Here is a 113699-nt window from a genome sequence, read left to right as displayed (position 1 = left end):
TAAAAAAGAGAAAAAATCAGCGAATGACCGCGCGGTGTACTCATTGCCGGCAGATTTAAAAAGCATATGGTTCTCAAAAATAAGTTTGATCGCGCTGTATTCACTCCTGTCGCAAATCGTCTTTTTAGTCATCGTGTTTTTGCTTGGCCTTGTGTTTCCGGCAATTGCTGCGGTTCAGCTGAAAGGTATTGAAGCAAGCTCCCTTTTGTGGCTGACGACGCTTTGGGAAATCCCATTGTGCTTATGGATTGCCAGACAGTTCGGATTTACGGCAGTCATTCTCATCAATATGATCGCCGCCTTTGTTTTAGGCATTGTGCCGGCGTCCGGTTCATTGTGGTGTCTGAGTCCGTGGAGCTGGTCAGTCCGGCTGATGTCACCGATTCTCGGGATCCACCCGAACGGAATTCCGCTTCCCGCAAACAGCGGCTTATTAAACGGAAACGTGATCATTCCGGCTATTATTCTTTCTATTCTTTCTTTTATCGCAATAAGTTTTGTTTCCGCAGTGTCATTTTCAAAAGGAGGAAACCGGTCATGACCGTGCTTTTACGATATATGTGGGCCGATGTATTAAAAATGAAGCGCACGCCGCTCATATGGATGCATGCTGCGGCGCCGGTTTTATGCGCGGGATTTTTCCTGTTATATATGTATGGAAGGGTTCAGGAGTCTTATATGCTGTACAGCGTCTTTTTCAGCGCGATTGCCGTTTTATACCCTCTAATCATCAGTATTGTCTGCGGCATGTCTGCCTCTGTCGAGGAACAGGCGGGCCATTTTCAGATGATGCTGGCGGTTCCGCATTCTAAAATCGTCAGTTTTGCGGGCAAGCTGCTTCTGCTGCTCCTATTGAATGTGTTATCGGCAGTTCTCGCCATCTGTCTTTATTTGGCGGGGTTGAAATTTGTTCTTCACATCAATGATCTCCCGTATCTTCTCTTTTTAAAAGGAGGGGCGTGGCTGATTGCCGGCAGTATTCCGCTTTATATGATGTCATTTTTTGTCGGCATAAAGTACGGCATGGGACCGTCCGGGCTTTTAGGGGGTGCGGGATTATTAATGGCAGCGCTCATGAATACGGGACTTGGCGATATCATCTGGCGTTTTTTTCCGTGGGCATGGAGCGTGAGGCTTTCAGGCCTTGCAGGACTGCTGCATTTTGACAAAGTCAAAAAAGAGTTCCTCCCTTATGTAAGATACGATATGAGATTCGGAGAAATAATGTTATATTTTTCTATAGTGATATTATGTCTGGCCGGCCTCTATTGGTGCAGAAGATGGGAAGGGCGGCGTTCATATGAATAAAGGCAAGGAGCGATTCGGCCGGTGGCAAACATTTTAGCAATTGATGATGAAAAAGATATTCTCGTTCTGATCAGAAACATTTTACAGCGTGATCAGCATACAGTAACGATTCTGGAAAAAGCGGAAGATCAGTCATTGGATTTTTTTCAAGGCTATGATTTGATTCTTCTTGATGTCATGATGCCCGGAACGGACGGGATTGAACTCTGCCGGCGGATTCGGCCGCTGGTGGACAGCCCGATCCTGTTTTTAACGGCAAAGTCTGACGAAGAATCCATTGTGAAAGGCCTCATGACAGGCGCTGATGATTACATCACAAAGCCGTTCGGCGTACAGGAATTGATGGCAAGGGTAAACGCGCATGTCAGAAGGGAACGGCGGGAAAAGCATCAGACGAAACGGCTGATATCAGGCTTCATGTTTGATTTTGACAATAAAGAAGTATGGATGGATGACCGGAAACTGCCTCTTACGAAAAACGAATATAAAATCGTTGAATTTCTGGCACAGCATAAAAACAGAACATTCTCACGGGAGCAGATTTACGAGGAAGTGTACGGCTTGGACGGCGATGCGCTCTATTCAACCATTACGGAGTTTATCAGAACCATCCGGAAAAAATGTAAAGAACACGGGGCTGATCCGATCAAAACGGTGTGGGGTGTCGGATACAAATGGGAATAGCAAAAGGAAAATCCAGCATCCGCAAAGAGCTTGTCAAATTTACCATCACTTTGTGTCTGAGCACGATGGGGGTGGCGGCATTATGCGTCGCCTTAAATGCCATTGCCATGAATGCCGGAGCGATCCTGCCCGCAAACTACAGCGAGCATGAGGCGGAACAGATCAAACCCCGCCTGAAATCAGCGGAAAAGATAACAGAAGACATGATCCCCGCAGGTATGACATACGCCGTTTTTGATAAAAAAACAAAGCGGATGACAAAAGGAACGATGACGGAACAAGATGCGGCCAACGCCAGAAAAAAGATTCAGCATCAGCCGTATTTTAATTATGCTCAAAAAGGATTCATGGTGATAAATCGGAAAGATGAATACGGCGTTCTCCAATATTCACTCAGGTCGGAATTTCAGTCGCCGCTGTTAAGGCGCTATCTGCCGAATTATGAATGGACGGGTCTTACGATTCTGATCACTTTGCTTCTTTTGACCGTTTTTATCGTGACGACGCGTTTCGCCAATCAGCTGAGACGGCATTTCAGCACACTCAGCTCCATTACGGCAAGCATTCAAAAACAGAATTTAAATATCAATCCCAAAAGGTCGCGTATAAAAGAATTTGACGATGTCATTGACTCTCTGCTGAAAATGAAAGACGCGCTTCAGGCATCTCTGGCGGCGCAGTGGGAGGCGGAGCGGATAAAGAAAGAACAGATCGGCGCGCTTGCGCATGATATTAAAATTCCGGCAACGATCATTAAAGGAAATGCCGAGCTGCTTCAGTTAACAGAACCTGATGAGGAGCAGGCGGAATATGCGCAGTATATCCTGGATGCCGGAAACAAAATCGAGCATTATGTCGGACAGCTGATCCAGCTTTCCAAAGCGGAGGAGGCAGTTGCCGTTCATGTCGAATATACCGACCTCAAAGAGTGGATTCAAAACATATATCGTGACGCGGCGGCGCTTGCGGGGCCGAAGCAGATTGATCTCGTCCTCAGCGAGCGGGGAATTGACCGAATAGAAGCGCCGATTGATCATGAGCTGCTCCACAGGGCGGTCATGAATATCGCGGCAAATGCCGTCGACTATACGCCGGAAGGAGGGGAAATCCGTGTGGACGTCCTGTGCACCGATTCCGCCTTCCATCTTGCTGTATCCGACAGCGGAAGCGGGTTCTCGCCGGAAGCGCTGAAAAGAGCGACACAGCTTTTTTACACGGAGGATAAAAGCAGACATTCGGCGGGACATCACGGCATGGGGCTTACATTCGCCCATCACGTCGTACATCTTCATCACGGCGAATTAATACTTGAAAATCAGGAGTCTGGAGGAGCCCGGGCGGAGATTCGAATTCCGCTGGAAGGCGTCAGACAAAAACAAGCCCTGCACGCCTGAGGGCTTGTTTTTCTGTATAAGAAAAGCAAAAATAAAAACGGCTGTCCGTTTGAGAGATCAGCCGCTTATGCGGAAAAGAGTTTATCAGGAAGGATCAATCCATGTTGAAGACCACTTGGAAATTTCCTCTAAAATAGGGGCTAATGCGCAGCCTTTTTCCGTTAAAGAATACTCAATGCGGACAGGCGTTTCGGGGATAACATCCCGTTTGATGACACCTTCTGTTTCAAGTTCTTTCAGACGTTCTGACAAGACTCTTCCGCTTAAATTCGGAAGCGCCGCTTCAATTTCGCTAAATCGCTGCTGTCCGTTCAATAACTGAAAGACGATTAGAGCCACCCAGCGTTTACTTAGGATGTCGACCGCTTTTTCGAATCTGGGGCACATTTCTGATTGGTTCATGCTTTTTCACCTCGTCTTCTGCTATTATACCGCAAAATCGGAGGGAACGTACGTCTGGCGCTTGTTAAGTTGAGGAGAGGATCAAAAAGAGGATGAGGAATCCGGGGAGCGTTTTTTCGCTTCAGCCGCAATAAAATCAAAGTATTTGCTGACGCTTTCAATATCTTCTTTTGTGAAGTGCTGCCACTTTTTGCTGTCAAACAGCGGCAGATGCTCCGCGCCTCTGTCAACGGCGGTCTGATAGATGGCGCAGATGGATTGATAGCTTTCGGAGGTTTCACGGATTTCCTCCTGAAATGCCTTGATGTGTCCGGCCCGCGCCATTAACTCCTCGTACGGGATTTTTAATGTGTCCGCCAATTTTCTGATGGTCGCGGGTTTAGGAATGCCGCGGTGCCCGTTTTCAATTCTGGAAATGGTCGCCGAGCTGACGCCGGAATAGACGGCAAGCTGATTGACGGTAAGCTTCCGGGCGCGGCGCAGCTCTCTTAATTGCTTTCCGAATGTGTTCAATAAGATCGCCTCACATGTGCAAAGTCATGAGTCTTCATTTGTTCTTTTTTTGGCTTCCGCCGATAAGAACGCAAAGTATTTATCAAGCAGAACCAAGTCTTCTTTCGACAGGTGCCGCCAGTTCTCCCGCTCCAAAAGGGATAAATCATGCAGCTCATACGTTTCGGCTTTTTCCAGCAAGGTGCAGCCCGTGTCGTACGGGGCTCTCGTTTCCTGGACGGTCTCTATGTATCCCGCCGTCTGCATCAGTTCCTCATACGGGATTTTTAACGCATCTGCGAGCTTTTTAATGGTTGCAGGTTTCGGCACCCCGCGTTTGCCGTTTTCAATCCGCGAGATTCCCGCGGCGCTGACGCCTGAATACGTTGCCAGCTGATTCACTGTCAGATGCCTTTTTTCCCGTAATGTCCGCAATTGTTTCCCGAAGCTTTCCACAGTCTCTCCCCCTCCCGCGGTCTATTTATATTCTAGTATGTTTATTGACTAAAGGGAATAGCCAGGCTGGAAAAGTATTGACAAAAGTTAACAAAAGCCGTATCTTTATGTATAAGAAAGAAAGTATTTGACAGAACGGAAGGTGAAGAAAGTGGTCGAAAAGATACAGATCAGAAGAGATTATGTGCTGCAGTATATGGTCAATAATGACTACTCGTTAAACCAGCTCGCCCTGGAGATCGGAATATCTCCCGCCACACTGAGCCGTGTACTGAATGGAGAGCGGAGGCCGGGCCAGCTGGTCATCGGAAAAATGCTCTATTACTTTGACATGAAATTTGAAGATCTTTTTTACTACGACTTTGTTGACAAAAGTCAATGATGATGGAAGATTCAAACGCATTTCCGTTTTTCTGACATGATGTACACCGATACGGCGTGACATGCCTTTGTTTTTCATGTAAAATAGAAGCAATGTAGGCCAGTCAGTCTGGAGGTGTATGGGATGCACACATTATTGATTACCTTATTGGTTATCGTCAGTATTGCACTTATTATTGTCGTATTGCTTCAAACCAGCAAAAGCGCCGGTTTATCGGGTGCAATTTCAGGCGGGGCGGAGCAGCTTTTCGGAAAACAGAAAGCAAGGGGCCTTGATCTGATTCTTCACCGCACAACCGTTGTGCTGGCAGTCTTGTTTTTCGTGTTGACGATTTCGCTAGCGTATATCGTATAAGGCAATGTTTGTATAAGGTCTGATTTAATATCAGGCCTTTTTCTTGTTGAGAGACGGCGTTTGTTTCTCGCAAAACTGTGGAAAACTAAATTGAATGTGCAAAAAAGGGGTTATGAGCATGAAAATTGTGACACCAAAACCATTTACATTTAAAGGCGGAGACAAAGCGGTGCTTCTGCTGCACGGATTTACGGGAAATACGGCAGACGTCAGAATGCTCGGCCGCTACTTGAATGAGCGCGGCTACACTTGTCACGCGCCTCAATATAAAGGGCACGGCGTTCCGCCGGAAGAGCTGGTACATACGGGACCTGAAGATTGGTGGAAAGACGTCATGGACGGTTATGAGTATTTACGGTCTGAAGGATATGAAAACATTGCGGCGTGCGGACTGTCGCTTGGCGGGGTTTTTTCATTGAAATTGGGTTACACTGTACCCATAAAGGGAATTGTTCCTATGTGTGCGCCGATGCACATTAAAAGTGAAGAGGTTATGTACGAAGGAGTTCTCTCCTACGCGCGCAATTATAAAAAATTCGAAGGAAAACAGCCGGAGCAGATTGAAAAGGAAATGAAGGAGTTTGAAAAAACGCCGATGAATACGCTCAAATCGCTCCAGGCGCTGATTGCCGATGTGCGCAAAAACGTCGACATGATCTATTCCCCGACATTTGTGGTTCAGGCACGGCATGACCATATGATTAATACAGAAAGTGCGAACATCATTTTCAACGAGGTGGAAACGGACGACAAACAGCTGAAATGGTATGAAGAATCAGGCCATGTCATTACACTCGATAAAGAACGGGACCTCGTTCATCAGGATGTGTACGAATTTTTAGAGAAACTCGATTGGTAACAAACAGGAGGTCGAATAATGGAAAAAGAAGCGTTTATGGACCGTCTTCTCGCGTTTATGAAGGAAGAGGCGTACAAGCCCCTTACCATTCAGGAACTCGAGGAGATGCTGAACATCAAGGAAGCCGATGGATTTAAAGAGCTGGTAAAAGCGCTGGTGGCGCTCGAGGAGACGGGACAGATCGTCCGTACCAGAAGCAACCGCTACGGGCTTCCGGAAAAAATGAATTTAGTAAAAGGAAAAATTTCCGCGCATGCGAAGGGCTTCGCGTTTCTGCTGCCGGAGGATACCTCTTTAAGCGACGTGTTTATTCCGCCGAACGAGCTGAATACGGCCATGAACGGCGATATCGTCATGGTGCGGCTCAATTCCCAGTCAAGCGGATCGAGACAGGAAGGCACGGTCATCCGCATCCTGGAAAGAAGCATCGACCGCGTCGTGGGCACATACACAGAAACGAAAAGCTTCGGCTTTGTCATCCCGGATGATAAGAAAATCACGAGTGATATTTTTATTCCGAAACATGCCAATAACGGCGCTGCGGAAGGCCATAAAGTCGTCGTCAAACTGACAAGCTATCCTGAAGGCAGAATGAACGCCGAAGGGGAAATCGTTGAAATACTCGGCCATAAAAATGATCCGGGCATCGATATTTTATCCATCATCCATAAGCACGGCCTGCCGGGAGATTTTCCGGCTGAAGCGATGGAGCAGGCAACAAGCACGCCCGATACCATCGATGAAAAAGACATCAAAGACCGCCGTGATCTCCGCGATCAGGTCATTGTCACTATTGACGGCGCCGATGCGAAGGATCTGGATGACGCCGTCACCGTGACAAAGCTTGATAACGGCAGCTACAAGCTCGGCGTTCATATTGCCGACGTCAGCCATTACGTCACGGAGAATTCCCCGATTGACAAAGAAGCGCTGGAAAGAGGGACAAGCGTGTACTTGGTTGACCGGGTCATTCCGATGATCCCGCACAGACTGTCTAACGGAATCTGTTCGTTAAATCCGAAGGTCGACCGGCTGACGCTTTCCTGCGAAATGACAATCAACCAGCAGGGACAGGTGACGGAGCACGAGATCTTCCAAAGCGTCATCAAAACGACGGAAAGAATGACCTATTCAGATGTCAACCGGATCCTCACAGAAGACGACGCCGAGCTGAAAGAAAGATATGAGCCGCTCGTCCCGATGTTTAAAGACATGGAACGTCTGGCGGAAATTCTCCGGGCGAAACGGATGGACCGCGGCGCCGTGGATTTTGATTTCAAAGAGGCGAAGGTGCTCGTCGATGAGGAAGGCGCCGTAAAAGACGTCGTCATCAGAGAGCGCTCAGTAGCGGAAAAGCTGATTGAAGAATTCATGCTTGTGGCAAACGAAACGGTGGCCGAACACTTCCATTGGATGAACGTGCCGTTTATTTACCGGATTCACGAAGAGCCGAATGCCGAAAAACTGCAAAAGTTTCTGGAGTTCGTGACGACATTCGGTTATATCGTCAAAGGGAAAGCCGGAGACATTCATCCGCGCGCGCTGCAAAGCATTCTTGATGAAGTGCGGGACCGTCCGGAAGAAACGGTGATTTCAACCGTCATGCTCCGTTCCATGAAGCAGGCGAAATACGACCCGCAAAGCCTGGGCCATTTCGGGCTGGCGACTGAATTTTATACGCACTTCACATCGCCGATCCGCCGATATCCTGACTTAATCGTTCACAGGCTGATCAGAACGTATTTGATCAACGGACAATCGGACGAAGCAACTCAGGAAAAGTGGGCCGAACGCCTTCCGGAAATCGCTGATCATACGTCAACGATGGAACGGCGCGCCGTTGATGCAGAGCGGGAAACGGACGATCTGAAAAAAGCGGAATATATGCTTGATAAAATCGGCGAGGAATTTGACGGCATGATCAGTTCCGTCACGAATTTCGGAATGTTCGTCGAGCTGCCGAATACGATTGAAGGGCTTGTGCACGTCAGCTTTATGACGGATGATTATTACCGTTTTGACGAGCAGCATTTCGCCATGATCGGTGAACGCACGGGCAACGTTTACCGCATCGGAGACGAAATCACGGTCAAAGTCGTCGACGTCAATAAAGATGAGAGAAACATCGACTTTGAAATTGTCGGCATGAAAGGCACCCGCCGTCCGAGAGAAACAACAGGCGACCGCAGAAAACGAGGCAGACCGGCGCGGAAACGCGTGTTAAACAGCAATACCCCGGCTTCACCGCCGAAATCGGAGGAAAAAGGGGAATGGTTTACAAAACCGAAGAAGAAAAAGAAAAAACGCGGCTTCCAAAACGCGCCGAAACAAAAACGCAAAAAGAAGAAGTAAATGCGAAAAGCAAATAGGGCATAATGCTCTGTTTGCTTTCTTTCGCAAGCCGCATTTTCATTGTCGCGGAACGCTCCATTTGCTAAAATAAAGCGTATCGCACACATGAACGGTTTTTGCGGAGAGAGGAGGATAAGGCATGCCAAAAGGATCAGGCAAAGTATTATCGCAAAACAAAAAAGCAAACCATGATTACTTTATAGAAGAAACCTATGAAACAGGCATCGTGCTGCAGGGAACGGAGATTAAGTCCATCCGCGCCGGCCGCGTAAACATGAAGGATTCCTTTGCGAAAATCGAGCGCGGCGAAGTGTTCCTCCACAACATGCACATCAGCCCGTACGAGCAGGGAAACCGCTATAACCACGACCCGCTCCGGACGAGAAAGCTTTTGATGCACCGGAAAGAAATCAATAAGCTGATCGGCCTGACGAAAGAGAAAGGCTATTCCCTCGTGCCGCTGAAGCTGTACTTGAAAAACGGCTTCGCCAAAGTATTAATCGGCCTCGGAAAAGGGAAGAAAACATACGATAAACGTGAAGATTTAAAACGAAAAGACGCCAAAAGAGAAATCGAAAGAGCGTTCAGAGACAGACAAAAAGGCTTCTGATGCCTGAGCCTTGATGTGATGATATGCCCTGTGCTATACTGTTCACACATCAGATTCACAGGCTGTTTATTGAAGATATTCCCAATTGAATTTGCCTGTGATCATGGTATAATAACAGTACAGCCAGTTGAGCAAGAGCTTGATAGATCTCCCGTATACCCTTAACAAGGGGACGTTACGGATTCGACAGGGATGGATCGAGCTTGAGCTGCGAGCCGAGAGGCGATCTCGTTAACACGCACCTAAATATAACTGGCAAAACTAAAAGTTTTAACCAAAACTTAGCACTAGCTGCCTAATAAACGCAGCGAGCTCTTCCTGACATTGCCTATGTGTCCGTGAAGAGCACATCCAAGTAGGCTACGCTTGCGTTCCCGTCTGAGAACGTAAGAAGAGACTGACAGACTAGCTCTCGGAAGGCCCGCCCGCAGGCATGAAGACGAGTGAAACACGAAATATGCAGGCTACGCTCGTAGACGCTTAAGTAATCGATGTTTCTGGACGTGGGTTCGACTCCCACCGTCTCCATACATAACAGAGGAACCGCAGTGCCGTCACATGACGCACTGCGGTTTTTTCATGCCGAAAAAAAGGAGTGAATGTAAATGGAAATCGTCATCATAGACGGAAAAGATGTTACAAGCACAGAAGCTTTACACCGAATCTTAAAAGATCAATTAGATTTCCCGGACTTTTATGGTGAAAATCTGAACGCCTTATGGGATTGTCTGACAGGCTGGATCGAACTTCCGCTGACTTTGGTGTGGAAGAATTTTGAGATCAGTCAGAAGGAATTGGGTTCGGATGCTGATGATGTCTTGGAGCTGTTTCAAGAGGCTCAGGCAGAATTAGATGGTGAATTTTTCATTCAAATTGATCAGCCGTCAGCCGGGACAACGGACAGGCACTAAAAAGTGCGTACTTCCCCTCATCCATTTTTCTATCCGATAATAGGGACGGAAGGTTTCAGGCTTTCGATTTCTGTCCATATATAAGAAGAGACTTGCGATAGGGAGGAATGGATGATGGACTTGCAGTTGAAAGGGAAGACGGCGCTTGTGACGGGATCTACGTCAGGCATCGGGAAAGCGATTGCGGCTTCGCTGATTGCAGAAGGTGCGGCCGTGATCATTAACGGCCGCCGTGAAGAAAAGGTAAACGAAACGATCCGGGAACTAGAGAAACAGACGCCGGATGCCCGTCTCTATCCGGCCGCGTTTGATTTAGGCACGGCGGAAGGATGCGGCGCGATTTTTCAGCAGTATCCGGATGTGGATATTCTCGTAAACAATTTAGGAATCTTTGAACCTGCGGAATACTTTGATATTCCTGACGAAGAGTGGCTCCGGTTTTTCGAGGTGAACATCATGAGCGGCGTGCGGCTGACACGCCGGTATGCAAAGCGGATGATTGAGCGGAAGGAAGGACGGGTGATCTTTATCGCGAGTGAAGCGGCCGTCATGCCTTCTCAGGAAATGGCTCATTACAGCGCTACGAAAACAACGCAGCTGTCGCTGTCACGCAGCCTGGCCGAGCTCACGGAAGGGACGAATGTGACGGTGAATACGGTCATGCCCGGCTCCACGAAAACAGAGGGCGTCGAAACAATGCTTGAGTCGCTTTATCCCGGTGAAAACCTGACCGCGGCGGAGGCGGAGAGACGATTTATGAAGGAGAATCGTCCGACGTCGATCATTCAGCGTTTGATCTGTCCGGAAGAGATCGCCCACTTTGTCGCCTTTTTAAGCAGCCCGCTGTCGTCTGCCATTAACGGATCTGCATTGCGGATCGACGGCGGCTTGGTGCGGAGTATTATATAAGATGAACATAAAAAACCCCCCGCAAAGTGGCGGGGGTTTTTTTAATGCGGATCACGCTGAAACCGGCCGATGATCCTGCTGATTAAATCTTTTGTTGCACAGTCAAAGTGCTCTTCTTTTTGGTTTGTCAAAAGCCCGACAGGCGGTGAAATTGTTAAGTTATGGATCGGAATGACCTTCGTGCCCTCGATCGGCTCTGAATGCGCCGTCGCCGTAAAGATTGAGACGCCGATATTTTCCCTGACATAGTATTGATGAGCCATGCTGCTGGTCAGCTCCATTTTTCGATAGCGGCTGCCGATGGCCCGCTGCAGGTGCTGTTCAATTTGAATCCGGATCGGGCAATTGGCGGGCGTAAAAATCAGGCATTCATTTTCTAAATCTTCGAGATTAACGCTTGCTTTGGCGGCAAGGGGATGTCTGTCTGACACGATGACATTGAGCGAGTCATGGAAAAACGGATCGAAATAATTTTCCAGAATCAGCTCCGGCTCGCCGCATACCGCAAAATCAATGGCGCCCTCCAGCAGTTTGCGGCTGCATGTATTGGCATCATCCACGCTGACATTGACCGACATGTCCGGATAATCATTTAAGAAACCCCGCAGCACGGCAGGGAAGATCAGGCTTGCCGTCGGTTCGGATATGCCGATCTGAATAAGGCCGGCCTGGCCCTGTCTGATATCGGCCAGAGTATGGTCAAGCACCTCGTATTGCGCGAGAAGCTGCCCGGCCCGCTCATGAAACAGCCGCCCCGCCCTTGTCAGCTTCAGCTTCTTTCCACGTTCAAACAGCTGCGCGCCTACATCCTGTTCCAGCTGTTTAATCCGCATTGAAATCGTCGGCTGTGAGTAGTTCAGAATTTCTGCGGCCTTATAAAAGCTGCCTGACTGTACGATGGTATGAAACGTTTTAATGGTTCGTAGTTCCAACGAAATCCCCTCCCGGCTGTTCATTAATTTTCTTGAACCTTTCCTTTACTTTTTTTGATTAGTCAAACAAATCAGTTTGCTTTATAGTATAAACAATCAAAGCTTAGTAAACAAATTGGAATTATATATTTTTTGCGGGGAGAGTGACCGGAATGAGTGAAGACATATTTCGATTGGCTGAGAAAAAGGATGCGCCGGAGTTTTTAGAGCTGCTGTACAGCGCGTTTCAGCCGATCCGCAATTTGGAGATTGACTGGCCGTCGGCGCGGGCCGACATCGATATGGTAACGGAAAATATTGAAAATCATTCAGCCGTCGTGCTCGAACGGGATGGACGGCTTCTTTCAACCATTACGATCCGTTTTCCGTGGGAGAGTGACACGCCTCCGTCAAAATATCCGTTTGTCTGGTGGTTTGCGACGCTTCCTGAGCTGAAGGGGCAGGGCATCGGCAGCAAACTTTTGACTTATGTGGAGGAACATGTGCTGCGGGATACGCTGAAGGCCCCGGCCATCACGCTCGGCACTTCGGCGCGCAAGCATCCCTGGCTTGTAGATATGTACAGACGGAGGGGATATGAAGTGTATTTTGAGCAGGAGAAAGACGGAGACATCGGAGTCATGATGAGAAAGGTGCTCATACCGGAGCGGTTTGACGCGTCGCTGTTAGGCACACCGAGCTGGGCGCAATGATCAAAAAACGGATCAGAGCCGGCTGTCTGCTTCTGCTGCTCGGCGTGCTGGCCGGGTGCGGGCAAGGAGAAAGCACAAAAGCGGAGAGCGGCGTGCAGACCGTCATCGTCGGCACGGGGACTGATTTTCCGAACATTGCTTTTATGGATGAAAAAGGCGAGCTGACCGGCTATGACATTGAAGTGATGAAAGCCATTGATGAACAGCTGCCGCAATACAAATTTGTCTTTAAGACGATGGATTTTTCGAATCTGCTTACAAGTCTCGGAAACCGGAAAATTGACGTGATCGCGCACAATATGGCGAAAAACAAGGAACGGGAGAAACGCTTTTTGTATCACAAAATCCCGTATAACTACTCGCCGATGTACATCACGGTGAAGGCGGATAATGACGCGGTACGCACGCTCCGGGATTTAAAAGGGAAAACCGTCATCGTCGGCGCGACGTCAAACGCGGCGGATTATATGACGGCATACAACAAAACCCACGGCAGCCCGATACATTTGAAATACGCCGGGCAGGGCGGCAATGATACAGCGAACCAAATTGAGACAGGACGCGCTGACGCCACCGTATCCACGCCGTTTGCCGTCGATTTCCAAAATAAGACGCACGCGTTCAAACAAAAGACGGTCGGTGATGTGCTGCTCGATACCGAGGTGTATTTTATGTTCAATAAAAACAGCCAAACCCTGGCGGACGATACGGACCGGGCGATTCAAAAGCTTGAGAAGGACGGCACATTGAAAAGGCTGAGTGAAAAATGGCTCGGCGCGGATTATTCAAAATCAAGTTTCACGAAATAATTGAAGCAGAAAACGGGGCGATCACATGAAAATAAGACTGGCGGTCATGTCATTAACAATTGCGGCAACGGCGGCGTTATCAGCCTGCGGCGCGGGAGGGGAGGCGGCATCAGGCAATCAGAAAAACGTGAAGAACATTACGGTCGGCACGGGGACTCAATTTCCGAATATTTGCTTTATTGATGATAAAGGCAAATTGACGGGCTACGACGTTGAGCTGGTGAAAGAGCTTGACAGGCGCCTGCCGGACTATCGATTTACCTTTAAAACGATGGATTTCTCCAACCTGCTTGTCAGCCTCGGCCAGCATAAAGTCGATATCGTGGCTCATCAAATGGAGAAAAGCGCCGAACGGGAGAAAAAATTTCTGTTCAATCAAGTCGCGTATAACAACTTCCCGCTGAAAATCACGGTGCTCCAAGATAATGGGGACATTCACGGCATTAATGACTTGAAAGGAAAGCGGGTCATTACAAGTCCGACGTCAAACGGCGCGCTTGTCCTGAAAAAATGGAATGAAAAACACGGCAGTCCGTTTGAAATCGCCTATGCCGGCCAAGGTTCAAACGATGCGGCCAATCAGCTGAAATCCGGCCGCGCCGATGCCACGATTTCAACGCCGTTTGCTGTCGATTTTCAAAACAAAACGAGCGCGATCAAAGAAAAAACGGTCGGCGGGGTGCTGTCAAATGCCAAAGTGTTCTTTATGTTTAACAAAAATGAACAAACGCTGAGCGATGACATTGATAAAGCGCTCAAGGAAATCATTGATGACGGCACGCTTAAAAAGCTGAGTGAAAAGTGGCTCGGCGCGGATTATTCAAAGGAGCAATATTAAGTGAAAAAGAGAGGGACCGGCAATGGAAAAAGCGTTTGATATCAGTATGATCTCGTCCTTTGTGCCGACATTGATCGGGTATTTGCCCGTCACGCTGTATATATTGGCGGTGTCTTTGCTGTTCGGCTTTCTATTGGGGCTGCTTTTGGCGCTGCCCCGCATCTATCGCATTCCCGTTTTGAATCAGTTTGCGAAGCTGTATATCTCTTTTTTCAGAGGAACGCCCATCATGGTGCAGCTGTTCATTGTATTTTACGGCATTCCGGCGCTCACGGCGCTCGCCGGAATTGATACCTCTAAAATGGACCCTTTGTATGCGGCCATCGCCACGTATGCGCTGAGCAGCGCGGCAAGAGCGGCCGAAATCATCAGGGGAGGTGTGAACAGCGTCGGCCGCGGGCAGGCGGAGGCGGCGTTCAGCATCGGGCTGAACAGAGGGCAGACATTCCGGCGCATCATTCTGCCGCAGGCGCTCGTGCAGGCCTTTCCCAACATCGGGAATATGGTGATCGGTTTCTTAAAAGATACATCACTCGCTTTTTCGATCGGGGTGATGGATATGTCGGGCAGAGGACAGACCTTGATTACATCGAGCAATCATTCTCTTGAAGTGTATATCTCGCTGTCTGTTCTGTATTACGCGGCCGCCCTTTTATTTGAATGTGTCTTCAGATGGGCCGAAAAACGAATCAAGAAAGATGAGACGCGCCTTGTGACGGTTTTTGACATGAGTGCGCACGGCTGAAAAGGAGGGAGAACAGTGGAGCTGGACATTCCGTTTATCGGCACTGCGATAAAACAAATGTTGAAAACCGTTCCGCTTACATTGGCGATGACGATCATTCCGATTATTGCCGGATTTTTCATAGCTCTCGGCAATATCACGGTGCGTATATTCCGTATCAAATGGCTGCTGGCCTGCTCAGCGTTTTACGTGTCTTTTTTCCGCAGCACCCCGGCGATTCTCCATATTATGCTGATTTATTTAGGGGTTCCGCTGATTGCCGATCAATTCAGCCGCGCGTTTCATCTCGGCTGGTCGGCCAATCAGATTCCGGTCTCCGTGTTTGTCATCATGGCACTGTCATTAACGGCAGGCGCTTATATGACGGAAATTCTCCGATCCGGGATCATGGCCGTCGATACGGGGCAGGCTGAGGCGGCATATTCAATCGGTCTGACGCGGAGCCAGATGATTCGGCGCGTAATTCTGCCGCAGGCGTTCATGATATCGCTGCCGAACTTCACCAATATAGGCATCGGCTTTTTGCATACCACTTCCATCGCGGCAATTGTTGCAGTGCCTGAAATTACAGGAACGGCGACAATTGCGGCATCCGATAACTATGCGTTTCTGGAAGCATTTATCGGGGCGGCTGTGATTTATTGGGGATTAACGCTGATTCTCGAAGCTGTAAACAGTCTGGCGGAAAAAAGAGCGGCCAGATATCAAGGAGGCGCATTATGATCGAAATCCGAAACATTCAGAAATATTTTGGCAGTCATCACGTGCTAAAGGGGATCAATTTAAGTGTCCGGAAAGGAGAAGTCGTGACCATCATCGGCCCGAGCGGTTCCGGGAAAACCACTTTTCTGCGCTGCCTTAATTTGCTTGAGCGGCCGGATGAGGGCGCCATTTCACTGCACGGTGAAGTCATTAACTGCAAAAAGCCTGCCAAAAAAGACATTTTCAGATTGAGGAAACAGACAGCGATGGTTTTTCAGCAATATCATTTGTTTTCGCATAAAACGGCGATTCAAAATGTCATGGAAGGCCTGACGGTCGCAAGGAAAATGAAAAAAACAGACGCGTACGCCATTGCCGAGCGGGAACTGGCCAAGGTGGGGCTTCAGGATAAACTACACGCCTATCCGAATCAACTGTCGGGAGGACAAAAGCAGCGGGTCGGAATTGCCAGGGCGCTTGCCATTCATCCTGATGTGATGCTGTTTGATGAACCGACCGCCGCCCTCGATCCGGAGCTTGTCGGCGAGGTGCTTGAGGTGATGCTTAACATTGTGCGGACCGGCGCTACCATGATCATTGTCACACATGAGATGGAATTCGCCAGAAGAGTGTCCGACCGAATTGTGTTTATGGATGAAGGAGCAATCGTGGAACAAGGAACGCCTGAGGAAGTTTTTCACAAGACGAAAAAAGAAAGAACGAAGAAGTTCCTCCGCCGCGTGCTGCCTGATTACGGTTATGACATAAAAGAGCGCATAAAGGAGCCTGTCGTATGATTCGTTTAAGCATTTTAGATCAAAGTGTCACCGCGGAAAACCAAACCGCAGAAGAAGCCTTGCGGCAAACGGTGAAATTGGCTCAGGAGGCCGAACAATACGGATATGACCGTTTCTGGGCGGCGGAGCATCATAACAATGAAGAGATAGCGGGATCAGCGCCGGAAATTGTTCTGGGGTATCTTGCCGCAAGCACGAAAAAAATCCGTCTCGCATCCGGCGGGGTGATGCTGCAGCATTACAGTCCTTATAAAGTGGCGGAGCAGTTCCGGGTTCTGTCCGCCCTTGCTCCCGGCCGTGTGGCGCTCGGTGTCGGCAAAGCGCCCGGCGGATTTCAGCTGTCAACCGATGCGCTGCAGCGGGAGCTTATCCAGCCCGCCCGTTTGTTTGAAGAAAAACTTGAGGAGCTGACTCATTTCATCCGAAATGATTTTCCGGACTCGCACCGCTACGCGTCATTGCGGCCGATGCCGCATACTGAGTATGCGCCTGACATCTTTTTGCTCGGCGGCAGCGCGGAAAGCGCGATATCCGCGGCCAAACTCGGCATTTCCTTCGTTTTCGCCTATTTCATAAACGGTGAAGAGGCTGCGTTAGAAAAAGCGCGCCACGCCTTTGACGAGCATCTGCCGAAAGGATCGAAGGCGGAATTTCACCTTGCGCCGATGGTATTTACCGCGCATACAAAAGCAGAAGCGGAAAAACACGTCGTATCGCGTGAGTCGGTCAAAATCATTCTCGAAGACGGCAAAAAGGTGAATGTCGGTTCCCGGGAACAAGCGGAAGCGTTTCTGGAACAAGTCACGCAGCCATATAAGCTGATCACACAAAAGACGGGTGTGATTGCCGGGACAAAAGAAGAGACCGCCGCCGAGCTGAGACGATTATCCGTTCAATACAGCATTACCGATTTTGTGATTTTGTCGCCTATCAAAAACGCTGAGGAAAAACGATTGTCTTACCGGCTGTTAAGCGAAGCGGTGCAGCCGGCTCCACAATTATAGGAGGGATGAACATGAGTCATGAAGTAAACGTAGTGGTCTGGAGCAAACAGGGCTGCTCCTATTGCGATGAAGTGAAAGGATTTTTGCGGGAAAAAGCCGTTGCATACGAAACAATTGATGTGACAGAACGGGACGAATTGCGTGACGTGCTGCAGACGAAGTACGGCATCCGTCATGTCCCCGTCGTTGAAATCGGCAGCGGTGACAGCCGTGTGTATCAGGCCGTTACTCAAGTCGGCATTGATCATGTAGAACGGGCGCTTGCCGATTACGAGGGGAAAAAGGGGGAGAGAAAATGAGCCGGACGGATCTAATTCAATTCGGAGCCATGATTCACGGTGTCGGCGGCACAACGGACGGCTGGCGTCATCCCGACGCCGATCCGACAGCAAGCACGAATGCGGCGTTTTACAGGCAAAAAGCGCAGACTGCTGAAAGAGGGCTGTTCAGCTTTGCTTTTATTGCGGACGGCTTGTTCATTTCTGAAAAGTCCATCCCGCATTTCTTAAATCGGTTTGAGCCGATCACTATTTTATCGGCGCTTGCCGCCTCTACAACCCATCTTGGTTTAATCGGCACATTTTCCACCTCGTTCACTGAGCCGTTTACCATCGCAAGACAGCTGATGTCTCTTGACCATATCAGCGGCGGCCGGGCGGGCTGGAATCTCGTCACCTCTCCGCAGGCGGGAGCCGCGCGCAATCACAGCAAAGAAAGTCTTCCCGACCACAGCCGGCGCTACGCCATCGCCCAGGAACATGTGGACGTGGTGCGCGGTCTGTGGAATTCCTGGGAAGAAGATGCCTTCGTCCGCAACAAAGAAACCGGGCAGTTTTTTGATCCTGACAAACTGCATCGCCTGTATCATAAAGGCGAGTATTTTCAAGTGGAGGGCCCGCTGAATATCGGCCGGTCCAAACAGGGAGAGCCGGTCGTTTTCCAAGCGGGGTCTTCAGAAACCGGCCGGTCGTTTGCCGCGCGTAATGCCGATGCAGTCTTTACGCACTCCAATTCACTTGAGGAAACGAAAGCTTTTTATGATGATGTGAAGAAGCGGGCGGCGGATTACGGCCGCGACGCTTCCAAGCTGCGGATCTTTCCGGGAATCAGTCCGATTATAGCCGGTTCACAAGAAGAAGCGGAAGCGAAATATCAGGAATTCGCCGAGCTGATACCGATAGAGAACGCCGTTAAATATGTGGCCAGATTTTTTGACGATTATGATCTGAGCCGTTTTCCGCTGGATGAGCCGTTTCCTGATTTGGGCGACGTCGGGAAAAACGCGTTTCAAAGCACGACAGACCGTATCAAAAGAGAGGCCAAAGCCAGGAATCTTACGCTGCGTCAAGTGGCGCGCGAAGCCGCGTTTCCGCGAACGAACTTTATCGGGACACCGGAACGTGTGGCATCATTAATTGAAACATGGTTTCAGCGGGAAGCGGCGGACGGGTTTATCATTCACTCTGACATCCCGGGCATGCTTGAAGCCTTTGTGGATCAAGTCATACCGATCCTTCAGAAAAAGGGGCTGTACCGAAAAAGCTATCCGGCGGATACATTGCGGGGGAATCTCGGGTTGGATATTCCGATCTGCAAATCAAATCCGATTTTGAGCAGAAACTAAATGTTTCTGCTTTTTCTGCTGCTTGCCATTCCCGTCATTAATAAGAAAAGAGCCGAAATTTACCCCGTTTAGAGTAAATCGGCTCTTTACTATTTAAAAGAAGGAATGAAAACCTGTTGAATGCAATCCTTCAAACTTATATTCCCTCTGAAATTGTTATAAAAATAAGTTAAATATTTAAGAGATTAGCAATGTTCCCGCCCAGTACTCGTTGTACGACTTCTTCACTTGAAGCATGGCGTTCAACTGCCAGCTTATTTAGGAATGGATCACCATATGGAAAATCAGAACTAAATAAAGTTTTCTCTGGGAGTTCTTTTATGGCCAAAGATAATGCATAGGTTGTATAAAATGCAGAGATATCCAGGTAGGCGTTTTTTGTTTCTTTTGTTAATGCAATAACTTGCAGCCAATGTATCCCTCCCAAATGGCCAAAGATTACAGGGACAGTAGGATATTTTCGAGTTAAAGCGAACAATTCCCGAATATCATTTAAATTGAGTGGATGGAATGTATGCACCCAAATCGGAAAGGAATTATAATCACTAGCTGCCTGGAATACAGGCTCAAGCATTTTAATTTGGCCTGAACCCAGAGTGAATTCTCCAAGTCCCTTCATTTTGTAATCTTTTACAATATTATCCATCCAATCACGCAGTTCCCCGTAGGAACTTAAAAGGGGAACTGATCCAAATCCAATAAAACGGTCAGGATATTTTGCGATAGCATCCCTTAATTCTTCTAGAGCTTTTGATCGTGCTTCTAGGGGATTTATCTCGTTATTTAAAATCTGATTCAGTACATCCATTTCCTGAATAAATTCATCGTAGCTTTCACTTTTTTCTGGATGAACAAGCGTAGAGAATAAAATAGTTTTATCTATCCCGCTTGAATCCATCATTTCAATGTGTTTTTCTACAGGTAGAACTACGTGGGCATGACTATCAATAATCATTTTTTACTCTCCTTCCAATAAATTGGCTGACAGCTGATTTCGTCTTTTAGAAAATACTTCGTTAGCTATTGTTAAAATGGTATTTAATGCGACAGGAAAGCCTGCATAAATTAACATTTGCATCATAGCTTCCATAATTTCTTCTTCGGTCCATCCGACATTTAAAGCTCCGTTAATATAAAACTTTAATTGTTCCGTATTTCCTAAAGCAGTCAGACCAGCAACTGCTGCAAGAAGGCGGGATTTTAAATCTAATCCCGGTCTGGAAAAAATTTGACCGTAATTAAATTCCACAGCCAAAGTTCCCAAGTCAGGTGCTGCTGAATCTTTAAAACTGTTCACGATATTCAGGTAGTTGTCCGGATCTATTTTTGATAATACTTCCAATCCTTTTTTAAAATTTTCTTTATTTTCAGACATTAGATATGACTTCCTTTCTCGAACTCTCTATTTTTTACTGTTCTTTTTTTAGGCAAGCTAAATAAGGAACTAAAAGCAATACCTATCATGAGTATCCCAACTGTACATACTCCATACCAATGCCATTTGCTCCAAGCAAGTACACCTAGATATGACCCTAAAGATCCGCCTAAGAATGTAGATACCATGTATAAACCATTTAATCTGCTTCTCTTTTCAGGAGATAGTTGAAAGATAGCAGCTTGACAAGCAACTTGATTTGCTTGCGTGCCAACTGTTACTAATAGTGCGCCAAGAATTAATCCTGGTAACCAAAATCCTAAGAATATGAAGATTAGAAAAGCGATTAAAGAAATAAACATACATAAGGTATTAGCAAATTTTGATCCTTTTTTATCGATCACCCGGCCAATCATGGGAGTTGCAAAGGCTCCAGCTATTCCCACTAAACCTATTAAACCTGCCGCGGTGCTCCCATAAGAATACGGAGAAGTATTTAATAAAAAAATAAGAGTTGTCCAGAAGGCACTAAAGGAACCAAACATCATTCCTTGACTAAGACAAGCTTTTTGCAACACTTTTTCCTTTTTAAATAACGTGCCTAAAGATGCAAGTAATGTTTTATACTGCATTGCATGATTTCCTTTGCTTTTTGGGAGATACATTGCCATTAAAATGATCATTATCATTGTGCCGGCAAAAGAAGCCCAATACATTGATCTCCATCCAAAATGGGAATCTGCAAAGCCGCTGATAAATCGAGCGCCTAAAATCCCGCACACTAAGCCAATGGCAACATTCCCTAACACTTTTCCTCTGTTCTCTTCTGAAGCTAAATTAGCAGCAAGAGGAACAATAATTTGAGGGACTATGGTAACAAATCCAAGAATTAAGTTTGCTGCAATCAGCCACGTTACATTCATCGATAAAGCTGTTGCGGCTAAAATCATACATACAATTGATAATAAACTTAGGATCAATTTTCTTCGTTCAAAAATGTCACCTAATGGTACCAATAGAAGATTTCCCAATGCATATCCCACTTGAGTTAAAGTTGCTACAATTCCTATATAGTTTTCAGAAACGTGAAAAGTATTTGCCATACTGACTAAGAGCGTTTGATTTAAATAGACATTAGCTACTGTAAAACCGCATGCTGCAGCCATGAGAAGAACTAATCCTTTCGGAAAAGGTTCAGCCCTATTTTTGAAAACCATAAACTCACCTCCTTCATTTATTAGAATAGATGAAGGTTTATAATGGGAATAGGAGTGTGTTTATCCTATTATTAAAACTACTACTTATAAGGGGAGAAGTTCATGTTAAGTGACAAAGAAAGAAGGAAAGAACTAGGGGATTTCTTAAAAACACGACGGGCGCGATTATCTCCTCAAGACTTTGGTTTACCGATTGGGCCGCGCAGAAAAACAGAAGGACTGCGCCGAGAAGAAGCAGCTCAGCTGGCAGGGATAGGAATAACTTGGTATACATGGTTAGAGCAAGGGCGTGATATACAGGTATCTTCAGACGTATTGGAGGCTATTTCGCGTGTATTCAGGTTAAATGAAGAGGAAAAAGAGCATCTATTTTTATTAGCGAATCAGCCATTGCTATCTAAGGCGGGAAGACCGCTCGTTGAAAGTGTAAATAGCGTCCTGAAAAATGTATTGAGTCAATTAGAATACTGCCCTACCTATGTAACCGACGAAAAATTGAACATAGTAAGCTGGAATAAAGCTGCTGCGGTGGTTTTTGGTGATTTTGATAAAATGAATGATCGAGATCGTAATGCAGTCCGGCGTTGCTTTACGTCTAAAGAATACCGAGAGCTCTTTCTTAATTGGGAAGATCATGCGCAACGCTTGATTGCTCAATTTCGTTTAGCCTATACACGTTTTGTCGGTGATGAGTGGTTTAAAGATATCATTAAAGAACTTACCAATAAGAGCCCTGAGTTTCGTAATTGGTGGCCTAAGCATGAAGTTCTAGGTACTCCTTGCGGCAAAAAAACACTTCTGCACCCTTTAGTTGGAGAAATGATTATGGACCATATTACTCTTCAGGTGTACGATGCGCCTGAACTAAAATTAACCATTTACCAACCTCGCCAAGAAGGTGAAACAGAACAGAAAATGAAGCGTTTGTTAAACTGGCAAGCAGACCTGCAATAAAAGAGTGTGATAAATACGAACGTATTAAGCGGAAATCGTTTGTCTCTAATATAAGAGCAGGAACATTTTGCACGAATACATTATCTGAAATGAAACAGCCGATTTAGCCTTAAGGTGGTCAAGATCGGTCTTTTCTTTGTCGAAATTTGCTTAACTCGGGTTTTTTTCGATTTGCTGGAGGCACTTCTTGCAGCCTTTTTTAAAAAATATACTGATTTCGAGATATTATTGTTGCGAAAAGAATTTTTTGTAACTATAATTATTACAGAACTGATCAGTATAAAAAAACATTCATATTTCATAATAAATGTGTGTGTAATTTGAAAACGAAAGGGCTGTTTACAATGGCAAAAGTACTTTATATCACTGCTCATCCTCATGATGAAAAGACATCTTACAGCATGGCGACAGGAAAAGCGTTTATCGATTCTTATAAAGAATCAAACCCGAATGATGAGGTTGTACATATCGACCTTTACAAAGAGAACATTCCTCATATCGACGCGGATGTATTCAGCGGCTGGGGAAAACTTCAATCAGGCACAGGATTTGAAGAGCTTTCTGAAAACGAAAAAGCGAAAGTCGGCCGTCTGAACGAGCTGAGCGATCAATTCGCGTCAGCTGACAAATACGTATTCGTCACACCGCTTTGGAACTTCTCATTCCCGCCTGTTATGAAAGCGTACCTTGATTCTGTGGCTGTAGCCGGAAAATCATTCAAATATACAGAGCAAGGCCCGATCGGTCTGTTGACTGACAAAAAAGCGCTCCACATTCAGGCGCGCGGAGGCTATTACTCTGAAGGCCCGGCGGCTGACATGGAAATGGGCCACCGTTACATCGGCATCATGATGAACTTCTTCGGCGTTCCTTCTTTTGACGGTTTAATCGTTGAAGGCCATAATGCTGAACCGAATAAAGCACAGCAAATTAAAGAAGATGCGATTGCCCGCGCGAAAGAAGCCGGAAAATCATTCTGATCTTAAAAAAAACCTCCCCGCCGTCGGCAGGGAGGTTTTTTATATTAAAGGGCAATCGTCCGTTTTTGCTCGCTGCTTTTCATCGCCGCTTCAATGACACGGATGACATCGATGCCTTCTTTTGCCGTAACGGGAAGCTGTTTTCCGTTTAAGATGCTGTCCGCCAGCAGTTTGTAGTACGTAAGGTAAGAGCCGTTCTCAGAGGGGATTGTTTCTGTATGCCTTTTTTCATCCGCTGCGATTGTCAGCTCTCCGAAGTTGTCAGGGTCATCGGCGCCCCAGCTGTCGTCAATCGGCTTTTGGCCGGCTGAAAGCGCCTCTTCCTGTCCGTCCTTTCCGTATTTGATAAAGCTTGCATTCCGTCCGTGAATCTGATAGCGCGGGCCGTTTGCCGCATTCATAGAGCCGGATTGAAGAATGACCTGAAGTTTGCCGTAATGGAGCGCGGCCAGAAAATAATCGACGGTTTCACTGTTGTCCCGCTGTTTCATCACATGTGCCGTGACGGATTCCGGCATTCCGAAAAGCAGGAGTGTCTGGTCAATAATATGTGAACCGAGATCATACAGCGTTCCCGTGGCGGGTCCGCTTTTTTCGCGCCATCTTTCTTGGACAACCGGATTGTACAGATCGTAGTTGACTTGATATGTATGAATGTCTTGAAGCGCCCCGTCCCGAATCAGCTTTTGTATCGTTAAAAAGTCATTGTCCCAGCGCCGGTTGTGGTACACGCTCAGTAAGACGCCTTTATCTTCAGCCGTTCTTCTCAGTTCCTCCGCTTCTGCTGAAGTCGCCGTCATCGGTTTTTCCACGACGGTGTGTTTTCCCGCCAGGAGACATTTCATCGCTGATTCATAATGCATTCCGCTCGGTGTCGTAACGATGACGAGATCAATGTCAGGATCACCGGTAATGTCTTCAATCGCGCGCACGGCTTCAGCCCCCGGCAGATCACGTCTGACCTCATCCGTTCTGGAGGTCATGACTTTTTTGATCTGATAATCATCAAGGACGTCCAAAAGCGGCGCATGAAAGACTTTACCCGACAAACCATATCCCAATATGCCAACCTGTATCGTTTTCAATGAATTTCCCCCTCTTGATATGTGATAACATTATATACCCCGCGGGTGTACTGGTAAAACTTGTGTGTTGAAAATTTTTTACACCGGATTTTCAAGTCTGTATAATGAAGATAACGAAGAAAAAAACCGAGGTGGAAAATGGACAAACATACCGAGCATCAATCGTTAAATCATAAAAGCGCCAAAGAAAAAGACCAGATCCTGAACCGGCTGAAACGGATTGAAGGCCAAGTCAGGGGCATTCAGAATATGGTGGATAACGAACGATACTGCGTGGATATTCTCGTGCAGATTTCAGCCGTGCAGGCGGCCATGCAGAAAGTCGCGTTTCATCTGCTGGAAGATCACGCCCATCACTGCGTAGCCGGCGCCATTGAGAGCGGAAACGGGGAGCAGGCGATTGCCGAGCTGCTTGATGTTGTGAAAAAAATCGCAAAATCGTAAAATAAAATGTTTTGAAATACCCTACAGGGGTATGGTAACATGAAGAAGAAAAAACAAGACGTGGAGGGAATCATCATGGAACAAAAAACACTGCAAGTGGAAGGCATGTCCTGTCAGCACTGCGTAAAAGCAGTAGAGACCGGAGTGGGAGAACTGAACGGAGTGACGGCGGTTCAGGTGAAATTGGAAGCCGGACAGGTGGATGTGACGTTTGATGAGAACAAAGTCTCCGTATCAGATATAAAAGACGCAATTGAAGATCAAGGGTATGACGTCGTATAAGGTTTATCGCGCTGCGGGAACGGGCGCGGTTTTCTTTTATCATAATTATACCCCCGTGGGGTTTATGAAGAGAGATGAGGACATTGAGTGAACCGAAAGAAATGACCATTCAAGTGGGGGGCATGACATGCGCCGCCTGCGCTTCAAGAATTGAAAAAGGGCTGAAACGGATGGACGGCGTCAATGACGCTTCAGTCAATCTTGCGCTTGAGACCTCAAATATTTCTTATCAGCCTGACAAAATCGAAGCTGGCGCCATAAAGGATAAAATTGAAAAACTCGGCTATCACGTCGTGACGGAAAAAGCCGAGTTTCAGATTGAAGGCATGACGTGCGCCGCTTGCGCCAACCGGATTGAAAAGCGCCTGAACAAAACAGAGGGCGTTGTGAGCGCACCGGTGAATTTCGCCCTGGAAACAGTCACCGTTGAATACAATCCGAAAGAGGTGACGCCGAAAGAGCTGAAAGAGACCGTGGCAAAACTCGGCTACCGATTAGACGGGAAGAAAGCGGTTGATGGAGACGGCGGATTATCCCAAAAGGAGAAAGAGCAGCGAAAGCAGCTGATCAGGCTCATATTTTCTGCCGTTCTCTCCTTTCCGCTTTTATGGTCGATGGTCAGCCATTTTTCTTTTACTTCTTTTATCTGGATGCCGGATATCCTGATGAATCCGTGGCTGCAATTTGCGCTTGCCACCCCGGTGCAGCTCGTCATCGGCTGGCCTTTTTATACGGGAGCGTACAAGGCGCTGAGAAACAAAAGCGCCAATATGGATGTTCTCGTTGCGCTCGGAACGACGGCCGCTTACGCATACAGCCTGTACATGACGATTGCGTCTCTCGGGCGAGACGGACATGCTGAGGGGCTTTATTATGAAACGAGCGCCATTTTGCTGACTTTGATATTGCTTGGAAAGCTTTTAGAGATGAAAGCAAAAGGCCGCTCATCAGAAGCGATTAAAAAGCTAATGAAGCTTCAGGCGAAGACGGCGGCGGTTGAGCGGGACGGCAAAGTACAGGTGATTCCGATTGACGAGGTCCGGACGGGGGATATCGTATACGTGAAACCTGGAGAACGCGTTCCTGTCGATGGCGAAGTGATTGAAGGCCATTCCGCGATTGATGAATCGATGATTACGGGAGAGAGCATGCCTGTCGATAAGTCTCCCGGAAGCACCGTCACAGGGGCGACGATCAATGCAAACGGCTTTCTCAAAATCAGAGCGGTGAATGTCGGGAAAGATACCGCGCTTGCACACATTATTAAAATCGTGGAAGAAGCCCAAGGATCAAAAGCCCCCATTCAGCGGCTCGCGGATCACATTTCAGGCATTTTCGTCCCGATTGTGCTGGGGCTGGCCGTGCTGACTTTTCTCATTTGGTATGTATGGGCGGCGCCGGGACAGTTTTCTGAAGCGATCGGCAAATTCATCGCCGTGCTTGTCATTGCCTGTCCGTGCGCACTGGGGCTCGCCACTCCGACGAGCATTATGGCGGGCTCCGGCCGTGCAGCTGAATTCGGCATTCTCTTTAAAGGCGGTGAGCATTTAGAAAAGACCCAGCGTCTGACGACAATCGTACTGGATAAAACAGGAACGGTGACAAACGGCAGACCGGTTCTGACAGATGCCGTACCGGCAGAGAGAATGAACGAAGAGGAACTCCTGCGGCTGGCGGCGGCCGCCGAAACGGGATCAGAGCACCCGCTCGGAGAAGCCATCGTGTCAGGAGCCGAAAAACGGGGGATTTCCATCCCGAAACTCACCCGGTTTCAAGCCCGGATCGGTTCCGGAATCTATGCAGAGGCTGACGGCAGAACGATTCTAGCCGGATCAAGACGGCTGATGGAATCAGAGCATATTGAACATGAAGCGCTGCTTCCGCACATGGCCCGCTTGGAGGCGGAAGGAAAAACGGTGATGCTTATTGCGGCAGACGGCAAAGCGGCGGGGCTTATCGCAGTCGCCGATACCATTAAAGAAACATCTCCGGCCGCGGTGAAACGTCTGAATGATATGGGGCTTGACGTCATCATGATGACCGGTGACAACAAAAAGACCGCGGAAGCCATTGCAAAAGCCGCGGGCATCGGCAGCGTGATCGCCGAAGTGCTTCCCGAACAAAAGGCGGCGGAAATTTCCCGGCTGCAAAAAGAAGGCCGGCGCGTGGCGATGGTCGGTGACGGCATCAATGATGCTCCGGCGCTGGCTGTGGCCGATATCGGAATGGCCATCGGCACCGGCACCGATATCGCAATGGAAGCAGCGGACATTACGCTGATCCGCGGAGACCTGAACGGCATTGCCGACGCCATCGGCATGAGCAGGCTGACCATGAGAAACATCAAGCAGAATTTAGGATGGGCATTGGGCTACAACAGCATCGGCATTCCGATTGCGGCAGCCGGCTTTCTGGCTCCGTGGGTGGCAGGCGCCGCCATGGCATTCAGCTCGGTATCGGTCGTGCTTAATGCTTTGCGTTTACAGAAGGTGAAAAAAGACAAAATCGGCTGATGCCGGTTTTGTCTTTTTTATTGACACTTTATTCAAAGCCTGCATATAATAGAGAAAACACTTATATGAGTATATGTTCATATATATAAATTCGTTTACCTGTATTGATGTTATGGGAATCCTATTACGGAAAGTAGGGTGAGTCGAAAATGAAAGCAGCCAAAGGTGAATTTGTATTAGACGGACTTGATTGCAGCAACTGTGCAAAAAAAATAGAAAACGGCGTAAAAGCCATTGACGGCATAGACGGCTGTGCTGTCAATTTTGCGGCAAGCACCATCACGGTCTCAGCCGGCGGGAAAAACGAGCAATGGATGAAAGATGAAGTCGCGAAAAAAGTAAAGTCCATTGATCCTCATGTGACCGTTCGTTCGAAGCACGAAGACAAACCCGGTGAGGATGAATACCGCAAAAAGCTGCAGCTGATGTTAGTGAGATTGGCGGCGGGCGCCGTTTTGGCCGTCATCGCTTACTTCGCGCACACGGGCGCCGTCCTTGAGTTTCTGCTCTTTTTTGCTTCATATTTGATCATCGGCGGCGATATCGTAGCCAGAGCGGGAAAAAATATTGTCCGCGGCCAGGTATTTGATGAGCATTTTCTGATGGCGCTTGCCACGATCGGCGCATTTGTGATTCATCAGTATCCGGAAGGCGTCGCGGTCATGCTGTTCTACCAAATCGGTGAACTGTTTCAGGGAGCGGCCGTCAGCCGATCCAGAAAATCGATCAGCGCGTTATTGGACATCCGTCCTGAGTACGCCAATGTGAAATCGGAAAACGGCATGGCTGCCGTTCCGCCGCAGGACGTCAAAGTCGGACAGGTCATCGTCGTGAATCCCGGAGAACGGATTCCGCTGGACGGAAAGGTGCTGAGCGGTTCTTCGATGGTTGATACATCCGCTTTAACGGGCGAATCCGTGCCGAGAAAAGCGGAGCCGGGGCAAGATGTGATGGCCGGATTTATGAATCAGAACGGCGTGCTTCATATTGAAACCTCTAAAGGGTATGAAGACTCTGCCGTGTCAAAAATATTGGATCTGGTCGAAAATGCGGCCGGACGCAAAGCGAAAACGGAAAACTTTATTACGAAGTTTGCCAAGTACTATACACCGGCCGTTGTCATTGTTGCGGTGCTTCTCGCCTTTTTACCGCCGCTTCTCGTGCCTTCAGCCGCGCTATCCGACTGGGTGTACCGCGCGCTGATTTTCCTTGTGATTTCTTGTCCGTGCGCACTCGTCGTCTCCATTCCGCTCGGGTTTTTCGGCGGTATCGGGGCTGCGTCTAAAGCAGGGGTGCTCGTGAAAGGCAGCAACTATTTAGAAGCGCTCAATCAGGTGGCATACGCCGTGTTTGATAAAACGGGAACCTTAACGAAAGGCAATTTCGCCGTTACTGATATCAAACCGGCGGCAGGATTTACGAATGACAGCCTGCTTCATGCAGCCGCGCTTGCAGAAGTCCATTCCAATCATCCGATTGCTTCTTCCATCCGCGAAGCTTACAATCAACCGCTCGCGGCTGAGGAGATTGAAGAATATGAAGAAATACCCGGACACGGCATTCGGGTGAAAACCGGCGGGTCAACGATTTTGGCCGGAAATCAAAAATTGATGGCAAAAGAACAAATCGCTTCCGGCACAGCTGAAAATAACGGAACCGTCGTCTATGTCGCCGTTGATCAGCGGTATGCGGGGGCGATCGTGATCGCCGACGAAGTCAAAGAGGACGCCAAACAGGCCATTGCCAATTTAAAAGCGCTCGGCGTGAAGCGGACAGTGATGCTGACGGGTGATTCAAAGCAGACCGGAGAAGCTGTCGGCCGAGAGCTCGGTATTGATGACGTGTACACAGAGCTTTTGCCGGGTGACAAGGTAGACCGCGTCGAAGAACTTGAAGCGGCGCTTGCACCGAATGAAAAACTGATGTTCGTCGGCGACGGGATTAATGATACGCCTGTGCTTGCCAGAGCTGACATCGGAGCTGCCATGGGGGCTCTCGGCTCTGATGCCGCCGTCGAAGCGGCCGATGTCGTCCTGATGACAGACCAGCCGTCAAAAGCAGCCGAAGCCATCCGGATTGCACGCCGCACACGCCGGATCGTCTGGCAGAACATCGGATTTGCTTTAGGCGTAAAAATCATTTTTCTCTTGCTTGGCGCATTCGGATTCGCCACCATGTGGGAAGCGGTCTTTTCAGATGTAGGCGTCACGCTGATCGCCGTTGCCAACGCGATGCGCGTCATGAGAGTGAAAGCGGAATAATTGTCAAAGATAATTCGTTTTTCAGGGTTTTCTTAAACAAGGTTGTCTTGGTAAAATAGAGAAGCGGGCCATCCGGCATCCGCTTCTTTTTTATTTTAAAAACAATGAGGTGTCTGAGTGAAAAAGAAACAATCGTCTGCGAAATTTGCGGTGATTCTGACGTTAATCGTTGTCGTTTTATTTGCGGCCATCGTAATTATTAACAACCAAACGGAAAAAGCGGGCGAAACAGTCGCCGAACAGCCTTCCATTAAAGGACAGCCCGTGCTCGGCAAAGACAGCGCGCCTGTTACGGTAGTTGAATTCGGAGATTACAAATGTCCGTCATGCAAAGTATTTAACAGCGATATCTTTCCGAAAATCAAAAAAGATTTTATCGATAAAGGCGACGTGAAATTTTCATTTGTGAACGTCATGTACCACGGAAGCGGCTCGCGTCTGGCGGCTCTTGCTTCAGAAGAGGTGTGGAAGGAAGACCCGGCATCATTCTGGACTTTCCATGAGAAGCTGTTTGAAGAGCAGCCGTCAAGCGAACAGGAATGGGTCACGCCTGCATTGCTTGAAAAAACGGTCAAAAGCACCGCGAAAAAGGTTGATCCTGACAAGCTGAAGGAAAACCTTGATAAAGAAACCTTCGCAAAAGAGCTGAAAGCTGACACTGACCTGAATGATAAATTAAACATTACGGCGACACCGACGATTTATGTAAATGACAAGGTGATTAATGACTTCTCTAAATATGATGAGATTTCAAAAACGATTAAGAAAGAGCTGAAAAATGAAAAATAGAATCGTGTTTTTATATGCTTCTTGGGTGATAGCTCTTGCTGCCATGCTCGTCAGCCTTTATTTCAGCGAGATCAGAAAATTCATACCGTGCGAGCTGTGCTGGTATCAAAGAATTCTCATGTACCCGCTTGTCCTGATTTTAGGAATCGCCACCTTCCAGGGTGACACGCGCGTGAAAAAATATGTGCTGCCGATGGCCGTCATCGGCGCATTTATATCGACCATGCATTACCTTGAGCAGAAGGTGCCCGGTTTCAGCGGCATCAAGCCGTGTGTCTACGGCGTGCCTTGCTCATCTGAATATATTAACTGGTTCGGTTTCATTACCATTCCTTTCTTGGCATTGACGGCATTTATTCTCATTATTATCTGCATGTGTTTTGTCAAAACGGAACGCACGGCAAAATAAAGAGCCTGCTCCATGGGAGCGGCTCTTTTTCTATTATTTGTACCAAGCTTTGTTTGTCGCAATCTGTCTGTTATGGGAGCTGTCCCAAATATCCACGGAATAGGCATAATCATAATTCATGACGCAGCGGATGCCGCTGCCTTGGGCGTCATGCTGAAGTCCGAAGTTATGGGAAAACTCGTGCTGTGCCGCTTTCGCCGTGTTGGCCGTTCCTTGATCAAGGTTCACGCTGAAAGCCGGGCCGCTCGGTTTGCCGTTATATACATACGCGATACCGCCGGCGTCAAAACTCGATTTTGCGGTAAAACCGACGACAAAATGATAATTTTGATTTCTGAAGCTGCTTTGGAGATTCGATAAAATCTGAGAACTGTTTGAGCCGGAAGAATTCCAAGCCTGCACGGCCTGTACGACGAAATCAATGTTGTGATCACGGTTAAAAGCGACATCCGCCTGCTCCACGATCTGGACGATTCGCGTTTGCCAGTCGCTGTATTTGGCGCGGTATTCAGCGTCCGCCACCGCCAGCACTCTGACCTTCTGGGAGCCCGTGCTGGCTTTAGTTGAGGCTTTATCCTGACTGACATTGGCATTGAATCGTTTCGTGCCGGCCTGCTTGCCGTTCTCATCCAGAATTTTTGTGTCAACCGTCTGTTCAACTTGGACCGGGCCTTTCAGATCTTTAAAATGATCGGCTTTCGGAAGCGGGTCCGTATACACCGTTTTCGCCGGCTCCGCATGAGTGTGCGAATGCGTATGGCTTTCGGCTGACGGCAGGCCGGGAATTAATCCGGCGGCCAATAAAACAGGAAAAACAAGTGAACTGATTTTCATCTCATAACCCCCTTTTTGTTAGAGAAAGTATTCAATGAAACTTCCAATAAACCTTCCATTAAAGTATAAAATAGGAAAATATTCTTGCTTTCAGCCGTTGCGGATGAGGTTGTCCCGGATCAGGAATCAGAATCTTTCAAAAATAAGGTTGATTTTAAGAGAAAGCGATTATAAAATCTAATGGTCGTCAGAAAATTTAACAAATAAAAAGGAGCATATGGAATGGCCTGGGAGCTGCTTAGTGTAATCGGCATCATTGCGTTTGCGGTCAGCGGAGCGATTGTTGCGATGGAAGAGGAGTATGATATTTTAGGCGTGTATATCTTGGGGATTGTAACGGCGTTCGGCGGCGGAGCCATCCGAAACCTGCTGATCGGTGTTCCGGTCTCCGCCTTGTGGGAGCAAGGCGCGTTTTTTCAAATCGCTCTCGCATCAGTTACGATTGTCTTTTTGTTTCCGAAGCTGCTGTTAAGGCATTGGAGTAAATGGGGCAACCTATCCGATGCCATCGGGCTTTCGGCGTTTGCCATCCAAGGCGCTTTATATGCCGTGAAAATGGGCCATCCGCTCAGTGCGGTGATTGCGGCAGCGGTCCTGACCGGCAGCGGGGGCGGCATCATACGGGATTTGCTCGCGGGCAGAAAGCCGCTTGTGCTCAAGGCGGAAATTTATGCAGTCTGGGCCGCGCTCGGAGGGTTAATCGTGGGCCTCGGCTGGGCCGGGGATGCCGCCGGTTTGTATGTGCTGTTTCTTGTGCTTGTGGCATGCCGCATCTGCAGTTATGTGTTCAGGTGGCGCCTGCCGATTCGTTCCTATCATATAGAACAGTAAAAAAACCGATTTCACAAACGAAATCGGTTTTTTTGCATAACGGCTTCTGATAAAAAAAGACGCCCGATATGATAAGAAAAAGGGTATTTGACCATAATGCTGAATAATATGTTGCATATATGTTTGTATGATGAAAGCCGGACTTGTCAGCTTGATGTCGGAGGTGCCGCTGATGGCAAAACGTGATAAAGAGTGGAAAGAAGAGCAGGAAAGAATCAATTTTGTCATGAAGGAACTGGAACAGAAACAAACTCATCTTGAAGCCTCATCGGGCGGATTGAAGCAGGATATTGTCGGCCTGAGAAAAACGTTTTGGGATGATGTCACCGTGAATATGGATGATGCCCACGAAGCGGCTGAGACATTTTTAAGCATTAAACAGCAGGCGGAAATGCTTTCAGAACGTGAACGGACGCATCGGCTTCAATACCGGCAGCTTCAAAAAATCCAAAAGCTGAAAACCTCTCCTTACTTCGGCCGTGTCGATTTTACGGAAAAAGGGGAGTCCTCTTCCGAGCGGATTTATATCGGGCTGACTTCTTTAATGGATGAAAACAACGAGCAATTTCTCATTTATGATTGGCGCGCGCCCATCTCATCTCTTTACTATCAATATTCCCCGGGAAAAGCCCGCTATGAAGTTCCGGAAGAAACGATAGAGGGAGACATCACACTGAAGCGGCAGTTTATCATTAAAAACGGGACGCTTAAAGCGATGTTTAACACGGATATGACGATTGGTGACGAAATGCTGCAAGAGGTGCTGAGCGGCCATTCCGGACAGCATATGAAAAACATCGTGTCAACCATCCAAAAAGAACAGAACGAAATCATCCGGGATGAAAAAAGCAAATATCTCATCGTTCAGGGAGCCGCCGGAAGCGGGAAAACATCCGCGGCGCTTCAGCGGGCCGCTTACTTGCTGTACCGCGGGCGCGGGGTGCTTGATGCCCGTCAGATTGTATTGTTTTCCCCGAACATTTTGTTCAACAGTTATGTGTCCGCCGTATTGCCGGAATTGGGAGAAGAGAATATGGAGCAGGCCACCTTTCAGGAATATATCATCCGCCGGCTCGGACGAAAGTTTGATTGTGAAAGCCCGTACGAGCAGCTTGAATATTGCCTGACTGAACAAAATAAGGACGCACTTTCCGTAAGGCTCGCAGCCATTGCTTACAAAGCGTCATCAGCTTTTCAGGCCATGATTGACCGCTATGCCGGGTCGCTTTCGGTCTCGGGCCTGAAATGTAAACAGATCAGCTTCCGGGGAGACATCCTGATTTCAAAAGAGCGGATTGAAGCCTATTTTTATTCGCTTGATCAGCAGCTGCCGATTCCGAACAGAGCGGAGCTGACGGCGGAATGGCTTCTCGCGGAAATCAGCGCTCTCGAAAAAAAGGAGCGTAAGAAGGAATGGGTCTTGCAGGAGAGCGAGCTGCTTGATAAGGAAGACTATGCTGAGGTTTATCAAACACTCAAGAAGCAGGCGGCAGATGATGAACCTGCATTTGACGACCATCAGCGCGAACAGCGCCTGCTTGGCGCCATTATTGTCGGCAAAGCCTTTAAACCGATTAAGCAGGCCGTCAGACGGCTCGGCTTTCTCGATATAAAACGGATGTATCTCCGGCTGTTTTCAGACTGGGGAGCTGATGAAAAGCCCGATCATTGGGAGAGCATCGGCGCTTTGACCGGAAACGCATTTGCAGAACGGTCGCTTCCGTATGAAGATGCCGCTCCGTATCTGTATTTGCAGGATCTGTTAGAAGGAAAAAGAAAAAACACACAAATGAAGCACGTCTTCATTGATGAAGCGCAGGATTATTCCCCATTTCAGCTCACGTATATTCAAACCATCTTCCCGGCGGCAAAGATGACGGTGCTCGGTGATGTCAGCCAGTCGATTTATGCCCATACCATTACGGGCCCTTCTTCCCTCGCCGGCTGCTTTCGCAATGGTGCAGAAAAGTATGTCAGCCTGAAGCGGACTTACAGATCGACGCGGCAGATTGTTGAATTTACGAAAGCGCTGCTGGCTGACGGCGATGACATTGAGCCTTTTAACCGGAACGGGGAAAAACCGCGTGTTTTGCGGACGGATACAGAAAATGCGCGGCGGGAACAATTGGCGGATACAATCCGGGAGCTCAGACAAAAAGGCTGGGAGACGGTCGCCGTCATCTGCAAAACGGCCGCGGAAGCCAAAAAAGTGTTTCAGGCGGTCAGCGCCGAGAGCGGTGTCCGTTTAATCAATAAAGAAAACCAGCCTTTTCAAAAAGGGGTATGCGTCATTCCCGTTTATTTGGCAAAAGGCATTGAGTTTGACGCCGTCATCGCCGCTGACGCCTCTGCTGCCCAGTACAATAGCGAACATGACCGTAAGCTGTTATATACGGCCTGTACGCGGGCGATGCATCATTTGACCGTATTGTCTCCGGGAGAACCCTCTCCTTTTATAAAAGAAGTGCCCGCCGGCTTATTCGTATAAGCCCTTTGCTGAGTGCAAAGGGCTTTTTATCATTAGTAATCTTAATCGTTGTCATCATGATTATATATTTTACTTACATACAAACTTTCGGTAAAGTTTCAATTAGAATATTATTTTGACAATTCCTATAGAAATAACGTACGTTACGTTTAATTCCTTGTGAGGTGGATATCGTTGCAACTTCAGGTCATGAACAGTCCGTTTAATCAGGAGCAGGCAGAGCTCCTTAACCGCCTTCTGCCGACCTTGACAGAATCACAGAAAATCTGGCTGAGCGGCTATTTGGCTGCGGCCCGGTCCGAATCCGGTGAAACAGCCGCGCCCGCTGCTCCGGCTCCTGCAGAAAGCCCGGCAGTCTCGAAAGAAGTGACCGTATTATACGGATCGCAAACGGGAAATGCGGAAGGTCTTGCGAAACAGACGGTAAAGACGCTTGAGGAACGGGGATTCCAGGTCACCGTCGCGTCGATGAACGATTTTAAGCCGAATAATCTGAAAAAAGTAAACAATTTGCTGATCGTGGTGAGCACACACGGAGAAGGCGATCCGCCGGATAACGCGCTGGCCTTTCATGAATTTCTTCACGGCAGACGCGCGCCGAAGCTTGAAGCGCTCCGTTACTCCGTTTTGGCGCTCGGGGACAGCTCGTATGAATTTTTCTGCCAGACCGGCAAAGAGTTTGACGAGCGTCTTCAAGAGCTCGGCGGCACCCAGCTTGCGCCGCGGGTTGATTGCGATCTTGATTATGATGAGCCGTTTTCGGAATGGCTTGACGCGGTCATCGGCGGTTTGAACGAAGGAGCGGGAAATCAAACAGCCGAAGCGCCTGCCGAGACGCCCGCTCTCGGTGAATCCGTTTATTCCAGAACGAACCCGTTTCGGGCGGAGGTTCTTGAGAACATCAATCTGAACGGACGCGGTTCAAATAAAGAAACACGTCATCTCGAGCTTTCGCTTGAAGGATCGGGCCTCGCGTATCAGCCCGGAGACAGCCTCGGCATCTATCCGGAAAATGATCCGGCGCTCGTTGATGAGCTGATCAATGAGCTGAAATGGAATCCGGAACAGGAAGTGGCGGTGAATAAACAAGGAGAGCGCCGTCCGCTGAAAGACGCGCTTACTTCTCATTTTGAAATTACCGTCTTAACAAAGCCGCTTTTGCAAAAGGCCGCACAGTTTACGGCTGATCAAAAGCTGAGTGAACTTCTGGCCGAAGGAAACGAAGAGCAGCTGAAAGCATACACCAACGGCCGTGATCTGCTCGATCTCGTCCGGGATTTCGGTCCGTGGGAAGCTTCCGCGGAAGACTTTCTTTCCATCCTGCGTAAAATGCCGGCCCGGCTCTATTCGATCGCAAGCAGTTTAGAAGCGAATCCGGAAGAGGTGCATCTGACAATCGGAGCGGTCAGATATGACGCGCACGGCAGAGAACGCAAAGGCGTCTGCAGCATTCTTTGTGCGGAAAGACTCCAGCCGGGAGATACGCTTCCGATTTACATTCAGCACAACCAAAACTTCAAGCTGCCGGAAAATCCGGATACACCGATCATTATGGTCGGGCCGGGGACAGGCATCGCACCGTTCCGTTCCTTTATGCAGGAGCGTGAAGAAACCGGAGCTGAAGGGAAAACATGGCTGTTTTTCGGGGATCAGCACTTTGTCACTGATTTTCTGTACCAGACGGAATGGCAAAAATGGCTGCAAAACGGTGTTCTTACAAAAATGGACGTCGCTTTTTCCCGGGATTCGGAGGAAAAAGTATATGTGCAGCACCGCATGAAAGAACAAAGCAAAGAGCTGTATGAATGGCTGCAGCAGGGAGCCGCCGTATACATCTGCGGTGATGAACAGCATATGGCGCATGACGTGCACCAGGCGCTTCTCGATATCATTCAGGAAGAAGGCGGCATGAGCCGTGAAAAAGCGGAAAGCTTCCTGGCAGACATGCAGCAGAAAAAACGCTATCAGCGTGACGTATATTGATTTTGGTTTGAAAGGAGCTTATTCAGCATGGTGAACAACATTTTAAAAGCGCCGGAAGGCCCTCCAAGTGATGTTGAGGAAATTAAAGAAAAAAGCGATTATTTGCGCGGCACATTGAAAGAAGTCATGCTCGACCGGATTTCAGCCGGCATCCCGGACGATGACAACCGGCTGATGAAGCATCACGGAAGCTACTTGCAGGATGACCGCGATCTCCGTAATGAACGTCAAAAACAAAAGCTTGAACCGGCTTATCAGTTCATGCTGCGCGTCCGGATGCCAGGCGGCGTGTCAACTCCGGAACAATGGCTTGTCATGGATGAACTGGCGCAAAAATACGGAAACAATACATTGAAGCTGACAACGCGTGAAACGTTCCAAATGCACGGAATTTTAAAATGGAACATGAAAAAAACGATTCAGAAAATCAATGCGGCGCTGCTTGATACCATTGCGGCCTGCGGAGATGTCAACCGAAACGTCATGTGCGCTTCAAATCCGCACCAGTCTGAAATTCATGCGGAAGTATACGAATGGTCGAAGAAATTGAGCGATGACCTTCTTCCGCGCACGAGAGCCTATCATGAAATCTGGCTTGATGAGGAACGTGTGGCGGGAACTCCTGACACGGAAACGGAACCGATGTACGGGCCGCTGTATTTGCCGAGGAAATTCAAAATCGGAATCGCCGTGCCTCCGTCCAATGATATCGATGTCTTTTCTCAAGATCTCGGCTTCATTGCCATCGTGGAGGAAGGCCGTCTTATCGGGTTCAACGTGGCAATCGGCGGCGGTATGGGAATGACGCACGGCGATACGGCCACTTATCCGCAGCTTTCAAAAGTCATCGGCTTCTGCAAACCGGAGCAGCTGTATGATGTAGCGGAAAAAACCATTACGATTCAGCGCGATTACGGAAACCGTTCCGTCAGAAAGAATGCCAGATTCAAGTACACCGTTGACCGTCTCGGGCTGGAAAACGTAAAAGCCGAGCTGGAAAACCGCCTCGGCTGGCAGCTGGATGAAGCAAAACCTTATCATTTTGACCATAACGGCGACCGTTACGGATGGGTGAAGGGCGTAAAAGGGAAATGGCACTTTACGATGTTCATCGAAGGCGGCCGCGTCACGGACTATGAGAATTATAAGCTGATGACGGGATTGCGTGAAATCGCCAAAGTCCATACGGGAGATTTCCGTCTCACCTCTAATCAAAACCTGATTATCGGCAATGTCTCGAGCCAGAAAAAGAAACAAATCAGCGCATTAATCGAACAATACGGTCTGACAGACGGCCGGCAGCATTCCGCCCTCCGCCGCAGTTCAATGGCTTGCGTCGCGCTTCCGACATGCGGGCTCGCCATGGCCGAAGCAGAGCGGTATCTGCCGAAGCTGATTGATAAGATTGAAGACATTGTTGACGAAAACGGGCTGCGGGATGAAGAAATCACCATCCGTATGACCGGGTGCCCGAATGGCTGCGCCCGCCATGCGCTCGGCGAAATCGGATTTATCGGAAAGGCGCCCGGAAAATATAATATGTATTTAGGAGCGGCGTTTGACGGCAGCCGTTTGAGCAAAATGTACCGGGAAAATATCGGTGAAGAGGAAATTCTGAATGAGCTTCGCACCATTCTCCCGCGCTACGCGAAAGAGCGTGAGGAAGGCGAACACTTCGGCGATTTCGTCATCCGCGCCGGCATCATTAAAGCGACGACAGACGGCACGAATTTTCACGAATAAGATGAGCTCTTAAAACCAAGGATAGAGACACACTGGCGGTGCGTTCTCTATCCTTTACTAAGCAGCATAAACGCTGCCCCGCGTCATGAAACAGATGACGCAGCTTGCGAAAAAGCCTGTTTTCAGAGAAAACAGGCTTTTTCTTTTTCCGGAAAAAATGTAGCTGAAGGCAAAAAAAGTTCGCCGTGAGCGCGTTATGAGAAATTTTAAATAAAAACGGGTAAAATAAAAGGAGAATGGTTGCGTGCGGAAAATATATTGAATCTGCCCGATCATCGGCTCCGGCCTTTGACAAGGGCAGAGAACAGGCAATAATGATATGATGCAGCAGATGAAGGAGGTCAGCTTTGGACATATTTTTAGTCGTACTCGTACTTTTAACCATTATCGCGATCTCAAATATCGTAAATCGGTTTGTCCCCTTTATCCCGGTGCCTCTGATTCAGGTGGCGCTCGGTATCATTGCGGCGTCATTTCCGCAGGGGCTTCATTTTGAACTGAATACTGAATTGTTTTTTGTTTTGTTTATCGCGCCGCTGCTTTTTAACGATGGAAAACGGACGCCGCGTGCGGAACTTTGGAATTTAAGAGCGCCGATTCTGCTGCTTGCGCTCGGGCTTGTGTTTGCCACGGTAATTGTCGGCGGTTACACGATTCATTGGATGATTCCGAGCATTCCGCTGGCCGCCGCGTTCGGGCTGGCGGCGATACTGTCACCGACTGACGTTGTCGCGGTCAGCGCGCTGTCAGGGCGTGTGAAGATGCCAAAAGGCATTCTGCGTCTCCTTGAAGGAGAAGGGCTGATGAATGACGCATCCGGCCTGGTCGCTTTTAAATTTGCGATTGCGGCTGCCGTGACGGGCGCATTTTCGCTGGCGCAAGCCGCGTTCAGTTTCGTTCTGATTTCAGCCGGCGGTTTACTAAGCGGTGTCGTCATTTCTTTTTTGATTATCCGTTTCCGGCTGTTTATGCGGCGCCTCGGCATGCAGGATGTCACGATGCATATGCTGATTCAAATTCTGACGCCGTTCGTCATCTATCTCGCGGCTGAAGAAATCGGCGTTTCCGGCATTTTAGCGGTTGTGGCCGGCGGCATCACGCATGCGGTGGAGCAGGACCGTCTTGAATCAACGATGGTCAAACTGCAAATCGTCTCTTCAAGTACGTGGAATATTATTTTGTTCATTCTGAACGGTCTTGTTTTCGTTATTTTAGGTGCGCAAATACCGGATGTGGTTTCCGTCATCTTTAATGATACCGCGTTTAACAATATGATGGTCATCGGGTACATTATCGTCATTACGCTGACGTTAATGATTCTCAGGTTTTTGTGGGTGCTGTTTTTTTGGAACGGCAAGTGGTTTTTTAACAAGGATCAGAGCATTTATAAACCCGGCCTGCGCTCGACCCTGCTGATTTCGGTTTCAGGCGTCAGGGGAGCGGTCACGCTTGCGGGTTCCTTTTCCATTCCTTACGTGCTCTCTGACGGCTCACCGTTTCCTGAACGGAATTTGATTCTCTTTTTAGCCGCGGGCGTTATTTTGTGCACATTGGTGCTGGCGACAATCGTTCTGCCGATTTTGACAGATAAGCCGGAAGACAATGTGAAAGAAAAGAAAGTCAAATTGCTGACAGCGAGACGGAAGCTGATAAAGGCTGCCTTAACCGCCATTAAAGAAAATATGAATGAGTCAAACAAAACGGCTTCTTTTGCGGTCATTGCCGAATACAATGAGAAAATGAAAAATCTCAGGTTTCAGCAGTTCACCGTCAAAAACCGCACGAAAAAAGATGAGCGGAAAGTCCGCGCCCAAGGGATTCAGGCAGAACAGGAAGAATTGCTGCGGCTGATTGAGCGGGGCGACATACCGGAAGAAACGGCTGACAGCCTTCAGGAACGGTTTGATGAACTGGAAGTGCTTTATACGAACCCGTTTAAAGTCGGCTTATCTAAGAAAAAGCTGAAACGCCTGATGTACTGGATCTTTTTCGGCGAACATAAAAAGCCGGAAATGTCGATTTTAAATGAAGAAGGCCTCATTCGCTCCACAAGGGTTAAAACGGCAAAAGCGGCCATTGAAAGCCTGAAAAAACACATGACTGAAGAAAATAAAGATGTGACGCTTGCCGTCATTTCCTTTTACAATCACTTGATTTTTAGGCTGGGGCACTCGTATCATGAACAGAGTCCGAGCCGCCGTTTTGAAAATCAAAAACTCGAAATCAAACTGCGGGCCGTGCAGGCCATCCGCAACGAAATCCAAACATTATTCGAAGAGCGGGAAATTTCCCGCGACATGTCGCATGAGCTTCGCCAATACATCAATGATGTGGAAGCGGCCATGCTTGACGGAGATGAATAAAAAAAGTCCGGCATCTGTTCGCCGGACTTTTTTAGATTACGGACGATGGAATTCGACGTGATCGCCGTCGCGGTCAAACCAGCCTCTGAAGGCCCAGTTGATCCAGCCGCCATCTCCTTTGTTGGTGAAGCTTCCGTCTTCAAACACCCAAATGCCGTACGTGATGCCGTCATAAACGGCGGAACCGTAAAACTGAACGCCGTTAAAATGATCTTCATATTCCTGGCTTAAATTAAACACCATGACATTATATTTTTGTCCGGAAGCGTAGAATGAAGATTCCATTAAGTTTTTGACGAAGCCGTCACGGTTTTGCGCCGACTTAATCGCGTCAGCAATCGAATTGCCGATGCCGAGCAGGTCAACGTCAATGTTTAATCCGACATCTTTTGTTGAGACATCTGATGTTTGCTGAGCCATGTTTTGAGGGGCCGGGTTTTCTTTTGCGGATACAAAGGACAGAGGAGTCAGAGACAAAGCGGCGCCAAGGGCAACGGACATCGGGATACGCATACGTTTCATATGATTTCCTCCTTCAATTGTGTGGTGGCTACAGTAGCGATTTACCCGGACAGTTACCCGATTAACCGTAATTTTTGAAAAATAGGAAAATAATAACGTCAGTGGTGCTTGGGCACTAAAGATGGTTTTTGTGATAACGATGAGCGTATAATTGGTTTCTTACGGCGGAAATGTGAGATAATAATAACCGTTTACATAATGACTAGAAAGGATGGTTCAACGTGGCAAAAAGCTTAAAAGATACTGTAAAGCTTCATAATGGCGTTGAAATGCCGTGGTTCGGCCTTGGCGTCTTCAAGGTGGAAAACGGAAGCGTAGCGGCGGACTCCGTCGAAGCGGCAATCAGAAACGGCTACCGCAGCATTGATACGGCGGCTATTTATAAAAATGAAGAGGGTGTCGGCGAAGGCATCAGAGCTGCGGGCGTTGCCAGAGAAGAGCTGTTCATCACGTCAAAAGTGTGGAATGAAGATCAAGGATACGAAACGACACTTGACGCGTTTGAGAAAAGCCTTGAGCGCCTCGGCCTCGATTACCTCGACCTTTACCTGATTCACTGGCCGGGCAAGGATAAATATAAAGACACATGGCGCGCTCTTGAAAAGCTGTACAAAGACGGAAAAATCCGCGCCATCGGCGTCAGCAACTTCCAAGTGCATCATTTAGAAGAACTGCTGAAAGATGCTGAAATCAAGCCGATGGTCAACCAGATTGAATTCCACCCGCGCCTGACTCAAAAAGAAGTAAGAGATTTCTGCAAAGCGCAGGGCATTCAAGTGGAAGCGTGGTCTCCATTGATGCAGGGACAGCTCCTCGATAACGAAGTGCTGTCACAAATTGCGGAAAAACATAACAAATCGGTTGCTCAAGTGATTTTGCGCTGGGATCTTCAGAACGAAGTCGTTACCATTCCGAAATCAATTAAAGAGCACCGCATCATAGAAAATGCCGATATTTTTGATTTCGAACTGTCACAGGAAGAAATGGAAAAGATCAGCGCATTGAACAAAGACGAGCGTGTCGGCCCGAATCCGGACGAGCTTCTGTTCTAAGAAAAAACAGCCCTTTACGGGGCTGTTTTTCTTTACATAAATGTCTGTGTCTGACGTTTTACGCTGAACCTGTATGCGGCTATTAATAACAGGGCGGCGGCGAAGGCTCCCAAAATGATGATGTTCAGCGTCAGGCTTTGGAGCGTGCGGCCGTGCTGCAATTGATCGACCGTATCAAGCACCCAGCGCTGAGGCAGAAATTCGGCGATTGTCTGCACTGTTTTCGGCATAATATTGCCCGGAAAAAAGCAGCCGGCGAGCAAGCATGTCGGTACAACGATCAAGTTCAAAAGCGCCGATGCCGAAGAGCTGCTGTTGGAAAAACCGACGGCAATAAAGGCGATCCCGATTGCGCTTAATGCAAACAGCATCATCAGGACGAACAGCTGCCACAGCGGGAATGACGGATGAATATGAAAAGCGGCGCCCATAAAGAGAACGGCGAATATAATTTGGACGGCCATGATAATGATATTCACTGCCGCATTCGCCAATACATACTGCTTTGACGTGATCGGCGTTGACAGAAGCCTGTAGTACGTCCTGTTTTCTCTCTCTTTAATCATCAGTTCCGTCAGGTTGCCGGCGGAATAGAGCATAATGATAATGAGATACCCGATGACTGAGTAAGTCATTTCTTTATGGTTCGAAGTATCTTTCAAAACAGCGGACTCCGTTTGAATCGGAGAATGCTTGAAATCGGCGTACATCGCCTGAAAGGCTTTCTCGTCTCCGCCGGAAGATTTGCCGATTGAGGCGGCGCTGTTCATATAATTGTACAAATAAGAGCTGACATATCCGGTGACCTGGGCGCCCTTCAGCGAGGTCATGCCGATGTGAGACGGTTTCCCGTCTTTTACGCTTTGGGAGAAGCCTTTTTCAAACGTAATGAGCGCCTCCATTTTTCCTGAAGCGATCTTTGATGAGGCGGACGCATCCGTTTCCTCCGAAATCTTCACATGATCCAGTCCTTTTAAAAACGTGACCGTATCCTGTGCCACTTCTCCGCCGTCCTGATCGAGAATGCCGATATTGAGCGTTTCGGCTCCGCCGTTGGCATTGGTCATGAAGGAGAGGAAGACGCCGATCAGCGGAGCCCCGATATAAAGAATGAGCTGTTTTTTGCTTTTTGTAATTCCTTTGAGAGTGTGTGCAAACAGCCACCAGAAGTTTTTCATATTACAGTCCCTCCCGTCTTTGAAACGTAAATGCGGCGATCAGCAAAAAGAGTGCCGCCAATGCTGTATTTAAACCGAGTGCAGGCCATGCCGCTGATACATCATTTGCGTAAATGATGTTGTTAATCGCCTTATTGATCCAGGATAAGGGCGACAGGGCGGAAATCCCCCCTCCTTCATATTTGTAATAGGCGCCGCCGATAATGGACATCACCTGCACGATGATGACGGTGATTAATCTGGCGCTTTCGGGTTTTCTGGTCAAATAGCTCAGGCTGAGCCCGAAGCTGACGGCCAAAAGAATTTCAGAAACGAGAATCAACAGCACAAGTCCCATGTGGCTGCCCCAGTTCGCTTTCAAGATAAATTTGCTGAAGGCGACAACGGCAAGAATCGTCAGAACATTCACAGCCAAAATGCCGAGCATCTTTCCAAGAAAGATATCGCTTTTCCGGAGCGGGGCGGCGATCAGGCGATCCGCGGTGTGCCGTATTCTTTCCCCGCGGAATAAGGAGCTTGCAAAAATCGAGGCGTACAGCCCGATCATCGTCGTCATGGATATCGCGTAAAAATCTTTCGCCTTCGGTTCTTTTGCTTTGTGTAAAGACGTCTGCTTCATATAATCGCTTTTGATTTGTCCGGCGGAAGGTGGCTTATGCGCCTTGTAAGCGGCGGCGCCTGCTTTGTATTGATTGGTAAAAGCGGTCAGCATGCCTTGGACGATCGTGCCGTTGATGCCGCTCCGGTCATTTGTATAGACTTGAAAACCGGTGTTTTTTACAGTGACGAAAGCATCCGCCTGATTTTCACGAACCTCGTTTTTGCCTTTTGCCTCCGTGTCCGCTTTTTGAAAATAGACATGCTCTTTTTTGGCGTTTTTCATAAACTCAGTAAAGTAATGAGAAAGTGTGCCGTTTGATTGATCCGTATATACGACCTTGATGTTCCCGACCGTCACCTCTGAATCAAAGGCGTTTGATAATGTCGCGGTAAAAATCAGCATGAAGACGATCGGAAAAGCAAGCATGAAAATAAAAGTCCGTCTGTCGCGGAAACTGATTTTGATTTCTTTCCCGGCGATGTGCAGAATATTCATTTGCAATCCTCCTTTCAATAGGGTCAGTCGCGCAGGCTTCTGCCTGTCAGCGTGAGAAATACCGTTTCTAAGTCAGGTGCCTGTTCCTGCAAGGAGCGGATTTCAATGCCTTTGTCCATGAAGTACCGGATCAGGCGGTTTAAATTGTTGACCCCTGTGTCAGAGCTGATTTTCACGCTGTTTTCTTCCAGTGCGGCGGCTCTGACGCCGGGCAGCTCCTGAATATCGCCGAGGCTGATGCCGTTTCCGGATGACAGCTCAATCACGACGTCCTTCGTGTCGGTAATGATGGAAGTCAGCTGTTCTTTTGTGCCTTCTGCGATGACTTTTCCGTGGTCGATGATGGCGATGCGCGTGCATATTTCTTCCACTTCCTCCATGTAGTGGCTCGTGTAAATGATCGTGCAGCCCATTTCATTGAGCTTTTTCACTGATTGCAGAATATAATTTCTTGATTGCGGATCAATGCCGACCGTCGGTTCATCCATGATGATCAGTTTCGGCCGGTGGGCAAGGGCGCAGGCGATATTAAGCCGGCGTTTCATTCCCCCGGAAAAATGCTTCGGCAAATATTTGTGTTTATCGCTCAAGCCGACGAATGTCAGGGCTTCCTCGACCCGTTCTTTCAGAGCCGCCCCTCTCAGGCCGTACAGACCTGCGAAGAACTTCACATTTTCATAGGCGTTTAATTCCTCGTAAATCGCGAGGTCCTGAGGGACGATGCCGATATTCATTTTCGTTGCTTTGCTATATTTGAAAATATCTTTTCCGAGAAACAGAATGTCTCCGCCTGAAGGTTTTAAAAGACCTGAGATCATATTGATCGTCGTGCTTTTTCCGGCTCCGTTTGCGCCGAGAAACCCGAAAATCTCACCTTCTTTTACGGCAAGCGACATCTGGTCAACGGCGGCATAATCACCGAATTTCTTACTCAGCTGTTTGAGCTCCAAAATGTTCATGTTTCCACCTCTATGTCTTATGATGCTCTTATTATAAAAAAAAGAATGAACGGCCGTTAGTGCAGCTGTTCATTCCTTTGACATGAGAATCTTCATATTTTTCACATGAAAACATTCACTTATTCAACCGGAAGCAATGTCGTGACGGAAAAACCGGCCGTGCCGTCAAAAATAACGGTTCCGTGCAGGACGGCCGCCCGTTCTTCCATACCGAGCATGCCGAGGCCTTTTTTAAAGCGGACAGCGCCGTTTCCGTTATCTTTCACTTCCGCTTTCACGGCTTTATTCAGCACATGGATATCAATGAAAATCTGCGTGGCATCGGCGTATTTCATCGCATTGGTTAAAGCTTCGGTTACGTTTTCCTGAATGACTCTCCAATGCATTTGCGTCAGCCTGTCCAAATCGCCTTGATGCGTAAACGGAACCGGCATCCCGTTTTTGGCCGAAAATTCATCAATAAACGTTCTTAATCTGTGAATGCCCATTTGTTCAGCGGGCGGTTTCATATTTTTCAGCGTTATGCGGATATCCTCTATGCCCTCTTTGGAAATGGTAATGGCGTTTTGGAGCAGTTCAGCCGCTTTGTCCGGATGGGAGCCGAGCATCCGCTTCGCCGCTTCCATCTGAATGAGCGCGCCGGTCATGGAATGGCCGATTTTGTCATGGATGGCTTGGGACAATCTGTTTCTTTCCTCGAGTTTGCCGGTGTACTCCGATTGTTTGATATATTCTGTGCTGCTGTGCAGCTGTTTCGTCAGTTTTTCAATGCTTGAGCGCATGCTGTCCGACTGTTCTTCATATTTCTTCAGCCGATTGCCGGACCGGGCGGCCAAAACGAAAATCGCCAGACAGAACAAGGTTATGACGATATAAGTCGGAAGGTCGCCGTACGGGATAAATAAAAACGGCAAAAACACGAGCAGGCAGAACACATAGCGGTGAACCGGATATTCGGCAAGAACCGCAAAAATGGCGGGCGGCAAAAGAAACAGAAACGCCGGATGGCCTAAGGCGGAAAGCCAAGCGGTCAATGCCAGCGTCATGAGGGTGATCCCGCGCCTCCAAGCGGGCGGCCTGATCATGCAGACCGCGATGCCCAAAGACAGATAAAGCAGCAGAAACAAGACGGCGTACGGCGTGTAAGGGCGGTCTGCCGATACGAACAAAAAAGCCGTATAAAAAATGGCGATCAGTCTGCTCATCAGCATCCAAAAATCCATACCGTTCAACGCCCGTTATCCACCTTCCCGGTGATATAAAAAATGGCAATCTGCGTTCTGTGCTCAAGCCCCGTTTTCCCTAAAATAGATGAAATATAATTGGCCGTCGTCCCTTCAGAAATGAAAAGCTGTTTTGAAATTTCCCTGTTCGACAGTCCTTTCGCAATAAGCGACATGATGCTGAGCTCTCTTTCAGTAAACTGGCTTTCATCAATCTGATGCGCGGCTTCCGCCGGCCGGAAAAGGCTGTCTTTTATTTTGTCCAGCACGGTGTCCTGAAGAATGCTGTGCCCGTTGAAAACGCTTTTGATCGCATCGCGGATCCGTTCCGGTTCGGTGTTTTTTAATAAATATCCTTTCGCGCCGTTTTTAACTGCTTCTAAAATATACTCATCGTCGTCAAATGTCGTCAGGATCATCGGCTTCGTATCCGTTTCCTCAGCGATCCGTTTTGCGGCTTCGACGCCGTTCATCACCGGCATGCGGACGTCCAGCAAGGCGATATCGACGGGGTTGTGCTTACAATACTCTGCCGCCTCGAGTCCGTTTTCCAACGTTGCCGATACAGTAAATTCCTCATATGTATGCAAAATGATTTTCATTCCTTCTCTGATGAAAGAATTATCATCCGCGATAATGACATTAATCTTCATAGCCGCACCCTTTGTGTGTTTTTGTTTCATTATATACCATCCGATTTTAAATCAAAAAGCCTCCCGGCGAAAGGTGCGCGGAAGGCAGATCGGTCAAGCGGGCTTTTTCAATTGGATGAAAAACAGCATCAGAAAAGAAATGATCACAATACAGATCACCCACACCCAGGCGAGTGTTTCATTGCCGGAGTCCATCGCGACGTAAATCGCCGTTGGCAGCGTTTGGGTGACGCCGGGAATATTTCCCGCAAACATTAAAGTCGCCCCGAATTCACCTAGCGCCCTTGCAATACTGAGAATGCTTCCGGTCAAGAGGGAGGGAAAGGCAAGCGGGACGGAAATACGGGTGAACACCTGCCACCTGCCGGCTCCGTCTACTTTCGCCGCTCCCTCGATGTCAGCATCAACCGCGGCGAAGCCGGTTTTAGCGGACTGATACATAAGCGGGAAGGCGACAATGGCCGAAGCGATCACCGCGGCCGACCACGTGAAAATGACGGGCTGGTGAAAAATCCGCTCAATCGCCCGGCCGATAAAGCTGTGTTTCCCGAAAATGATAATGAGAATGAAGCCGACAACGGTAGGCGGAAGAACGAGCGGGAGCATAAACAGGGTCTCCACAGCCGTTTTTCCGGGAAATCGCGCTTTCGCCATCCAGGCGCCGGCAAGCGTTCCGAGAATGATGACGGCGATGCCCGATGCCAAAGCCACCTCAAACGACAGTACGACGGGAGTGAAAAACTCCGAAGCCGTAATGTTACTTGGCAGTAAATCCATATTTCTTAAACACTTTCATCGCTTCATCTGACTGCAGATACTGATAAAACGCTTCTGCTTCTTTACGGTGCTTTGTATCCTTAACGATACCGACAGGATACACGATCGGATCGTGCGTTTTCGCCGGCGCTTCATCGGTGATTTTCACTTTTTTCGAAATCAGCGCGTCTGTTTTATAGACAAGCCCGGCATCGACATTTCCGGTTTCAACATAAGAAAGCACCTGGCGGACGTCTTTTGCATAGACGGCTTTATCTTTTACCTTGTCCCACAGGGATAATGCCGTCAATGACTGTTTGGCGTATTGTCCGGCCGGAACGGATTCAGGCGTGCCGAGCGCGATTTTTTCCGTGCTGTCTTTTTTCAGGTCATTCAGATGTGTCAGGTGTGCGCTGTTTTTCTCAGGCACGATCATGACGAGATCATTTTTCAAAAGATCCGTGCTGTCCTTTTTGTCGATATCTCCGTCATGAACGAGCTTTTCGAATTTATCTTCGGCTGCCGAGAAGAATAAATCAGCTCCCGCACCTTGTGAAATTTGTTTTTGCAATGTGCCTGATGATCCGAAGTTGTCTTGAATGGTTACGTTTGAATGTGATTTTTCGTAGTTGGTCTGGATTTCTTCAAGTGCATCCTGAGCGCTGGCTGCTGCAGAAACGGTCAGCGTGACGTTTTCGTTTTGTCCGCCTTTGGACGATTGTCCGGAAGAGCAGCCCGCAGTTGCGAGGAAAACGGCCATAGCCGCAGTTGTGAGTAGTGTCGCTTTCTTTTTCAACATTGTGCACCCCTTATAGCTAAATATCATTAGATCAAACTAATTATAACGCAATTGTACGTGATGGTGCGGTTTTTTTTCAATATCTGAACAGTTATAATAAAAACGGAGCGTGATAATATGACAGAAGCCACTTCCTATACAATAGAAGAAGTTGCGGGCCTTTTGAAGGTCTCCAAACTGACAGTATATGATTTGATAAAAAAAGGACTCATTCCGGCGTACAGGGTCGGAAGACAGATGAGGGTCGATGAAGAGGACTTAAAACAATATAAAGCAAACATGAGAATGTCAAAAAAGCCATCCGCAGCAGAAGCGCCTGACCCGTCACGCGGGCGGGAGCCGGAAAAAAGGCAGTCTGTTATCATCAGCGGGCAGGATGTGTCGATGGACCTCCTCAGCAAACAGCTGGAACAAACAATACAGGCGGCTCCGCTCCGCAAGTACAGCGGCAGTTTGAACAGCCTGATCGAGATGTACCGCGGGGCCTGTGACATCGTCAGTCTGCATTTATACGATGGGGAGACGGGGCAGTATAACATCCCGTATGTGAAGCGCATTCTTTCAGGGGAGCCGTTTGCGCTTTTTCATGTCGTGCTGCGGCAGGCCGGATTATATGTGAAAAAGGGCAATCCGCTGAACATTCAGGGCTTTCAGGACATGAGCCGAAAGGATGTCCGCATCGTCAATCGCGAAAAAGGATCAGGCGCGAGGGTGCTGCTGGATGAACAGCTCAGATCATTCGGCATCACGCCGTCTGATGTCGCCGGATATCATGACATTGTCACGGATCATCTGTCAGCGGCTTCACAAGTATCAAGCGGAAAGGCGGATATCGGAGTCGGGTCGCTGCATGCGGCGCATATGGCAGGCACGGACTTTATCCCGGTGATCAGTGAGCAGTACGATGTGGTCGTCTTAAAACAAAACCGGGAGCTTGTTCAAAGCGTGCGGGACATTCTTAATTCTGAGGAATTCAAGTCTCAGCTTTCTCAATTATCCGGATATGATACGAAAATGACAGGACGGCTCATATATGAAACATGAAAAATCCCTCCATATAACGGAGGGATTTTTTTATTGTTTATAAAACCGCAGCAGGTCGCCGTTTAATATTTTATCGGAAAGCATCAGCTCTTGTTCCGCTTTTTCTTTCTCATCGCTGCACGCGCTCATGTCAGAAAGCGGTTCACCCGTTTTACGGCTGTAACACGTATTTTTCGTATAAATATGGTCATCCGTGATAAAGCTGCCGTTTCTCAGCACCGCAAACGGAGTCCGCTCTCCGGAAAACAGATCATTGCCGAACTGAATGCTGCCTTTCGTTTCAATGCCGAGCAGGTGAAGCAGCGTCGGCCTTACATCAACCTGTCCCGCGGCGGAAGCAATCGTTTCCGGCGCACGGTCGGTCACCCCGGGAATATGAATGATAAACGGCACGCGCTGAAGCTGAACCGTATCAAACGGAGTGATTTCCTCTTTTCCTAAGAATTCGGCAAGTCCTTGATTATGGGCTTCGGATATACCGTAATGATCTCCCATCAGGACGATCATCGCGTTGTCATACAGCCCTTCTTTTTTCAGCTTCTTGAAAAAGTGTTTCAGAGCCTCATCTTCATAGCGGACCGTCGTCACATAGCGGTTTAATAACTCGCTGCTTGTGTCCGGTTCCTCAATGAGCCGATCCTGTTGATCAATTTCAAAAGGGAAATGGTTGGTCAAAGTCAGCAGGCTTGCGTAAAACGGCTGCGGAAGCTTCTTTAATTTTTCTGCTGACTGTTCGAGAAACTCCTTATCCTTCAGGCCCCAGCCTGTTGAATTTTCCTGTGTCACCTTAAATTCATCCGCGTCGAAAAAACGGTCGATTCCGAATGCCCCGTACATCTCATCCCGGTTCCAAAAGGCTTTATGATTGGCATGCAGAACGGCTGAATAGTATTGATGATCTTTTAACATATGGTACATCGTATTGAACCGGTGGCCGCTTTTTGTAAAAAAAACGGCGCCGCTTGAAGACGGATACAGCGAATTCGCAGTAATGAATTCTGAATCTGATGTTTTTCCCTGTTCAGTCTGCTGATAAAAATGAGTGAAGTCATAACTTTTTTTTCGCAGTTTGTTTAAAAACGGGGTAATCTCCCGTCCGCTGACCCGCTCATCCATTACAAAACGCTGTGTTGATTCGAGCGTAACAAAAATCACATTGCGACCCTTTGCAAGCCCGAATTTTGAATCGGACGGCCTGCTGTAGCCGGCTTGAGTGTAATTCGCGACCGCCGCAAGGCTGTCTTCATCGGCAAACGCTTTAGCCCCTGCATTCAGCGTCTGCGAAATGGTGTCATACAAATGAAAGTGGAACAGGCCGATTCCTTTTACGAGCGCTTCACGATCAAAAGGGTGCTTGAACAGCTTCGGCTGCTCGGCCTCAGACAGCGCAAGGTTGCACAGCATGAGGCCGGCTGATGCCCACGCATACGCTTTAACGGTACGGGCGCCCGCTTTTCCTTTATCGGCTTTATGCCTTTTTCCAAGATAAAACAAAATCGCAATATCCAAAAATAAAGCGATATAAAGCGGGTGAAACAGCTCTTGGACGCTGCTTCCCATATCACCCATATTGCTTGCCTGAAACAAAACCGGTATGGTGATAAAATCAATATAAAACCCGTAAAACACCGTATTCGCGATTAAAATTCCCGTCAGCATCACATTTGCCGAAAGCAGAAAGATCCGCTGTTTTTTTTCCGTCAGCAAGAGGGCGATGCCGAACAGCGGCACAATGAAGCTCAGCGGATTAATAAGGAGCAGACATTCCTCAAGAACCGAATTGTTCTGCAGACCGAAACCGAGCTTATACACGGCATAGGTTTTCATCCACATGAACAGGATGGACAGGCATAAAAACCGATGATTGCTGAAAAAGGTTTTCTTCATATGTATGACTCCTCACCCTAAAAGCGAAAAGACGCTTTTTGTTTAAGAGATGCGGCCGTGAACCAGTTCGTATAAATAATAGCAGGATACAATCGTTAAGCCGGCCAGCACAAGCTGCTCCGAAAAGCTCCCCGTTCTCATATAAAGGGGAAGACGGAAGCGGATGGCGGACGGAAACAGCAGTTTAATGCCGTTGACGGTCCATGCGTCAAGTACAAGATGGCTTGCCATTCCGATCATCAGTCCGGCGGAAATGCTCGGATTCGGAATATAGGTTGCCGTAATGAAAAACATAATAAGCATAAACAGCAGGCTGTGTGTAAACGTTCTGTGCCCGAACACCGTGCTTACGACTTTGGACAGAACGGGCAGCGTCCTGCCGATTTTGCTTTTCGTATGGCATATGTCGGGAATCAGCGCCCCGAGGGCACCCGCTGAGGTCATAAGGACCGGATCATACCCGTAATAATACGCAATTGCGGAACAAGAAGCGATGCCTCCCATGATGTGTGTTTTTCCTGTCATTTTTCGCTTCTCCTTTTTATTTTTGCCAAAATCCCCTGAATTACAAATATATCAAGAGAATGCATGTTTGATCAACAAACTTTACCTGTTCCGCCAAAAGGAAGGAGACGCGGATTCCGCATATTCTGCCGCGGAAAAAGACACATTATAGGTGTACCTATATTTGATAAAGAGGTGATACAGATGGCTTTCTTTAACAAAGAAAAAGGAAAAAACAGCGATAAAAACAAAAACGTCATTCAAGGCGCGCTTGACGACGCCAGTGCAGCTCTGAAAGACGATCCGCTTCAAGAAGCTGTTCAAAAGAAAAAAAACAACCGCTGACCATATAAGACGGGTAGGGCGAACGCTCTATCCGTTTTCCATCTAATATTTCCCTTTGACAGATCTTTTTATCTCTGATAACCTCTGAGTAGAATTGAATGATAAAAATCCTCACTCTTTCTCGGTGAGGTAGAGGTTGCGCTTGATGATGAGTCGCACATGCCAGGCTGATAAGGGGCCGCAAAACATGTGTTAAAGGCATCAGCGCCGAAGTGTAAAGAAAGCCGATCCTTCTTTATGCTGGGACTGTATCTGAATAAGTGCAGGACTGCCGCGTGCTTTTTCGCGGAGGGCTATCCGGAGATCAAGGGTGTGTGTGTTTCTTTAAGCATGGACTTTTGTTCAGGCTTTTTTTGCGTGTAAATATGGTCTCGGGGTCTGGTCCGTACGAATGAACAACCAGGAGGTACAGGAATGGAACAGACGAAAAAATGGGGTTTTTGGTTATTAACGGCGTTTGTCGTAGGAAATATGGTAGGCTCGGGCATCTTTTCGCTCCCGAGTACGCTCGCAAAAATCGCGAGCCCGTTCGGCGCCACATCGGCATGGCTTTTAACGGGAGCCGGTGTGTTAATGATCGCGCTGGTCTTCGGCCACTTATCCATCCGCAAGCCTGAGCTGACGGCGGGGCCGCAAAGCTATGCGCGTGCGCTGTTCAGCGATCGGAAAAAAGGGAATGCTGCGGGCTTCACGATGGTGTGGGGCTACTGGGTGGCGAGCTGGATCAGCAACGTGGCGATCATCACGAGCCTTGCCGGATATTTAACATCATTTTTCCCGATTTTAACGGATAAGCGTGAAATGTTTTCGATCGGCGGTCAGGCGGTTACGCTCGGCCAGCTGCTGACGTTTGCCGTATGTACGGTTTTATTATGGGGCACTCACACGATCCTCGTCACCAGCATTAACGGTGCGAGTAAATTAAATTTCGTCACGACGTTTTCAAAAGTATTAGGATTTATCTTCTTTATCATTGCAGGTTTGTTTGTATTTCAAACGTCGTTTTTCGATCATTTTTATTTTCCTGTTCAAACAGGTCCTCACACGGTTGAGGGAATCGGCGGACAGATCCACAATGCGGCGATTTCAACATTATGGGCGTTCGTCGGAATTGAATCGGCAGTCATTTTATCCGGGCGCGCCCGTTCGCAGCGCGACGTGAAACGCGCCACCATTACCGGATTATTGATCGCGCTTGGCATCTATATCATCGTGACATTGATTACGATGGGCGTGCTTCCGCATGGTAAGCTTGTCGGCTCGGAAAAACCGTTTGTTGACGTATTGTACGCGATCGTCGGCGGCGCGGGAAGCGTCATCATGGCGATTCTGGCAATTTTGTGTCTGTTCGGAACGATGCTCGGCTGGATTCTTCTCGGTTCTGAAGTTCCGTATCAAGCGGCGAAATCAGGAGACTTTCCCGCTGCTTTTGCAAAAACGAATAAACAGGGAAGCCCGGTTGTGTCGTTAATCGTAACGAACGTAATGTCACAGATCTTTATCTTTTCGGTTATTTCCCGGACGATCAGTGACGCGTTTACGTTTTTAACGACGGCGGCGACGCTCGCTTATCTGATTCCGTATCTCGTGTCAGCGTTTTACAGCCTGAAGCTCATTTTTACGGGTGAAACGTATGACGAGATAAAGGGTTCAAGAGTAAGAGACGGTATCATCGCCATCCTTGCCTGCATTTATTCTTTTTACGTCATTATTACCGGAACGGCCGATTTAACGACCTTTATTCTCGGTATCGGGCTGTTTTTCGTCGGTTTGCTGTTATATCCTTTCGTCTCAAAGAAATTTGCAAACAACAGACCATCGGTATGACAAAAAGACATCTCACGTCTGTGAGATGTCTTTTTTTGTTTGCGGCAGCGGATTACTTTTTGACGGCGTGTATATAATGAATGGTCTCAAATGCGGTTAAATGGTCAGTGCGTCCGCTGAAAAAACGGTCATTGACGTCCGCCGGAGATACATGTTCATAAATAAGCAGACCTGATGATTCTAATATTTTTTCGATTTCTTTATAACTGAAACACGATAACATCGGTTTTCCGCCTGCTGCAGCCATTTTCACCATGTTTTCCACTCTGTTTGACAGTCCTCTTTCTTCAAAGAGCGACTCATCTGCATAATCAAACACGATAGAGCTTCCCGGCGGGACTTCGGCAAATAATTGTGTGAGCAGGCGTGCGAGATGCTCTTTCGTAAGGTAGTATGACACACCGAGCAGGCTGAAAAAGGTTTTTTGGCGTGAAAAACCTTCCTGATACAGACGGCTGAAAGAAAGCGAAGCGGCGAAGTCCATCGGTACAAAATGAAGAAAATGCGAAATGTCGAGATTCAGATGTTTCAATCTGTTTATTTTGTCTTCCTGTGAAGCGGGATGATCAATTTCAAATATGTCTAAGACGTTTGTCATCTCAGGATGCCTGAAACAGAAAGTATCGAGCCCCGCGCCAAGGATAACATACTGTTTGGCCCCGAGCTTCACTTCATTCAAAAGCACTTCTTCACAATATGCGGCACGGGCTAACGGTGTAGGAGACAGCTGTACTTGAGTCACCCATTTTAAGATGTCATCCGGTTGGCCTTGAAGCCTCTGTGCCATGTCTTTACTGAAAAATGATATACCTTGAATCAGATGATCGCGGATGTCCGAATGCTCTTTTTCGGAAATCAGATCTTGTGCCATAAAATCATCAAATATCACCGGGGTGTCGTATTTACTGTGGTACGCCCTTCCGAAAGAGGACAGCAGGGAAGTCATACTCGCCTTGTTTTCTTTCATATAAAGATCCTCCGTTATTTTCATCAATCTCCGGCCGGGAGAATCTTATTATACATGTTGATCCAAAAATGTAAATTATAGCATAAATGATTTTTTTGTCAAGTTTTAAGCGTAATAAAAAGCCGCTGTGACAGCGGCTTCGGGGTTACTTCGTTAAGCTTTTTGTGATGTAGTCGAGCTGGCCTTCAAGTGAGATCGGGTCTGAGAAATAGAAGCCGATCGGATCAATGCGGTAGACATGGTTTTGTTTGACGGCATCGAGGTTCTTCCAGATTGAGCTGTCAAGCACGCCTTTGTCGTCACCGCCGGCCTGCCATGGCCCCATAAAGATGTAGTCTCCCGCGAAGTCAGGCAGTTTCTCGAGTGAAATGCTGGCGTAGCCCGGCCCTTGATTAATGGCTTTTTCCTGCGTCAGTTTTGTGGCCTTCAGCCCGAGTTTGTCATAAATGATGCTTCCGCCGCGGCCGAAGTCTTTACCGAATACATAGATGTCTTTTCCGTTTGTCTGCATGATGGAGATGGTTTTTGAGCCGACCGCTTTTTGAACCTTTGTTTTAGCGGCAGCGGTTTTTTTATCCCATTCAGCCAGCCATTTGTCTGCTTTATCTTCAGTGCCTGTCATTTTCGCAAACTCTTTGAATTGATCAATGTTGCTGAGCTTGTCATATTTAATGGCGATTGTCGGCGCGATTTTTTCCAGTTTTTCAATATCGGCGCCTTGTGTCGTCCAGACAACGATTAAATCCGGCTTTAAGTCAATGATTTTTTCAACGGACGTGCCGTCGCCGATGTTTGTGACACCTTTTGTTTTCCCTTTGTAATAAGGGTTTTTAAATACGTTTTGCGGCGCGCCGACAACATTGATGCCGAGCTGTTTAAAGTCGCCGTAGTAGCCGTCAGCCATGACGACGACCCGTTTCGGGTGCTTCGGAATTTTAATATTGCCGTTTTCGGCTTTATACGTGATGGTTTCTTCTTTTTCAGAAGAACCTTTTGTGTCTGAAGAATTGCCGCATGCGGCCAAAGCGGCGATGAGCAGCATGGCAATCAGCGCTGCGCCGATTTTCTTGTATGTATGGAACATCTGACATTCCTTCTTTCATAAAAATTAGTGATAAAGAGAATCATTATCAGTGTGATTATATCACTGCTTTCATAGAGAAGCACGCTCTTTTTTAAGAAAAACTTTCTTTTTTTATATGAAATTAGGTCTATTAAAAGAGAAGATAAAAGTGCTATACTGAAACAAGTCATTGATAATCATTATCATTACCATTCTTGTGTTGAGAAAGGAAGAACGAGTGTTGGGTCTATTGAAAAAGAAACAGACAATGACGGCTCAAGGGGCATCGGGGAGTGAAATTCAGTGGACGGCGCGTTCATTCAGAGCGGCTGTGCTGCTGTGTGCCGGTATTGCGGTTTTATTGATCGGCGCGGCTCTGTCTGTTTCCATCGGAGCTGCCGATATTCATCTGCGGACGGTGTGGGATGCTCTCTTTCACTTTCAGCCGCAAAATACATCTCATCAAATCATACGCGATCTGAGGCTGCCGAGAACCGCCGCCGCCGCGCTCGTCGGGGCTTTTTTAGCTGTGTCCGGAGCGATTATGCAGGGGCTGACGCGGAACCCGCTTGCTGAGCCTTCCATTATGGGCGTGACGTCGGGGTCAGGATTTGCGATCGCATTGGCATTTGCTTTTTTTCCGGGTCTGTCTGCGGCGGGACTTGTTTTGTGGTCCTTTGCGGGAGCGGGAATCGGAGCGCTTATTGTGTTTGGCATCGGCCTGTTTTCAAAAGGCGGTCTGACACCGGTGAAGCTCGCGCTGGCCGGTACGGCAGTCGGCTATTTCTTAACGGGGCTTTCAAGCGCGATTGCGATCCGTTTTGATGTCGCCCAGGATGTGAAGTTCTGGTATGCCGGAGGAGTCGCTTCCGTCAAATGGGAAGGCGTGCAGCTGCTGTTGGCGGCCGGGGTTATCGGACTATTGCTGGCATTTCTGATTGCGCGCTCAGTGACGGTGCTGAGCTTGGGTGAGGAACTGGCCAAAGGGCTCGGGCAGTACACATCGCTTGTGAAAGTAATCGGAATGTTTGTCGTTGTCCTCTTGACGGGGGCTTCAGTCTCAGTCGCCGGAGCCATTTCTTTTATCGGCTTGGTGATTCCGCATATCACCCGATTTTTAGTCGGGGTAGATTACAGGTGGATCATTCCCTGTTCGGCGGTATTCGGCGCCGTTCTGTTAGTCTTCAGTGATATTGCCGCAAGACTCGTCAATGCGCCGTTTGAAACACCGGTCGGCGCTTTAACCGCCCTTATCGGCGTTCCCTTTTTCTTTTATTTGGCGCGCAGGGAAAGGAGAGGGCTGTAATGAATGTAAAATCGAAAAAACCGCTGGCGGTCATGGCCGTTACGTTTGTGCTCATATGCATCGTCTTTTTTATCAGCTTAAACATGGGTGTGATCCGGATTGCGCCACTTGATACGATGCGTGTCTTTTTCGGACAGGGGGATGCCCGGGATCAGCTCGTTTTATTTGAATTCAGACTGCCGCGCATGGTGCTGTCATTGCTTGTCGGCGCAGGAATCGCGGTTTCAGGCGCGATTTTTCAAAGCGTGTCTCAAAATGACTTGGCGGAGCCGGGCATTCTCGGTATTAACGCCGGGGCGTCTTTGGCGGTCGTTCTGTTTATCTTCTTTTTCCAAGGGTCAGCTGTTGATCTAAGCATGGCCAGTACATGGCTGCTTCCGGTGAGCGCTTTGGCGGGGGCTTTTCTGGCTGCGCTGCTCATCTATGTGCTGGCTTGGAAAAAAGGCGTTTCACCTGTCCGGCTCGTTTTGGTCGGGATCGGCGTCAATGCGGGGTTTAATGCGCTTCTCTTGATTTTTCAGCTGAAAATGGACCCGCGGGATTTCATGCAGGCGCTTGTATGGATTTCCGGTTCGATTTGGAACGCCAATTGGAAAATGGTGCTGTCCATTTTGCCGTGGCTGCTGGTTCTTTTACCGTTCAGCCTCTATAAAGCCAGGTATTTAAATGTGCTCCAGCTCGGTGATCAGCTGGCGGCGGGGCTTGGCACCAAGGTTGAAAAGGAGCGGCGCGTTCTGCTGTTGTCCGCCGTTGCCCTGACCGCGTCATGTGTTGCGGCAGCCGGCGGAATCGCTTTTCTCGGACTCATTGCGCCGCATTTGGCCAGAAGGCTTACCGGGCCGCGCCACCAGACGCTTATCCCGGTTTCAGCTTTGATCGGAGCATTTTTATTTCTGCTTGCCGATACGCTGGCGAGAAATGTGCTAGCACCGTCCGAAGTTCCCGTCGGCCTGGTGATTTCCGTGCTCGGAGCGCCGTATTTTGTATATTTGCTGATGAAAACGAAATAGAGGAAGGAGACTGCCGCGATGAACTCATTATCGGCGGAACAGCTTACTGTCGGTTATGGCGACCGTTTGATAGCGAAAGAATTGGATATCGCCATCCCGAAAGGAAAAATTACAACGCTGATCGGTCCGAACGGCTGCGGAAAATCGACGGTTCTCAAAACGATGTCAAGAATCATGAAACCGAAATCCGGCGCCGTCTATTTAAACGGACAGGCGATCATGCAAAAATCCACGAAGGACATCGCCAAGGAAATGGCAATTCTTCCGCAGACGCCTGAAGCGCCGAGCGGGCTGACGGTGTACGAACTTGTTTCTTACGGCAGGTTTCCGCATCAGTCCGGAATGGGCCGCTTGAGTGATAAAGACCGTGACATGATCAAATGGGCGCTTGAAGAGACGGGGATGGCCGAATTTTATGACCGGCCGATCGAAGCGCTTTCCGGGGGGCAGCGGCAGCGTGTGTGGATCGCCATGGCGCTCGCTCAAGAAACGGAGCTGCTGCTTCTTGATGAACCGACCACTTATTTAGATCTCGCCCATCAGCTTGAAATTTTGCAGCTGCTGGACAAATTAAACAAGGAGCAGGGCCGCACCATTTTAATGGTCATTCACGATCTGAACCATGCCGCCCGTTTTTCCCATTACATGATCGCCCTGAAAAAAGGGCGCGTCATCAAGGAAGGAACGGCGGAGGAAGTCATGACTCCCGGTATATTGGAAGATGTGTTTCAAATTGACGCACAGATTGTAAAAGATCCGCGCACGAACAAACCGGTCTGCTTAACCTACGATTTAATCCGGCATGAAAACGCAACGGTAAGATGAAAAAAAAACGCAGAGCCATTCCGGCCTGCGTTTTTTAGTGCGCCCGGGGCTGCTTTTGTCCGGAGACGCATTTATCCAAAACGAAAAAAACCCCTGCCACAATCAGCTCCTCCGTCGTTGACAGCCAAATCTTTTCAATCAGTTTATCCGTCGTATACGCAGTCATCCAGAGGAACAGCAGCTGAACGGTGCCGGCTAAAAGGAGAAAAGGCAGCCTGCCCGTCCCAAAAAAGGTAAAGCTATGTATCATCAGCCGCTCAAGCGGTTCAAAACATAAACCGAGAAGAATAAAAAGCACGGAAAAAAGCAGGACGTACGCCATCGATCCGTAGCTCGTCCCGGCTAATGAAAATACGGCCATCATCACGATGAAATACCCGAATAATACAGCAGCGGCTGCCAGGGCATACCGGAGCACCTGAAGAAAAAACATTTTCGTCCCGTTTTGATTGATCATCTGTTCAGCTCCTTTTCACACAGAGGAGACTTGCAGAGACGGAACTCTGCAAGTCGGGTGTGTATCTTCAGCATTTCTTTTTGACGACAGGGTGTTTCTCTTTCGAAAGAATATCCGTAAAGTCTTTGCCCAGATCCAGATGCTGCTGGACGAATTTCTCAGGAAGCATGGCAAGCCATTGGTTCAGGGACACATCGGCATAGTGGTCATCCTTGAAGATTTCCAGGAAGACGAGCGGCTCATCCCCCAAATTCTCCACATAGTGGCCCATTGCGAACGGGACGTAACCGACATCCCCGGCCTGATAGTTAAATGTTCTTGCATGGCCGTCCGATGCAAAAACCGTCATCCGCCCTTTACCGGAAATATAATACTGCCATTCATGCGTATTCGGATGCCAGTGCAGCTCTCTCATTGCGCCCGGTTCGACCACGACAAGCGCTGAAGCGATCGTTTTGGACACTTTGAAGTTTGTGGAATCCGCGATATATACTTTGCCGCCGTCCGTCTCAGCAGTCGGACCTTCATCGAGCAGGCGGTAAGTGAACGGATAAGGCACTTCGCCGTTCGGGCCTTCCACAATGTCGTCTTTCAGCTTCCCGGGAACCGGCTCTTCAAAGATGTATTTTTCTTTCCGAGGCAGGCCGGCGAGGTCTTTTTCTGAAACCCCGAAATTGTTGGCGATGACATCAAGCGGCGTGTGGGCAAGCCAGTCAGTCACTTGGAATGTGCTGTTTTCTGAGAAGGAACCGTCATCAAAAACCAAGAGGAATTCACAGCCTTCTTTCAGCGCCTGAATGGAGTGCGGCAGGCCTGACGGGAAGTACCACAGATCTCCTTCCTTCACGTCATCGATAAAACTGCGTCCCTGTTCATCAACGATCGTGACCCGCGCTTTGCCCGTCAGCATATATGCCCATTCGGCTTCTTTATGCCAGTGCAGTTCACGGATGGCGCCCGGTTTTAAACGCATGTTGACAGATGCCAGATTTTCAGAAATCGGCAGCTCGCGAACGGTTACCTCACGCGCGTACCCGCCCTTTTCCAGCCGGTTATGCACATCTGAGAAAGAGAATTTCATATTATCCACTGTGCCGTGATCCGTTTCCGGCGGCGTCAGCATATCCGGATTTTGGCGGTCTCTTTCGAGGTTGCGCGGAATCGTGACGGTCGCTCCTTTGTCTCCTCTGATCGGCTGCGGGATATTGCAGTTGTTTTCTTTTGACATGTAAATCGTCTCCTCTCAAGCTTTGTTTTTTCAGAAAGAGAATGTGAAAGGCCTTTCGTTTTCCCTTCTGCTTTGTTAAGTGATGCGTTCCGATGAAAAGTCAACTTCGTGTGAAAATTAATTTTTCATTTTCTGATCTTTCAGTTCCGTCATCAGTTCGATCAGGGCGTCAAACTTCTTCTCAAACCGTGTGAGAAGATACATGGCAATCAGAGCCGGAAAGCCGAGATTGCCGATCTGTCTGACCGCTTCTTCTATAAAAACCTGATCCATTGTCAGCCACCTCCTGACTTGACCTGCAGTCATGTATATAAGTGAAAGAAAGAGCGGCTCCTGTAAACCTGATATCCCGGTTGAGGGTCTTTTTTTTGTTCCGGCAAATCCGGGACATAAGGAATGCGGAATCTTAGTCGGAAAGGAGTAGTTTACTTTTTTTTGCTTTCTTTCATTTAATTTAAATAGGGGGCGGTTTTATGGACTATCAAGTTCTTTTACGGTCAAAATGCAAGGAAATTATGAAACATCCGATCGTTAAACATTTTTTAAGTGACCCAAAGCATTACGAGAAATTTAAAAATGTGCTGGAACATTCAGACGAGAAGGATGCAAAATCATTGGACGACCATTTTAAACAGTTTTATAAGGAAATCCGGATCATCAAATATATGAACTCTATGATCCGGATTTTCTCCATCGATTTTGACAAGCGCATCCGTAAAAATCAGAATCGCTATCCGCTGACGGTGGATCAGCCGGAGGGAGGTGAAGCGCTTCCCTATGAAATGGGAAAAGACGCGTATGAAGAGTTTCTGCGGAAGCAGGGAGATTTGAGCCAGCATGTCCAAAACCGTGATTTATACGAAGCGCTTCAGACGTTAACCGATAAACAAAAAAGCGTGCTGACGAATATTTATCTTCACGGAGCGACGATGAAAGAGATTGCCGAGTCGCTGGGTGAATCACGGCAGAACATTTCCAATATTCATAAAAAAGGGCTCGACAATCTCAGAAAGCAGCTGGACAAGCAAAAAAAGGGGGAAAATAAGCAGTGAACGGGCCATTTGACTTCAACAAAGAGAACACAGATACCGACGAAATGGAACTTTTGATTTCACGTTTTTCGCCAATGATAAAAAAAAAACTGAGCAATACATCATACCAGGAAAGAGAAGACCTTGAACAAGAATTGAAGATTAAAATAGTTGAAAAAGCGGACATGCTGTTATGCCAGGAAGTGCCGGGTTTTTGGGAATTTATTCTTCATCTTATAAATGGAAGCTCCTGACAAAAACGGCGGAATGATGGATATTCCGCTCTGACAACGTGGGAAAAACGAGAAGAGATGTCCGTCTCGTTTTTCTTTTCTGTTTCCCCGCAAGACCTCCGCACTAAAAAGGTACCAAATCTTATCCATATAATGATATGATGAAAAAAACAAAGAGAAAGGAACGTCCAAGGTGGAAAATGCGTCAATTTTAATTGTAGACGATGAGAAGGCGATCGTTGATATGGTCAAACGCGTTCTCGTCAAAGAAGGCTATCACAACATTAAGACAGCCGGAAGCGCTGAGGAAGCGATTGAGTTTGTTAAACATGAAACCGCGGATCTGCTCGTGCTGGATGTGATGATGGAAGGCATGTCCGGTTTTGAAGCATGCACCGAAATCCGGAATTATACCGACGCTCCGATCTTTTTTCTGACTGCCCGTTCTTCTGATGCGGATAAGCTGTCAGGATTTGCATTGGGAGCTGACGATTATATAACAAAGCCGTTTAATCCGCTCGAATTGGCGGCGCGGATCAGAGCGACGTTAAAAAGAACCTATAAGCGCGAAGAGAAAGCGGCGGTAAAAACGTATTCATACAGCCATTTTTCCTATTCGCCGCAAAACGCCGAGCTGATCGTCGGGGGCGAGCCCGTCAGCTGCTCCGCACAGCTTCTGCAATTGCTTCAATATTTCTGTGAACACCCTGATGTGGTGCTCTCAAAAGATCAGATCTATGAAAAAGTGTGGGGATATCCGTCTTACGGCGATAACAACACCGTCATGGTGCATATCCGCAAGCTCAGAGAAAAGATTGAAAAAGACCCCAGCAATCCGTCTTATATTGTAACGGTGCGCGGCCTCGGCTATCGGTTTATTCCCGATCAAGGAGAAAAAGGAACCCGCTCATGAGAATGCGCGGAAAATTTCTGCTCCACTTTTTCGGACAGCTTCTGCTTGTCATCCTGCTGATGTCCGTTTTGGCCGTCGCTTCTTTCTTCTATTTGGATTGGCGTTTCAGCGAAGCGGAAGCCAATGCGGGACTGACCAAAGCGACGGCAGACTCGTTTGAAGCGTGGCTTGATAAAAACGAAGACGGCACATGGGATGTCGATGAATTTTTAAAGATGTCGGTCAGAAAGCAGAAGGGCTGGCTGCAGATCATTAATGACAAAGAAAAAACGGACTACGCATACAGAGTGCCGAAAGACGTCCCGAGCCATTACAGCAGAAAAGACCTCTTATCCATTTACCAGTACCGGAATTTTGACAACTACAAGCTGAATTACTGGACGGTCACGATAAATGATGAGACCTATTTGATTCTGTTCGGCTGGAAATCCGCCAGTGAGCAGCTTCTCACTTACATCGAATCACAGGAGCCATCCCTCGCTTCCCTTTCTCAATATAAAAAAAGCACGGTTGATTATATTAAACGGGAAAAAGGGGCGGTCTACCTTCTCGAAAACAGCGGCAGACTGCTCGGGGATATCAACAGCACGAAAAAAGAACGGAACACCGTCAATGAGCTTGAATTGCTGAAATACAGTTCCAAGCCGTGGAATTACAAACGGGAAATTTCTTTTAAAAGACTCGATAAAACGAAATGGATGGTCGCGTCGGTGCCGAACCCCGTGTACATCCCCGATCACGAGTTTAACAAATCATTTTTGAGAAATGTGATGAAAACCCTCTTCCTCTTGATCGGAATCTTAGTATTTATGATCTGCATCCTGACCATCTGGTACTCTTTCCGTTTCGGCTGGCCGCTGTTTCATACCATCAAATGGCTTGTCAATTTATCAAAGGGCCGGCTTGAAGAGCCGAAGAACCGCAAAGGACAGCCGGTCAGCAAAAACAAAAAAGGCAAAACAAAACAGCCGTTCCGCTTTTTCGCCGAGATTTTCGAATCGATGGATCAGCTGACCGACACGCTGAAGCGGGATAAGAAAAACAGAGAAAAAATCCAGGCGACAAGGGAAGAATGGATCGCCGGGCTGAGCCATGACTTAAAAACCCCGCTGAGCACGATTTACGGCTACAGCATGATGCTTGAATCGAAGCAATACGACTGGACACCGGAAGAAGTCAAAGAAATGGGGCAGATCGTCCGGGAAAAATCAGAATATATGTCTAAGCTGATTGAGGACTTAAACTTAACATACCGCCTCAAAAACGCGGCCCTCCCGATCGAACGGCGGCTGATCAACGTCGTGCCGTTTATCAGAAACGTCACGAACGATTTCACGAAAAACACGTTCTCGGAAGGCTATGACATCGCCTTTGAAACCAAAAAGGAAGACATTCTTTTCGCCATTGATGAAGCGTGGTTCCGCCGTATTCTGGAGAATCTGCTGGCAAACGCGGTTAAGCATAATAAGAAGGGGACCGCCATTCGGGTGGTGCTTGAGGAATCAGCCGAACAGCTCATTCTGAAGGTGAAAGATAACGGAAGAGGAATGGACGATGAAACGATTCACCAGCTGTTTAACCGTTATTACCGGGGAACGAATACGAAGGGGCCGTCAGAAGGAACGGGACTCGGGCTCGCTATTGCCAAAGAGCTGGTTCACCTTCATAACGGAACCATCCATGTCAACAGCAGAATCAGCGCCGGAACGGTGATTACGATTCTTTTTAAAAAAGATTGAGTTTGGACGCCGCTTTGTCGGGAATAACAATAGAAGACTGACAAGCAAAAGAGGTGTTCACATATGGAAGCAGCATTACGAGCAGATACGAGAGCAGTTATCGGAGAAGGCCCTTTATGGGACAAGGATAAGGAATGCCTGTACTGGGTGGATATACTGGGCAGCCAGCTCCATATCTTCACTCCGGCTGACGGAATCAACCGTTCCGTTAAATTCAAGTCATTTGTCACGGCTCTGGCCTTGTATTCAAAGGAAGAGCTGGTGATGACGATGAAAGACGGGTTTTACCTGTACAATCTGCGGGAAGACACATTGACGAAGATGAAGCAGCCGAAAGACATGCGGGAAGATATCCGTTTCAATGACGCAAAATGCGACCCGTCCGGCAGATTATGGGCGGGAACGACGAGCATGGAAGGCAAAGAAGAGGAGGCTTCGCTGTACCGTCTGAATACGGACGGCAGCCTTGCCAAAATAAAAGACCAGGTCTCCACCTCGAACGGTTTGGATTGGGATCGGGACCGAAACCTGATGTACTATATTGATACTCCGACGCAGGAAATCGTCTGTTATGCATATGATCCTGAAACCGGAGCCGTATCAGATCCGAAAACGGTCTACCGCTTTCCGGAGTCGCAAGGATCTCCCGACGGAATGACCATTGACCGTGACGGAATGCTGTGGGTGGCTTTGTTCGGAGGCGGCCGCGCCGTCCGGATTGATCCGTTTTTGCATAAGGAAATTGCATCTATCGAAGTTCCGGCGAAATACGTCACCTGCTGCGCGTTCGGAGGCAGCAATTTGAACACGTTATACATTACGACCGCGACGGAAAAATTGACGGAAGCCGAAAGACTTGAGCAGCCGCATGCGGGCGGCCTGTTTTCAGCAGAGCTTGAGACGGGCGGCTGGGAGCCGGTTCCGTTTGCAGGCATGATGTAAAAAAAAGCCCTGGCATATGGGGAAGTTCCCCTTGTGCCGGGCTTTTTTGTGTTAAATGGAGCGGATGATGCCGCCTTCAACCCGCTGTGCGGTGCCGTTAATGGCAGAAGCAGCTGATGAAGCGAGAAATACAATCGTATTGGCGACTTCTTCCGGGGTTGCATAGCGCTGAATCAAAGATGTCGGTTCATTCACTTTAAAATAATCCCGGACGAAGCTGTCCGTGTCTTCTCCGGCAGCCTTTGCGGCTCCTTCCATGTAAGAAGCGACGCCTTCGGTCCATGTCGGCCCCGGCAGCACGGAGTTGACCGTGACATTCGTGCCTTTCGTCATTTCCGCCATTCCCCGGGACAAGCTGATTAACGCCGTTTTCGTCATTGAATACGGAATCATTTGCGCAAGCGGTTTGACACCGGCTTCACTGGAGATGTTCAAAATCCGTCCGCTGTTTCTTTCAAGCATTTGCGGCAGAAAACGCCGGCACAGGCGCACGGCGCTCATAACATTCACTTCAAAATACCGAGTCCATTCGTCATCAGACACCTCAGCGAAGTCCTTTACTTCAAAAAAACCGAGATTATTGACGAGAATATCGACTTCCCCGATTCCGCCGGCGCGCTTGATCAGGTCATCCGCCTCATCCTGACGCGATAAATCAGCGGCGATGCCGTGAACCGTTCCGTAAGCGGAAAGCTCCTCAACCGTCCGTTCCACGGTTTCTTTTTTTCTTCCGTTTACAATCACCTCGGCGCCTTCAGCTAAAAAGCTTTTTGCCGCGGCTTTTCCGATCCCTGAAGTTGATCCTGTAATCAACACGAGCTTTCGTTCAAGCTGTAATTCCATGCTAATCCTCCTTTTTACACCATTGTGTAACAGTATACATGATGAATTTTAGTGTGTACGAACAATTTGCTTTCATGCAAAAAGGCCGGATATACAAGCCTTAAAGACTTATAGTATAATTACTGCGAAAAAAGGATACGAATGTCAAAGAGACAATCGTTTACCATAATCAGGGGGAGTTAAAAGAATGAAGAAGATCACTGCCGTCTGGGCGGCGCTCTTGGTCACCGCCTTTGTGATCGCCGGCTGTTCCGGCGCACAGGAAGAAGGAAGCGCGGCCAAACAAAAAGCCGTCTCAACCGAAGCATTCCCGGTAACCATTAAGGATGCCGCGAACGAAAAAGTAACCATAAAGCAGGCACCGGAAAAAATCGTTTCCCTCATGCCGAGCAATACGGAAATTACATACGCGCTCGGACTGGGAGATAAGGTCGCAGGCGTCACGACAAATGATACATATCCGAAAGAAGCCGTAAAAAAACCGAAAGTCGGAGATATGAATGTGAACGCTGAAAAAGTCATCGCGCTGAAGCCGGATCTCGTGCTTGCCCACGCGTCCTCTATGTCCGCTTCCGCCGATGCGATGAAGCAGCTGAAAGATGCGGGCATCACCGTCTTAACGGTCAATGATGCGCAATCGTTCCAAGATGTGTACAAATCAATCAGCATGATCGGAAAAGCGGCCGGCAAAGAAAAGCAGGCGGATCAGCTGATCCAATCGATGAAATCCGACCTTACCGGCATAGAAAAGAAAGCGGCGGCCATTTCTGAAAAAGACGAAAAGAAAGTATTCGTCGAAGTGTCTCCTGACGGCTACACGACGGGGAAAGGCACGTTTATGAACGAAATGCTTGAAGATATACATGCGAAAAACGCCGCCGTCAGCCAGACCGGCTGGGTGCAGCTGACGGATGAAGCGATTGTCAAAATGAATCCGGACGTCATCATTACGACAGACGGCGTAAAGGCCGCTGAAGTGGAAAAACGCGCCGGCTGGGGTGCCGTCAATGCGGTCAAACACCACAATGTCTATTCTGTTGATCCTGACCTTGTCACACGCTCAGGCCCGCGCCTTGTCAAAGGGGTCGAGAAGCTTGCAGAAAGCGTTTATCCTGAAACGTTTAAAAAGTAACCGCCCGCTGGCCTACACGGTCAGCCTGCTGTTTTTAGCCGTTTGTACGGCACTCGGCATTTCAATCGGCAGTCTGCATATTCCTTTATCCGACGTTTTTTGGATCGGGATCGGCCGGACATCCTCTGTTGATCCCATGAATGTAAATATTATGATCAATATCCGCCTGCCGAGAGTCGTTCTGGCCGCTCTTGTCGGAGCCGCGCTATCCATTGCGGGGGCGGCGTTTCAGGGACTTCTGAAAAATCCGCTCGCCGACCCTTATACACTCGGGGTATCTTCGGGAGCCTCGGCGGGAGCCGTTATCACCTTGTTTTTCGGCATTCAGATTCCCGTCATCGGCCGGTTCACACTTCCGGTTGTCAGCATCGCCGCTGCCATTGCGGTTATGGCGGCGGTTCTGTTTTTCAGCCGCCTCGTTCATGCGTCGATGTCGGTTTCGACGCTCATTTTGACAGGCATCATTATGAATTCTTTTCTCGGGGCTCTCATTTCGCTTGTGATTGCTTTAACGGGAAATGATCTGCTCCCGATTGTCCGCTGGCTGTTGGGAAGCGTGTCAATGAGGGGCTGGGGCTATGTCGCGCTGTTTCTGCCTTTTTTTCTGGCCGGGACGGCGCTTCTGCTTATCAATGGCAGAGAATTAAACATTATGACTTATGGAGAAGAAAAGGCAAAGCTGTTAGGCGTCAGTACGGGAAAAAGAAAACTGCTGATGATCGCCGCCGGATCTCTGTTGACGGGAGGAGCGGTTGCCGTCTCGGGGACGATCGGGTTTGTCGGCCTTGTCATTCCCCACGTGACACGGCTTTTGTGGGGGACGGATCATCGCCATTTACTGCCGCTGTCAGCATTGACGGGCGCCGGGTTTCTCATTTTGGCGGATTTGTTTTCCCGCACCGTTATTGAGCCTGTCGAATTGCCGATCGGCATTATGACGGCTTTGGCGGGAGCGCCTGTGTTTGCCTTGATTCTGCTTCGCCAGCATCATGGAGGGAAACGCTTATGATCAGGGTGAGCAGCCTGTCCGGCGGGTACGGAGGCCGGATGATTGTAGAAGATGTCAGTTTTACCGCCGGAAAAGGTGAATTTGTCGGCATACTCGGTCCGAACGGCTCGGGAAAAACAACGCTGATGAAATTGCTGACGGGAATGCTCTCTCCGTCAAAGGGCGAGGTGCTCGTCGCAGGCAGGCCCGCGGGCAGATACAAGCCGCGGGAGCTTGCGAAAATTATGGCCGTTTTGCCGCAGCATACGGAGCAAGCTTTTACATTTACCGTTAAGGAAACGGTGTCCTTCGGCAGATACCCGTATCAAAAAGGACTCTTCAGACAGATGGATCAACATGACGAAGACATTGTCCGGGAAGCAATGGAAATGACGGGCATCGACCGATATGCACAGCAATCCGTCCGCAATCTGAGCGGAGGGGAGCGGCAGCGCGTCTATCTGGCGCAGGCGCTGGCTCAGCAGCCTGAGGTGCTGTGTCTGGATGAGCCGACGACCTTTCTTGATCTCAAATATCAAAAAGACCTGCTTGATACGGTGAAGCGGCTGACGAGAGAAAGAGGCCTGACGGTCATCAGTATTTTTCACGACCTCAACGCCGCAAGCCAATATTGTGATCAGCTCCTGATGATGAAAGACGGACGCGCTTTTCCGAAGCAGCCGCCGGATCAGGCTTTGAAAAAAGAGACGATTGAAGACATTTACGGCATTACCGTCAGCGCTGTTGCCCGGCAATCGTCGCCGAAACCGCTGATCGCTTTCATGCCGGAAGCGCGGGAGGAAAGAGAGCCCGCCGGCGTTCCGTTCGCCTCTCTGATAAACAAAAGCGGAAATACCGTAACGCTTCATACAGAACGGCCGTTCAGAATGCTGTCAACCGCATCTGACGGCCCGGGCTTTTCGTGGAGCCGCCGGCTTTCCGGCTCGGCGGCAGCTGGTTTGATCTGCCGTACGTTTGATTCGGTTACGATAGCCGTGACTGCGCAGTATACCGTTTGGGTGCTGATCAGCGGACGTTTATCGGAACAGGGATTTGTTCGGCTGTTAACGGCAGCGGCTGAAGCGAGAATGCAGGCTCTTTCCGGCAGACAGGCAAAAGGCGACATTGCCATTTGTGCCTTGCAGACAGGAGAGGCAATGGACGTCCCTCACGCGGAAAGAGCCGTCAGAAGAGAAACCGCGGTATGTGTAAAAGCGGCGGAAGAAGGAGGAATACAACAATGAAGCTGTATACGAAAACCGGCGATAAAGGACAGACAAGCCTGATCGGCGGCAGAACGGATAAAGACAGTCTGCGGGTTGAAAGCTACGGGACGATCGATGAGCTGAACAGCTTTATCGGGCTTGCGCTTGCGGAGCTAGCCGATTGTGAGAATTGCGGTGATGTGAAAGCCGAACTCCGAAACATTCAGCATGAGCTGTTTGACTGCGGCGGCGACTTGGCGACGGTCACTGAACATAGAAGCTATACATTAAGAGAGACATCTATTTCCGCATTGGAAGACTGCATAGACCGTTACACGGCTGAAGCGCCCCCGCTTGAGAAATTTATTCTTCCGGGCGGGCATAAGGCGGCTGCTCAGCTTCATATCGCGCGGACCGTCACAAGACGGGCTGAGCGTCTCGTCGTGAAACTGGGCAAAACAGAAGAGATAAACGATACGGTGATGCGTTACTTGAACCGCCTGTCTGATTATTTTTTCGCGGCGGCAAGAGCAGTTAACGCAAGACAGTGCGTTCAGGATATAGAGTATGAAAGAAGCGCCGCGGTATTCCGTGATGATGAATAACGTTTTGTTCAGCCGGCAGCAGCAAGCCGGCTGTTTTTTTATAGAGATATCCATCAATTGAACCTTTATTGACAGAAGGAAAATGTATCTTATGCATTATTGACTGAAAAATTAAAAAATGAGATATTATAAGAAACATTGTAAAATAATGGGGGATTTGATAGATGGATACATATAATAAGAGCGAGAGCATCTGGAATAAAAATTTCACCCTTCTGTTTATCTCGAGGCTTGTTAAATTGTCGGGCGACGGTTTTGCCTTTAATTCCATTCTGTGGTTTTTGATTTTTGACGGGGAAGGCGCGATCGGTACGTCCCTGCTCATTGCGGTCACGTTCCTTCCGGAGGCGATGCTGGCGCCGATTACCGGGCCTTTTATGAAGCAGCATACGCTGAAGTTCTGGATGTATTTCTCCGATCTCACGCGCGCGGCGGTCGTGTTGATCATTCCGGTCTGTTACTTTAACGGTTTTTCTCCTTTATGGTTTGTCATGCTTCTCATGATTTTGCATTCAGCCACGGGAGCCGCTTATAATCCTGCATCTATCTCATTAATCCCCAATATTGTCGGAGAAAACAGCCTGCAGAAAGCGAATGCGGTCATCCAGTCATCAGGCCAGATCGTCAGACTTGCCGCCATTACGCTGAGCGGGGTGTTCTTAACATTTATCAGTCCCGCTTATTCTTTGTTTATCGCTCTTATATTCTATCTTCTATCAGGTTTTCTCGTACTCTTTATGTCATACCAAGTCCAGCATGCCAAAGAGGATACCGTCGCCGTCAGACAGCGCGGGACGTATGTCGGAAGGCTCAAACGGGGTTTCGTTCTTGTCAGGAAACACCAGATTTTATACCCGCTCGCCATCTATTGTATCTTCATGAATTTTGCGGCCGCTCCGTGGGAGGCGCTCTCTGCCGTTTATGTCGCCGAAGATTTAAACATGCCGCCGATCATCTACTCGCTTTTGAAAGCGACAGGCACGGGCGGAGCCTTTTTAATGGGTTTTATTTTGGCTAAGGTGAAGGTGAACAAATACGGTCTCCTGTTTGTGTCAGCGGGAATCATAGAAGGGGCGGCATTTTTCATCACCGGCCTCAACACTTTTCTGCCGCTCGTCTTCCTCGCCGCGTTTGCGTTCGGATCTGCCGTCAGCGCGATTAATGTGCCGGAATATACGATTATTCAGACGTCTGTGGACCATGATGATCAGCCGCAAGTCTATGCCGTCATCCATATGATCTCAAACATATCCATTCCGCTCGGCGCGGTTCTTTGCGGATACGCGGCTAACGCCTTCGGTCCCGGAAAAGTCATTGCCGCCGGCGGTCTCGTTGAAGTCCTGTCCGGTCTCGGAATATTGCTCTTTACGAAGCTGGCCAAAGCTGAACGCTCAGATCTCATCAGGGAAAAAGAAGCGAGCATCAGAATATAGATTTTTCGTGAAACGCCCTGCGCCGTCCGGTGCAGCGGCGTTTTTTTATGCGAAGGTCCGGGGGGTTATACGACTCCGGTCTGATATGAAAATCAATCTCTGACTCGTTTTGCCGGCCGCGGGATTTGTTTATAGTAAAGACAAGGAAAACGAAAGGAGGATCTGCATGAATATAAATGTAAAAACGGCAGGCGGCTTTCTGCTGATTGTGTTCGGACTTTCTGTCTTTTTCGGAGGAGGCCATTTCGCATTTATCATCCCGCTGGCGATCGGAGGCCTGATGCTTTACTGGGGAATCAAACGTTTTTCAAAAGGCCGGGCGGTATCGGGTATCATCGCGGGCTTCATCGGAGCTATGATTCTCGTCGGTTCTCTTCCATTTATCGTTGCCATCGGACTGGCTGGCGCCATGGTGTATTTCGGGTGGAAGATGATGAAGCAGGGCGGCTCAGACACCGCTTCCCGCCAGTATGAACCGGAAGCGGCATCACCGGGCTATCAATCCGGATTTGACTCTGAATGGGAAGAATTTCTGAAGAAAAAATAAGGAGGAAGACAAAATGGTCTTAAAAAGAATAAGAAATATGTTCGTCGCATCTGTTAACGAAGGGCTTGATAAATTAGAAAATCCGAAAGTCATGCTGAATCAATATGTGCGTGATATGGAAAGTGACATTGCTAAGGCGAAACAAACGATTGTCAAACAGCACACGATCGTCCATCAGTTTAAGAAAAAACAGGAAGACGCTTCCGAAACGGCGGCAAAACGGAAAAACCAGGCTCAGCTTGCTTTTGACGCCGGGGAAGAGGAGCTTGCGAAAAAGGCGCTGACTGAAATGAAATACCTTGAGGGAAAAGCGGCCGAACATGAAAAAGCGTATGAGCAGGCGAAAACACAGCTGGCAGAGCTGAAAGAGCAGCTGGAAACTTTAGAAACGCGCCTCCGCGACGTAAAGGATAAAAAACAGGCGCTCATCGCCCGCGCCAACGCGGCAAAAGCGAAGGAACATATGAACGCTTCTTTCGACAAAATTGACAGTGAAAGCGCCTACAGAGAGTTTCTTCGAATGGAAAGCCGCATTGAAGAAATGGAAGTCCGCGTCAAATACGGCACTTCAGCTGAGGCGAACACAGAATACAGCCGCTCCCAATATTCAGACGAGGTGGAAGCTGAGATTGAAAAAATGCGCTCGCTTTCTCTGGAGAAAACAGAGCATCAAAAAGCGGCTCATGAATAATGTGCACAAGGGAAGATCGGCGCTTTTACGCCTCTTCCCTATACGCACGTATCAATTCTCCGGCTTTTCCTTTATAATAAAATGAATGAAAAAGGATGGAACGTAATGAAGCGTAAGATGGCCAAAGGACTGATGGCGGCGTCCGTTCTGATCTGCTGTCTGTTTTTGGTGAAAGAAGTGTTTGCCGGGCGTTTTTTTCCGCTGTACGAAACAGAAGCGGAATCGGCAAGCATACCGCCGCGTGCCGTCAACAGCCTGTCGGTTTCATCGGAACAGACGGATGTAAAAATCATCGCGGAAGCGCGGAATGATATCGCGGCAAACATGGCGGGACCGGCGGGGAAAATGTTTGTCCAAAGCAGGGGAAAAACCCTCAATCTCAAAGCGAAGGAGAAAGGGTTCCAATTTCTGAATCTCTTTCAGCGTCCTCTGCTGATTGTCCGCATTCCGTATGATTATCATCGGGACATTACCGTCCATACGTCAAGCGGCACCATTGCCGTTGACGGAAACAAGGGGCTGTCTCTTGCGCACCTCGGCGTCCGTTCTGTAAGCGGGAATATGTCGCTGAAGCACGTGAAGACGGATGTGTTTGAAGCGAAAGGGCTGTCGGGCAACCTCACAGCATCAGGCCTTGCGGCGAAAACGGGGGATATCCGCTTATCCTCCGGACATGTCGGGCTTCAACATGCGGCGGGCGCCCTTGACGTGCGGGTCGCTTCCGGCAGTGTCGACGCCTCGCTTGAGATGGCGGATGCTCCCGTATCCGTCAGGCTTGCGAGCGGCAGCGCAGCGATCAGCCTGCCGAAAGACGGAAGTTTTACGGTGAACGCCGAGACGGCAAGCGGAAGGATTCAGCCGTCTTATTCCTTTGAGAAAACGAGTAAGGACGGCGGGGCATTCACCGGTATGAAGGGCAGCGGCGCCAGGCCGATTGATATAAAAGTGACGAGCGGCAATATTGCACTGCAATAGTCAAGGAAAGGAGGGGCAGGCAGCTGATGGCAAAAAAACAGATTCTCGGACTTATCATCGCCTTATTAGGCGTCAGCATGTTTTTGCGTATTATCGGCATCGGCGACTTCTTGTTTTGGCCGCTCTTTTTTCTGATCACAGGCTATATTTTTAATAAATATTCCCGCGGCTGGCTCGGCTCCGTCCTGTATATCTTCGCCGCTTTTTTATTTTTGAGGAACCTGTTCAGCGCCACCTTTAACCTGTTCGGCTATGCCTTCGCCGCCTTTCTCATATACGCGGGCTACAGGCTCCTGAAAGGAAAGCGCGTGTATGAACATAAAGAGAAGAAAATCAATCTTGAAAAAGAAGAGCAGCCAAAGCCTTCCGCCCAGACGGAAAGCAGACAGCCGGACCTCCGCAGCTTTTTTATCGGCGAGCTCCGGATGATGAAGGACCCGTTTGAGCTGAATGATTTAAATGTTTCCGGATTCATCGGCGATGTGAAAATTGATTTGTCAAAAGCGATGATTCCCGAAGGAGAAAGCACGATGACCATCAGCGGTGTCATCGGCAATGTCGATGTGTACGTCCCGCCGGATATCGAAGTGTCCGTCAGTTCATCGGCTTTTATCGGCGATATGAACCTGCTCGGCTCTAAGAAAAGCGGCATGAGCCCGAATCTTTATAAAGTATCGTCTGAGTACGGCGACTCGCCGCGGCGGATTAAAATTTCAATTTCTTTATTCATCGGCGATGTGGATGTGAAGTATTTATGAGGAAAAAATTACTCGCCAATATTCAGTGGCGCGCCATGCGGATGACTGCGGGGCTCAGTCTGCTCCTTTGTGCGGTGTTTATTACGCTGATGCTGCTGTATTACGGGCTTGACCCGATGCTGCTGTTTTCTTCCGGCTGGTTCGGTATTCCGTTTGTGGTCATCCTGCTTCTGGCGTCTCTTTCGGCCGGATTGATTTCCGGTTATGTATACGGCGGCCGCCTGAAAACAAGAATGGATACACTGATTGAAGCGGTTTTGAAATTTGAAAACGGCAATTTCGCTTATCGGGTGCCGCCGCTCGGCGATGATGAAATCGGCCTGGCGGCAGATCAGCTTAACGAAATGGCCAAGCGGGTCGAGCTCCAGGTCACATCGCTGCAAAAGCTCTCCAACGAGCGGGCGGAATGGCAGGATCAAATGAAAAAATCGGTCATCACTGAAGAACGCCAGCGGCTGGCGCGCGATCTGCACGATGCCGTCAGCCAGCAGCTCTTTGCCATTTCTATGATGACATCCGCCGTCTTAGAGCAGGTGAAAGATGCGGATGACAAAATCGTCAAACGGATTCGCATGGTTGAACATATGGCGGGGGAAGCGCAAAACGAGATGAGAGCGCTGCTATTGCATCTGCGGCCCGTCACTTTAGAAGGAAAAGGCTTAAAAGAAGGGCTGATTGAGCTGTTAAAAGAGTTCAAAGCGAAGCAGCCGCTGGATATTGAGTGGGACATCAGCGATACGGGTGTGTCAAAAGGTGTTGAAGACCATCTGTTCCGCATCGTGCAGGAGGCGCTTTCCAACGTTTTCAGACATTCAAAGGCGACCAAGGTCACCGTCAGGCTGGGCGCGAAACATCAAAAGCTGCAGCTTAAAGTCATTGATAACGGGGCGGGTTTTACGATGGATCAAGTGAAAGCATCCTCATACGGGCTGCATTCCATCAAGGAAAGAGCGAGTGAAATCGGCGGCATAGCGGAAATTATCTCCGTGAAGGGAAAAGGCACGCAGATCGACGTGAAAGTCCCGATTTATCAGAAAACAAAAGGAGAGAACGACAGTGATTCGAGTGTTACTGATTGATGATCATGAGATGGTCAGGATGGGTCTGGCCGCATTTTTAGAAGCACAGCCGGACATTGAAGTCGCCGGTGAAGCATCAGACGGGCAGCAGGGCGTCGATCTGGCCGCAGAGCTTTTGCCGGATGTGATTTTAATGGACCTTGTCATGGACGGCATGGACGGCATCGAAGCGACAAAACAGATCTGCGCGAAACTCAATGACCCGAAAATCATCGTGCTGACGAGCTTTATTGATGACGACAAAGTGTATCCGGTGATCGAAGCGGGAGCGCTCAGCTATTTGCTGAAAACGTCCAAGGCGGCAGAAATAGCAGAAGCCATCAGAGCGGCTGCCAAGGGTGAACCGAAGCTTGAGTCGAAAGTGGCGGGAAAAGTGCTGTCAAGGCTGCGCCATTCAGAGAATCAGCTTCCGCATGAAACGCTGACGAAAAGAGAACTGGAAATCCTCTGTCTCGTCGCGGAAGGCAAGACGAATAAAGAGATTGGTGAAGAGTTGTTCATTACGATTAAAACGGTGAAAACCCACATTACGAATATATTGTCAAAGCTTGATGTCAGTGACCGCACGCAGGCAGCCGTATATGCCCACCGCAATCATCTCGTGACATAAGAAAAGGAGAGCGGCGCCGGCACACTCTCCCGAGGGACGGGGTCATTGGGACATTCCCTTTGTTCCGAAATCTCTGATGGCGACTTTGACTTTGTATTCAATATCCGATTCACTGAAGTGATGATCCCAGTCAGAGGATATCTTTTTCCATTTATCAGGATAATGAATCCGGACTTGATCGCCTAACCCGGTAATATCCACTTTCAACTCATGCTGCATGTAATCAATGAATGCCATAACATCTGAATGAATGCTGCGTTTTACCGCGTTTTTGATTTCATTTATATAGGACTCCTTGAAAGAATCTTCTTTCGGATTCCAATCCTCAGACAGACGGCCTTCAACAAACCGGGTGACGATAAACTTGAATTTTCCGTTTTTATATTGGGTTTTTACATTATATTTGCTGGAAAATACCTCGAAAGATAAATAATAATTGTCATGCTTTGCAAACGTGACGCCTCCCTTTACCGTGCCTGTGAACAGGTTCATATTCTGGACTTGTAAAGGCGTTAAATTCGCATACCAGAATTTATTTTTAATAATGGTAGCGCCCCAGATTTCCAGTCTGCTGCCCACTTTGCGCACTTGAGGAAGGGCAAAGGTTTCGCCCTTGGCGATTTTCTCTGATATTTCCCCCAATGTCACGGGCTCCATCATTCGGATGGTGACCGAATTATTCTCCGTTAAGTCATAGATCGTATTTGACGCAGGTTCTCCCTGGTCACTGATATTGAAAATATCTTTCGTTTTATCCGGCACCGTCATCACATTGCAGCTTCTTCTCGTACCGTTGTCTCTGATAAATTGGTTCATCAATGCGTCAAGCGGAATGTCATCCTTTAACAGCGCTTCGGAAAACAGCATGATACGCAAGTGCTGGGAGAAGGCGGGGTGATTTTTTAACGATGCCGTTCTTAATGCTTGATGGACGGTTTCCCCCGGAGTGGAAGTCACCTTTGTCGTGTCACCTGACGACGACTGCTGGGCACTTGCTTTTTGCGGAACCAGAATCTGCTGTGTCACTTCCACATTTTCTTCCGCGGGTTTATCGAGCCCGACTCCGATAACGAGGCTCAAGTCTTCTAAATTGCGGCTGTCCCAGCACCCGGCCAAAAGCAATGTGCAAAATATGATTACGATGTATTTCTTCATTGCGCTTTTTTCACCTTCCTTTTCACAGCGACGACTGCAAACATCAGTAAAGGCAGCAAAAAGAAAACCAAGAAGATATAGCCGAGAATATCACTGAACAGCATCAGCTTGTTTCCGTCTTTTGGCAACAATGATCCGAAGAATGTCGCGATGCCTACGAAGATGATGCCTTTTTTCTGTTTCAGCCCGAAAATTTTATGAAGAGCTGATGTCGCGAAATATCCGTATGATACATAGGTGGCGAAAAACTGGATGATCCAGACAACAAGCAAAAAGGACTCGAACCTTTCAATAAAAAGCCCTTTGATTTCAAATGATTGAAAGAGCGCGATCGTTGGCCAGATCATTGTTTTGACATCCTGGGTGGTTAAGGCGCCGACGACGAGAACGTAGGTAATGATGTATAAAATAATCGGGATGCCAAAGCCTATGGCCGACATGCGGAATGTGTGCTTTTTATTTTTGAGGTACTCGGGGAGAAACAGCATAATCTCAATTCCCAAGAAGGAAACAGAAACGACGGTCAAGGAAGCCATAACGGGAGAAAATCCCTGCCCGAGCACCGGCCGCAGGTTGTCCAGATCAAATATTTTAAAGCTGAAAGAAAACACCACCAGCAAAATAATGATCGTAATCGTTAAATAGAAAGGAAAGAGCCTGCCGATATCGCTCATGCCGCCGATAATTAAATAAACGGAACAGGCGATAAAGATAAACAGTGTGACCGGCACGGGCGTTCTTTCCAATAAAAAGAACTTGACCATTTCCGCCATCGCCCGGGCTTCGAAGCTGGCGACTCCTATAAAATAGAGACAGATCATCAGATTGACGATATTTCCCGCCCATTTGCCGAGTCCTTCATTCATATAATCAAATAATGATCCGTACTGATGCTTTTTCATAATGAGCGTATTGAGATAAATCAAAAAGATAAAGATGACGCCTTCCAGACATAACGCGATCCAGCCGTCCGGCGAATTTGCCCTGGATGACAGCGCCCGCGGCATGGTGAGGAGCCCCGCGCCGAGCATCGTGTTTGCAATCAATGCTGTCCCTTGATAGCTTGTAAGCTTATTGTGAGTTGTTTTCTGGCTCATTTACGTTTTTCGCCTCTTTTGGTTGATTTTTAATAGGGAGACGGAGAATAGAGTCGTTTGCGTTTTTTAAGCTGAAAAATCCATTCGGCGAGAAATACGGAGAACCGAAGCTTCGCTGTCTCGATAAATGAGTGTAGATCGCCAGCATAAATAAAATCATGCCGTACAGCCCGAAAGCTGCCGCGGTAAACATCGAAATAAAACGGAGCACACGGAACGACAGACCCATCCCGTATTGCGGCACCGTAAATGAAGCGAGCGCGACAATGCTGACCACGATGACCATGATGGAGCTGACAATATTCGCTTCAACGGCCGCCTGGCCGATGACGACTCCGCCCACCAATCCGATCGTCTGGCCGAGCGGGCTGGGAAGCCTCAAGCCCGCTTCCCTCAGCAGCTCGATTGTAATTTCCATTACCATCGCTTCAATGATAGGCGGGAAGGGGACGTTTTCTCTGTTCGCCGCGATGGTGACTGCAAGCGACGTCGGCAGCAGCCCTTGGTGAAACGAAACGAGGGCGATATAAATGGACGAAAAAAACAGCGTGATAAAAATAGACGTAAACCTGAGCGCCCGGATGAGCGAGGCGGAAATCCACCGTTCATAATAATCATCGGGAGACTGCATTAAAATTCCTAAAGAAGCCGGAACCACCAGCGCAAACGGCGAGTTGTCGACAAGGATGGCGACGCGGCCGTTGAACAAGGCGGAAGACACTTTATCAGGCCGTTCCGTATTTTGTATTTGCGGAAAGGGCGAATACTTATTATCCTCAATAAGCTCCTCAAGCGTTCCGGAATCCTGGATGTCATCCATATTCACTTTGCTGAGACGCTTTACAACATCGCTGACGACAGACGGGTCCGCCTTATCATCTATGTACATGACCGTGGCGTATTTTAACTTATTTTCTCCGATCGGAACCTTTTTCGTTTTCAGCTTCGGATGGTTCGTGCGCTGCCTGATCATGGCGACGTTTGTATCAGAATCTTCTATGAAGGCGACTTTCGGACCTCTTACGACCTTTTCGGATGTGGGTTCATTCACGCTTCTTTTTTCTCTTTTTCCCGTGGACAAAATGTATACGCTGTCAAGTCCGTTAATAAACACGGCGCATTTTCCCCGCAGAATGGAGATGACGGCTTCCTTCGACGTAAAGACGGGACGGGCGTCGATCTTATCAAGACGTTTCGTCACCGTATCCAGCGTCAGAGTGTCTTCCTCCCGAAGCAGCGTTTCCATCGCCTCTTTTATTTTGTCTTCGTCGTTCATTTCACTCAGATACATATAATAAAAAACAAGCCCGTTCGGAAGCATCTTTTTATTTTGAACCAGGTCATCATTCTGCTCTACGTGGGGAAGCACCAGTGCCAGGTTAACGTGTATGTATTCCTTGAATTCCGATTGCGCCATCGACAGTCACCCGCCTTCCAATCCTTAATTGAGGTTATCTTTTCCTGTTAAAAAAATGATATACTATGATAAAGTATTTAATGGTACAAGTTTTTTTATGAAAGCGGAGGAGAGATGTGGCACAAGTCAGACTGGCAGGGAATGCCGAAGAAATTGAACAGCTCATCAAATCATTTGAAGCGCATTACGAAGTGGCTTACACGTCGAAAGAATACCGTAAAACAAATCCGAAGTATAAATACTCTAAGGATTCGCGCGTCTATCTTGAGCTGAAATTAAAAACGGCCAAGGCCGAAAAATAAAAAGGGTTTCATCTGTTACTGGCGAATAATACTCAGGGTGAAGCAACTGTTATGGAGGGATACATAAATGGACTACAGAATTGAAAAAGACACCATGGGAGAAGTTAAAGTTCCGGCAGATAAATTTTGGGGCGCTCAGACACAGCGCAGCAAGGAGAACTTCAAAATCGGTTCAGAAAAAATGCCTCAGCGTGTTGTGAAGGCGTTTGCAATATTGAAAAGAAGCACAGCGATCGCCAACGAACGCCTCGGCAACTTAGAGTCTGAAAAAGCCCAGGCGATTGCCGCTGTATGTGACGATGTTTTAAACGGCAAATACGACGATAACTTTCCGCTCGTTGTCTGGCAGACGGGAAGCGGCACGCAAAGCAACATGAACATGAATGAAGTGGTGGCCAACCGCGCAACTGCTTTATTGAAAGAAAAAAATTCCGAGCTGAAGATTCATCCGAATGACGACGTCAACCGCAGCCAAAGCTCAAACGATACATTCCCGACGGCGATGCACGTTGCGGCGGTTCTTGCCGTATATGAGCAGCTCGTTCCGGCGCTTGATCAGCTGCGCGCGACGCTTGATGAAAAAGCGAAAGCTTATCAGGATATTGTGAAAATCGGACGCACGCATTTGCAGGACGCCACTCCGCTGACGCTCGGACAGGAAATCAGCGGCTGGGTATACATGCTTGACCGTTCGAAAGAAATGATTCTTGAGTCAACGGAAAAAATCCGCGCGCTTGCCATCGGAGGCACGGCAGTCGGCACGGGAATCAACGCCCATCCGCAGTTCGGTGAATACGTCGCGGAAGAAATCACAAAAGTAACGGGGCAGACATTCAAAAGTTCGCCTAACAAATTCCACGCGCTCACAAGCCATGATGAAATCACTCACGTTCACGGCGCGTTAAAAGCATTGGCTGCCGACCTGATGAAGATTGCCAACGATGTCAGATGGCTGGCTAGCGGCCCGCGCTGCGGAATCGGCGAAATCGTCATTCCTGAAAATGAGCCGGGAAGCTCTATCATGCCGGGCAAAGTCAACCCGACGCAAAGTGAGGCGCTGACAATGATCGCCGCGCAAGTGATGGGAAATGACGCGACAATCGGATTTGCGGCCAGCCAAGGAAACTTCGAGCTGAATGTCTTCAAACCGGTTATTATTTATAACTTCCTGCAGACCGTGCAGCTGCTCAGTGACGGAATGAATTCCTTCCATGACAAATGCGCTGTCGGTATTGAGCCGAACCAAGAGACGATTCAGGAAAATCTCTCTAACTCATTAATGCTTGTTACGGCGCTTAACCCGCACATCGGTTATGAAAACGCCGCGAAAATCGCCAAGCTTGCCCACAAAGAAGGCCTGACACTGAAAGAAGCGGCATTACAGCTGAACCTTCTGACAGAAGAACAATTTAATGAAATGGTGCGTCCGGAAGATATGGTGCACCCGAAAGCATAAAAGAAAGAACGGCTGCAGTCATTGCGGCCGTTCTTCTAAATAAACTGCTGTTTCAGTAAAAATCTGAGCTGTTCTGCATCTTCAGCCAGCAGGTCGGATTCCTTCAAATTCAAAATCATTCCTTTGATGATTGCCGGTTTCGGTGACTTTTTCTTCATTTCCGCTTCCAGAATATCCAAGCTCTCGGTGAATTCAGATGCTTCCGCCTTGTCCATCGTGCCGATGCGCGTGCGGAGGGTCTGCAAGATCGATTGACTTAAAGGATCGGGCTGCCCGTTATGAAGGGGCCCAAACAGTGAGCTTGCCTCATCAAGAGAAATAAATGCTTCATCATGTCTGTCCGCCATTCCGTTTACGATGTCATCAATTCTGTGAATCACGGTATTTGCCAGAAGCGAAGGCTGTACGGACCGGCCGGTCAGAATCAGATACTCAAGATACATCTGACTGATTCCTTCTATTAAAAAACAAAGCTCGGCTGTGTAGGGTTCAGCTTTTTCTCCGTAAACAGCAAGAAGACTGTCGATATGAAACTGCAGGATCGACCGGCGGATTCTCTTTCCGCACTGCGCCGCTTCTTCGGTATAAGGAAGTGAACCGTCTTTCATCTGCATGGTAATAAAATCCTGATGGGCGAGAATCGATTCGTAAAACACAGCAAGCTGTTTTTGGTAAGCGGCTCTCGGACTGTCACCCTCCGTTTGGATCGTCGTGATTCGGGTAAACGTTTTATCATAGTAGTAATTCAGCATGGATAGGAGCAGTGCTTCTTTGGAAGGAAAGTAAAGATAAAAAGCGCCTTTTGAGATTTTGCATTCATCGGCGATTTCCTGAACCGATGTAGATTTGTACCCTTTTCGGGCAAACAGTTTGATTGCTGCTTCAATGATCAGCTTTTCTTTTTCCTTCAATGGTTCCACCCTTTCGGAGCCAGGAGGCTGGCTTGTGCTTCTCATGTATGACTATATGGTCATATTGATATTCCGTAAATTTAACCTGATTGTAACTTGTTTTTTTGTTTTGTTTTATTTATATTATAAAGTGAGCTGACCGAATGGTCAAAGTTCTGGCGAAAGGGTGAATCTGAAAATGAAAGAATTAGATGAAATGATCAGCCGCTTGCGAAACAGAGGAATTAAAGTCGAAAAGGTGAAATATCCGAAAAAGACAATTTGTGAAAAGAAATGGGTTCATCAATGCCAAAAACCGCTGAAAGCAAACTACAGAGATTTTAACGGCTATTCCTTCACATAAAAAAAGACTGCAATGAAACACTACAGTCTACTTTGGTACGATAATTCGGTAAATTACACCCGATTGGCCATTTTCAATTGAAATTGATGCTTTATGCAGGGTTAAAATCCGTTTTACGATGCTGAGTCCTATGCCGAACTCGCCTTTCTTCCCTTTATTAAAAGGCTCGTACAAGCTGGATAGCATCTCATCCTCAATCGGAGGCCCGTCATTTTTAACCGTCATGACAATCTGCTGCTGATTTTGGCTGATCCGAATGTGAATCGCCGTTTCTGCATAGCGGATTTGATTTTCGAGAATGTTTTCAAGAAGTTTGCTCCATTGTTCCGGATCACCGGGCATCATTAATGCATCTTCTGTATCAACGGTCCACGATAATTCCTTCCGGGCCCATTTGAGCCGTTCAATGACTTCTTCCGTGACCTTCACAATGTCAAATGTCTCATGGTGCACCCGCTGCTTCATTAAATAATCAAGCTTCGTTAAATATAATAAATCCTTAATTTTCTTCTCAAGTTTTTCTGCTTCGCCTTCAATGACATCAATTGTGGTTTCCAGATCCCCCTTAGGAAAAATCCCGTCCTTTATTGATTGAGTATAGCCCCTTATCACCATGACAGGCGTTTTTAAATCATGAGAGATATTTTGCAGGAGCGTTCTTTCCGTTTCATCCTTTTGTACCAGCTTGCTCCGCATGTCTTCAATGGTATGGCCTAATTTTCCGATTTCGTCTTTTCTGTCGACGATGACCGGATCATCCCAATCCTGTTTTGAAATCCGTTTGACATGCTTCTCTAAGGAAACGAGCGGGCGCGAGAGATATTTGGCAAGCCAAATCGCCGGAATCCAGCTTAACAAAATCACGCCGGCAATGATAAAGAGCAGCTGCTTGAACAGGGTGAATGCCAGATCATCACGATAGGAATCAAGGGCGTAAGACAGCATCATCGCATCCTGGCCGTTAATGGTGAGGCCTTTTTTAATGACGAAAAATACTTTTTCACCGCTGATGTCCGCGCTGTATCGTTTCGTGACGCTGTGCTGGCGGCCCGCGAGCTTGTACACCTTATGGATAAAGGAAGAAGAAAAGTAGTTCAAGTCTTTGTCACTGGCCGATTCCTCCCGTTCCGGCAGAAGAACGTGCTGAACGGATCGGAAAGTCGTCGGCGCGGTCGCATCCTCGCTGTAATATCCCCGCTCGATCGATCCGGGCAGCCGGTACTCCGTCAGTACATGCTGTTCATTTTCAATGGTCGTATACGTTTCATCCGTGAAAAAATTACGCAGCGTATTTGAGAACAGCACGAGCAGCAGAATCGAAATGGCTAAGAGGATGCCTGAGATGACCACCCATATTTGAAAAGCAAGCGGCTTATTTTTCATGACGTCATCATCCTGTAGCCGAATCCGTAAATGGTTTCAACCTTTAACTCCGGCATTTTTTTCCGCAGCCTCCGCACAAGATCATCGACCACCCGGTCAGTGCCGAAATAATCATGGCCCCATATTTTCAGCAGAATATCTTCCCTGGAAAAGGGGTGTCCTTTATGGTGAAGAAATAAAAGCAGCAGATCAAATTCCTTAGACGTCAAATTGACCAGGCTGCCGGTTTCATCATAAACCTCTCGGGCATCTTCGATCACATTGTAGGAAGAAACGGTGATGCCGGTTTTCTTTGCGGCGGGCTGTTCTTTATACACGAGCTCCAGCAGCTTCTGAACCCGTATAATAAGCTCTCTCGGCAAAAAAGGCTTGGCGATATAATCATTGCTTCCAAGCTCTAACCCGAGGACTCTGTCAATATCGGCATCCCGCGCGGAAATGAAAATGACCGGCACATCGGGATCTTTTTCTTTTATTTCTTTTATCAATGTATAGCCGTCCGTATCCGGAAGCATGATGTCAAGAATCCACAAGTGGGGAGACGGCTGCATCTGCTTTCTGGCATCTTCGCCTTTTGTGAAAGATGTAATGTTCCAGCCTTCATTCTCTAAATATTTTGTGAGCAGTTCATTCAGGTTATCCTCATCTTCAACTAGATAAATGGTGTATGACAAGGCATTTCACATCCTTTCAACGTCATTATACTAGTTTTAACATACTCAAGCCGCATTTTCATAATTTCACATATTCTTTTCATTTTTATCCCACAATGTTTGTTTATGATGTGTATAAGGGAAGAAAGGAAGAAAAAAAGCGGGGAAGATAACATGTTCAAACACATTTTGTTTTGGAGCTTTGCTTTTCTCCTTATTATTGGGACAATAGAACTTGTACATGCGATGAATATGTAATCGATAGAATGAAAACATGCTGAAGGAGTGTGCGTGAATATGAACGATCATCGAGATGACGGCAGAAGCCGCGATCAGTCAGATCTTTCACATACGGAACAAAACAGAAATGAACAGCAGCAGATCAGCCATCAGGAGCCCGAGCTGCTTGAAGGGACCGTCTCGAAAGAACCGGAAAACGAGACGGCTGCCGGTACGGAATTTGAAAAAACGGCTGCCGTGAAAAAAGAAAAAAAACGGAGAGCCGCTTGGCTGAGCCCGATTTTAGGCGGCATTATCGGCGGAGGCCTCGTGCTTGGCATTGTGCCGAACCTGCCGGGTGAGCAGCATAAGACAGAAGCCGTTTCTGATACGAAACAAGTTCAGTCTTCGAATTTTACGTCAACGCCTTTGAAAAATACCTCAAGCGTAGCGGATATGGTGGAAGAATTGGAGCCCGCGATTGTCGGAGTGTCCAACTACCAAGCTTCGCAAAGCAGCCAGTTCGGACTTGACGGCGGTTCAAGCTCTGAAACGGAAAGCGGCACGGGGTCAGGCGTCATCTTCAAAAAAGACGGCGAAAAAGCGTACATCATTACAAACAATCATGTCGTAGAAGGGGCGAACAAACTGTCGGTCACTCTTTACAATGGGAAAACCGAAACGGCAAAGCTTGTCGGAAAGGATGCCATCAGTGACTTGGCTGTATTGGAAATCAGCTCGTCCAATGTCAAAAAAGCGGCCAGCTTCGGGGATTCCTCCAAGCTCCGCATTGCCGATAAAGTGATTGCCATCGGCAACCCGCTCGGCCAGCAGTTTTCCGGCACCGTCACACAAGGTGTCATCAGCGGGCTGAACAGAACGGTGGACGCCGATACATCCCAAGGCACGGTGGAAATGAACGTGATTCAGACGGATGCGGCGATTAACCCCGGAAACAGCGGCGGCCCGTTAATCAACTCAAGCGGCCAGGTCATCGGGATCAACAGCATGAAAGTCAGTGAAAACGGCGTGGAGTCACTCGGCTTTGCCATTCCGAGCAATGATGTAGAACCGATAGTCGACCAGCTGCTTGCAAAAGGAAAAGTCGAGCGCCCGTTTTTAGGTGTGCAGATGATTGACATGGCGCAAGTGCCGGAAACCTATCAGGAAAACACGCTCGGACTGTTCGGCGACCAGCTGTCTAAGGGTGTTTACGTAAAAGAAGTGCAATCCGGCTCACCGGCTGCGAAAGCGGGCATCAAATCAAATGACGTCATTGTACAACTGAACGGCAAAGATGTCGACAGCAGCGCCGATATCAGACAGATCTTATATAACCAGCTGAAAATCGGCGATAAAACGACTGTTCAAGTGCTCAGAAGCGGAAGCAAAAAGACGCTGAACGTCACATTAACGAAACAAACTGAAAGCGCAAGCTGAACGCAAAAAAAAGCTGAACCTTCAACTGAGGTTCAGCTTTTTTCGTCATTCTCCTAAGTAGGCTGACAGCATCCACACATGCTTGTCCGCTTCTTCAACTAATCCGACAAACAGGTCGGCAGTTGACGGGTCATTTTGTTCCTCTGCGATGCCGATGACAAATTTTGATTCGCGGCTGATTTGTTTATAGTCTTGAATCAGTGATTTCACCATTTCAGAAGCCGTTTTTTCCTGACCTTCATCCGTAATGGAAGCTTGTTCAAGGTAAGTGTGCAAAGTCGCCGCAGGCTGTCCGCCGATGGCCAGAAGACGCTCTGCGATGGCGTCCGCCGTTTCCGCCGCTTCGTTATACAGTTCTTCAAATTTTTCATGAAGCGTAAAGAAGTGAGGCCCTTTTACATACCAATGGAAGCGGTGCAGTTTAGAGTAAAGGATAAACCAGTTTGATAATTGTGTGTTCATTGATTTCTCAACAAGAGTTTCAGTTTTTTTCGCGTTTTGTGTATTCATATTCATCGTCCTCCCTGTGATCTGTTAATTTAATTATATCACTTATCAAATAAAAATCAATACTAAATTATAATTATTATAATTTAGTTTAAGTGAACAGCTTTTTCTTTATAATCGATTCCCAAGCGGACCACGGAAAGAGTGAGCGGAAAGCCAATGTCAGCTTAACGCCCCTGCCGATCGGATACCGCAGTTTCTTCAGCCGTTTCCTTTGTGCCAATTGATAAATCAGCTCCGCTACGTCATCAGGATCGCCGCTTTTGGATGCGTTGGCTTTGAAGTAAGCTTCAAGGGGCTGATAAAAGCGATAATAAGGCGAGTCTTTGCCGGGCGCCGTAATATGGCTGGAGAGAGACGTCTCCCAAATAGACGTTTTATAGGAGCCCGGTTCTATTAAAGCGGCATCAATTCCTATAGGCAGAAGCTCGAGGCGCAGACACTCTGTAAACCCTTCAACCGCGAACTTGGAAGAGACATACGGAGATAGAGCCGGGAAACCGGTCAGTCCGCTGATACTGCTGATATTGAAGATTTTCGCCCCGCCATGTTTCCGCATATAAGGCAGCACGGTTTTTGTGACGTGAATCAGACCGAATACATTTGTTTCATACTGCTGTCTGTAATGTTCCATCAGCACATCTTCAATAAACCCTCCGTACGCAGTGCCGGCGTTATTGACAAGCAGGTCAATCGGTCCGAAACCGCTGATGGTGTTCCCGAAGTCAGACACCGACTGCTCATTTGTCACATCTAAAGAAACGACCGTAATATGTTCGGATGCACCCGCTTGAGCGGCGGCCTCTTTCAGTATTACAGCTTTCTCCGGCTGTCTGGCTGTTGCGATGACGTGATAAGACCGGGCGAGCTTCAGCGCTGTCAGCATCCCGAATCCGCTCGTCGCACCGGTTACAATGGCAACTTTTCTGTTCATCTTATAATCCTCCCCGTTTGTTCTTATCTCATAGTGTATAACATCTCGCGGAAAGAAGGAGAAATCGTTCGGAAATATGTCAGAATTGTTTTATAATGGAGTCAGCTTCGGATAGAAAGGGGTAAAGAAAAGATGGCATTAGAGGGATTGAAGGAAACATGGGATTTAAACTCCATTTTTGAGGGCGGGAGCCGGTCGGAAGAGTTTCAGCAATACATACAAGAGCTCAAAAAGCATCTAAGCGCTTTTCAACATACGGTTGAAGCATTTACAGTTCCGACGCACGCGGATGAAAGCCGGGAGCTGATCAATCTGATTGATAGGTTTGAACGGTCAGCGATCATGATCAGGCAGGCGGGAGCGTTCGTCGGCTGTCTTCAGGCTCAGAACACTCATGATCAGAAAGCGAATGAATGGAGAGCGCGGATCAATCAGCTGAGCAGTGATTTTAAATCCGCTCTGGTCACCCTTGACGATACACTTGCCCGGATTGACGAGCGGGTCTGGGAGGAGCTCCTGCAAAAACCGGAACTTCAGGATCTCACATATGTTTTAAATGAGAGAAGAGACCGGGTCAGAGAGAAGCTCAGCGCTTCAGAAGAAAGGCTGATTGAAGGCCTGGCCGTTGACGGCTATCACGCATGGGGCGACCTGTATAATGCGGCTGTCGGCAGAATGAAGATTCCGTTTGAGGATAAAGAGCTGTCGGTCGGCCAAGCGGAAAATATGATGGCGCACCCGGATCGCCGCATCAGACGTCAAGTGTTCAAAGAGCTTAATGAAGCCTGGAAAGGAGAAGAGGAGCTTTTCAGCAGCACGCTGAACCATCTGGCCGGCTTCCGCACGGAAATCTATAAAGCGCGGGGCTGGAAAAGCGCTTTGGAAGAGCCGCTTGCGATCAATCGGATGAAAAAAGAAACGCTGGATGTCATGTGGCAGGTCATTACCGATCATAAAAAGCCTTTTGCCGAATACCTGAATCGAAAGGCGTCTCTTTTAGGGCTTGAGCGGCTGAACTGGTATGATGTGGGCGCGCCGATCGGCGAGGCTTCGAAAGAATACACATATGATGAAGCGGCTAATCTGATCGTCAGCCAATTTTCGACGTTTGGCAAAAAGCTGTCCGCATTCACGGAAAAAGCGTTCCGCGATCGGTGGATAGAAGCGGAAGACCGCAGCGGCAAACGGGTCGGCGGTTTCTGCACCAGCTTTCCCGACAGCGGAGAATCCCGGATTTTTATGACGTTTTCCGGAAGCGCTTCGAACGTATCGACGCTGGCGCATGAGCTTGGTCACGCGTTTCATCAGGAGGCCATGCTCCAAGTGCGGCAGCTGAACAGAGCCTACGCTATGAATGTAGCTGAAACAGCCTCGACCTTTGCGGAAATGATCGTCGCCGACGCCGCTTTGAAACAAGCGGAGACAAAGGATGAAAAGGTGTTCTTGCTTGAAGATAAAATTCAAAGAAGCGTAGCCATGTTTATGAATATTCATGCGAGATTTTTATTTGAAACGCGTTTTTATGAAGAGCGCAAGCAGGGCGTCGTTCCGGCTGAGAAACTGAATGAACTGATGGAAGCGGCGCAGAAAGAAGCATTTTGCGATTCATTAGGGGAATACCACCCTCATTTCTGGGCATCAAAACTGCATTTTCATATTACGGGAGTGCCGTTCTACAATTTTCCGTACACGTTCGGTTATTTATTTTCGCTTGGAATATATGCAAGAGCTCTTCGGGAAAAAGCGGATTTTGAAGAAAAATATATCGCGCTTTTGTGTGACACGGCTTCGATGACCGTTGAGGATTTGGCGATGAAGCACCTTGGAGCGGATCTCACGGAACGGTCGTTTTGGGAAGACGCGGTCCGCCTTGCTGTACAGGATGTGCAGGAATTTTTAGAGCTGACTGAATGATAATCTGGAGATGAACCGGCCGGAGCTGTTACCGCTCCGGTTCTTTTTTGTTCCGTGAATGACAGCCGCCTCCCTTGGAAATACCTAAAAACGATCGGAATGGAATGGGAGTGAATCGCATGAAATGGATCAGAACGGCGGGCGTTTTATGTCTTACGCTGATGCTGATTGCCGGCTGCCGATTGAATGAAGAAAAACGGGAAGCGGAACAAGACAGCACACCTGTGTCATCCGAGAAGCCGGTTCCTTACAGCAGCTTTTCCCTGCGCGTCAGCTACGGAGCCGGAGAGCATAACCGCTATGAAGGTTTGTATGAAAGAAAAAGCGGTCATGAAAAGGCGGACATCCGGGACAAGCTCTCAGGGGTTCACAGAGAGGGCGAGGAAGCGCTTGACGAAATGAAGATGATCCTCGGAGAACTTGCCGTAAACGGCCGGATGCAGGAAAGCGAGGTCGTCCGGCAGGTGCTTTCGGCTTTTAATTTGGACAGCCGCTATGATCATTTTTATCTGAAACTGAAAAAGAACGATGGAGAAATGACGGAAATAAAAAAATAACCGCCGCCCGCTGCTTTTTTGCCCAAAACTAATTGATAATGATATTCAGAGTCATTAATTTCTGTTACAATATAATCATGATCTCACGTTGAATGTTTAGGCAATTTGTTTATATACATAGTGTTGGGAAACTCAAAAAAGGAGCGGTTAGCGGTATGAGTGCAATTTCTACAGAGACGCTGAGCTTAGGGTACGGAGAGACTGTTATCATTGACGAATTGGATGTCGCGATTCCAAAAGGCGAAATCACTGTATTGATCGGAAGCAACGGCTGCGGAAAATCGACGCTTTTACGTTCATTGGCCCGGCTGATGAAACCGAGGGGCGGTTCTGTGCTTTTAGAAGGAAAAGCCATCGCTAAGCTTCCGACGAAGGAAGTGGCAAGAGAGCTCGCTATTTTGCCGCAGAGTCCGTCAGCTCCCGAAGGCCTGACGGTGCATCAGCTTGTGAAGCAGGGAAGATACCCTTATCAAAGCTGGCTGAAGCAATGGTCCAAAGAGGACGAAGACGCAGTCACAAAAGCGCTAAAAGCGACGAAGCTTGAGGAAATGGCCGACCGTCCTGTGGATTCCTTGTCAGGCGGACAGCGCCAGCGTGCATGGATTGCGATGACACTCGCTCAGGATACGGATATCATTCTGCTTGACGAGCCGACAACTTATCTCGACATGACGCATCAAATTGAAATTCTTGATTTGCTGTTTGAATTAAATGAAAAAGAAAAACGCACAATCGTCATGGTGCTGCACGATCTCAATCTGGCATGCCGTTATGCCCATTATCTGGTCGCCATTAAGGATAAACAGATTTACGCAGAGGGCCGTCCCGAAGAAGTCATCACTTGCGAGCTTGTACAGCAGGTCTTTGCAATGAACTGTCAGGTAACGCAAGATCCGCTGTTCGGCACGCCGCTTTGCATTCCGCACGGACGCGGCAGATGTATCGTGCAGGAAGCGGCCCTCACCGCCCGATTGTCATAATCATGAAAAAGGGAAGGAAACGGTATGGAAGAAAAACTGCAGCAGCAGCTGGACGGCCTGCTTGAGAAATACACGGAACTATTGCTTGGCGAAACAAACCCGGATGTAAAGGAAGAAGTCAGGCAGTGGATTTTGTATACACATATCGCAAAAAGCATGCCGCCGCTCGTCAAACATTGGAACCAATCCTACCCGGACGCCAAAGAGGGCATCAAAGCTGCGATACAGCACATTAAACAGCTCAATGAAGCTCACAGAAAAAAACAATAAAAAGCTTTCGGCATCAAAGAGAGGTGCCGGAAGCTTTTTTTGCTGAAACGGAATCAATAAAGGCGCCGTTCAATCCATAGCGAAGAACTTTAATGTAACTAACGCACCGTTTGTTTACTTGCTGAACCAAGAAAAAAGGACCGCCGCAGCAATCCCTTACTCTTTCCTATATATCACATTTCCTTTCGGATACGTAATAACTCTTCAAATGCTTTTATATTTGTATCAAAATTGGGCACTGTTTGAGATTCCTCGGCACATTTGACTTGTGCTACAGCCAAATCATTAAAAGGTGTTGAAATTCCAGTACCTTCTGCCATTTTGGGAATAACTCCATTAATATAATCAATTTCAGTTTTGCGTTTTTTCTCAAGATCCTGAAGCATACTTGCTCTTAAAAGCCTGGATGGTTCCATGGCTGCCCTAAATGTTTGGATCCGTTCAGGAATCTCATTTTCACTTTTTAATTCCAAAGATTCTAAATCAAGGCCGCCCATTTTCGCAAATTTGACACCATTGGCGTGTCCAACCTTAATCGTCTCATCTGCGATATGAACTGCGCTGACAATGCCGATTTCATGGTCAAGAATATCACCGTATTCTCCGTTTAATGCTGCCGATAAACCACTGAATGCATTATTGATAAGTAATTTTGACCACTTCGTTCCAACTAAATTATCGGAAATATGTGTTCCGCCGATAAGGTCTAAAACCGATTTAATACGCTGGATTCTTTCTGTTGTTTCACCATTTAATTCTCCAATTTGAAAAGCGTACTCTTTAAATTGAGTATACTCAGTTGTAAGTCTGGATACGCCTGGTTCAATAAACGTAGCACCAAATTCAACAGAACCTGCAATAACACGTTCACCACCAACGATCGAAGCAACTTTCTGTTCAGGTATACCGTTTTGCAAGGAACATACTACACTATCATCCTTTAAAAAAGGCAGTAACTCTTTAAGAATGGAGTCATTATATAATTGTTTCGTCAGGAGCAATATGAAATCATACTTGCCTGACTTGTTTTCAGGGGTAATGGCTTTTACCTTTGCCTGAAATGCCGTTGTACCAACTACTTTAGCACCTATTTGATTTAAAGTATCTACATGTTCTTTGTATGAATCAATTAATTCGACATCCATTCCGCCAGCAGACAGATATGCTCCAACTATGGTTCCTAAAGAACCTGCTCCTAAAATTGCAATTCTCATTGTAAACGTCTCCTTATTTTTCCTCTAAGTAGTTATAAACCGGCTGTGCTGCATTTAAGGTTAAATCCGTAATAATATGAGATGCTGAAACGACTTCTAATACAGGCAAATCTGCAAGAGGCGCCAGAGCATGTTCAAATAATTGAAGCCGCGCCGGTCCAGACCAGGCACCTTTAACTTCTATATTCGTTATTTGCGTGCGCACCAAATCGCAAACCCTTAAATCACCATTGTAATCAGTAGCAATCTTAACCATAAAATTAGGTCGGCAAATTTCCCTTTTCGCTTTTTCCTTGTCCATTTCGAAATGTTTATATCCCATAGTCGCAGCTGCCACACGAAGACTGCCATAATCTAATGTGCCAACGAGAGTATCAGAGTCTATATACAGCTTAGGGGCGCCCAATTTCTTTGGATATGCAGTAAGTTCCCGTCCGCTTGCAATAGCCGGGAAATTGTCTACATACATAGAGTGTACATAATCTCCTTCTTCACCATTAAAGCTGACAGGGATGACTTGTCCTGCCTCTGTATAGGCACCAAGTCCGGAAACATCGGGCATCCGCATCACTTCGAATTTCACTAAAGGTTCAGTAATTTCAAGAGGTTCCGGCACTGCCGCACGCAAAGCTTTTTCATCCGTTCGGTAAATAATATTTAAATATTCACGGTTAACAAATTTATAATTTGGGATAGGATAAGCAGGAGCCGTTAGCGGTGTATTTAAATTTTTTGCTATATCTTTCACATCAATTTTCATTGCATGACACCCTTTCCTTTTCTTTAACTATGCTATTATCTTACATCCGCATTTACATTTAATCTAATACATAATAAGGTATATATATATTTATTGAAATAAATAAGGAGGATGCAGACAGATGGAATTGCTGCAGCTAAAATACTTTCAGACAGTTGCCTATACTGAGCATATTTCTAAAGCAGCAGAACAATTAAAGATTGCCCAGCCTTCTTTAAGTCTCACTATAAAAAGACTTGAGAATGAACTGGGAACAGCTTTGTTTGAGAGAAAAGGCAGAAATATTAAGCTGAGTTCATCAGGGAAAATTCTTTTAAAACATGTAAACAGGATTTTTACTGAGATTGAAAATGCACAAACGGAAATTCAATTGGAGGAACATCAAATGTCTGACACCATCAGAATATCTATTTCTAATCCGAGATTCCTTGCAGGACTGATGAGTGAATATATCAACCGCTCCCCTCAATCAAAAATTCTCCAAGCCATCGGAGTTAAAAGCGGGATCCTAACAAGTTTAAAAAAAGGGGACATTGATTTAGGAATAACAGGTCATCCGATTCAAGATGAAGAGATAGAAAGTTGTATGCTGGTAAATGAAGATATTGTTCTGGCTTTGCCCTCAAACCACCGATTTACGGGTAAAACCGAAATTTCTTTACGTCTTGTCGCCGATGAACCATTTATTACCCTTGCTAATAATGAAGAGTATAGCGGTTTTACAGCCTCGCTTTGTGAGAAAGCCGGTTTCACCCCAAATATTGCATTTGAGGCGGATTCTCATTTACTGGCCGAGATTATAAAGCTGGATCAGGGGGTGGCGTTGCTTCCTATTTCGGTTTGCAGAACATTGGGGCTGAATTTTATAAAAGTGACTGATCACTCTGCTTCATATCCAGTCGGCTTATCTTGGATGAAACATAAGCTGTTATCTTCTTCGGTAAGAAATTTTCGTGACTTTATTTTGTCGTACTATAAAGATAACTATGAAATGTTTAAGGTTTATTAAATAATTTTCACCCCCCCGATTTCCAATGAGGCGGAAGACTGGTCATTCGGAAACGGAGAGGCCCAGATGATATAAAAAAATCCCGCGGCATCCGCGGGATTTTTCTTTGTTAAACGGCTTTCGCCTTTTCTTCTTGTTTGCCTGTCTTTTTGTTTGTCAGCGTAATTGATTTAACAAACAGCGTGAGGATCAATCCGGCAGCGATAAAGGCCAGGCCTGTGAAAAACACGCTGTGAAGCGAATCCATCAGTGACGTTTTCAAAACCGGCACGATATGGGAAGAAAATGCGGCCGGGATCTGCTTAATCGATTCCTGACTGAACAAGGATTGAAGCAGCCCTTCAGGATTTTTGTCAATCATACCTTTAAACTGGGCGGCAAAGGCACTTGCCTGTTTCGGGAGTGAGTCTAAGTAAGGCACCAGTCTGTCGGTTAAAAGGCTTCCTGATCTGGCATTCATGACAGCGCCGAGCACCGTAATGCCGAACGTTCCCCCGATCATCCGGAAAAATTGGCTTGATGAAGTCACAACGCCCAGCTCTTCTTTTGAAAACGTTTCTTGCAGAGCGAGTGTGAGAAGCGGCATGACGAGCCCCATTCCCAGACCGATCACGGCCATATAGCACGTAGCCGCGAGCTTGCTTGTATCCAGCTGTAAGGTCGTTAATAAGAAGAAGCCGACGGCCATGATCAGCATGCCGATCATGATTTGCGGTTTAATACCGATCTTATAAACCAGCTGGCCTCCGATAATACTTGTGATAATCATAGATACCATCATCGGCGTCATAATCGTGCCTGACGCGGTGGCGCTGACTCCGATAATTCCCTGCATAAAGAAAGGAACGAACGTAACGGCGCCGAACATGCCGATACTCATGAAAAAGCCGATCAGATTCAGTACGGTAAACGTTCTGTTTTTAAACAGGTACATCGGCAGAATCGGTTCTTTTGCTTTGATTTCAGCGAAAATGAATCCGACAATCCCGGCAAGCGCAAGCGCAAAGAGACCGAGAATCTGCCAAGAGCCCCATGCGTAATCCTTTCCTCCGAAGCTGAGCGCGAGAAGGAGGCTGACGATTCCGACGATCATTGTGAAAATGCCGGCAATGTCAAAGTTAATCGGCCCAGTCTGTTTTCTGCCCTGAAGTCCTCTTGCGATAAAGATCACGGCTAAGATTCCGACAGGCAGGTTGATATAGAAAACCCATTTCCAATTTAATGAGTCAACAATCCAGCCCCCGATTTGCGGGCCGATAACGGAAGCAAGCCCGTAAATCGCCCCGAAAAGCCCTTGGAACTTGGCACGCTGTTTCCCTGTGAACAAATCCCCGATGACGATCATGGCCATCGGCATCATGACACCGCCGCCGATTCCCTGAAGTCCGCGGAAAATAATCAGTTCCGTCATGTTGCTGGCCATTCCGCACAGTGCGGAAGCTCCCATAAAAATCAATAAACCTGACACATAGACGACGCGGCGCCCCAATAAATCTGCAAGTTTCCCCGCAATCGGAACGATCGTCGTCGAAGTTAAAAGATATGCCGTGGTCAGCCAGGTCATCATGCTTAATCCCCCGAGGTCACCCACGATTTTAGGAATCGCCGTTCCTACGATGGTGCCGTCAAGGGCTGAGAAAAACATGGCGATGATTAAGCCTGTTATTAATAATGTGCGTTTTGGATCTTTCTTTTCAATGCTCATGTTTCGGCAGCTCCTCTTTCTATTCGTTTTCTTTTTGATCAGCCGCGTATTTCTCGGCGGCTTCCGCTACTTTGCGGATGATGTTCACGGACTGAATCAGTTCATCGTCAGTCAGAACGGACAGGTTACGCGCCAGTATCGCTTTCCGTCCTTCCACAACATCTTCGAATTTTGTTTCGCCTTTTTTGGTGAGGCTGATGTCGATGACGCGTCTGTCCTGCTGGTTATGTTTGCGGACGATAAGTCCTTTTTGTTCGAGGCGGTCTGCCATCAGCGTCACTGCGCTCGGCTTTACCTCCATGCGTTCCGCAATTTCGGAAACTTTGCAGCTCCCGTGTTTTTTCAGGCTGGCTAAAACAAATAATTGGGCAGGCGTCACCTCGTGTTTTGCCATGCTTTCCACCATTTCAGGCTGTATGTTTTGCAGCAGCGTCTGAAGAGATTTCTGGATGTCAGACACATATTGATCCGCGTTTTTCATAACTCCTCCTCATCTTGTTCCTCGAGAAAATAATTAACATTAGTTAAATATAAATAAGGATTAATGATAAGTCAATCTTTTTGTGCAAAAATAAAAAAGGATTGATGCTTGGCGAAAACATCAAATCCTTCTTCGTTTTACTGCTGGTAGGGAGACTGCTGCTGAATGGTCTGCCGGAACTTCTGATACGATTGCTGAAGCTTTTGGGTATCGGCTGCTTCAATGGAATACCAGCCATTTTGAAACATCACATCGTATAATCTTCTTTGCGCTTTTTGTGACTCATCGAAAATCGCCTGAATATCTTGATAAAGAGACTCGTGGCTGAACTCGTGCAGGGCTGTGCAATATGAAGCCGTGATGTATTTTTCCGTCGTCAGCAGCTCATTGACCAAGTCTCTGTCATTCATTTGCGCCGTATTGGGCACGGGCGTTTGTGGATTCGTGATTTTTTGATTTTGCTGTTCCATGTATTGTCCTCCTATTGCATGTAGCCTGTTGTTGTCTGTCCGCCTTGATCGGGGTTCAAGCGGCCCAATATGTGCTTATAATGCTTCTCATGCATCCGGCCGATCTGATCAAGCTCTTGTTTTAACGTCTGATTCTGGCAGTGTTCCGCCATAAAATGCGCTTTTTTCATGGCAAGCAGATTCCAGTTCAGCATGTCCTCAAGATACAAATGGTCTTTCGTTGAGATGACGGCAGGCGGCAAGTTTCCGTGCTGCTCTTGGTTGTTCATATAAACGCCTCCTTCAATTCTGTTCTTTTTAGCTTTCTCTGCGATCGGGATTTCATACAGATAAATTAAAATAACCACGATTTGCAGGAGAGACATCAATATTTACAATAAAAAAAGACACTATCAGAAGAAAAAACCTTCGGATAATGTCTGTTCATGTTAACAGTTCGATATATGCGAAAGTCAGCAGCGGCACTAGGATTGGACTTCAGCTGCCGGTTTATTGTCTAGATCAGTGCCGGCTTTTCTTTCAGTTATTTTTATTTTTGGTAAAAGAAAAGCAGAAAATACTCCGGCAATTAATAGTATAAGCCCTGCGAAAAATACACTGCGAAGAGAGTCCATTAACGCTGTCTTCATTATCGGTATGATGTGCTTTGCTATAGAATGCGGAAATTGTTCGAATGAACCAGAACTGAATAGCCTCTGTAGCAGGACTTGAGGATTGCTGCTGATCAAGTCTTTGAGATGAGCTGCTAATGCGTTTTCTTGTTTTGGAAAATTGTCTAAAAAAGGAACTAATTTATCGGTTAATATATTTCCTGACTTGGCATTCATCACTGCTCCCAGAATCGTAATTCCAAACGTACCTCCGATAGAGCGGAAAAATTGGCTTGACGAAGTAACCACGCCGAGCGTTTCTTTAGAGAAACTCTCTTGAAGTGCCAGAGTAATAATGGGCATAACAAGGCCCATACCGAAGCCGATGATAGCTACATAAGTAGTTGCAGTTAATTTGCTGGTGTCAGCTTCTAATGTGGATAATAAAAAATAGGCAAAGGATATGATTGCCATCCCCGTGATAATCTGCGCTTTAATGCCGATTTTAAAGACCAGCTGCCCGCCTATAATACTGGAGATAATCATTGCGACCATCATCGGCATCATGATTGTCCCGGACTCTGATGCACTCATGCCGATTATTCCTTGCATGAAGAAAGGGACGAAGGTGATTGCTGCAAACATCCCAATACTCATAAAGAACCCTATTAAATTTAAGAAGATAAAAGTTCTGCTTTTTAGAAGATGTATAGGCAGAATTGGTTCTGCAGCTTTTTTTTCTGCAAATACAAAACTAATAATACTTATAGTGGCCAAAGCTAACAGACAAAATGTCTGCCATGATAACCAGTCAAATTCTTTTCCGCCGAAACTGAGTGTAAGCAGCAAACAGACTACACCCGTAATCATTGTAAACATCCCGATGAAGTCAAAATGAATCGGACCCGTGTATTTTCTGGCCTGCAATCCCATCGCAATAAAGAACACAGCTACCATTCCCACGGGTAAATTGATAAAAAATACCCAATGCCAGCTGAAAGAATCTACAATCCATCCCCCAATTTGCGGACCGATTACAGAAGCAAGAGCGTAAATACCGCCAAATACGCCTTGAAATCTGGCACGCTGTTTGCCTGTGAATAAATCTCCAATGACAATCATAGCCATCGGCATCATAATGCCTCCGCCAAGACCTTGTAAACCTCGAAACACAATTAATTCTTTCATGTTATCAGCCAGGCCGCACAGTGAAGAGCCAATCATGAATATAATCAGCCCGGCCACATATACTGCCCGGCGCCCTAATAGATCTGCAAGTTTTCCAGCGATCGGAACGATGGAGGTAGATGTTAATAGGTAGGCCGTAGTCAGCCAAGTCATCATGCTCAGGCCGCCGAGATCTCCTACAATCTTAGGCATAACCGTTCCTACGATTGTTCCGTCCAGAGCAGAAAAAAACATAGCTATAATAAGTCCAATTAATAAAAGTGTACGTTTAGATTTTCCTGTTGAATCCAATTGAAGGTTCCCTCTTTTCATATGTTTCGAGCTTAGTGATTCTTCAAAATAAGGTGAATGGATAACTCAGGCAGGTCCCTTCTTTAAATTCCGTTAGGGAAGAGATCTTTAAAGATGAAGGATCGTAAAGCTATTAGAAAGAAATAATAATGCTTTGGAGGTATGTTTGTGAGGCAAAGATAAATTCAGCAGAATTATCATTTTGAAATTCTGCTTTTCCTTCTTAATAGATACGTTCAATAAACTGAATTATCAATTTTAAATATAAGCCATTGTAAATTATAAATCAATTATCTTTTAAGGAATATTTTCAAATTATAAGGGGATAAAGAAATATAAATTATAAGTTTTTTTGGGCGAAATGTAACGAAGAAGCGGAATTATAGCTCGAAAACTCAATTGAAGAAGTAGTGATTTTTATTGATCCTTTTTGTGACTCATTAAAACCGTTTGAATATCTTGATAATATAATACATTGCTTTGACATCAGAGTCTGTATGGATATATGAATGATATCTTGGCAATCTGCATGGCTTTTGTGTTTTAGCTTTCTCTGCGACCGGAAATTCATACACGAATAAAAGAAAAAGGAGGGAGTTCATCCTTGCTGCGGAGCATATGTTTATTTTTGTCGAAAAATAAAATGCTTACAAAATTCGCCCAGGCTTACGGAATCCGCTTCGGTGCGGGAAGGTTCGTTGCAGGGGAAACGCTCACGGAAGCTGTGAAAACGGTAAAGCGGCTGAACCAAAAAGGGCTGTCGGCTTCGATTGATTATCTAGGTGAATATGCGGGTTCAGAGAAGGATGCGAAAAGGACGGCGGAAGAATGTAAAAAAGCAATCAGGGCGATTGCCGAGAATCAACTGGATTGTGAGCTGTCGCTGAAATTAACATCCATCGGTCTGGATATTTCCGAGGAACTCGCGGAACAGCATGTCAGAGACATATTGACGGAGGCAAAAGAACGCGGCGTGCCTGTAACGATTGATATGGAGGACTATTCAAGATGCGGCCGTACGCTTGAGCTGTATAAGCGGTGCAAGCCGGATTTTCCGATGCTCGGCACCGTCATTCAGGCTTATTTGTACCGCGCAGCTGAAGACATCAGCGGTCTGATGCCATATAAGCCGCGGCTCAGGCTTGTAAAAGGCGCTTATAAAGAACCGGCGGCCGTTGCGTTCCCTGATAAAAAAGCAACCGATCTTCATTTTCAGCAGCTGATTAAGCTGCAGCTTTTGAGCGGCCATGAAACGGCGGTGGCAACACATGATGATGACATCATTTCTTATACGAAAACACTCATCAGCGAGCATCAGATTCCACGGGAGCAGTTTGAATTCCAAATGCTGTACGGCATCAGAACGGAGCGCCAGAAGGAGCTTGCCGAAGAAGGATACAGGATGAGGGTGTATGTCCCGTACGGAACCGATTGGTACGGGTACTTGATGAGAAGAATTGCCGAGCGCCCGGCAAATGCGGCGTTTGTGCTGAAAGGGATCTTCAAAAAATAACGGCTGCTCCAAAAAGCAGCCGCAGTATGTTATTCCATGTTGTCTTTTTTATATTGCTGATTTTGGCTCGTCCGTTTGCCGCCGCCGTATTTTTGCTTCGGTCCCGCATTTCCTTTCATGCTGGCCGCGCTCACTGCGGCAGAAGACGGATCTTTTCTCCCTCGCACCATTCCCTTCACCTCCGGGTTTAAGTTTCCCGCCCGCGCCATGGAACATGCGGAAGCCGAAAAATTTAAAAAAATTCCATATTTGCTATTGAAGTCATCCTGAAAATCTTTTAAGATGAAAGAAGAAAAGGGTTTCATTTTTTTTGCCGAAAAAATGAATGACTATTCATTCAAAGTTCAAGGGGGATGACTCATGCACAAGTTTATAAAGAAAGCAGCCGTTCTCGGATCAGGCGTCATGGGATCCGGAATTGCCGCGCACTTGGCTAACATCGGAATTCCCGTCCTGCTGCTTGATATTGTGCCAAACGAGCTGACAAAGGATGAGATGAAAAAAGGGCTGACATTAGAAAGCCCGGAGGTCCGCAGCAGACTGAGCCGATCGGCCATGCAAAAGCTGCTGAAGCAAAAACCGGCGCCGCTGACTTCGGCTGCCAATCTCGACTATATAACGGCGGGGAATTTGGAAGATGACGCAGCTCAATTGAAGGATGCTGATTGGATTATTGAAGTCGTCGTCGAAAATCTTGACGTAAAAAAACAGATTTTCTCACTCGTTGATGAATACCGGAAACCGGGAAGCATCGTGTCGAGCAATACGTCCGGTATCTCCGTCACAAAAATGGCGGAAGGCCGTTCTGCCGATTTTAAGGCTCATTTCTTAGGAACCCATTTCTTTAATCCGGCCCGCTACTTGAAGCTTCTGGAAATCATTCCGATTCAGGAAACAGATCCTGACGTGCTGGAGTTTATGACTTCATTTGCAGAAAACACGCTTGGGAAAGGTGTCGTCATAGCAAAAGACACGCCAAACTTTATCGCCAACCGCATCGGTACGTACGGCCTGCTGGTCACGGTAAGAGAAATGCTTTCTTCCGGCTGCCGCATCGGCGAGGTGGACACGGTGACCGGACCTTTGATCGGCAGACCGAAAAGCGCGACCTTCAGAACCCTTGACGTTGTGGGGCTTGATACTTTCGCTCATGTGGCAAAAAACGTATATGATAAAGCCGACGGCGCTGAAAAAGACATGTTTAAGCTTCCTGAATTTATGAATGACATGCTGAAAAACAATTGGCTGGGCAGCAAATCCGGCCAAGGTTTTTACAAAAAAGAAGGTAAAACAATATATGAACTCGATCCGCTGACCATGACATACGGTGAGCGCTCGAAAATGAAGACGCCCGCTTTAGAAGCCGCCAAACAGGCAAAGGGTGCCAAAGGCAAAATGAAAGCGCTTGTATATTCCGATGACCGCGCCGGACGCCTGCTTTGGAATATCACATCGCAAACACTCTTATACTCAGCCCGGCTTTTAGGTGAGATCGCTGATGATATAAAAGCGATTGACGACGCCATGAAATGGGGCTTCGGATGGGAGCTCGGACCGTTTGAGATGTGGGATGCCATCGGCGTCAGAAAATCAGCGGAGCGGCTCGAAGAAGAAGGCGCAGCACTCCCCGGCTGGGTGAAAGAAATGCTTGATCAGGGTCATGAAACATTTTATATGAAGGAAAACGGAACACAATTTTATTATTCAGACGGCCAATACAGGGCTGTGAAAGAAAATCCGAAACGGATCAGCCTGCAGACGTTAAAAGAAACAAAAGGCGTTATCACTAAAAACAGCGGTGCAAGTCTGATTGATCTCGGCGATGATGTCGCGCTGCTGGAATTTCATACGAAAAGCAACGCGATCGGCTTAGACATTATTCAGATGATTGACAATGCGCTTGAGGAAACGGAGCGGAATTATAAAGGTCTTGTCATCGGAAACCAAGGCAGACATTTCTGCGCGGGAGCAAACCTTGCGATGATTTTAATGGAAGCCCAGGATGATAACTTCATGGAAGTCGATTTTGTCATCCGCCGTTTTCAGCAGACGATGCTGAACATCAAATACAGCGCTAAACCCGTTGTAGCGGCGCCATTCGGGATGACACTCGGCGGCGGCACGGAAGTCTGTCTCCCGGCTGCACGCGTTCAGGCGGCGAGCGAATCGTATATGGGTCTCGTTGAAACCGGCGTCGGCCTTATTCCGGGCGGCGGAGGAAACAAAGAGCTGTACATGAATTATTTGGACGGCGGAAGTGAACTCATGGACGCAGCGATTAAAACCTTCGAAACAATCGCGCTTGCCAAGGTGTCCGGTTCGGCACACGAAGCCCGTGACATGAAGATTTTGTCCGCGGCAGACCGTATCAGCATGAATCAGGATCACCTGCTGCACGATGCGAAACAGCTGGCTGCTTCCTTATATGACAGCGGATACCGTCCGCCTGCCCGCAAAAAAGTGAAAGTCACCGGAGAAACCGGCTGTGCGGCATTACTGCTCGGAGCAGACCAAATGAGACGGTCGGGTTATTTATCCGATCACGATATGAAGATTGCGAAGAAGCTGGCCCATGTCATTGCCGGCGGAAGAGTCCCGTTCGGCACGGAGGTTTCAGAAGAATATTTACTCGAGATTGAAAGAGAAGCCTTTTTAAGCCTCGCTGGCGAGGCGAAATCTCAAGCGAGAATGCAGCATATGCTCGTCAAAGGCAAACCTTTACGGAACTAGGAGGGTGTTTATGAGAGAAGCAGTCATTGTGGCCGGTGCGAGAACCCCGGTCGGTAAAGCGAAAAAAGGATCGCTTGCAGCCGTTCGTCCTGATGATTTAGGCGCGCTTTGTGTAAAAGAAACGCTGAAACGGGCAGGCGGCTATGAAGGAAATATCGATGACTTAATTATCGGATGTGCAACACCTGAAGCCGAACAAGGATTAAATATGGCGCGGAATATCGGTGCGCTGGCGGGGCTTCCTCATACGGTGCCGGCCATTACGGTGAACCGCTACTGCTCTTCCGGGCTCCAATCCATTGCTTACGGTGCTGAAAAAATTATGATCGGCGCGGGTGACACCGTCATTGCGGGCGGTGCGGAATCCATGTCGCAAGTTCCGATGATGGGGCATGTGACACGGCCGAATATCGCTTTGGCGGAGCATGCGCCTGAGTATTATATGAGCATGGGGCACACAGCGGAGCAGGTCGCCGAAACGTACGGGGTATCCAGAGAAGACCAGGATGCATTTGCAGTCCGCAGCCATCAGAATGCCGCAAAAGCCCTTAAGGAAGGGAAATTCAATGACGAAATCGTGCCGGTTGAAGTATCGCTGACAGAAGTCGGTGATGACCATAAGCCGCGGAAAAAACAATTTACCTTTTCTCAGGATGAAGGCGTTCGTCCCGGCACGTCGGCTGACGTCTTGGCGAAGCTCCGCCCGGCTTTTTCAAAAACGGGAACCGTGACGGCCGGGAACTCTTCACAAACAAGTGACGGCGCGGCGGCTGTCATGCTGATGGATCGCGAAAAAGCATCGTCGCTCGGATTGGCCCCGCTTGTCAAATTCCGTTCCTTTGCCGTAGGCGGCGTTCCCCCTGAGGTAATGGGAATCGGTCCGATTGAAGCCATTCCGCGGGCACTCAAGCTTGCCGGACTCGAATTACAGGATATCGGGCTTTTTGAATTGAATGAGGCCTTTGCTTCACAGGCCATTCAAGTCATCAGATCGCTCGGGATAGATGAAGAAAAGGTGAACGTCAACGGAGGCGCCATCGCGCTCGGACATCCGCTCGGCTGCACGGGGACGAAGCTGACCCTGTCACTCATTCATGAAATGAAACGGAGAAACGAGCAATTCGGCGTTGTGACGATGTGCATCGGAGGCGGCATGGGCGCTGCCGGCGTATTTGAACTCATTTAAAAAAAGGGGGAAATGAACATGAAACAGGAAACGGTCAACGTCAAAAAAGGCGGCAGCTTTCTGATTGAAGAGACGGGATATGATCAAATATTCACTCCGGAGGACTTTACAGACGAACATAAAATGATCGGCAAAACGACAGAAGACTATGTCGTAAACGATGTGCTTCCTTATATCGATGAAATTGAAAACCATCAGTTTGAGCATTCGGTCAGACTGCTGAGAAAAGCCGGAGATCTCGGCCTCCTCGGAGCAGACGTGCCTGAAGAGTACGGCGGAATCGGCCTGGATAAAATCAGTTCGGCCTTCATTACGGAAAAGTTTTCACGTGCCGGCAGCTTTTCGCTATCTTACGGCGCTCACGTCGGGATCGGTTCATTGCCGATCGTGTTCTTCGGAACGGAAGAACAGAAAAAAACCTATTTGCCGGACTTGGCTTCAGGACAAAGAATCGCGGCATACGCCTTAACTGAGCCCGGTTCAGGTTCAGATGCCCTCGGCGCGAAAACGACGGCTGTTTTGAATGAAGCGGGCACACACTATATTCTTAACGGAGAAAAGCAATGGATTACAAACTCCGCCTTTGCAGATGTCTTTGTCGTCTACGCTAAAGTGGACGGAGATAAGTTTTCCGCATTTATCGTAGAAAAGAACTATCCGGGCGTATCAACGGGACCGGAAGAGAAAAAAATGGGGATTAAGGGTTCATCGACAAGAACGCTGATTTTAGATCAGGCGGAAGTCCCGAAAGAAAATCTTCTCGGCGAAATCGGAAAAGGCCATGTCATCGCCTTTAATATCCTGAATATCGGACGCTACAAGCTTGCCGTCGGCACAATCGGCGCTTCAAAACGGGTGATTGAGCTGTCTGCCGCTTATGCAAACCAGCGCCGGCAATTTAAAACGCCGATCTCAAGCTTCACGCTCACTCAGGAAAAGCTTGCGACGATGTCAGCGCGGCTTTACGCCATGGAGAGCTCTGTATACAGAACAGTGGGCTTATTCGAAGATAATATGAGCAGACTGACGGAAGAGGAGCAAAAAGACGGACGCGAAGTCGCGAAGTCCATCGCCGAGTACGCGATTGAATGCTCGCTCAACAAAATGTGCGGTTCTGAAACGCTTGATTACATTGCCGACGAAGGGGTTCAAATTCACGGCGGTTACGGATTTATGCAGGAATATGAAGTGGAGCGCGCCTATCGCGACTCAAGAATCAACAGGATTTTTGAAGGCACAAATGAAATCAACCGCCTGATCGTAACGAGCACGTTTCTGAAAAAAGCCGTAAAAGGTCAGCTGCCGCTCTTTGAAAAAGCAAAAGCGCTCCAAGAAGAACTCATGATGCTGATGCCTGAAGAGCCGGGCTCAGAACCTCTTGAACAGGAAAAATACATTGTCAGACAGGCGAAAAAGATCGCCCTCTTGACAGCGGGTCTCGCGGCGCAGAAATACGGCAAAGAGATTGAAGGCGAGCAGGAAATCATGGTGAACATTGCCGATATTGTCAGCGCGCTGTATGCTTTGGAATCTGCCGTCCTCAGAACGGAAAAAGCAATTGCGGCGGACGGTGCCGAAAAAGCCGCGCAGAAGCTGTTATATACGGAAATCTTTGCCCAGGAAGCCCTTCAGAACATTGAAGCGCACGCCAAAGAATCACTGATCGCCATGGAGGAAGGAGATTCCCTCCGCATGATGCTTTCCGTGCTGCGCAAACTGACGCGCCTGACGCCGAAAAACCTCATTCAGAAAAAACGTGAAGCGGCAGCAGCCGTCTTCCGTGAAGAAAAATATACAGTCTGATCACATGCTGAAAGCGCTCCTTCATCAGGGGCGCTTTTTCATGAAGCAACGTTATAGGTTTTTACAAGTGATTGTGTTAAAATAACGACGATCATTTACAAGGGGTGAAGAAGATGTCGTTAAATTTTTACTGGTACCCTAAATGCGGAACGTGCCGTAATGCGAAAAAATGGCTGGAAGACCGCGGTAAGGAAATAAACGAAATACATATCGCGGAGGAAACTCCGTCGAAAGAAGAAATTAAAGACCTCTATGAAAAGAGCGGTCTTGAGCTCAAAAAGTTTTTCAACACGAGCGGAATGAAATACCGCGAGCTGAACTTAAAGGAAAAACTGTACCATATGTCAGAGGATGAACAGCTCGAACTTCTGGCATCAGACGGTATGCTCCTGAAACGCCCGATTACGACAGACGGCGAAAAAGTCACTGTCGGCTTTAAAGAAGACCAATTCGAAAAATATTGGATGTAATGCCAGGTTCAAAGAATTATGGTATCTTCTTATTATAAGAAAAAAATGGAGGGATTTAGATGAGCACACCGAAAGATATGCGTTATTCCAAAGAGCACGAATGGGTCAAAGTTGAGGACGGAAAAGCCCGTATCGGGATTACACATTTCGCGCAAGCCGAACTTGGCGACATCGTATTTGTCGAGCTTCCGGAAGTCGGCGCCGAAATTAAAGCGGACGAGCCATTCGGCAGCGTGGAATCCGTCAAAACCGTATCCGAACTGTACGCACCGATTAACGGAACGGTGACGGAAGTGAACGAAGACCTTGATGACAGTCCTGAATTCGTAAACGAGTCTCCGTATGAAAAAGCGTGGATGATCGTCGTGGAACCGGCTGATGCTGAAGAAATCGAAAACCTCATGACTTCTGAGCAATATGACGAAATGACACAGGAAGACTGATCGGATAGCAAAGGAGCCATTTGGACACTCTATCTGTAACGGGAGGTGTCTAAAATGGCTTTTGATAAACAAAAGGTCGATGTGACGGAGAACGTCACGGGCCGCTTTCAAAACGGCCGGTTTTCCTTGTTTCATGAAAATGAAGCCATCGGCGAGATGACAGGCATGGACCAGTACGAGCTCAAACAGGGCTTTTCATTTGAAAATCAAAAATTTTATAAAACAGCCGATGTCATAAACGGCAGCGATCCGAAATATGTCGATTGCGATTATGAGAATGGCTGGTGTTAACAGTTGGCGGTGAATTTCACTGCCTTCTTTTTCAATCTGACGCTAAAACAATCGGCAGGTGACGCGCTTATGTACAACGGAGATGAAAAGGTCATTATCGTAGAAGGAAAATCTGATAAAATCAAAGTCAGTGAAGTGCTCATCGAACCCGCGGAAATCGTCTGTACAAACGGGACGATCGGCCAAACCGAACTGGAAGAGTTGGCGGACCGCCTGTTTGACAGAGACGTCTATATTTTAACGGACGCAGATGACTCCGGAGAAAAATTAAGAAAACAGCTGAAACGGGAGCTTCCCGAAGCGCGCCATATTTATATAGACAGAACATACAGGCAAGTCGAGTCGTGCCCGGGCCATCATCTCGCATCTGTGCTGATCAGAGCCGGCTTTGATGCTGACACTGTATTTTTGAAAAAGAACGACCTGAGGTGGTAATCATGAAAGAACTCCAAGAAAATGAACTCGAATCGATTCAGGATGACGTTTATCTCCTGTATTTGTACACCCCGTTTTGCGGCACATGCCAGCTGGCGTCCAAAATGCTTACTGTCGTCGAAGAAATGCTGCCCGGCGCCGCCTTCTATAAAAACAACGTGAATTATTCCCCCGCATTCGCCAAAGCCTATCAGATTGAAAGCGTTCCGTGCTTTTTGCTGTTTAAAGGCGGAGAGCTTGTTGAGAAAGGATACGCCTTCCGCTCCGTTTCCTATTTATATGAGCTGATTAAACAAAAAACATCGCAAACGTTCCCGATGTGACAATATTTACAGGAAAATGTCGTGCGGTTTATAAAGGGTTCTGTCCGTTAAAAAGAGAAAGTGTATGTATGGCCATTAAAACGGGAGGTTATACGAGTGGAGAAAATAGAAGTTTCAGAGAATGACGGACAGCATCTGTTTTTGAAACCGCTATTAAACGCCTCAACGCTGCTGATTACATTCCAAGGAGAAACAGAAGCCTTAACGGTCTCAATTAACGGACAGGGAGAAATGAGAAAAACGTCGGCTTCAAAGGAGAAATCTAATTTGACCTTTTACGGAAACCAGACGGAAATCATCCATCTCCTGCATGGTGATGTCTCTTTGCAAAAGCTTATCCAAAGCGGAAAACTCAAAGTGAAAGGATCATTCAGAGCTCTGCTGAAGCTGGAGGCCATCCTCTGGCTGACAAACGGATTTTTTCAGGCGATCAGTAAACGGCCGTAACTGCCAATCTACTATGTGACAATAGCTTCCAATATTTATTTTATTGACTTTTTATCATTCGCCGTGCTATTCTACAGTAAGAATTTCCGGACGAAAATACGATATGTTTTCTCTTATCAAGAGAGGTGGAGGGAAGTGCCCTATGAAGCCCGGCAACCATCAACAATGTTGAAATGGTGCCAATTCACTCGAAGCGGTCTGCTTTGAAAGATGAGAGAAAGGCCTTTTTCAATAAGCCTTTCTGCTCATTTTTGCAGAAAGGCTTTTCTTTTGCGGAGAAACCCGGAAGATTTCTTAGAATAGTGTAAGGCGGGTGATTGCTTTGATCCATCTTCAAAATGTTTCAAAAATTTACAAAGCGAAGCATGGGGATGTCAATGCTGTCCAAGATGTCACTCTTGATATCAAAAAGGGCGAAATATTTGGAATTATAGGATATAGCGGAGCTGGTAAAAGTTCCTTAATCCGTCTCCTGAACGGCCTTGAAAAGCCGACGTCGGGAACCGTGGAAGTCGCGGGGACGGAATTAAATAAAGTAAGCAGCCGCGGGCTGAGAAAAGCGCGCCAGGAAATCAGCATGATCTTCCAGCATTTTAACCTTTTGTGGTCGCGCACCGTCCGGGAGAATATTATGTTCCCGCTGGAAATCGCCGGCGTAAAAAAAAGCGAACGGGTCCGCCGCGCTGATGAATTGATTAAACTGGTCGGATTAGAGGGGAAAGAAAAATCTTATCCGTCGCAGCTGAGCGGCGGTCAAAAGCAGCGTGTCGGCATCGCCCGGGCGCTCGCTAATAATCCGAAAGTCCTTCTGTGCGATGAAGCGACATCAGCGCTCGATCCGCAGACGACCGATTCAATTTTGGATCTTTTATCCGATATAAACGACAGACTCGGTCTGACGATCGTGCTCATTACCCATGAAATGCACGTCATCCGAAAAATCTGCAACAGAGTCGCCGTCATGGAAAACGGGAAAGTCGTTGAAGAAGGCGAAGTACTCCAAGTTTTCAGAAACCCGCGCGAACCGATGACCAAGCGTTTCGTTCAGCAGGTGACAGAACCGGAGGAGACGAAAGAAACCATCCAGCATTTTCTGCAGGAAACAGCGACAGGGAAAACGATTCAGCTTTCATTTGTCGGGCAGGCCGCCGAGCAGCCCCTCATTACGGAAATGATCCGAAACTTTGATGTGGACGTCAATATTCTGCAGGGGAAAATTTCACAGACGAAGGACGGAGCTTACGGTTCATTATTCATTCATATTGACGGTCAGGAAAAAGAAGTAGAAAACGTGATCCGGTTCATCAAAGACAAACAGGTAGAAGCAGAGGTGATCACAAATGTTTGAAAAATGGTTCCCGAACGTTGATATAACCGAGCTGTGGACGGCCACATATGAGACCCTTTATATGACGGTCATCGCTTTAGTTTTTTCATTTATCATCGGAGCGATTCTCGGTCTTCTGCTCTTTTTAACGGGCAAGGGAAGCTTATGGGAAAATAAAATCATTAACACCGTGATTGCGGCGGTCGTTAATATTTTCAGGTCTATTCCGTTTCTTATTTTAATTATTCTGCTTCTCGGCTTTACTAAGATTCTGGTCGGATCGATTTTAGGACCGAATGCCGCATTGCCGGCGCTGATTATCGGCTCCGCGCCGTTTTACGCCCGTCTTGCGGAAATTGCGCTCCGGGAAGTCGATAAAGGAGTCATCGAAGCTGCCAGATCAATGGGAGCAAAGACATCGACGATTATCTTCAAAGTGCTGATTCCTGAATCAATGCCTGCGTTAATTTCAGGCATCACCGTGACGGCCATCGCCCTGATCGGATCTACCGCCATTGCCGGCGCCATCGGTTCAGGCGGACTCGGAAACCTTGCATATGTAGAAGGCTACCAGTCCAATAATACGGATGTAACGTTTGTAGCGACAGTATTTATACTCATCATCGTCTTTATCATTCAGATTATCGGTGATGTAATTACAAATATAATAGACAAAAGATAAGGGAGGATTTACATTGAAAAAGATTGTATTAAGTGCGCTGCTGCTTGTGTTCGCGGGAGTTTTAGCCGCCTGCGGATCAAACGGCTCGAATAAAAAGGAAATCGTTGTCGCCGCGACAAAAACACCGCATGCTGAAATCTTAAAAGAAGCGGAACCGCTCTTGAAGGAAAAAGGCTACACATTAAAAGTAAAAGTGCTGAACGATTACAAAATGTACAACAAAGCGTTAGCTGATAATGAAGTGGATGCGAACTACTTCCAGCACGTTCCTTACCTTGAACAGGAAATGAAAGAAAATAAAGATTACAAACTCGTGAATGCCGGAGCCGTTCACCTTGAGCCATTCGGAGTTTACACGAAAAAATACAAATCACTGAAAGACCTGCCTAAAGGCGCGACCATCATCATGACTAACAATGTCGCTGAACAAGGCCGTATGCTGGCGATGCTTGAAAAAGCCGGACTGATCACACTTGATCCGAAGGTAAAAACGATTGAAGCGACTACGAAAAACATTACGAAAAACCCGAAAAACCTGACATTCAAAAAAATCGCCCCTGAATTAACGGCG

118 protein-coding genes, 1 other RNA gene, 1 pseudogene and 2 riboswitches (2 of these 122 running past the window's edge) are annotated in these 113699 nt (G+C 47.7%); of the genes and pseudogenes, 79 read left to right on the top strand and 41 right to left on the bottom strand.

Annotation, left to right across the window (positions count from 1 at the left end):
• The 4 genes in view from HAP68_RS15780 to HAP68_RS15765 are tightly spaced (at most 21 nt apart) and all read left to right on the top strand, a layout consistent with a single transcriptional unit that may run on beyond the window.
• Positions 1-541, top strand: partial view of a lantibiotic immunity ABC transporter MutE/EpiE family permease subunit gene (locus HAP68_RS15780; RefSeq protein WP_184123320.1) — the 3' portion only. It extends 194 nt beyond the left edge of the window; only the last 541 of its 735 coding nucleotides appear in the window; its start codon lies off the left edge, out of view; it ends in the stop codon at positions 539-541.
• A complete protein-coding gene (locus HAP68_RS15775) occupies positions 538-1308 on the top strand; it encodes a lantibiotic immunity ABC transporter MutG family permease subunit (protein WP_024085808.1) in 771 nt (256 codons plus the stop codon). Before HAP68_RS15780 ends, HAP68_RS15775 begins: the two co-directional genes overlap by 4 nt.
• Before the next feature lie 21 nt (positions 1309-1329).
• On the top strand, positions 1330-1992 hold the full coding sequence (locus HAP68_RS15770) for a response regulator transcription factor (protein ID WP_003151668.1): 663 nt from the start codon (positions 1330-1332) through the stop codon (positions 1990-1992).
• Complete coding sequence (locus HAP68_RS15765; RefSeq protein WP_024085807.1) at positions 1983-3386, top strand: sensor histidine kinase; 1404 nt, start codon at positions 1983-1985, stop codon at positions 3384-3386. The genes HAP68_RS15770 and HAP68_RS15765 overlap by 10 nt, the downstream gene beginning before the upstream one ends.
• Positions 3387-3470: 84 nt before the next feature.
• On the opposite strand, the gene HAP68_RS15760 is transcribed toward HAP68_RS15765, so the two are convergent.
• The 3 genes from HAP68_RS15760 to rghR all read right to left on the bottom strand — a co-directional run bounded on the left by HAP68_RS15760 (position 3471) and on the right by rghR (position 4736).
• Complete coding sequence (locus HAP68_RS15760; RefSeq protein WP_003151672.1) at positions 3471-3788, bottom strand: winged helix-turn-helix transcriptional regulator; 318 nt, start codon at positions 3786-3788, stop codon at positions 3471-3473.
• Positions 3789-3869: 81 nt separating this feature from the next.
• Complete coding sequence (locus HAP68_RS15755) at positions 3870-4301, bottom strand: helix-turn-helix domain-containing protein (RefSeq protein ID WP_003151674.1); 432 nt, start codon at positions 4299-4301, stop codon at positions 3870-3872.
• A 24-nt stretch (positions 4302-4325) separates the two neighbouring features.
• A complete protein-coding gene (gene rghR, locus HAP68_RS15750; protein ID WP_003151677.1) occupies positions 4326-4736 on the bottom strand; it encodes a transcriptional repressor RghR in 411 nt (136 codons plus the stop codon).
• 196 nt (positions 4737-4932) lie between these two features.
• On the opposite strand from rghR, the gene HAP68_RS15745 reads away from it, so the two are divergent.
• The 8 genes from HAP68_RS15745 (at position 4933) to HAP68_RS15710 (ending at position 11113) form a co-directional block, all read left to right on the top strand.
• A complete protein-coding gene (locus HAP68_RS15745; RefSeq protein ID WP_087920807.1) occupies positions 4933-5118 on the top strand; it encodes a helix-turn-helix domain-containing protein in 186 nt (61 codons plus the stop codon).
• A 123-nt stretch (positions 5119-5241) separates the two neighbouring features.
• Positions 5242-5472 carry a preprotein translocase subunit SecG gene (gene secG / locus HAP68_RS15740; protein WP_003151681.1) on the top strand — a complete coding sequence of 77 codons (231 nt, stop codon included), beginning with the start codon at positions 5242-5244 and terminating at the stop codon, positions 5470-5472.
• Between the two features lie 118 nt (positions 5473-5590).
• Complete coding sequence (locus HAP68_RS15735) at positions 5591-6331, top strand: alpha/beta hydrolase (RefSeq protein ID WP_024085806.1); 741 nt, start codon at positions 5591-5593, stop codon at positions 6329-6331.
• 18 nt (positions 6332-6349) lie between these two features.
• Entirely contained in the window at positions 6350-8683 is a 2334-nt protein-coding gene (rnr, locus tag HAP68_RS15730) for a ribonuclease R (RefSeq protein WP_024085805.1), read from the top strand.
• Between the two features lie 139 nt (positions 8684-8822).
• Positions 8823-9293: an SsrA-binding protein gene (smpB, locus tag HAP68_RS15725; protein WP_003151688.1), complete on the top strand. Its 471-nt coding sequence runs from the start codon at positions 8823-8825 to the stop codon at positions 9291-9293.
• A 168-nt stretch (positions 9294-9461) separates the two neighbouring features.
• Positions 9462-9824, top strand: a transfer-messenger RNA (tmRNA) gene (ssrA, locus tag HAP68_RS15720).
• 74 nt (positions 9825-9898) lie between these two features.
• On the top strand, positions 9899-10204 hold the full coding sequence (locus HAP68_RS15715; protein WP_024085804.1) for a barstar family protein: 306 nt from the start codon (positions 9899-9901) through the stop codon (positions 10202-10204).
• Positions 10205-10318: 114 nt separating this feature from the next.
• Positions 10319-11113, top strand: a complete 795-nt coding sequence (locus HAP68_RS15710) for an SDR family NAD(P)-dependent oxidoreductase (protein ID WP_024085803.1) — start codon at positions 10319-10321, stop codon at positions 11111-11113.
• A 41-nt stretch (positions 11114-11154) separates the two neighbouring features.
• On the opposite strand, the gene HAP68_RS15705 is transcribed toward HAP68_RS15710, so the two are convergent.
• Positions 11155-12045 (bottom strand): LysR family transcriptional regulator, encoded by an 891-nt coding sequence (locus HAP68_RS15705; protein WP_024085802.1) that lies wholly within the window; start codon positions 12043-12045, stop codon positions 11155-11157.
• A 152-nt stretch (positions 12046-12197) separates the two neighbouring features.
• Between HAP68_RS15705 and HAP68_RS15700 the strand changes: the two genes are divergently transcribed.
• The 9 genes from HAP68_RS15700 to HAP68_RS15660 are packed head-to-tail and all read left to right on the top strand — an operon-like array spanning position 12198 to position 19256.
• Complete coding sequence (locus tag HAP68_RS15700; RefSeq protein WP_003151702.1) at positions 12198-12737, top strand: GNAT family N-acetyltransferase; 540 nt, start codon at positions 12198-12200, stop codon at positions 12735-12737.
• Entirely contained in the window at positions 12734-13546 is an 813-nt protein-coding gene (locus HAP68_RS15695) for an amino acid ABC transporter substrate-binding protein (RefSeq protein WP_003151704.1), read from the top strand. Before HAP68_RS15700 ends, HAP68_RS15695 begins: the two co-directional genes overlap by 4 nt.
• A 25-nt stretch (positions 13547-13571) precedes the next feature.
• Positions 13572-14384, top strand: a complete 813-nt coding sequence (locus HAP68_RS15690; RefSeq protein WP_024085800.1) for an amino acid ABC transporter substrate-binding protein — start codon at positions 13572-13574, stop codon at positions 14382-14384.
• A gap of 22 nt (positions 14385-14406) precedes the next feature.
• The gene (locus HAP68_RS15685; protein WP_024085799.1) at positions 14407-15129 is read left to right on the top strand and encodes an amino acid ABC transporter permease; all 723 of its coding nucleotides are present in this window, start codon (positions 14407-14409) and stop codon (positions 15127-15129) included.
• Between the two features lie 15 nt (positions 15130-15144).
• Positions 15145-15852, top strand: coding sequence for an amino acid ABC transporter permease (locus HAP68_RS15680; protein WP_024085798.1), 708 nt, complete (start codon positions 15145-15147; stop codon positions 15850-15852).
• Positions 15849-16628 (top strand): amino acid ABC transporter ATP-binding protein, encoded by a 780-nt coding sequence (locus HAP68_RS15675; protein ID WP_024085797.1) that lies wholly within the window; start codon positions 15849-15851, stop codon positions 16626-16628. Before HAP68_RS15680 ends, HAP68_RS15675 begins: the two co-directional genes overlap by 4 nt.
• A complete protein-coding gene (locus tag HAP68_RS15670) occupies positions 16625-17632 on the top strand; it encodes an LLM class flavin-dependent oxidoreductase (protein ID WP_007613783.1) in 1008 nt (335 codons plus the stop codon). The genes HAP68_RS15675 and HAP68_RS15670 overlap by 4 nt, the downstream gene beginning before the upstream one ends.
• Positions 17633-17643: 11 nt before the next feature.
• Positions 17644-17931: a glutaredoxin family protein gene (locus HAP68_RS15665; protein WP_024085796.1), complete on the top strand. Its 288-nt coding sequence runs from the start codon at positions 17644-17646 to the stop codon at positions 17929-17931.
• Entirely contained in the window at positions 17928-19256 is a 1329-nt protein-coding gene (locus HAP68_RS15660; protein WP_024085795.1) for an LLM class flavin-dependent oxidoreductase, read from the top strand. The genes HAP68_RS15665 and HAP68_RS15660 overlap by 4 nt, the downstream gene beginning before the upstream one ends.
• Before the next feature lie 169 nt (positions 19257-19425).
• Here the strand turns inward: HAP68_RS15660 and HAP68_RS15655 are convergent, their stop codons facing one another.
• Genes HAP68_RS15655 through HAP68_RS15645 form a run of 3 tightly spaced genes read right to left on the bottom strand, consistent with a single transcriptional unit; the run spans position 19426 to position 21848 of the window.
• Positions 19426-20211: an amidohydrolase family protein gene (locus tag HAP68_RS15655; protein WP_024085794.1), complete on the bottom strand. Its 786-nt coding sequence runs from the start codon at positions 20209-20211 to the stop codon at positions 19426-19428.
• Positions 20212-20214: 3 nt separating this feature from the next.
• Complete coding sequence (locus HAP68_RS15650) at positions 20215-20631, bottom strand: carboxymuconolactone decarboxylase family protein (RefSeq protein WP_014305820.1); 417 nt, start codon at positions 20629-20631, stop codon at positions 20215-20217.
• Positions 20631-21848 (bottom strand): MFS transporter, encoded by a 1218-nt coding sequence (locus HAP68_RS15645; RefSeq protein ID WP_014305819.1) that lies wholly within the window; start codon positions 21846-21848, stop codon positions 20631-20633. The genes HAP68_RS15650 and HAP68_RS15645 overlap by 1 nt, the downstream gene beginning before the upstream one ends.
• 102 nt (positions 21849-21950) lie before the next feature.
• Between HAP68_RS15645 and HAP68_RS15640 the strand changes: the two genes are divergently transcribed.
• Positions 21951-22802, top strand: coding sequence for a helix-turn-helix transcriptional regulator (locus tag HAP68_RS15640; protein ID WP_014305818.1), 852 nt, complete (start codon positions 21951-21953; stop codon positions 22800-22802).
• Positions 22803-23146: 344 nt separating this feature from the next.
• The gene (azoRB, locus tag HAP68_RS15635) at positions 23147-23782 is read left to right on the top strand and encodes an FMN-dependent NADH-azoreductase AzoRB (RefSeq protein ID WP_003151719.1); all 636 of its coding nucleotides are present in this window, start codon (positions 23147-23149) and stop codon (positions 23780-23782) included.
• A 44-nt stretch (positions 23783-23826) separates the two neighbouring features.
• Here azoRB and HAP68_RS15630 read toward each other — a convergent pair whose 3' ends face one another.
• A complete protein-coding gene (locus HAP68_RS15630) occupies positions 23827-24867 on the bottom strand; it encodes an oxidoreductase (RefSeq protein WP_024085793.1) in 1041 nt (346 codons plus the stop codon).
• A 138-nt stretch (positions 24868-25005) separates the two neighbouring features.
• Here HAP68_RS15630 and csoR point away from each other — a divergent pair, with 138 nt between their 5' ends.
• From csoR to HAP68_RS15600, 6 genes are all read left to right on the top strand, one after another.
• Positions 25006-25311: a copper-sensing transcriptional repressor CsoR gene (gene csoR, locus HAP68_RS15625; protein ID WP_003151723.1), complete on the top strand. Its 306-nt coding sequence runs from the start codon at positions 25006-25008 to the stop codon at positions 25309-25311.
• A gap of 75 nt (positions 25312-25386) precedes the next feature.
• The gene (gene copZ / locus HAP68_RS15620) at positions 25387-25593 is read left to right on the top strand and encodes a copper chaperone CopZ (RefSeq protein ID WP_015240581.1); all 207 of its coding nucleotides are present in this window, start codon (positions 25387-25389) and stop codon (positions 25591-25593) included.
• An 83-nt stretch (positions 25594-25676) separates the two neighbouring features.
• Positions 25677-28106: a heavy metal translocating P-type ATPase gene (locus tag HAP68_RS15615; RefSeq protein ID WP_015387715.1), complete on the top strand. Its 2430-nt coding sequence runs from the start codon at positions 25677-25679 to the stop codon at positions 28104-28106.
• Between the two features lie 149 nt (positions 28107-28255).
• Entirely contained in the window at positions 28256-30367 is a 2112-nt protein-coding gene (locus HAP68_RS15610; protein ID WP_003151728.1) for a heavy metal translocating P-type ATPase, read from the top strand.
• Positions 30368-30484: 117 nt separating this feature from the next.
• Positions 30485-31156: a DsbA family protein gene (locus tag HAP68_RS15605; protein WP_007613765.1), complete on the top strand. Its 672-nt coding sequence runs from the start codon at positions 30485-30487 to the stop codon at positions 31154-31156.
• Positions 31146-31565 (top strand): disulfide oxidoreductase, encoded by a 420-nt coding sequence (locus tag HAP68_RS15600; RefSeq protein WP_014418879.1) that lies wholly within the window; start codon positions 31146-31148, stop codon positions 31563-31565. The genes HAP68_RS15605 and HAP68_RS15600 overlap by 11 nt, the downstream gene beginning before the upstream one ends.
• A 33-nt stretch (positions 31566-31598) precedes the next feature.
• Here the strand turns inward: HAP68_RS15600 and HAP68_RS15595 are convergent, their stop codons facing one another.
• Entirely contained in the window at positions 31599-32399 is an 801-nt protein-coding gene (locus HAP68_RS15595) for a zinc-dependent metalloprotease (RefSeq protein WP_024085792.1), read from the bottom strand.
• A gap of 222 nt (positions 32400-32621) precedes the next feature.
• Here HAP68_RS15595 and HAP68_RS15590 point away from each other — a divergent pair, with 222 nt between their 5' ends.
• From HAP68_RS15590 to HAP68_RS15570, 5 genes are all read left to right on the top strand, one after another.
• Positions 32622-33230 (top strand): trimeric intracellular cation channel family protein, encoded by a 609-nt coding sequence (locus HAP68_RS15590; protein WP_003151732.1) that lies wholly within the window; start codon positions 32622-32624, stop codon positions 33228-33230.
• Positions 33231-33402: 172 nt separating this feature from the next.
• The gene (helD, locus tag HAP68_RS15585; RefSeq protein ID WP_015387717.1) at positions 33403-35718 is read left to right on the top strand and encodes an RNA polymerase recycling motor HelD; all 2316 of its coding nucleotides are present in this window, start codon (positions 33403-33405) and stop codon (positions 35716-35718) included.
• Between the two features lie 174 nt (positions 35719-35892).
• On the top strand, positions 35893-37701 hold the full coding sequence (locus HAP68_RS15580; RefSeq protein ID WP_015387718.1) for an assimilatory sulfite reductase (NADPH) flavoprotein subunit: 1809 nt from the start codon (positions 35893-35895) through the stop codon (positions 37699-37701).
• A 27-nt stretch (positions 37702-37728) separates the two neighbouring features.
• On the top strand, positions 37729-39444 hold the full coding sequence (gene cysI / locus HAP68_RS15575) for an assimilatory sulfite reductase (NADPH) hemoprotein subunit (protein ID WP_003151735.1): 1716 nt from the start codon (positions 37729-37731) through the stop codon (positions 39442-39444).
• A 347-nt stretch (positions 39445-39791) separates the two neighbouring features.
• The gene (locus tag HAP68_RS15570) at positions 39792-41807 is read left to right on the top strand and encodes a Na+/H+ antiporter (protein ID WP_003151737.1); all 2016 of its coding nucleotides are present in this window, start codon (positions 39792-39794) and stop codon (positions 41805-41807) included.
• Positions 41808-41843: 36 nt separating this feature from the next.
• Here HAP68_RS15570 and HAP68_RS15565 read toward each other — a convergent pair whose 3' ends face one another.
• Positions 41844-42329 (bottom strand): stress protein, encoded by a 486-nt coding sequence (locus tag HAP68_RS15565; protein WP_184123319.1) that lies wholly within the window; start codon positions 42327-42329, stop codon positions 41844-41846.
• A gap of 221 nt (positions 42330-42550) precedes the next feature.
• On the opposite strand from HAP68_RS15565, the gene HAP68_RS15560 reads away from it, so the two are divergent.
• Positions 42551-43381, top strand: coding sequence for an aldo/keto reductase (locus HAP68_RS15560; protein ID WP_007410023.1), 831 nt, complete (start codon positions 42551-42553; stop codon positions 43379-43381).
• A 32-nt stretch (positions 43382-43413) separates the two neighbouring features.
• Here the strand turns inward: HAP68_RS15560 and HAP68_RS15555 are convergent, their stop codons facing one another.
• The 7 genes from HAP68_RS15555 to modA form a co-directional block, all read right to left on the bottom strand.
• Positions 43414-44559: an ABC transporter permease gene (locus HAP68_RS15555; RefSeq protein WP_003151747.1), complete on the bottom strand. Its 1146-nt coding sequence runs from the start codon at positions 44557-44559 to the stop codon at positions 43414-43416.
• Between the two features lies 1 nt (position 44560).
• On the bottom strand, positions 44561-45655 hold the full coding sequence (locus tag HAP68_RS15550; RefSeq protein WP_024085791.1) for an ABC transporter permease: 1095 nt from the start codon (positions 45653-45655) through the stop codon (positions 44561-44563).
• 23 nt (positions 45656-45678) lie between these two features.
• On the bottom strand, positions 45679-46614 hold the full coding sequence (locus HAP68_RS15545) for an ABC transporter ATP-binding protein (protein ID WP_015240573.1): 936 nt from the start codon (positions 46612-46614) through the stop codon (positions 45679-45681).
• Between the two features lie 119 nt (positions 46615-46733).
• Positions 46734-47837 carry a sensor histidine kinase gene (locus HAP68_RS15540; RefSeq protein WP_024085790.1) on the bottom strand — a complete coding sequence of 368 codons (1104 nt, stop codon included), beginning with the start codon at positions 47835-47837 and terminating at the stop codon, positions 46734-46736.
• A gap of 5 nt (positions 47838-47842) precedes the next feature.
• Positions 47843-48490: a response regulator transcription factor gene (locus tag HAP68_RS15535; RefSeq protein WP_024085789.1), complete on the bottom strand. Its 648-nt coding sequence runs from the start codon at positions 48488-48490 to the stop codon at positions 47843-47845.
• Between the two features lie 93 nt (positions 48491-48583).
• Positions 48584-49267, bottom strand: coding sequence for a molybdate ABC transporter permease subunit (gene modB, locus HAP68_RS15530; protein WP_014305804.1), 684 nt, complete (start codon positions 49265-49267; stop codon positions 48584-48586).
• The gene (gene modA, locus HAP68_RS15525) at positions 49248-50045 is read right to left on the bottom strand and encodes a molybdate ABC transporter substrate-binding protein (RefSeq protein WP_014305803.1); all 798 of its coding nucleotides are present in this window, start codon (positions 50043-50045) and stop codon (positions 49248-49250) included. The genes modB and modA overlap by 20 nt, the downstream gene beginning before the upstream one ends.
• A 117-nt stretch (positions 50046-50162) precedes the next feature.
• Between modA and HAP68_RS15520 the strand changes: the two genes are divergently transcribed.
• Positions 50163-51089 (top strand): substrate-binding domain-containing protein, encoded by a 927-nt coding sequence (locus HAP68_RS15520; RefSeq protein WP_015387723.1) that lies wholly within the window; start codon positions 50163-50165, stop codon positions 51087-51089.
• A 30-nt stretch (positions 51090-51119) separates the two neighbouring features.
• Here HAP68_RS15520 and HAP68_RS15515 read toward each other — a convergent pair whose 3' ends face one another.
• The gene (locus HAP68_RS15515) at positions 51120-52976 is read right to left on the bottom strand and encodes an LTA synthase family protein (RefSeq protein ID WP_024085788.1); all 1857 of its coding nucleotides are present in this window, start codon (positions 52974-52976) and stop codon (positions 51120-51122) included.
• Positions 52977-53018: 42 nt separating this feature from the next.
• Positions 53019-53501 (bottom strand): metal-dependent hydrolase, encoded by a 483-nt coding sequence (locus tag HAP68_RS15510; RefSeq protein WP_024085787.1) that lies wholly within the window; start codon positions 53499-53501, stop codon positions 53019-53021.
• A 183-nt stretch (positions 53502-53684) separates the two neighbouring features.
• Between HAP68_RS15510 and sspJ the strand changes: the two genes are divergently transcribed.
• Together sspJ and HAP68_RS15500 are read left to right on the top strand one after the other, a co-directional pair.
• A complete protein-coding gene (gene sspJ / locus HAP68_RS15505; protein WP_003151760.1) occupies positions 53685-53825 on the top strand; it encodes a small acid-soluble spore protein SspJ in 141 nt (46 codons plus the stop codon).
• Between the two features lie 122 nt (positions 53826-53947).
• Positions 53948-54129: riboswitch (Lysine riboswitch) on the top strand.
• Positions 54130-54239: 110 nt separating this feature from the next.
• Complete coding sequence (locus tag HAP68_RS15500; protein WP_192580581.1) at positions 54240-55652, top strand: amino acid permease; 1413 nt, start codon at positions 54240-54242, stop codon at positions 55650-55652.
• Positions 55653-55704: 52 nt separating this feature from the next.
• On the opposite strand, the gene HAP68_RS15495 is transcribed toward HAP68_RS15500, so the two are convergent.
• The gene (locus HAP68_RS15495; protein ID WP_024085786.1) at positions 55705-56619 is read right to left on the bottom strand and encodes a class I SAM-dependent methyltransferase; all 915 of its coding nucleotides are present in this window, start codon (positions 56617-56619) and stop codon (positions 55705-55707) included.
• 145 nt (positions 56620-56764) lie between these two features.
• Positions 56765-57703 carry an iron-hydroxamate ABC transporter substrate-binding protein gene (locus HAP68_RS15490; protein ID WP_012118425.1) on the bottom strand — a complete coding sequence of 313 codons (939 nt, stop codon included), beginning with the start codon at positions 57701-57703 and terminating at the stop codon, positions 56765-56767.
• 247 nt (positions 57704-57950) lie between these two features.
• Between HAP68_RS15490 and HAP68_RS15485 the strand changes: the two genes are divergently transcribed.
• From HAP68_RS15485 to HAP68_RS15475, 3 genes are read left to right on the top strand one after another with little or no spacing between them, the layout of a single operon-like run.
• Positions 57951-58988: a FecCD family ABC transporter permease gene (locus HAP68_RS15485; protein WP_172401312.1), complete on the top strand. Its 1038-nt coding sequence runs from the start codon at positions 57951-57953 to the stop codon at positions 58986-58988.
• Entirely contained in the window at positions 58988-59998 is a 1011-nt protein-coding gene (locus tag HAP68_RS15480; protein WP_024085785.1) for a FecCD family ABC transporter permease, read from the top strand. The genes HAP68_RS15485 and HAP68_RS15480 overlap by 1 nt, the downstream gene beginning before the upstream one ends.
• An 18-nt stretch (positions 59999-60016) precedes the next feature.
• Positions 60017-60823 (top strand): ABC transporter ATP-binding protein, encoded by an 807-nt coding sequence (locus HAP68_RS15475; RefSeq protein WP_003151771.1) that lies wholly within the window; start codon positions 60017-60019, stop codon positions 60821-60823.
• 34 nt (positions 60824-60857) lie between these two features.
• On the opposite strand, the gene HAP68_RS15470 is transcribed toward HAP68_RS15475, so the two are convergent.
• The 3 genes from HAP68_RS15470 to HAP68_RS15460 all read right to left on the bottom strand — a co-directional run bounded on the left by HAP68_RS15470 (position 60858) and on the right by HAP68_RS15460 (position 62781).
• Entirely contained in the window at positions 60858-61280 is a 423-nt protein-coding gene (locus HAP68_RS15470) for a regulatory YrvL family protein (protein WP_003151772.1), read from the bottom strand.
• Positions 61281-61347: 67 nt separating this feature from the next.
• Positions 61348-62508 carry an oxalate decarboxylase family bicupin gene (locus HAP68_RS15465; protein WP_003151773.1) on the bottom strand — a complete coding sequence of 387 codons (1161 nt, stop codon included), beginning with the start codon at positions 62506-62508 and terminating at the stop codon, positions 61348-61350.
• A 117-nt stretch (positions 62509-62625) separates the two neighbouring features.
• Entirely contained in the window at positions 62626-62781 is a 156-nt protein-coding gene (locus HAP68_RS15460) for a YvrJ family protein (RefSeq protein WP_012118419.1), read from the bottom strand.
• Positions 62782-63023: 242 nt separating this feature from the next.
• Here HAP68_RS15460 and HAP68_RS15455 point away from each other — a divergent pair, with 242 nt between their 5' ends.
• The 5 genes from HAP68_RS15455 to HAP68_RS15435 all read left to right on the top strand — a co-directional run bounded on the left by HAP68_RS15455 (position 63024) and on the right by HAP68_RS15435 (position 67366).
• Positions 63024-63560 carry a sigma-70 family RNA polymerase sigma factor gene (locus tag HAP68_RS15455; protein WP_088005512.1) on the top strand — a complete coding sequence of 179 codons (537 nt, stop codon included), beginning with the start codon at positions 63024-63026 and terminating at the stop codon, positions 63558-63560.
• A complete protein-coding gene (gene rsoA / locus HAP68_RS15450) occupies positions 63557-63793 on the top strand; it encodes a sigma-O factor regulator RsoA (RefSeq protein ID WP_015387728.1) in 237 nt (78 codons plus the stop codon). Before HAP68_RS15455 ends, rsoA begins: the two co-directional genes overlap by 4 nt.
• Before the next feature lie 172 nt (positions 63794-63965).
• Positions 63966-64685 (top strand): response regulator transcription factor, encoded by a 720-nt coding sequence (locus tag HAP68_RS15445; protein ID WP_024085784.1) that lies wholly within the window; start codon positions 63966-63968, stop codon positions 64683-64685.
• Complete coding sequence (locus HAP68_RS15440) at positions 64682-66424, top strand: HAMP domain-containing sensor histidine kinase (protein WP_003151781.1); 1743 nt, start codon at positions 64682-64684, stop codon at positions 66422-66424. The genes HAP68_RS15445 and HAP68_RS15440 overlap by 4 nt, the downstream gene beginning before the upstream one ends.
• A gap of 63 nt (positions 66425-66487) precedes the next feature.
• A complete protein-coding gene (locus tag HAP68_RS15435) occupies positions 66488-67366 on the top strand; it encodes an SMP-30/gluconolactonase/LRE family protein (protein ID WP_014305793.1) in 879 nt (292 codons plus the stop codon).
• A gap of 51 nt (positions 67367-67417) precedes the next feature.
• Here HAP68_RS15435 and HAP68_RS15430 read toward each other — a convergent pair whose 3' ends face one another.
• A complete protein-coding gene (locus tag HAP68_RS15430; RefSeq protein ID WP_003151783.1) occupies positions 67418-68209 on the bottom strand; it encodes an SDR family NAD(P)-dependent oxidoreductase in 792 nt (263 codons plus the stop codon).
• Positions 68210-68396: 187 nt separating this feature from the next.
• On the opposite strand from HAP68_RS15430, the gene HAP68_RS15425 reads away from it, so the two are divergent.
• The 11 genes from HAP68_RS15425 to liaR all read left to right on the top strand — a co-directional run bounded on the left by HAP68_RS15425 (position 68397) and on the right by liaR (position 78232).
• Positions 68397-69341, top strand: coding sequence for an ABC transporter substrate-binding protein (locus HAP68_RS15425; RefSeq protein ID WP_024085783.1), 945 nt, complete (start codon positions 68397-68399; stop codon positions 69339-69341).
• Positions 69304-70350, top strand: a complete 1047-nt coding sequence (locus HAP68_RS15420) for a FecCD family ABC transporter permease (RefSeq protein WP_024085782.1) — start codon at positions 69304-69306, stop codon at positions 70348-70350. The genes HAP68_RS15425 and HAP68_RS15420 overlap by 38 nt, the downstream gene beginning before the upstream one ends.
• Positions 70347-71573, top strand: a complete 1227-nt coding sequence (locus HAP68_RS15415) for an ABC transporter ATP-binding protein (protein WP_024085781.1) — start codon at positions 70347-70349, stop codon at positions 71571-71573. Before HAP68_RS15420 ends, HAP68_RS15415 begins: the two co-directional genes overlap by 4 nt.
• Complete coding sequence (locus tag HAP68_RS15410) at positions 71570-72139, top strand: cob(I)yrinic acid a,c-diamide adenosyltransferase (RefSeq protein ID WP_024085780.1); 570 nt, start codon at positions 71570-71572, stop codon at positions 72137-72139. The genes HAP68_RS15415 and HAP68_RS15410 overlap by 4 nt, the downstream gene beginning before the upstream one ends.
• A gap of 164 nt (positions 72140-72303) precedes the next feature.
• Complete coding sequence (locus HAP68_RS15405) at positions 72304-73572, top strand: MFS transporter (RefSeq protein ID WP_015387733.1); 1269 nt, start codon at positions 72304-72306, stop codon at positions 73570-73572.
• 166 nt (positions 73573-73738) lie between these two features.
• The gene (locus HAP68_RS15400) at positions 73739-74119 is read left to right on the top strand and encodes a protein liaI (RefSeq protein ID WP_015387734.1); all 381 of its coding nucleotides are present in this window, start codon (positions 73739-73741) and stop codon (positions 74117-74119) included.
• Positions 74120-74132: 13 nt separating this feature from the next.
• Entirely contained in the window at positions 74133-74810 is a 678-nt protein-coding gene (gene liaH, locus HAP68_RS15395; protein WP_003151791.1) for a stress responsive protein LiaH, read from the top strand.
• A 105-nt stretch (positions 74811-74915) separates the two neighbouring features.
• The gene (gene liaG, locus HAP68_RS15390) at positions 74916-75785 is read left to right on the top strand and encodes a LiaG family protein (RefSeq protein ID WP_024085779.1); all 870 of its coding nucleotides are present in this window, start codon (positions 74916-74918) and stop codon (positions 75783-75785) included.
• A 26-nt stretch (positions 75786-75811) separates the two neighbouring features.
• Entirely contained in the window at positions 75812-76543 is a 732-nt protein-coding gene (gene liaF / locus HAP68_RS15385) for a cell wall-active antibiotics response protein LiaF (RefSeq protein ID WP_003151794.1), read from the top strand.
• On the top strand, positions 76540-77622 hold the full coding sequence (gene liaS / locus HAP68_RS15380; protein ID WP_003151796.1) for a two-component system sensor histidine kinase LiaS: 1083 nt from the start codon (positions 76540-76542) through the stop codon (positions 77620-77622). Before liaF ends, liaS begins: the two co-directional genes overlap by 4 nt.
• On the top strand, positions 77600-78232 hold the full coding sequence (liaR, locus tag HAP68_RS15375; protein WP_003151798.1) for a two-component system response regulator LiaR: 633 nt from the start codon (positions 77600-77602) through the stop codon (positions 78230-78232). Before liaS ends, liaR begins: the two co-directional genes overlap by 23 nt.
• A 42-nt stretch (positions 78233-78274) precedes the next feature.
• Here the strand turns inward: liaR and HAP68_RS15370 are convergent, their stop codons facing one another.
• From HAP68_RS15370 to gerAA, 3 genes are read right to left on the bottom strand one after another with little or no spacing between them, the layout of a single operon-like run.
• Positions 78275-79387, bottom strand: coding sequence for a Ger(x)C family spore germination protein (locus HAP68_RS15370; RefSeq protein ID WP_003151800.1), 1113 nt, complete (start codon positions 79385-79387; stop codon positions 78275-78277).
• Entirely contained in the window at positions 79384-80484 is a 1101-nt protein-coding gene (locus tag HAP68_RS15365) for a spore germination protein (protein WP_003151802.1), read from the bottom strand. Before HAP68_RS15365 ends, HAP68_RS15370 begins: the two co-directional genes overlap by 4 nt.
• Positions 80459-81901: a spore germination receptor protein GerAA gene (gene gerAA, locus HAP68_RS15360; RefSeq protein ID WP_024085777.1), complete on the bottom strand. Its 1443-nt coding sequence runs from the start codon at positions 81899-81901 to the stop codon at positions 80459-80461. The genes HAP68_RS15365 and gerAA overlap by 26 nt, the downstream gene beginning before the upstream one ends.
• A gap of 116 nt (positions 81902-82017) precedes the next feature.
• Here gerAA and HAP68_RS15355 point away from each other — a divergent pair, with 116 nt between their 5' ends.
• Both HAP68_RS15355 and fumC read left to right on the top strand, forming a co-directional pair.
• On the top strand, positions 82018-82203 hold the full coding sequence (locus HAP68_RS15355; RefSeq protein WP_003151806.1) for a YvzF family protein: 186 nt from the start codon (positions 82018-82020) through the stop codon (positions 82201-82203).
• Positions 82204-82270: 67 nt separating this feature from the next.
• Complete coding sequence (fumC, locus tag HAP68_RS15350) at positions 82271-83659, top strand: class II fumarate hydratase (protein ID WP_003151808.1); 1389 nt, start codon at positions 82271-82273, stop codon at positions 83657-83659.
• A gap of 35 nt (positions 83660-83694) precedes the next feature.
• On the opposite strand, the gene HAP68_RS15345 is transcribed toward fumC, so the two are convergent.
• Entirely contained in the window at positions 83695-84570 is an 876-nt protein-coding gene (locus HAP68_RS15345) for a TetR/AcrR family transcriptional regulator (protein WP_024085776.1), read from the bottom strand.
• 178 nt (positions 84571-84748) lie between these two features.
• Between HAP68_RS15345 and spxO the strand changes: the two genes are divergently transcribed.
• Complete coding sequence (gene spxO, locus HAP68_RS15340) at positions 84749-84913, top strand: anti-adapter protein SpxO (RefSeq protein WP_003151811.1); 165 nt, start codon at positions 84749-84751, stop codon at positions 84911-84913.
• A 27-nt stretch (positions 84914-84940) separates the two neighbouring features.
• On the opposite strand, the gene cssS is transcribed toward spxO, so the two are convergent.
• Positions 84941-86296 (bottom strand): two-component system sensor histidine kinase CssS, encoded by a 1356-nt coding sequence (gene cssS / locus HAP68_RS15335; RefSeq protein WP_024085775.1) that lies wholly within the window; start codon positions 86294-86296, stop codon positions 84941-84943.
• Positions 86293-86970 carry a two-component system response regulator CssR gene (gene cssR / locus HAP68_RS15330; RefSeq protein WP_003151813.1) on the bottom strand — a complete coding sequence of 226 codons (678 nt, stop codon included), beginning with the start codon at positions 86968-86970 and terminating at the stop codon, positions 86293-86295. The genes cssS and cssR overlap by 4 nt, the downstream gene beginning before the upstream one ends.
• Before the next feature lie 276 nt (positions 86971-87246).
• Between cssR and HAP68_RS15325 the strand changes: the two genes are divergently transcribed.
• Entirely contained in the window at positions 87247-88608 is a 1362-nt protein-coding gene (locus HAP68_RS15325; protein WP_003151814.1) for a S1C family serine protease, read from the top strand.
• 45 nt (positions 88609-88653) lie between these two features.
• Here HAP68_RS15325 and HAP68_RS15320 read toward each other — a convergent pair whose 3' ends face one another.
• Together HAP68_RS15320 and HAP68_RS15315 are read right to left on the bottom strand one after the other, a co-directional pair.
• Positions 88654-89118, bottom strand: a complete 465-nt coding sequence (locus tag HAP68_RS15320; RefSeq protein ID WP_003151815.1) for a Dps family protein — start codon at positions 89116-89118, stop codon at positions 88654-88656.
• 88 nt (positions 89119-89206) lie between these two features.
• Complete coding sequence (locus HAP68_RS15315) at positions 89207-90049, bottom strand: oxidoreductase (protein WP_003151816.1); 843 nt, start codon at positions 90047-90049, stop codon at positions 89207-89209.
• Positions 90050-90181: 132 nt separating this feature from the next.
• Here HAP68_RS15315 and HAP68_RS15310 point away from each other — a divergent pair, with 132 nt between their 5' ends.
• The 4 genes and pseudogenes from HAP68_RS15310 to HAP68_RS15295 all read left to right on the top strand — a co-directional run bounded on the left by HAP68_RS15310 (position 90182) and on the right by HAP68_RS15295 (position 93770).
• On the top strand, positions 90182-91963 hold the full coding sequence (locus HAP68_RS15310; RefSeq protein WP_184123318.1) for a M3 family oligoendopeptidase: 1782 nt from the start codon (positions 90182-90184) through the stop codon (positions 91961-91963).
• A gap of 119 nt (positions 91964-92082) precedes the next feature.
• Positions 92083-92520: a YusW family protein gene (locus HAP68_RS15305; RefSeq protein ID WP_015387740.1), complete on the top strand. Its 438-nt coding sequence runs from the start codon at positions 92083-92085 to the stop codon at positions 92518-92520.
• Between the two features lie 155 nt (positions 92521-92675).
• Complete coding sequence (locus tag HAP68_RS15300) at positions 92676-93500, top strand: ABC transporter ATP-binding protein (RefSeq protein ID WP_003151820.1); 825 nt, start codon at positions 92676-92678, stop codon at positions 93498-93500.
• A 2-nt stretch (positions 93501-93502) separates the two neighbouring features.
• Positions 93503-93770 (top strand): annotated as a pseudogene (locus HAP68_RS15295) (YusU family protein).
• 173 nt (positions 93771-93943) lie between these two features.
• Here HAP68_RS15295 and HAP68_RS15290 read toward each other — a convergent pair.
• Together HAP68_RS15290 and HAP68_RS15285 are read right to left on the bottom strand one after the other, a co-directional pair.
• Positions 93944-94984, bottom strand: coding sequence for a ketopantoate reductase family protein (locus HAP68_RS15290; protein ID WP_024085773.1), 1041 nt, complete (start codon positions 94982-94984; stop codon positions 93944-93946).
• A gap of 13 nt (positions 94985-94997) precedes the next feature.
• Positions 94998-95744 (bottom strand): acetoacetate decarboxylase, encoded by a 747-nt coding sequence (locus tag HAP68_RS15285; protein WP_003151825.1) that lies wholly within the window; start codon positions 95742-95744, stop codon positions 94998-95000.
• A 121-nt stretch (positions 95745-95865) separates the two neighbouring features.
• Between HAP68_RS15285 and HAP68_RS15280 the strand changes: the two genes are divergently transcribed.
• Positions 95866-96753, top strand: coding sequence for a LysR family transcriptional regulator (locus HAP68_RS15280; protein WP_014305775.1), 888 nt, complete (start codon positions 95866-95868; stop codon positions 96751-96753).
• A 109-nt stretch (positions 96754-96862) separates the two neighbouring features.
• On the opposite strand, the gene HAP68_RS15275 is transcribed toward HAP68_RS15280, so the two are convergent.
• The 5 genes from HAP68_RS15275 to HAP68_RS15255 form a co-directional block, all read right to left on the bottom strand.
• A complete protein-coding gene (locus HAP68_RS15275; RefSeq protein ID WP_003151827.1) occupies positions 96863-98458 on the bottom strand; it encodes an MDR family MFS transporter in 1596 nt (531 codons plus the stop codon).
• Positions 98459-98477: 19 nt separating this feature from the next.
• A complete protein-coding gene (locus HAP68_RS15270; RefSeq protein WP_003151828.1) occupies positions 98478-98939 on the bottom strand; it encodes a MarR family winged helix-turn-helix transcriptional regulator in 462 nt (153 codons plus the stop codon).
• A 137-nt stretch (positions 98940-99076) separates the two neighbouring features.
• Complete coding sequence (locus tag HAP68_RS15265; protein ID WP_003151830.1) at positions 99077-99409, bottom strand: spore coat protein; 333 nt, start codon at positions 99407-99409, stop codon at positions 99077-99079.
• Between the two features lie 11 nt (positions 99410-99420).
• Positions 99421-99678, bottom strand: a complete 258-nt coding sequence (locus tag HAP68_RS15260) for a hypothetical protein (RefSeq protein ID WP_024085772.1) — start codon at positions 99676-99678, stop codon at positions 99421-99423.
• Between the two features lie 195 nt (positions 99679-99873).
• Positions 99874-101499: an MDR family MFS transporter gene (locus HAP68_RS15255; protein ID WP_046341411.1), complete on the bottom strand. Its 1626-nt coding sequence runs from the start codon at positions 101497-101499 to the stop codon at positions 99874-99876.
• 583 nt (positions 101500-102082) lie between these two features.
• On the opposite strand from HAP68_RS15255, the gene HAP68_RS15250 reads away from it, so the two are divergent.
• Positions 102083-102991: a proline dehydrogenase family protein gene (locus tag HAP68_RS15250; RefSeq protein ID WP_024085770.1), complete on the top strand. Its 909-nt coding sequence runs from the start codon at positions 102083-102085 to the stop codon at positions 102989-102991.
• A 29-nt stretch (positions 102992-103020) separates the two neighbouring features.
• On the opposite strand, the gene HAP68_RS15245 is transcribed toward HAP68_RS15250, so the two are convergent.
• Positions 103021-103161, bottom strand: a complete 141-nt coding sequence (locus HAP68_RS15245; protein ID WP_003151836.1) for a YuzL family protein — start codon at positions 103159-103161, stop codon at positions 103021-103023.
• A 190-nt stretch (positions 103162-103351) separates the two neighbouring features.
• Here HAP68_RS15245 and HAP68_RS15240 point away from each other — a divergent pair, with 190 nt between their 5' ends.
• From HAP68_RS15240 to metQ, 12 genes are all read left to right on the top strand, one after another.
• Positions 103352-105721, top strand: a complete 2370-nt coding sequence (locus tag HAP68_RS15240; protein ID WP_015387743.1) for a 3-hydroxyacyl-CoA dehydrogenase/enoyl-CoA hydratase family protein — start codon at positions 103352-103354, stop codon at positions 105719-105721.
• A gap of 10 nt (positions 105722-105731) precedes the next feature.
• Positions 105732-106907, top strand: coding sequence for an acetyl-CoA C-acetyltransferase (locus HAP68_RS15235; RefSeq protein WP_003151841.1), 1176 nt, complete (start codon positions 105732-105734; stop codon positions 106905-106907).
• Between the two features lie 18 nt (positions 106908-106925).
• Complete coding sequence (locus HAP68_RS15230) at positions 106926-108710, top strand: acyl-CoA dehydrogenase family protein (protein ID WP_014305769.1); 1785 nt, start codon at positions 106926-106928, stop codon at positions 108708-108710.
• Between the two features lie 113 nt (positions 108711-108823).
• Complete coding sequence (locus HAP68_RS15225) at positions 108824-109180, top strand: arsenate reductase family protein (RefSeq protein ID WP_003151843.1); 357 nt, start codon at positions 108824-108826, stop codon at positions 109178-109180.
• Between the two features lie 59 nt (positions 109181-109239).
• Complete coding sequence (gene gcvH / locus HAP68_RS15220; protein ID WP_003151844.1) at positions 109240-109623, top strand: glycine cleavage system protein GcvH; 384 nt, start codon at positions 109240-109242, stop codon at positions 109621-109623.
• Positions 109624-109677: 54 nt separating this feature from the next.
• Positions 109678-109914 carry a YusG family protein gene (locus tag HAP68_RS15215; protein ID WP_003151845.1) on the top strand — a complete coding sequence of 79 codons (237 nt, stop codon included), beginning with the start codon at positions 109678-109680 and terminating at the stop codon, positions 109912-109914.
• Positions 109915-109983: 69 nt separating this feature from the next.
• Positions 109984-110349: a toprim domain-containing protein gene (locus HAP68_RS15210; RefSeq protein ID WP_184123317.1), complete on the top strand. Its 366-nt coding sequence runs from the start codon at positions 109984-109986 to the stop codon at positions 110347-110349.
• Between the two features lie 2 nt (positions 110350-110351).
• Complete coding sequence (locus HAP68_RS15205) at positions 110352-110672, top strand: thioredoxin family protein (protein ID WP_003151847.1); 321 nt, start codon at positions 110352-110354, stop codon at positions 110670-110672.
• 96 nt (positions 110673-110768) lie between these two features.
• A complete protein-coding gene (locus tag HAP68_RS15200; RefSeq protein WP_003151848.1) occupies positions 110769-111119 on the top strand; it encodes an SCP2 sterol-binding domain-containing protein in 351 nt (116 codons plus the stop codon).
• 110 nt (positions 111120-111229) lie between these two features.
• Positions 111230-111336: riboswitch (SAM riboswitch) on the top strand.
• 105 nt (positions 111337-111441) lie between these two features.
• Entirely contained in the window at positions 111442-112467 is a 1026-nt protein-coding gene (gene metN / locus HAP68_RS15195) for a methionine ABC transporter ATP-binding protein MetN (RefSeq protein ID WP_003151850.1), read from the top strand.
• On the top strand, positions 112460-113128 hold the full coding sequence (locus HAP68_RS15190; RefSeq protein ID WP_003151851.1) for a methionine ABC transporter permease: 669 nt from the start codon (positions 112460-112462) through the stop codon (positions 113126-113128). The genes metN and HAP68_RS15190 overlap by 8 nt, the downstream gene beginning before the upstream one ends.
• Before the next feature lie 13 nt (positions 113129-113141).
• Positions 113142-113699, top strand: partial view of a methionine ABC transporter substrate-binding lipoprotein MetQ gene (gene metQ / locus HAP68_RS15185; protein ID WP_003151853.1) — the 5' portion only. It continues 258 nt past the right edge of the window; the window shows 558 of its 816 coding nt (coding positions 1-558); the start codon lies at positions 113142-113144; the stop codon falls past the right edge of the window.

This window comes from Bacillus sp. Bvel1 (assembly GCF_014872755.1).
Lineage (GTDB): Bacteria > Bacillota > Bacilli > Bacillales > Bacillaceae > Bacillus > Bacillus velezensis.
Note: the sequence above shows the minus strand (reverse complement) of the source record. Positions and strands in the feature narration are given on the sequence as shown.

Bases quoted from the DNA above. Each gene is read 5' to 3' on its own strand.
- HAP68_RS15775 (WP_024085808.1), top strand. From the start codon at position 538: ATGACCGTGCTTTTACGATATATGTGGGCCGATGTATTAAAAATGAAG.
- HAP68_RS15765 (WP_024085807.1), top strand. From the start codon at position 1,983: ATGGGAATAGCAAAAGGAAAATCCAGCATCCGCAAAGAGCTTGTCAAA.
- HAP68_RS15760 (WP_003151672.1), bottom strand. From the start codon at position 3,788: ATGAACCAATCAGAAATGTGCCCCAGATTCGAAAAAGCGGTCGACATC.
- HAP68_RS15745 (WP_087920807.1), top strand. From the start codon at position 4,933: ATGGTCAATAATGACTACTCGTTAAACCAGCTCGCCCTGGAGATCGGA.
- secG (WP_003151681.1), top strand. From the start codon at position 5,242: ATGCACACATTATTGATTACCTTATTGGTTATCGTCAGTATTGCACTT.
- HAP68_RS15735 (WP_024085806.1), top strand. From the start codon at position 5,591: ATGAAAATTGTGACACCAAAACCATTTACATTTAAAGGCGGAGACAAA.
- rnr (WP_024085805.1), top strand. From the start codon at position 6,350: ATGGAAAAAGAAGCGTTTATGGACCGTCTTCTCGCGTTTATGAAGGAA.
- smpB (WP_003151688.1), top strand. From the start codon at position 8,823: ATGCCAAAAGGATCAGGCAAAGTATTATCGCAAAACAAAAAAGCAAAC.
- HAP68_RS15715 (WP_024085804.1), top strand. From the start codon at position 9,899: ATGGAAATCGTCATCATAGACGGAAAAGATGTTACAAGCACAGAAGCT.
- HAP68_RS15710 (WP_024085803.1), top strand. From the start codon at position 10,319: ATGGACTTGCAGTTGAAAGGGAAGACGGCGCTTGTGACGGGATCTACG.
- HAP68_RS15700 (WP_003151702.1), top strand. From the start codon at position 12,198: ATGAGTGAAGACATATTTCGATTGGCTGAGAAAAAGGATGCGCCGGAG.
- HAP68_RS15695 (WP_003151704.1), top strand. From the start codon at position 12,734: ATGATCAAAAAACGGATCAGAGCCGGCTGTCTGCTTCTGCTGCTCGGC.
- HAP68_RS15690 (WP_024085800.1), top strand. From the start codon at position 13,572: ATGAAAATAAGACTGGCGGTCATGTCATTAACAATTGCGGCAACGGCG.
- HAP68_RS15685 (WP_024085799.1), top strand. From the start codon at position 14,407: ATGGAAAAAGCGTTTGATATCAGTATGATCTCGTCCTTTGTGCCGACA.
- HAP68_RS15675 (WP_024085797.1), top strand. From the start codon at position 15,849: ATGATCGAAATCCGAAACATTCAGAAATATTTTGGCAGTCATCACGTG.
- HAP68_RS15670 (WP_007613783.1), top strand. From the start codon at position 16,625: ATGATTCGTTTAAGCATTTTAGATCAAAGTGTCACCGCGGAAAACCAA.
- HAP68_RS15665 (WP_024085796.1), top strand. From the start codon at position 17,644: ATGAGTCATGAAGTAAACGTAGTGGTCTGGAGCAAACAGGGCTGCTCC.
- HAP68_RS15660 (WP_024085795.1), top strand. From the start codon at position 17,928: ATGAGCCGGACGGATCTAATTCAATTCGGAGCCATGATTCACGGTGTC.
- HAP68_RS15655 (WP_024085794.1), bottom strand. From the start codon at position 20,211: ATGATTATTGATAGTCATGCCCACGTAGTTCTACCTGTAGAAAAACAC.
- HAP68_RS15650 (WP_014305820.1), bottom strand. From the start codon at position 20,631: ATGTCTGAAAATAAAGAAAATTTTAAAAAAGGATTGGAAGTATTATCA.
- HAP68_RS15645 (WP_014305819.1), bottom strand. From the start codon at position 21,848: ATGGTTTTCAAAAATAGGGCTGAACCTTTTCCGAAAGGATTAGTTCTT.
- HAP68_RS15640 (WP_014305818.1), top strand. From the start codon at position 21,951: ATGTTAAGTGACAAAGAAAGAAGGAAAGAACTAGGGGATTTCTTAAAA.
- azoRB (WP_003151719.1), top strand. From the start codon at position 23,147: ATGGCAAAAGTACTTTATATCACTGCTCATCCTCATGATGAAAAGACA.
- csoR (WP_003151723.1), top strand. From the start codon at position 25,006: ATGGACAAACATACCGAGCATCAATCGTTAAATCATAAAAGCGCCAAA.
- copZ (WP_015240581.1), top strand. From the start codon at position 25,387: ATGGAACAAAAAACACTGCAAGTGGAAGGCATGTCCTGTCAGCACTGC.
- HAP68_RS15610 (WP_003151728.1), top strand. From the start codon at position 28,256: ATGAAAGCAGCCAAAGGTGAATTTGTATTAGACGGACTTGATTGCAGC.
- HAP68_RS15600 (WP_014418879.1), top strand. From the start codon at position 31,146: ATGAAAAATAGAATCGTGTTTTTATATGCTTCTTGGGTGATAGCTCTT.
- HAP68_RS15595 (WP_024085792.1), bottom strand. From the start codon at position 32,399: ATGAAAATCAGTTCACTTGTTTTTCCTGTTTTATTGGCCGCCGGATTA.
- HAP68_RS15590 (WP_003151732.1), top strand. From the start codon at position 32,622: ATGGCCTGGGAGCTGCTTAGTGTAATCGGCATCATTGCGTTTGCGGTC.
- helD (WP_015387717.1), top strand. From the start codon at position 33,403: ATGGCAAAACGTGATAAAGAGTGGAAAGAAGAGCAGGAAAGAATCAAT.
- cysI (WP_003151735.1), top strand. From the start codon at position 37,729: ATGGTGAACAACATTTTAAAAGCGCCGGAAGGCCCTCCAAGTGATGTT.
- HAP68_RS15565 (WP_184123319.1), bottom strand. From the start codon at position 42,329: ATGAAACGTATGCGTATCCCGATGTCCGTTGCCCTTGGCGCCGCTTTG.
- HAP68_RS15555 (WP_003151747.1), bottom strand. From the start codon at position 44,559: ATGAAAAACTTCTGGTGGCTGTTTGCACACACTCTCAAAGGAATTACA.
- HAP68_RS15550 (WP_024085791.1), bottom strand. From the start codon at position 45,655: ATGAATATTCTGCACATCGCCGGGAAAGAAATCAAAATCAGTTTCCGC.
- HAP68_RS15545 (WP_015240573.1), bottom strand. From the start codon at position 46,614: ATGAACATTTTGGAGCTCAAACAGCTGAGTAAGAAATTCGGTGATTAT.
- HAP68_RS15540 (WP_024085790.1), bottom strand. From the start codon at position 47,837: ATGGATTTTTGGATGCTGATGAGCAGACTGATCGCCATTTTTTATACG.
- HAP68_RS15535 (WP_024085789.1), bottom strand. From the start codon at position 48,490: ATGAAGATTAATGTCATTATCGCGGATGATAATTCTTTCATCAGAGAA.
- modB (WP_014305804.1), bottom strand. From the start codon at position 49,267: ATGGATTTACTGCCAAGTAACATTACGGCTTCGGAGTTTTTCACTCCC.
- modA (WP_014305803.1), bottom strand. From the start codon at position 50,045: ATGTTGAAAAAGAAAGCGACACTACTCACAACTGCGGCTATGGCCGTT.
- HAP68_RS15520 (WP_015387723.1), top strand. From the start codon at position 50,163: ATGACAGAAGCCACTTCCTATACAATAGAAGAAGTTGCGGGCCTTTTG.
- HAP68_RS15515 (WP_024085788.1), bottom strand. From the start codon at position 52,976: ATGAAGAAAACCTTTTTCAGCAATCATCGGTTTTTATGCCTGTCCATC.
- HAP68_RS15510 (WP_024085787.1), bottom strand. From the start codon at position 53,501: ATGACAGGAAAAACACACATCATGGGAGGCATCGCTTCTTGTTCCGCA.
- sspJ (WP_003151760.1), top strand. From the start codon at position 53,685: ATGGCTTTCTTTAACAAAGAAAAAGGAAAAAACAGCGATAAAAACAAA.
- HAP68_RS15500 (WP_192580581.1), top strand. From the start codon at position 54,240: ATGGAACAGACGAAAAAATGGGGTTTTTGGTTATTAACGGCGTTTGTC.
- HAP68_RS15495 (WP_024085786.1), bottom strand. From the start codon at position 56,619: ATGAAAGAAAACAAGGCGAGTATGACTTCCCTGCTGTCCTCTTTCGGA.
- HAP68_RS15490 (WP_012118425.1), bottom strand. From the start codon at position 57,703: ATGTTCCATACATACAAGAAAATCGGCGCAGCGCTGATTGCCATGCTG.
- HAP68_RS15485 (WP_172401312.1), top strand. From the start codon at position 57,951: ATGACGGCTCAAGGGGCATCGGGGAGTGAAATTCAGTGGACGGCGCGT.
- HAP68_RS15480 (WP_024085785.1), top strand. From the start codon at position 58,988: ATGAATGTAAAATCGAAAAAACCGCTGGCGGTCATGGCCGTTACGTTT.
- HAP68_RS15475 (WP_003151771.1), top strand. From the start codon at position 60,017: ATGAACTCATTATCGGCGGAACAGCTTACTGTCGGTTATGGCGACCGT.
- HAP68_RS15470 (WP_003151772.1), bottom strand. From the start codon at position 61,280: ATGATCAATCAAAACGGGACGAAAATGTTTTTTCTTCAGGTGCTCCGG.
- HAP68_RS15465 (WP_003151773.1), bottom strand. From the start codon at position 62,508: ATGTCAAAAGAAAACAACTGCAATATCCCGCAGCCGATCAGAGGAGAC.
- HAP68_RS15460 (WP_012118419.1), bottom strand. From the start codon at position 62,781: ATGGATCAGGTTTTTATAGAAGAAGCGGTCAGACAGATCGGCAATCTC.
- HAP68_RS15455 (WP_088005512.1), top strand. From the start codon at position 63,024: ATGAAACATCCGATCGTTAAACATTTTTTAAGTGACCCAAAGCATTAC.
- HAP68_RS15440 (WP_003151781.1), top strand. From the start codon at position 64,682: ATGAGAATGCGCGGAAAATTTCTGCTCCACTTTTTCGGACAGCTTCTG.
- HAP68_RS15435 (WP_014305793.1), top strand. From the start codon at position 66,488: ATGGAAGCAGCATTACGAGCAGATACGAGAGCAGTTATCGGAGAAGGC.
- HAP68_RS15430 (WP_003151783.1), bottom strand. From the start codon at position 68,209: ATGGAATTACAGCTTGAACGAAAGCTCGTGTTGATTACAGGATCAACT.
- HAP68_RS15425 (WP_024085783.1), top strand. From the start codon at position 68,397: ATGAAGAAGATCACTGCCGTCTGGGCGGCGCTCTTGGTCACCGCCTTT.
- HAP68_RS15415 (WP_024085781.1), top strand. From the start codon at position 70,347: ATGATCAGGGTGAGCAGCCTGTCCGGCGGGTACGGAGGCCGGATGATT.
- HAP68_RS15410 (WP_024085780.1), top strand. From the start codon at position 71,570: ATGAAGCTGTATACGAAAACCGGCGATAAAGGACAGACAAGCCTGATC.
- HAP68_RS15405 (WP_015387733.1), top strand. From the start codon at position 72,304: ATGGATACATATAATAAGAGCGAGAGCATCTGGAATAAAAATTTCACC.
- HAP68_RS15400 (WP_015387734.1), top strand. From the start codon at position 73,739: ATGAATATAAATGTAAAAACGGCAGGCGGCTTTCTGCTGATTGTGTTC.
- liaH (WP_003151791.1), top strand. From the start codon at position 74,133: ATGGTCTTAAAAAGAATAAGAAATATGTTCGTCGCATCTGTTAACGAA.
- liaG (WP_024085779.1), top strand. From the start codon at position 74,916: ATGAAGCGTAAGATGGCCAAAGGACTGATGGCGGCGTCCGTTCTGATC.
- liaF (WP_003151794.1), top strand. From the start codon at position 75,812: ATGGCAAAAAAACAGATTCTCGGACTTATCATCGCCTTATTAGGCGTC.
- liaS (WP_003151796.1), top strand. From the start codon at position 76,540: ATGAGGAAAAAATTACTCGCCAATATTCAGTGGCGCGCCATGCGGATG.
- HAP68_RS15370 (WP_003151800.1), bottom strand. From the start codon at position 79,387: ATGAAGAAATACATCGTAATCATATTTTGCACATTGCTTTTGGCCGGG.
- HAP68_RS15365 (WP_003151802.1), bottom strand. From the start codon at position 80,484: ATGAGCCAGAAAACAACTCACAATAAGCTTACAAGCTATCAAGGGACA.
- gerAA (WP_024085777.1), bottom strand. From the start codon at position 81,901: ATGGCGCAATCGGAATTCAAGGAATACATACACGTTAACCTGGCACTG.
- fumC (WP_003151808.1), top strand. From the start codon at position 82,271: ATGGACTACAGAATTGAAAAAGACACCATGGGAGAAGTTAAAGTTCCG.
- spxO (WP_003151811.1), top strand. From the start codon at position 84,749: ATGAAAGAATTAGATGAAATGATCAGCCGCTTGCGAAACAGAGGAATT.
- cssS (WP_024085775.1), bottom strand. From the start codon at position 86,296: ATGAAAAATAAGCCGCTTGCTTTTCAAATATGGGTGGTCATCTCAGGC.
- HAP68_RS15325 (WP_003151814.1), top strand. From the start codon at position 87,247: ATGAACGATCATCGAGATGACGGCAGAAGCCGCGATCAGTCAGATCTT.
- HAP68_RS15320 (WP_003151815.1), bottom strand. From the start codon at position 89,118: ATGAATACACAAAACGCGAAAAAAACTGAAACTCTTGTTGAGAAATCA.
- HAP68_RS15315 (WP_003151816.1), bottom strand. From the start codon at position 90,049: ATGAACAGAAAAGTTGCCATTGTAACCGGTGCGACGAGCGGATTCGGG.
- HAP68_RS15310 (WP_184123318.1), top strand. From the start codon at position 90,182: ATGGCATTAGAGGGATTGAAGGAAACATGGGATTTAAACTCCATTTTT.
- HAP68_RS15305 (WP_015387740.1), top strand. From the start codon at position 92,083: ATGAAATGGATCAGAACGGCGGGCGTTTTATGTCTTACGCTGATGCTG.
- HAP68_RS15300 (WP_003151820.1), top strand. From the start codon at position 92,676: ATGAGTGCAATTTCTACAGAGACGCTGAGCTTAGGGTACGGAGAGACT.
- HAP68_RS15290 (WP_024085773.1), bottom strand. From the start codon at position 94,984: ATGAGAATTGCAATTTTAGGAGCAGGTTCTTTAGGAACCATAGTTGGA.
- HAP68_RS15285 (WP_003151825.1), bottom strand. From the start codon at position 95,744: ATGAAAATTGATGTGAAAGATATAGCAAAAAATTTAAATACACCGCTA.
- HAP68_RS15280 (WP_014305775.1), top strand. From the start codon at position 95,866: ATGGAATTGCTGCAGCTAAAATACTTTCAGACAGTTGCCTATACTGAG.
- HAP68_RS15275 (WP_003151827.1), bottom strand. From the start codon at position 98,458: ATGAGCATTGAAAAGAAAGATCCAAAACGCACATTATTAATAACAGGC.
- HAP68_RS15270 (WP_003151828.1), bottom strand. From the start codon at position 98,939: ATGAAAAACGCGGATCAATATGTGTCTGACATCCAGAAATCTCTTCAG.
- HAP68_RS15265 (WP_003151830.1), bottom strand. From the start codon at position 99,409: ATGGAACAGCAAAATCAAAAAATCACGAATCCACAAACGCCCGTGCCC.
- HAP68_RS15260 (WP_024085772.1), bottom strand. From the start codon at position 99,678: ATGAACAACCAAGAGCAGCACGGAAACTTGCCGCCTGCCGTCATCTCA.
- HAP68_RS15255 (WP_046341411.1), bottom strand. From the start codon at position 101,499: ATGAAAAGAGGGAACCTTCAATTGGATTCAACAGGAAAATCTAAACGT.
- HAP68_RS15245 (WP_003151836.1), bottom strand. From the start codon at position 103,161: ATGGTGCGAGGGAGAAAAGATCCGTCTTCTGCCGCAGTGAGCGCGGCC.
- HAP68_RS15240 (WP_015387743.1), top strand. From the start codon at position 103,352: ATGCACAAGTTTATAAAGAAAGCAGCCGTTCTCGGATCAGGCGTCATG.
- HAP68_RS15235 (WP_003151841.1), top strand. From the start codon at position 105,732: ATGAGAGAAGCAGTCATTGTGGCCGGTGCGAGAACCCCGGTCGGTAAA.
- HAP68_RS15230 (WP_014305769.1), top strand. From the start codon at position 106,926: ATGAAACAGGAAACGGTCAACGTCAAAAAAGGCGGCAGCTTTCTGATT.
- HAP68_RS15225 (WP_003151843.1), top strand. From the start codon at position 108,824: ATGTCGTTAAATTTTTACTGGTACCCTAAATGCGGAACGTGCCGTAAT.
- gcvH (WP_003151844.1), top strand. From the start codon at position 109,240: ATGAGCACACCGAAAGATATGCGTTATTCCAAAGAGCACGAATGGGTC.
- HAP68_RS15215 (WP_003151845.1), top strand. From the start codon at position 109,678: ATGGCTTTTGATAAACAAAAGGTCGATGTGACGGAGAACGTCACGGGC.
- HAP68_RS15210 (WP_184123317.1), top strand. From the start codon at position 109,984: ATGTACAACGGAGATGAAAAGGTCATTATCGTAGAAGGAAAATCTGAT.
- HAP68_RS15205 (WP_003151847.1), top strand. From the start codon at position 110,352: ATGAAAGAACTCCAAGAAAATGAACTCGAATCGATTCAGGATGACGTT.
- HAP68_RS15190 (WP_003151851.1), top strand. From the start codon at position 112,460: ATGTTTGAAAAATGGTTCCCGAACGTTGATATAACCGAGCTGTGGACG.